The 112165-nt window shown below is 59.8% G+C and carries 109 protein-coding genes, 1 tRNA gene, 1 pseudogene and 2 riboswitches (2 of these 113 running past the window's edge); of the genes and pseudogenes, 40 read left to right on the plus strand and 71 right to left on the minus strand.

The annotated features are described in order from the left end of the window. The 7 genes in view from AC3IX4_RS18615 to AC3IX4_RS18645 are tightly spaced (at most 32 nt apart) and all read left to right on the plus strand, a layout consistent with a single transcriptional unit that may run on beyond the window. A protein-coding gene (locus AC3IX4_RS18615; protein WP_489256869.1) for an acetyl-CoA C-acyltransferase family protein crosses the window boundary here: on the plus strand, positions 1-267 show its end. 921 nt of this gene lie to the left of the window's left edge; 267 of the gene's 1188 nt are visible here — the last part of the coding sequence; its start codon lies off the left edge, out of view; it ends in the stop codon at positions 265-267. 25 nt (positions 268-292) lie between these two features. Continuing rightward, positions 293-1144, plus strand: a complete 852-nt coding sequence (locus tag AC3IX4_RS18620; protein WP_489256870.1) for a 3-hydroxybutyryl-CoA dehydrogenase — start codon at positions 293-295, stop codon at positions 1142-1144. 32 nt (positions 1145-1176) lie between these two features. Beyond that, positions 1177-2343 carry an acyl-CoA dehydrogenase family protein gene (locus tag AC3IX4_RS18625; RefSeq protein ID WP_489256871.1) on the plus strand — a complete coding sequence of 389 codons (1167 nt, stop codon included), beginning with the start codon at positions 1177-1179 and terminating at the stop codon, positions 2341-2343. Further along, a complete protein-coding gene (locus AC3IX4_RS18630; protein ID WP_489256872.1) occupies positions 2340-3353 on the plus strand; it encodes a phosphotransferase family protein in 1014 nt (337 codons plus the stop codon). Before AC3IX4_RS18625 ends, AC3IX4_RS18630 begins: the two co-directional genes overlap by 4 nt. Beyond that, positions 3353-3745, plus strand: a complete 393-nt coding sequence (locus AC3IX4_RS18635; protein ID WP_489256873.1) for a DUF6285 domain-containing protein — start codon at positions 3353-3355, stop codon at positions 3743-3745. The genes AC3IX4_RS18630 and AC3IX4_RS18635 overlap by 1 nt, the downstream gene beginning before the upstream one ends. Beyond that, positions 3742-4467 carry a histidine phosphatase family protein gene (locus tag AC3IX4_RS18640; protein ID WP_489256874.1) on the plus strand — a complete coding sequence of 242 codons (726 nt, stop codon included), beginning with the start codon at positions 3742-3744 and terminating at the stop codon, positions 4465-4467. The genes AC3IX4_RS18635 and AC3IX4_RS18640 overlap by 4 nt, the downstream gene beginning before the upstream one ends. A gap of 4 nt (positions 4468-4471) precedes the next feature. Beyond that, positions 4472-5251, plus strand: a complete 780-nt coding sequence (locus tag AC3IX4_RS18645) for an enoyl-CoA hydratase/isomerase family protein (RefSeq protein ID WP_489256875.1) — start codon at positions 4472-4474, stop codon at positions 5249-5251. A 45-nt stretch (positions 5252-5296) separates the two neighbouring features. On the opposite strand, the gene AC3IX4_RS18650 is transcribed toward AC3IX4_RS18645, so the two are convergent. From AC3IX4_RS18650 to AC3IX4_RS18835, 38 genes are all read right to left on the minus strand, one after another. Further along, positions 5297-6256: a PDR/VanB family oxidoreductase gene (locus AC3IX4_RS18650; RefSeq protein WP_489256876.1), complete on the minus strand. Its 960-nt coding sequence runs from the start codon at positions 6254-6256 to the stop codon at positions 5297-5299. A 32-nt stretch (positions 6257-6288) separates the two neighbouring features. Next, positions 6289-7923 carry an AMP-binding protein gene (locus AC3IX4_RS18655; RefSeq protein ID WP_489256877.1) on the minus strand — a complete coding sequence of 545 codons (1635 nt, stop codon included), beginning with the start codon at positions 7921-7923 and terminating at the stop codon, positions 6289-6291. Continuing rightward, entirely contained in the window at positions 7916-9034 is a 1119-nt protein-coding gene (locus AC3IX4_RS18660; protein WP_489256878.1) for an acyl-CoA dehydrogenase family protein, read from the minus strand. Before AC3IX4_RS18660 ends, AC3IX4_RS18655 begins: the two co-directional genes overlap by 8 nt. Then, positions 9031-10224, minus strand: coding sequence for an acyl-CoA dehydrogenase family protein (locus AC3IX4_RS18665; RefSeq protein ID WP_489256879.1), 1194 nt, complete (start codon positions 10222-10224; stop codon positions 9031-9033). Before AC3IX4_RS18665 ends, AC3IX4_RS18660 begins: the two co-directional genes overlap by 4 nt. Positions 10225-10282: 58 nt before the next feature. Next, positions 10283-11677: an aromatic ring-hydroxylating oxygenase subunit alpha gene (locus AC3IX4_RS18670; protein ID WP_489256880.1), complete on the minus strand. Its 1395-nt coding sequence runs from the start codon at positions 11675-11677 to the stop codon at positions 10283-10285. A gap of 51 nt (positions 11678-11728) precedes the next feature. Next, positions 11729-12883 carry a thiolase family protein gene (locus AC3IX4_RS18675; RefSeq protein WP_489256881.1) on the minus strand — a complete coding sequence of 385 codons (1155 nt, stop codon included), beginning with the start codon at positions 12881-12883 and terminating at the stop codon, positions 11729-11731. Further along, positions 12883-13332 carry a Zn-ribbon domain-containing OB-fold protein gene (locus tag AC3IX4_RS18680; RefSeq protein WP_489256882.1) on the minus strand — a complete coding sequence of 150 codons (450 nt, stop codon included), beginning with the start codon at positions 13330-13332 and terminating at the stop codon, positions 12883-12885. The genes AC3IX4_RS18675 and AC3IX4_RS18680 overlap by 1 nt, the downstream gene beginning before the upstream one ends. A 76-nt stretch (positions 13333-13408) precedes the next feature. After that, positions 13409-14113 (minus strand): TetR/AcrR family transcriptional regulator, encoded by a 705-nt coding sequence (locus AC3IX4_RS18685; RefSeq protein WP_489256883.1) that lies wholly within the window; start codon positions 14111-14113, stop codon positions 13409-13411. Positions 14114-14248: 135 nt separating this feature from the next. Then, entirely contained in the window at positions 14249-15046 is a 798-nt protein-coding gene (locus AC3IX4_RS18690; protein ID WP_489256884.1) for an SDR family NAD(P)-dependent oxidoreductase, read from the minus strand. A 17-nt stretch (positions 15047-15063) separates the two neighbouring features. Continuing rightward, a complete protein-coding gene (locus AC3IX4_RS18695) occupies positions 15064-15828 on the minus strand; it encodes a 2-oxo acid dehydrogenase subunit E2 (RefSeq protein ID WP_489256885.1) in 765 nt (254 codons plus the stop codon). Next, on the minus strand, positions 15828-16058 hold the full coding sequence (locus AC3IX4_RS18700; protein WP_489256886.1) for a biotin/lipoyl-containing protein: 231 nt from the start codon (positions 16056-16058) through the stop codon (positions 15828-15830). Before AC3IX4_RS18700 ends, AC3IX4_RS18695 begins: the two co-directional genes overlap by 1 nt. 17 nt (positions 16059-16075) lie before the next feature. Beyond that, positions 16076-17071, minus strand: coding sequence for an alpha-ketoacid dehydrogenase subunit beta (locus tag AC3IX4_RS18705; RefSeq protein ID WP_489256887.1), 996 nt, complete (start codon positions 17069-17071; stop codon positions 16076-16078). Next, positions 17068-18054, minus strand: coding sequence for a thiamine pyrophosphate-dependent dehydrogenase E1 component subunit alpha (locus AC3IX4_RS18710; protein ID WP_489256888.1), 987 nt, complete (start codon positions 18052-18054; stop codon positions 17068-17070). The genes AC3IX4_RS18705 and AC3IX4_RS18710 overlap by 4 nt, the downstream gene beginning before the upstream one ends. A gap of 172 nt (positions 18055-18226) precedes the next feature. Continuing rightward, positions 18227-18937 (minus strand): SDR family oxidoreductase, encoded by a 711-nt coding sequence (locus AC3IX4_RS18715; protein ID WP_489256889.1) that lies wholly within the window; start codon positions 18935-18937, stop codon positions 18227-18229. A gap of 56 nt (positions 18938-18993) precedes the next feature. Beyond that, positions 18994-19506 (minus strand): nuclear transport factor 2 family protein, encoded by a 513-nt coding sequence (locus AC3IX4_RS18720; protein WP_489256890.1) that lies wholly within the window; start codon positions 19504-19506, stop codon positions 18994-18996. Between the two features lie 31 nt (positions 19507-19537). Continuing rightward, positions 19538-20854 carry an aromatic ring-hydroxylating oxygenase subunit alpha gene (locus AC3IX4_RS18725; protein ID WP_489256891.1) on the minus strand — a complete coding sequence of 439 codons (1317 nt, stop codon included), beginning with the start codon at positions 20852-20854 and terminating at the stop codon, positions 19538-19540. 59 nt (positions 20855-20913) lie between these two features. Then, a complete protein-coding gene (locus AC3IX4_RS18730) occupies positions 20914-21438 on the minus strand; it encodes a nuclear transport factor 2 family protein (protein ID WP_489256892.1) in 525 nt (174 codons plus the stop codon). Between the two features lie 2 nt (positions 21439-21440). Further along, positions 21441-21977: a nuclear transport factor 2 family protein gene (locus AC3IX4_RS18735; RefSeq protein ID WP_489256893.1), complete on the minus strand. Its 537-nt coding sequence runs from the start codon at positions 21975-21977 to the stop codon at positions 21441-21443. Positions 21978-22031: 54 nt separating this feature from the next. After that, positions 22032-22799: an SDR family NAD(P)-dependent oxidoreductase gene (locus AC3IX4_RS18740; protein ID WP_489256894.1), complete on the minus strand. Its 768-nt coding sequence runs from the start codon at positions 22797-22799 to the stop codon at positions 22032-22034. Next, positions 22792-23874: an NADP-dependent oxidoreductase gene (locus AC3IX4_RS18745; protein ID WP_489256895.1), complete on the minus strand. Its 1083-nt coding sequence runs from the start codon at positions 23872-23874 to the stop codon at positions 22792-22794. The genes AC3IX4_RS18740 and AC3IX4_RS18745 overlap by 8 nt, the downstream gene beginning before the upstream one ends. A gap of 34 nt (positions 23875-23908) precedes the next feature. After that, positions 23909-24667, minus strand: coding sequence for a glucose 1-dehydrogenase (locus AC3IX4_RS18750; protein WP_489256896.1), 759 nt, complete (start codon positions 24665-24667; stop codon positions 23909-23911). 48 nt (positions 24668-24715) lie between these two features. Then, on the minus strand, positions 24716-25198 hold the full coding sequence (locus AC3IX4_RS18755; RefSeq protein ID WP_489256897.1) for a nuclear transport factor 2 family protein: 483 nt from the start codon (positions 25196-25198) through the stop codon (positions 24716-24718). Then, positions 25195-25764, minus strand: coding sequence for a nuclear transport factor 2 family protein (locus AC3IX4_RS18760; protein WP_489256898.1), 570 nt, complete (start codon positions 25762-25764; stop codon positions 25195-25197). The genes AC3IX4_RS18755 and AC3IX4_RS18760 overlap by 4 nt, the downstream gene beginning before the upstream one ends. Before the next feature lie 45 nt (positions 25765-25809). Further along, complete coding sequence (locus AC3IX4_RS18765; protein ID WP_489256899.1) at positions 25810-26958, minus strand: alkene reductase; 1149 nt, start codon at positions 26956-26958, stop codon at positions 25810-25812. A 34-nt stretch (positions 26959-26992) separates the two neighbouring features. Then, complete coding sequence (locus AC3IX4_RS18770) at positions 26993-28612, minus strand: GMC family oxidoreductase (protein ID WP_489256900.1); 1620 nt, start codon at positions 28610-28612, stop codon at positions 26993-26995. Then, positions 28612-29082, minus strand: coding sequence for an SRPBCC family protein (locus tag AC3IX4_RS18775; RefSeq protein WP_489256901.1), 471 nt, complete (start codon positions 29080-29082; stop codon positions 28612-28614). Before AC3IX4_RS18775 ends, AC3IX4_RS18770 begins: the two co-directional genes overlap by 1 nt. A gap of 31 nt (positions 29083-29113) precedes the next feature. Next, positions 29114-29644 (minus strand): VOC family protein, encoded by a 531-nt coding sequence (locus AC3IX4_RS18780; protein ID WP_489256902.1) that lies wholly within the window; start codon positions 29642-29644, stop codon positions 29114-29116. Positions 29645-29648: 4 nt separating this feature from the next. Beyond that, positions 29649-30440: an SDR family oxidoreductase gene (locus tag AC3IX4_RS18785; RefSeq protein WP_489256903.1), complete on the minus strand. Its 792-nt coding sequence runs from the start codon at positions 30438-30440 to the stop codon at positions 29649-29651. Positions 30441-30500: 60 nt separating this feature from the next. After that, on the minus strand, positions 30501-31874 hold the full coding sequence (locus AC3IX4_RS18790) for a DUF1329 domain-containing protein (protein WP_489256904.1): 1374 nt from the start codon (positions 31872-31874) through the stop codon (positions 30501-30503). A 240-nt stretch (positions 31875-32114) separates the two neighbouring features. Next, positions 32115-32897: an SDR family NAD(P)-dependent oxidoreductase gene (locus tag AC3IX4_RS18795; protein WP_489256905.1), complete on the minus strand. Its 783-nt coding sequence runs from the start codon at positions 32895-32897 to the stop codon at positions 32115-32117. Between the two features lie 35 nt (positions 32898-32932). Continuing rightward, entirely contained in the window at positions 32933-33940 is a 1008-nt protein-coding gene (locus tag AC3IX4_RS18800) for an NADP-dependent oxidoreductase (RefSeq protein WP_489256906.1), read from the minus strand. Between the two features lie 58 nt (positions 33941-33998). Next, on the minus strand, positions 33999-35180 hold the full coding sequence (locus AC3IX4_RS18805) for an aromatic ring-hydroxylating oxygenase subunit alpha (RefSeq protein WP_489256907.1): 1182 nt from the start codon (positions 35178-35180) through the stop codon (positions 33999-34001). 22 nt (positions 35181-35202) lie between these two features. After that, positions 35203-35823, minus strand: a complete 621-nt coding sequence (locus tag AC3IX4_RS18810) for a glutathione S-transferase family protein (RefSeq protein ID WP_489256908.1) — start codon at positions 35821-35823, stop codon at positions 35203-35205. 13 nt (positions 35824-35836) lie between these two features. Continuing rightward, entirely contained in the window at positions 35837-36595 is a 759-nt protein-coding gene (locus AC3IX4_RS18815) for an SDR family NAD(P)-dependent oxidoreductase (RefSeq protein WP_489256909.1), read from the minus strand. 15 nt (positions 36596-36610) lie between these two features. Then, positions 36611-37411: a ThuA domain-containing protein gene (locus AC3IX4_RS18820; RefSeq protein ID WP_489256910.1), complete on the minus strand. Its 801-nt coding sequence runs from the start codon at positions 37409-37411 to the stop codon at positions 36611-36613. Further along, the gene (locus AC3IX4_RS18825; protein WP_489256911.1) at positions 37408-39858 is read right to left on the minus strand and encodes an efflux RND transporter permease subunit; all 2451 of its coding nucleotides are present in this window, start codon (positions 39856-39858) and stop codon (positions 37408-37410) included. Before AC3IX4_RS18825 ends, AC3IX4_RS18820 begins: the two co-directional genes overlap by 4 nt. Continuing rightward, entirely contained in the window at positions 39842-41005 is a 1164-nt protein-coding gene (locus tag AC3IX4_RS18830) for a WD40/YVTN/BNR-like repeat-containing protein (protein ID WP_489256912.1), read from the minus strand. Before AC3IX4_RS18830 ends, AC3IX4_RS18825 begins: the two co-directional genes overlap by 17 nt. A 53-nt stretch (positions 41006-41058) precedes the next feature. Beyond that, the gene (locus AC3IX4_RS18835) at positions 41059-42687 is read right to left on the minus strand and encodes a DUF1302 domain-containing protein (protein ID WP_489256913.1); all 1629 of its coding nucleotides are present in this window, start codon (positions 42685-42687) and stop codon (positions 41059-41061) included. A gap of 399 nt (positions 42688-43086) precedes the next feature. On the opposite strand from AC3IX4_RS18835, the gene AC3IX4_RS18840 reads away from it, so the two are divergent. The 5 genes from AC3IX4_RS18840 (at position 43087) to AC3IX4_RS18860 (ending at position 48601) form a co-directional block, all read left to right on the plus strand. Further along, complete coding sequence (locus AC3IX4_RS18840; protein ID WP_489256914.1) at positions 43087-43860, plus strand: enoyl-CoA hydratase; 774 nt, start codon at positions 43087-43089, stop codon at positions 43858-43860. Positions 43861-43915: 55 nt separating this feature from the next. Next, entirely contained in the window at positions 43916-45037 is a 1122-nt protein-coding gene (locus AC3IX4_RS18845; RefSeq protein WP_489256915.1) for a Re/Si-specific NAD(P)(+) transhydrogenase subunit alpha, read from the plus strand. A gap of 11 nt (positions 45038-45048) precedes the next feature. Continuing rightward, positions 45049-45399 carry an NAD(P) transhydrogenase subunit alpha part 2 gene (locus AC3IX4_RS18850; RefSeq protein ID WP_489256916.1) on the plus strand — a complete coding sequence of 117 codons (351 nt, stop codon included), beginning with the start codon at positions 45049-45051 and terminating at the stop codon, positions 45397-45399. After that, the gene (locus tag AC3IX4_RS18855; RefSeq protein WP_489256917.1) at positions 45396-46832 is read left to right on the plus strand and encodes an NAD(P)(+) transhydrogenase (Re/Si-specific) subunit beta; all 1437 of its coding nucleotides are present in this window, start codon (positions 45396-45398) and stop codon (positions 46830-46832) included. The genes AC3IX4_RS18850 and AC3IX4_RS18855 overlap by 4 nt, the downstream gene beginning before the upstream one ends. A gap of 125 nt (positions 46833-46957) precedes the next feature. Continuing rightward, positions 46958-48601, plus strand: a complete 1644-nt coding sequence (locus tag AC3IX4_RS18860; protein WP_489256918.1) for an FAD-dependent oxidoreductase — start codon at positions 46958-46960, stop codon at positions 48599-48601. 135 nt (positions 48602-48736) lie between these two features. Here the strand turns inward: AC3IX4_RS18860 and AC3IX4_RS18865 are convergent. From AC3IX4_RS18865 to AC3IX4_RS18895, 7 genes are all read right to left on the minus strand, one after another. Then, positions 48737-49488 (minus strand): IS5 family transposase gene (locus AC3IX4_RS18865; RefSeq protein ID WP_489256919.1). Its coding sequence is split into 2 segments (ribosomal slippage): positions 48737-49158 and positions 49158-49488, totalling 753 coding nucleotides; the frame shifts between segments, so codons are not numbered across the junction. Between the two features lie 39 nt (positions 49489-49527). Then, positions 49528-51357: a tyrosine-type recombinase/integrase gene (locus AC3IX4_RS18870; RefSeq protein ID WP_489256920.1), complete on the minus strand. Its 1830-nt coding sequence runs from the start codon at positions 51355-51357 to the stop codon at positions 49528-49530. A 226-nt stretch (positions 51358-51583) separates the two neighbouring features. Then, positions 51584-51659: transfer RNA gene (locus AC3IX4_RS18875), tRNA-Gly, on the minus strand. A 69-nt stretch (positions 51660-51728) separates the two neighbouring features. Then, positions 51729-52289, minus strand: coding sequence for a CDP-diacylglycerol--glycerol-3-phosphate 3-phosphatidyltransferase (gene pgsA, locus AC3IX4_RS18880; RefSeq protein ID WP_489256921.1), 561 nt, complete (start codon positions 52287-52289; stop codon positions 51729-51731). Positions 52290-52320: 31 nt separating this feature from the next. After that, entirely contained in the window at positions 52321-54144 is a 1824-nt protein-coding gene (gene uvrC, locus AC3IX4_RS18885; RefSeq protein WP_489256922.1) for an excinuclease ABC subunit UvrC, read from the minus strand. A 2-nt stretch (positions 54145-54146) separates the two neighbouring features. Continuing rightward, positions 54147-54794 carry a response regulator transcription factor GacA gene (gacA, locus tag AC3IX4_RS18890; RefSeq protein ID WP_489256923.1) on the minus strand — a complete coding sequence of 216 codons (648 nt, stop codon included), beginning with the start codon at positions 54792-54794 and terminating at the stop codon, positions 54147-54149. A 115-nt stretch (positions 54795-54909) separates the two neighbouring features. Next, positions 54910-55275, minus strand: coding sequence for a helix-turn-helix domain-containing protein (locus AC3IX4_RS18895; RefSeq protein ID WP_489256924.1), 366 nt, complete (start codon positions 55273-55275; stop codon positions 54910-54912). A 72-nt stretch (positions 55276-55347) separates the two neighbouring features. Between AC3IX4_RS18895 and AC3IX4_RS18900 the strand changes: the two genes are divergently transcribed. Then, positions 55348-55569 (plus strand): DNA-binding protein, encoded by a 222-nt coding sequence (locus AC3IX4_RS18900; protein WP_489256925.1) that lies wholly within the window; start codon positions 55348-55350, stop codon positions 55567-55569. Here AC3IX4_RS18900 and AC3IX4_RS18905 read toward each other — a convergent pair. Together AC3IX4_RS18905 and AC3IX4_RS18910 are read right to left on the minus strand one after the other, a co-directional pair. Continuing rightward, a complete protein-coding gene (locus AC3IX4_RS18905) occupies positions 55566-56186 on the minus strand; it encodes a TetR/AcrR family transcriptional regulator (protein ID WP_489256926.1) in 621 nt (206 codons plus the stop codon). The two genes, AC3IX4_RS18900 and AC3IX4_RS18905, sit on opposite strands and share 4 nt — an antisense overlap. A gap of 194 nt (positions 56187-56380) precedes the next feature. Then, positions 56381-56635 (minus strand): DUF2790 domain-containing protein, encoded by a 255-nt coding sequence (locus tag AC3IX4_RS18910; RefSeq protein WP_489256927.1) that lies wholly within the window; start codon positions 56633-56635, stop codon positions 56381-56383. 252 nt (positions 56636-56887) lie between these two features. On the opposite strand from AC3IX4_RS18910, the pseudogene AC3IX4_RS18915 reads away from it, so the two are divergent. Next, positions 56888-56968, plus strand: a pseudogene (locus AC3IX4_RS18915) (carboxymuconolactone decarboxylase family protein); the annotation flags it as partial. Between the two features lie 15 nt (positions 56969-56983). Here the strand turns inward: AC3IX4_RS18915 and AC3IX4_RS18920 are convergent. Continuing rightward, positions 56984-57994 (minus strand): AraC family transcriptional regulator, encoded by a 1011-nt coding sequence (locus AC3IX4_RS18920; RefSeq protein ID WP_489256928.1) that lies wholly within the window; start codon positions 57992-57994, stop codon positions 56984-56986. A 218-nt stretch (positions 57995-58212) separates the two neighbouring features. Here AC3IX4_RS18920 and AC3IX4_RS18925 point away from each other — a divergent pair, with 218 nt between their 5' ends. The 4 genes from AC3IX4_RS18925 (at position 58213) to AC3IX4_RS18940 (ending at position 62194) form a co-directional block, all read left to right on the plus strand. Then, positions 58213-59397 (plus strand): acetyl-CoA C-acyltransferase family protein, encoded by a 1185-nt coding sequence (locus AC3IX4_RS18925; protein WP_489256929.1) that lies wholly within the window; start codon positions 58213-58215, stop codon positions 59395-59397. 19 nt (positions 59398-59416) lie between these two features. Beyond that, a complete protein-coding gene (locus tag AC3IX4_RS18930) occupies positions 59417-60265 on the plus strand; it encodes a 3-hydroxybutyryl-CoA dehydrogenase (RefSeq protein WP_489256930.1) in 849 nt (282 codons plus the stop codon). Between the two features lie 20 nt (positions 60266-60285). Next, positions 60286-60897, plus strand: a complete 612-nt coding sequence (locus AC3IX4_RS18935) for a TetR/AcrR family transcriptional regulator (RefSeq protein WP_489256931.1) — start codon at positions 60286-60288, stop codon at positions 60895-60897. Positions 60898-60985: 88 nt separating this feature from the next. Then, positions 60986-62194, plus strand: coding sequence for an MFS transporter (locus AC3IX4_RS18940; RefSeq protein WP_489256932.1), 1209 nt, complete (start codon positions 60986-60988; stop codon positions 62192-62194). A 111-nt stretch (positions 62195-62305) separates the two neighbouring features. Here AC3IX4_RS18940 and AC3IX4_RS18945 read toward each other — a convergent pair whose 3' ends face one another. Further along, positions 62306-62914, minus strand: a complete 609-nt coding sequence (locus tag AC3IX4_RS18945; protein WP_489256933.1) for an FMN-dependent NADH-azoreductase — start codon at positions 62912-62914, stop codon at positions 62306-62308. A gap of 132 nt (positions 62915-63046) precedes the next feature. Here AC3IX4_RS18945 and AC3IX4_RS18950 point away from each other — a divergent pair, with 132 nt between their 5' ends. Continuing rightward, the gene (locus AC3IX4_RS18950) at positions 63047-63955 is read left to right on the plus strand and encodes a LysR substrate-binding domain-containing protein (RefSeq protein WP_489256934.1); all 909 of its coding nucleotides are present in this window, start codon (positions 63047-63049) and stop codon (positions 63953-63955) included. A 31-nt stretch (positions 63956-63986) separates the two neighbouring features. Here the strand turns inward: AC3IX4_RS18950 and AC3IX4_RS18955 are convergent, their stop codons facing one another. Continuing rightward, positions 63987-64817 (minus strand): undecaprenyl-diphosphate phosphatase, encoded by an 831-nt coding sequence (locus tag AC3IX4_RS18955; RefSeq protein ID WP_489256935.1) that lies wholly within the window; start codon positions 64815-64817, stop codon positions 63987-63989. A gap of 657 nt (positions 64818-65474) precedes the next feature. On the opposite strand from AC3IX4_RS18955, the gene fapA reads away from it, so the two are divergent. From fapA to fapF, 6 genes are all read left to right on the plus strand, one after another. Beyond that, on the plus strand, positions 65475-65912 hold the full coding sequence (gene fapA / locus AC3IX4_RS18960) for a fibril amyloid chaperone protein FapA (RefSeq protein WP_489256936.1): 438 nt from the start codon (positions 65475-65477) through the stop codon (positions 65910-65912). Between the two features lies 1 nt (position 65913). Beyond that, a complete protein-coding gene (gene fapB, locus AC3IX4_RS18965; protein WP_489256937.1) occupies positions 65914-66504 on the plus strand; it encodes a fibril amyloid subunit FapB in 591 nt (196 codons plus the stop codon). A gap of 56 nt (positions 66505-66560) precedes the next feature. After that, the gene (locus AC3IX4_RS18970) at positions 66561-67826 is read left to right on the plus strand and encodes a heme utilization protein (protein ID WP_489256938.1); all 1266 of its coding nucleotides are present in this window, start codon (positions 66561-66563) and stop codon (positions 67824-67826) included. A gap of 65 nt (positions 67827-67891) precedes the next feature. Next, complete coding sequence (locus AC3IX4_RS18975) at positions 67892-68572, plus strand: C39 family peptidase (RefSeq protein ID WP_489256939.1); 681 nt, start codon at positions 67892-67894, stop codon at positions 68570-68572. Between the two features lie 33 nt (positions 68573-68605). Continuing rightward, entirely contained in the window at positions 68606-69352 is a 747-nt protein-coding gene (fapE, locus tag AC3IX4_RS18980; RefSeq protein WP_489256940.1) for a fibril amyloid subunit FapE, read from the plus strand. Positions 69353-69398: 46 nt separating this feature from the next. Next, a complete protein-coding gene (gene fapF, locus AC3IX4_RS18985) occupies positions 69399-70667 on the plus strand; it encodes a fibril amyloid transporter FapF (protein WP_489256941.1) in 1269 nt (422 codons plus the stop codon). 618 nt (positions 70668-71285) lie between these two features. Here the strand turns inward: fapF and AC3IX4_RS18990 are convergent. After that, positions 71286-72611 (minus strand): sigma-54 dependent transcriptional regulator, encoded by a 1326-nt coding sequence (locus tag AC3IX4_RS18990; protein ID WP_489256942.1) that lies wholly within the window; start codon positions 72609-72611, stop codon positions 71286-71288. Positions 72612-72925: 314 nt separating this feature from the next. On the opposite strand from AC3IX4_RS18990, the gene AC3IX4_RS18995 reads away from it, so the two are divergent. Beyond that, complete coding sequence (locus AC3IX4_RS18995; RefSeq protein ID WP_489256943.1) at positions 72926-73186, plus strand: DUF1652 domain-containing protein; 261 nt, start codon at positions 72926-72928, stop codon at positions 73184-73186. A 94-nt stretch (positions 73187-73280) separates the two neighbouring features. Here the strand turns inward: AC3IX4_RS18995 and AC3IX4_RS19000 are convergent, their stop codons facing one another. From AC3IX4_RS19000 to tssI, 11 genes are all read right to left on the minus strand, one after another. Further along, the gene (locus tag AC3IX4_RS19000; RefSeq protein WP_489256944.1) at positions 73281-73910 is read right to left on the minus strand and encodes a vWA domain-containing protein; all 630 of its coding nucleotides are present in this window, start codon (positions 73908-73910) and stop codon (positions 73281-73283) included. Between the two features lie 26 nt (positions 73911-73936). Next, entirely contained in the window at positions 73937-74941 is a 1005-nt protein-coding gene (locus tag AC3IX4_RS19005) for a magnesium chelatase ATPase subunit I (RefSeq protein WP_489256945.1), read from the minus strand. A gap of 13 nt (positions 74942-74954) precedes the next feature. After that, positions 74955-78725, minus strand: coding sequence for a cobaltochelatase subunit CobN (gene cobN / locus AC3IX4_RS19010; RefSeq protein ID WP_489256946.1), 3771 nt, complete (start codon positions 78723-78725; stop codon positions 74955-74957). A 3-nt stretch (positions 78726-78728) separates the two neighbouring features. After that, entirely contained in the window at positions 78729-79787 is a 1059-nt protein-coding gene (gene cobW, locus AC3IX4_RS19015) for a cobalamin biosynthesis protein CobW (protein WP_489256947.1), read from the minus strand. Between the two features lie 97 nt (positions 79788-79884). Then, a riboswitch (cobalamin riboswitch) is annotated at positions 79885-80079 on the minus strand. 99 nt (positions 80080-80178) lie between these two features. Further along, complete coding sequence (locus AC3IX4_RS19020; protein WP_489256948.1) at positions 80179-81363, minus strand: MFS transporter; 1185 nt, start codon at positions 81361-81363, stop codon at positions 80179-80181. A 211-nt stretch (positions 81364-81574) separates the two neighbouring features. Then, positions 81575-82762 carry a hypothetical protein gene (locus AC3IX4_RS19025; protein ID WP_489256949.1) on the minus strand — a complete coding sequence of 396 codons (1188 nt, stop codon included), beginning with the start codon at positions 82760-82762 and terminating at the stop codon, positions 81575-81577. Then, positions 82755-83135, minus strand: a complete 381-nt coding sequence (locus AC3IX4_RS19030; RefSeq protein WP_489256950.1) for a hypothetical protein — start codon at positions 83133-83135, stop codon at positions 82755-82757. Before AC3IX4_RS19030 ends, AC3IX4_RS19025 begins: the two co-directional genes overlap by 8 nt. Then, a complete protein-coding gene (locus tag AC3IX4_RS19035; RefSeq protein ID WP_489256951.1) occupies positions 83132-84319 on the minus strand; it encodes a hypothetical protein in 1188 nt (395 codons plus the stop codon). The genes AC3IX4_RS19030 and AC3IX4_RS19035 overlap by 4 nt, the downstream gene beginning before the upstream one ends. Continuing rightward, positions 84312-87731, minus strand: coding sequence for a toxin VasX (locus tag AC3IX4_RS19040; protein ID WP_489256952.1), 3420 nt, complete (start codon positions 87729-87731; stop codon positions 84312-84314). Before AC3IX4_RS19040 ends, AC3IX4_RS19035 begins: the two co-directional genes overlap by 8 nt. Next, complete coding sequence (locus tag AC3IX4_RS19045) at positions 87728-88600, minus strand: DUF4123 domain-containing protein (RefSeq protein WP_489256953.1); 873 nt, start codon at positions 88598-88600, stop codon at positions 87728-87730. Before AC3IX4_RS19045 ends, AC3IX4_RS19040 begins: the two co-directional genes overlap by 4 nt. Continuing rightward, a complete protein-coding gene (gene tssI / locus AC3IX4_RS19050) occupies positions 88593-90665 on the minus strand; it encodes a type VI secretion system tip protein TssI/VgrG (protein ID WP_489256954.1) in 2073 nt (690 codons plus the stop codon). Before tssI ends, AC3IX4_RS19045 begins: the two co-directional genes overlap by 8 nt. 308 nt (positions 90666-90973) lie before the next feature. On the opposite strand from tssI, the gene AC3IX4_RS19055 reads away from it, so the two are divergent. From AC3IX4_RS19055 to AC3IX4_RS19080, 6 genes are all read left to right on the plus strand, one after another. Further along, positions 90974-91171 (plus strand): hypothetical protein, encoded by a 198-nt coding sequence (locus AC3IX4_RS19055; protein ID WP_489256955.1) that lies wholly within the window; start codon positions 90974-90976, stop codon positions 91169-91171. 75 nt (positions 91172-91246) lie between these two features. Next, positions 91247-91924 (plus strand): SOS response-associated peptidase family protein, encoded by a 678-nt coding sequence (locus tag AC3IX4_RS19060; protein ID WP_489256956.1) that lies wholly within the window; start codon positions 91247-91249, stop codon positions 91922-91924. 209 nt (positions 91925-92133) lie between these two features. After that, positions 92134-93183, plus strand: coding sequence for a bifunctional DNA-binding transcriptional regulator/O6-methylguanine-DNA methyltransferase Ada (ada, locus tag AC3IX4_RS19065; RefSeq protein WP_489256957.1), 1050 nt, complete (start codon positions 92134-92136; stop codon positions 93181-93183). Positions 93184-93253: 70 nt separating this feature from the next. Then, positions 93254-94315, plus strand: a complete 1062-nt coding sequence (locus tag AC3IX4_RS19070) for a GlxA family transcriptional regulator (RefSeq protein ID WP_489256958.1) — start codon at positions 93254-93256, stop codon at positions 94313-94315. Between the two features lie 111 nt (positions 94316-94426). Then, positions 94427-95353, plus strand: a complete 927-nt coding sequence (locus tag AC3IX4_RS19075) for an ABC transporter ATP-binding protein (RefSeq protein WP_489256959.1) — start codon at positions 94427-94429, stop codon at positions 95351-95353. Further along, entirely contained in the window at positions 95350-96111 is a 762-nt protein-coding gene (locus tag AC3IX4_RS19080) for an ABC transporter permease (RefSeq protein WP_489256960.1), read from the plus strand. Before AC3IX4_RS19075 ends, AC3IX4_RS19080 begins: the two co-directional genes overlap by 4 nt. Positions 96112-96276: 165 nt before the next feature. Here AC3IX4_RS19080 and tenA read toward each other — a convergent pair whose 3' ends face one another. From tenA to AC3IX4_RS19100, 4 genes are all read right to left on the minus strand, one after another. Further along, positions 96277-96936: a thiaminase II gene (gene tenA, locus AC3IX4_RS19085; protein WP_489256961.1), complete on the minus strand. Its 660-nt coding sequence runs from the start codon at positions 96934-96936 to the stop codon at positions 96277-96279. A gap of 3 nt (positions 96937-96939) precedes the next feature. After that, positions 96940-97587 carry a TenA family protein gene (locus AC3IX4_RS19090; RefSeq protein ID WP_489256962.1) on the minus strand — a complete coding sequence of 216 codons (648 nt, stop codon included), beginning with the start codon at positions 97585-97587 and terminating at the stop codon, positions 96940-96942. Between the two features lie 79 nt (positions 97588-97666). Next, positions 97667-97777: riboswitch (TPP riboswitch) on the minus strand. Between the two features lie 45 nt (positions 97778-97822). After that, complete coding sequence (locus tag AC3IX4_RS19095) at positions 97823-99145, minus strand: dicarboxylate/amino acid:cation symporter (protein ID WP_489256963.1); 1323 nt, start codon at positions 99143-99145, stop codon at positions 97823-97825. Between the two features lie 92 nt (positions 99146-99237). After that, positions 99238-100293, minus strand: coding sequence for a tartrate dehydrogenase (locus tag AC3IX4_RS19100; protein ID WP_489256964.1), 1056 nt, complete (start codon positions 100291-100293; stop codon positions 99238-99240). Positions 100294-100420: 127 nt separating this feature from the next. On the opposite strand from AC3IX4_RS19100, the gene AC3IX4_RS19105 reads away from it, so the two are divergent. Further along, positions 100421-101344: a LysR family transcriptional regulator gene (locus AC3IX4_RS19105; protein ID WP_489256965.1), complete on the plus strand. Its 924-nt coding sequence runs from the start codon at positions 100421-100423 to the stop codon at positions 101342-101344. 6 nt (positions 101345-101350) lie between these two features. Here AC3IX4_RS19105 and AC3IX4_RS19110 read toward each other — a convergent pair whose 3' ends face one another. The 3 genes from AC3IX4_RS19110 to pyk form a co-directional block, all read right to left on the minus strand. After that, a complete protein-coding gene (locus tag AC3IX4_RS19110) occupies positions 101351-101533 on the minus strand; it encodes a hypothetical protein (protein ID WP_489256966.1) in 183 nt (60 codons plus the stop codon). Between the two features lie 414 nt (positions 101534-101947). Continuing rightward, positions 101948-102505 (minus strand): RBBP9/YdeN family alpha/beta hydrolase, encoded by a 558-nt coding sequence (locus tag AC3IX4_RS19115; protein ID WP_489256967.1) that lies wholly within the window; start codon positions 102503-102505, stop codon positions 101948-101950. A gap of 444 nt (positions 102506-102949) precedes the next feature. Beyond that, positions 102950-104401 carry a pyruvate kinase gene (gene pyk, locus AC3IX4_RS19120; RefSeq protein ID WP_489256968.1) on the minus strand — a complete coding sequence of 484 codons (1452 nt, stop codon included), beginning with the start codon at positions 104399-104401 and terminating at the stop codon, positions 102950-102952. A 475-nt stretch (positions 104402-104876) separates the two neighbouring features. On the opposite strand from pyk, the gene AC3IX4_RS19125 reads away from it, so the two are divergent. The 3 genes from AC3IX4_RS19125 to AC3IX4_RS19135 are packed head-to-tail and all read left to right on the plus strand — an operon-like array spanning position 104877 to position 107399. Further along, positions 104877-105848 carry a carbamoyltransferase N-terminal domain-containing protein gene (locus AC3IX4_RS19125; protein WP_489256969.1) on the plus strand — a complete coding sequence of 324 codons (972 nt, stop codon included), beginning with the start codon at positions 104877-104879 and terminating at the stop codon, positions 105846-105848. After that, on the plus strand, positions 105784-106596 hold the full coding sequence (locus AC3IX4_RS19130; protein WP_489256970.1) for a carbamoyltransferase C-terminal domain-containing protein: 813 nt from the start codon (positions 105784-105786) through the stop codon (positions 106594-106596). Before AC3IX4_RS19125 ends, AC3IX4_RS19130 begins: the two co-directional genes overlap by 65 nt. Then, positions 106593-107399: a class I SAM-dependent methyltransferase gene (locus tag AC3IX4_RS19135; RefSeq protein WP_489256971.1), complete on the plus strand. Its 807-nt coding sequence runs from the start codon at positions 106593-106595 to the stop codon at positions 107397-107399. Before AC3IX4_RS19130 ends, AC3IX4_RS19135 begins: the two co-directional genes overlap by 4 nt. Positions 107400-107463: 64 nt before the next feature. On the opposite strand, the gene AC3IX4_RS19140 is transcribed toward AC3IX4_RS19135, so the two are convergent. Then, on the minus strand, positions 107464-108537 hold the full coding sequence (locus tag AC3IX4_RS19140; RefSeq protein WP_489256972.1) for an IS630 family transposase: 1074 nt from the start codon (positions 108535-108537) through the stop codon (positions 107464-107466). 148 nt (positions 108538-108685) lie between these two features. Here AC3IX4_RS19140 and AC3IX4_RS19145 point away from each other — a divergent pair, with 148 nt between their 5' ends. Further along, positions 108686-109558 (plus strand): pyridoxal-phosphate dependent enzyme, encoded by an 873-nt coding sequence (locus AC3IX4_RS19145; protein ID WP_489256973.1) that lies wholly within the window; start codon positions 108686-108688, stop codon positions 109556-109558. Positions 109559-109585: 27 nt separating this feature from the next. On the opposite strand, the gene AC3IX4_RS19150 is transcribed toward AC3IX4_RS19145, so the two are convergent. Further along, on the minus strand, positions 109586-110563 hold the full coding sequence (locus AC3IX4_RS19150) for an IS5 family transposase (RefSeq protein ID WP_489256974.1): 978 nt from the start codon (positions 110561-110563) through the stop codon (positions 109586-109588). On the opposite strand from AC3IX4_RS19150, the gene AC3IX4_RS19155 reads away from it, so the two are divergent. The 3 genes in view from AC3IX4_RS19155 to AC3IX4_RS19165 are tightly spaced (at most 23 nt apart) and all read left to right on the plus strand, a layout consistent with a single transcriptional unit that may run on beyond the window. Further along, the gene (locus tag AC3IX4_RS19155; protein ID WP_489256975.1) at positions 110562-110816 is read left to right on the plus strand and encodes a hypothetical protein; all 255 of its coding nucleotides are present in this window, start codon (positions 110562-110564) and stop codon (positions 110814-110816) included. The genes AC3IX4_RS19150 and AC3IX4_RS19155 overlap by 2 nt on opposite strands. 2 nt (positions 110817-110818) lie before the next feature. Then, entirely contained in the window at positions 110819-111556 is a 738-nt protein-coding gene (locus tag AC3IX4_RS19160) for a hypothetical protein (RefSeq protein WP_489256976.1), read from the plus strand. 23 nt (positions 111557-111579) lie between these two features. Beyond that, a protein-coding gene (locus AC3IX4_RS19165; protein WP_489256977.1) for a PLP-dependent aminotransferase family protein crosses the window boundary here: on the plus strand, positions 111580-112165 show its 5' portion. The gene runs 251 nt beyond the window's last position; 586 of the gene's 837 nt are visible here — the first part of the coding sequence; the start codon lies at positions 111580-111582; its stop codon lies off the right edge, out of view.

A 112165-nucleotide genomic window follows, 5' to 3' on the forward strand; every position in this document is an offset into this window, starting at 1 on the left:
CTAAGCCTTGCACAGATCGATGTGATCGAGGCCAACGAGGCCTTCGCGGCCCAGGCCTGCGCGGTGATGCAGGAACTCGACCTCGATCCGCAAAAGGTCAATCCCAATGGCTCGGGCATTTCGCTCGGCCATCCGATCGGCGCCACCGGCGCGATCATCACGACCAAAGCGATTCACGAATTGCACCGCAGTCGCGGTCGCTATGCCCTGGTCACCCTCTGCATCGGCGGCGGTCAAGGTATTGCTGCCATCTTCGAACGACTCTGACGGCAATAACAACAGGAGCAAGCAGATGCATATCAGAACGGTAGGTGTGATTGGCGCTGGCACCATGGGTAACGGCATCGCGCAGGTCTGCGCTATGGCTGGGCTCAGGGTGATCATGCAAGACGTTTCCGGGGCAGCGCTGGCCCGAGGCCTCGCCTGCATCGGTAAAAGCCTGGACAAGCTAGTGCAGAAGGAAATTCTTGACGAGGAGGCACGGCAGGCGGTCCTGCACCGCATTCACAGCAGCACCGACAAACAGGCGCTTGCTGACAGCGATCTGGTGATCGAGGCCGCGACCGAAGCTCAGGAGCTGAAGCTGAAGATCCTCGCGGAGATTGGCCAAATCCTGCCTGAACACGCGTTGATCGCCAGCAACACCTCTTCGCTGTCGATCACCACACTGGCTGCTGCCAGTGGTCGACCGGATCGTTTTATTGGCATGCACTTCTTCAACCCGGTCCCGGTCATGGCACTGGTAGAGTTGATTCGCGGCCTGCAGACCAGTGATGAAACCCAGGCCACGGCAGCAGCATTCGTCGCGCAGATCCACAAGACCGCCCTCTGCGCTAAAAACAGTCCGGGCTTTGCGGTCAACCGCATTCTGGTGCCAATGATCAATGAGGCGGTATTCGTACTACAGGAAGGCCTGGCCAGCGCTCAGGACATTGACGACGGCATGCGCCTGGGCTGCGGCCACCCGATCGGCCCTTTGGCGCTGGCCGATCTGATCGGTCTGGATACGCTGCTGGCGGTCATGCAAATGCTTCATGAAGGCTTCAATGACTCCAAATATCGCCCTGCTCCGCTGCTACGGGAAATGGTCGCTGCCGGTTACCTTGGTCGCAAAAGCGGTCGTGGTTTCTTCCGTTACGCCTAATCGCCAAACGCTCACTGCCAGCGAGAACTTTCATGGACTTCACCCTGACTCAAGAACAGCGCGAACTGCAGCAAAAAGTGCGCGATTTCATCGCCACTCAAGTCATCCCTCGCGAAAAAGACTCTCGTTGCGGCCCGCACGGTCCTGACGAATCGCTGCGCCGAGAGCTGATAGAACTGGCCAGCGCTGTCGGCCTACTGTCCGCTCACGTCTCCCCCCATTATGGCGGCCTAGGCCTGGATCACCGCGCCAAGGCGATATTCTTCGAGGAAGCCGGCTATTCCACGCTTGGCCCGGTGGCGCTGAACATCGCCGCTCCCGACGAAGGCAATATGCACCTGCTTGAAGCCGTCGCCACCGACGATCAGAAAGAACGCTGGCTGCGCCCGCTGGCTGCCGGGCAGATACGCTCCTGCTTCTGCATGACCGAGCCGGACCCCGGCGCAGGTTCTGACCCCTCGATGCTGCAAACCACGGCGGTGCGTGACGGCGACGATTTCATCATCAACGGCCGCAAGTGGTTTATCACCGGTGCCGAAGGCGCCAGCCTGGCAATCATCATGGCCAAGCTTGAGGACGGCCGCGCCACCATGTTTCTGGCCGATATGAACAGTGCCGGGCTCCATATCGAACGTAGCATGGATTCGCTCGACACGTGCTTCCCGGGGGGCCATTGCGTAGTGGCCTTTGACAATCTGCGGGTACCGGCCAGCGCAGTGCTCGGCGCCCTCGGCGAGGGGTTCAAATATGCTCAGGTGCGTCTCTCCCCGGCCCGCCTGACCCACTGCATGCGCTGGCTCGGCCAGGCCCGTCGCTGCCACGACATTGCCGCCCGCTACGCCACCCGGCGCGTGGCCTTCGGCAAGGAGCTGGGCCGCCACGAAGGGGTCGGTTTCATGCTCGCCGACAATGAAATGGACCTGCACAGCGCCCGCCTGGCGATCTGGCACACCGCCTGGGTACTGGATCAGGGCGACTTGGGGTTGACCGAATCGAGCATGGCCAAGGTGCTGGCTTCCGAAGCCACCTGGCGCATCGCTGACCGCAGCGTGCAAGTACTGGGTGGCCAGGGCGTGACCGGCGAAACCATTGTCGCGCGGATCTTCGCCGACATGCGGGCGTTCCGTATTTACGATGGCCCGTCGGAAGTGCATCGCTGGAGCCTGGCCAAACGCATTTTCAAGAAATACAGCCAATGAGCGCCGCCATCCAAGCGCCCTTGCAGGCGTATATAGCCGCCCAGACCGGTGCCCGTGCCGTGGAGTTCAGCGAGTTCAGACTGCTGTCGGGCGGCGCCATTCAGGAAAACTGGCTGGCGATCGCGCAGATCGCCGGTGGGCCACTGGCGGGTGAGTTGCAACTGGTGATCCGCTTGGACGCCGCCAGTGGCGTAACAGTTAGCCATGGCCGCGCTCAGGAATTTGCCCTGCTCAGCACCGCGTTCGACGCTGGTGTCACAGTGCCCGAACCATTGTGGCTGTGCAGCGACCCAGCGGTGATCGGCCGGCCGTTCTTTGTTATGCGCCGGGTCGGCGGGCAGGCAGCCGGGCATGTGCTGGTCAAGGATCTGAAATTAGCAGCGGACCGCCCTGCCCTCACCCGCAAATTGGGTGAAGAGCTGGCTCGCATCCACTCCATCCGCCCGCCTCACCCCGAACTGAGCTTTCTGCCGTTGAGCGATGAAGTGCCGGCGCTGCATTCGGTGCAGCGCTACCGAGCGTTTCTTGATAGCCATCGCGGCGCCTACCCGGCACTTGAGTGGAGCCTGCGCTGGCTGGAACTGCATGCCCCACCGCGCGATGAGTTGGTGCTCTGCCACCGGGATTTTCGTACCGGTAACTACATGGTCAACGAACAAGGCCTGACGGCGATTCTGGACTGGGAGTTCGCCGGCTGGAGCGACCCACTGGAAGATATCGGCTGGTTCTGTGCCCGCTGCTGGCGATTTGGCCGCGTTGAACTGGAGGCCGGCGGCGTAGGCTCGCGCGAGGATTTCTACCGTGGCTATGAGCGTGTCAGCGGGCGTTCCCTGCCACGCGAACAGATCCATTACTGGGAAGTCATGGCCCACATGAACTGGGCCATCATCGCGCTGCAACAGGCCGAGCGCCACTTGTCCGGTGAAGAGGATTCCTTGCTGTTAGCCCTGACTGGGCAACTGGTACCCGAGCTTGAATACACCCTCTTGCAGATGACGGAGATGCCTTGATGCGCGACGAACCCACGGGCGAACAACTGCTGGACAGCGCCGAGCGACTGCTGCGCGAGCAGCTGTTGGCATTACTCCCGACCAACCAGCGCCAGGCCGGGCTGATGATTGCCAAGGCCATGGGCATCGCTGCGCGCCAACTGCGCAACGGCGAGGAGGCGCTACGCATTGAACGGACTGCGTTGTCTGCGCTATTGGGGCAAGATGGGCCAGCGGAACAGACCGAACTGACAGCGCAGTTGCTGGATGGCAATCGCAAGCTCTGCCGCTTGATCCGCGCAGGCGATGCCGACGCTGGCGAACGACGACAACAGGTCTATACCCACCTGATCCAGGGCACGCGGCAAAAGCTTGCTGAAAGCAACCCGCGCGCCCTGGCAAGCCAGACATGAGCGGCCCCGAACGGCGGCGCATCTACCTGATGCGCCACGGCGCCGTGAGCTATTTCGACGCCCAAGGGCAACCCCTCGACCCGCGCAACGTGCCGCTCAATGCCAGCGGCTGCGAGCAAGCGGAGGCAGCGGCACAAATGCTAGCCGGGGTGCCCTTCGATCGGGCGATATGCTCCGGCATGCCCCGCGCCGAAGAAACCGCACGCCGGGTGCTAGGCGAGCGCTCGCTGCTGTTGCAACACGACGAGCGCTTCAAGGAGATTCGCGCCGGACGACTGCGCGAGATTGCCCCTGAGCAACGCGAGCAAGCCATCGCCTTCGCCTATGATACGGCTGACGAAGCGCACAGCCGCTTTATCGGTGGCGAGCAATGGCAAGCTTTCGCCCAACGGGTACTGGAGGGTTGGGTGCAGTTGCTGCGCAGCAGCGACTGGTCGAACCTACTGCTGGTCGCCCACGATGCCGTGAACCGGGTCATCCTCAGTCATATCGCCGGTAGCGGCCTCACCGGGCTCAAAGCCTTCGAACAAGATCCTGCCGCCATCAATATCCTCGAGGCCGATCCTTGCCTTGAAAGCGGCTCTGACGGCAGCCCGCGCTGCCTGATTCGCTGTATCAACCTTGCTGCCTATGATCCGATTCGTCAGCACCAACGCCTGACAGTCATGGAACAAGTCTGGCGCAGCTACCGACCGCGTTCAGCGGCCGCCGACCAGGAGTGACCCGATGTCCACCCACCCGCTTGTACTGGAACACAACGGCGCCATCAGCCGCCTGCGTTTCACCCAGGCAGACAGACTGAACGCAATCGACACAGCGATGGCCAGCGCTTTTCTGGAGGCTTGTCGGGCGGTTGCCGATCGCCCGCAAACCCGTGTGCTGGTGATCAGCGGCGAAGGCCGCGCGTTTATGGCGGGCGGCAATGTCACCCAGTTTCAGAGCGCACCGCAGCAGGTCTGTGAGCAACTGATTGAACCCATGCATGAGGCCCTGTTGTTGCTGGCCGAGTTACCGGTACCGGTGCTCGCCAGCCTGCACGGTGCTGTCGCCGGTGCCGGCATGAGCCTGGCCATGGCCTGCGATCTGGCCATCGCCGCCGACAACAGCCGCTTCACCTTTGCCTACCCAAAGCTGGGCGCCAGTTGCGATCTGGGGATATCCTGGCATTTGCCGCGGCTGGTGGGCTTGCGCAAAGCCCTGGAGATTGCCTTGATCAGCGACCCGCTAGACGCCGCTCAGGCGCTGAACCTGGGATTGGTCAATCGGGTTGTGCCTCTGGCGGAACTGGAGCAGCAGACCCAAGCGTTTGCCGAGCGCTTGGCTGTCGCCTCACCGATTGCCTTGGGCCAACTCAAACAACTCTTGCGCCACTCAGGCGAGCGGGATTTCGCCGCGCAACTACAGGCCGAACAGCAGGCGTTTGGCCGCTGCATTGCCAGTGCTGATTTTCATGAAGGGGTCGATGCGTTTTTAAACAAGCGCCCGGCGAGCTTCAGCGGCCACTGAGTGCTGCACCTCGCGGGCCGTATCGTACGGCCCGCGAGAGTTTGATTACAGATCGATCACCAGCCGCGCGCTGAGCGACCGCGAGCAGCAAGGTGTGAACCAGTTCTCGTCGTTACGTTCCTTGTCCGAAAGTACCTGGTCACGGTGATCCGGCCGGCCCTCCAGCACACGGGTGATGCAAGCCCCGCAAATGCCTTGTTGGCAGGACGTGGAGATCTCCACACCATCGGCCTCCAGCACCGAAACGATGCTGTCGTCCTCACCGATCACGTAGACCTTGCCCGTGCTCGCCACCTGCACTTCGAAGGACTGGTCGGCCGAGGTGTCCACCGCCTTGGCCGCAAAGTACTCGAAATGCACCCGTTCATCCCGCCAGCCCGCCGCCCTGGCGCTGCTGGTGACGAAGTCGATAAAGCCACCAGGCCCACACACATACAGATGCGTGTCGGCCGGCTGCGCCGCCAGCACGGCGGGCAAGTTCAACGCCTGCCCGGCATCGCCATCGTCGTAATGCAGGTGCACGCGTTCGGCAAACGGGGCGTCGGCGATGCGCTGACGAAAAGCCATGCGCTCGGGCGAGCGCGCGCAATAGTGCATCTCGAACTCGCCGCCGCTGTGGGCCAGGCGTTCGGCCATGCACAGGATCGGCGTCACACCGATGCCACCGGCCAGCAGCAATGCGCGCTTGCCCGCCACCAGCGGGAAGTGATTGCGCGGCGGGCTGATCCGAATCGTCTGACCTTCCTGCAACTGCGCGTGCACGGCCGCCGAGCCGCCACGCGATTGCGGGTCGAGCAGCACGCCGATGATGTAGCGATGCTGTTCGCTGGGGTCGTTGCACAGCGAATACTGGCGCACCATCCCAGGGCTGATTTCCACGTCGATATGGGAACCTGCGCTGAACCCCGGCAAGTGACCATTGAAGGGTTCCAGTTCCAGCGTGACGATATCCAGCGCCTCTGCACCTTTGCGGGCCAGGCGTACATCGAGATAAGTAGAGTCCATCACTGGATGCTCCTGTTTCTGGTTCTTGGAATTCAGTTGGCAGTGGCCAGCCGGGTACGGATGTCAGCGCGCAAGCGGTCCTTGCGGATCTTGCCCGAGGCGGTGCGCGGGAAGTCCTCGACGATGATCAGGCGCTCGGGATACTTCTGGCGCGCCACACCAACGACGCTGACCTGCTCGATCAGGTCGTCCAGGCTCAACTCCTGGCCCGGATGCAGGATTACATAGGCACACAGAGTTTCGCCCAGACGCTCATGGGGCATGGACACCACCGCCGCCTCATCGATGGCCGGGTGCTGATGAAGGATGTCTTCGACTTCCTTGGCACTGATTTTTTCGCCGCCGCGATTGATCAGATCCTTTTTCCGGCCGGTGATAATGATGCTGTTGTCTGCAGTGACGTGGCCCAGGTCACCGGTGGCGAAAAAGCCTTCGGCATCGAAGCATTCAGCGGTCTGCTCGGCATCGGCATAGCCCAGAAACATAGCGGCGCCGCGCACGCAGATTTCACCCTCCGACCCCTTCGCCACTTCATGGCCATCGTCATCGAGCAGGCGGACCTGGTAATCGATGATCTCGCCATCGCTGCTAGCAGCCTGCTCAAGCTGCTCCGCACCGACAAAGCCCAGTGTCACCAAGGGGGCTTCGCTGGAGCCGAATACCCGAAAGGCGCGACAGTTCTCCAGCACTTCGCTGGCCTTGTGGATCAGCGCGGGCGGGACTTCCGCGCCGCCACAGGCAAAGCGCTGCAGGCTGGGCAGGCGCCGCCCCTGACGTAGCGCCTGAGCCAGCAGTTCATGCAGGAACGGGGTGGCGCCCAGGCCGATGGTGACCTGCTCACGCTCGATGATGTCGAGCGCTTCGAGAGCGTCCCAACGGTCCATGAACACCGTGCGCGCATTCAGGTAGAACGGCAGCTCGAGGGCGCTCAAGCCGGTCACGTGGGTGACCGGTGACGCCATCAGCAGCACTTGCGGCGAGCCATCGGTCCAGTGCTCGAAGGCCCGCTTGATCCGGGTCGGCCCGGTGTTGTGCGAATGCAGCACGGCCTTGGGACGGCCAGTGGTGCCGGAGGTGTAGAGAATCAGTTTGACGGCATTGGCGTCCACCGACTCCGGCACCTGAATCGGCTGGTTTTCAGCGAGCATGGCCTCATAGCTGTCTGGCCCTGCATCGCCCCCCCGAACCTCGGCCAGCACCTGCAGTGCTGGCAACTGCTCTGCCAGGCGCCGGTACATGGCGGCAAAATCAAAGCCACGGTAGTCACCAGCGAAGAACACGGCCTTGGCCCCGCAATCGGCCAGCATATAGCTCACCTCGGCATCACGGTAAATCGGCACGATGGGCACGATTACCAGCCCCAGCGCGCTGGCGGCCAGATCGATCACCGCCGCCTCGCGCCAGTTGGGCAGTTGGAATGCCAACACATCACCGGCGAGCAGCCCGCGTCGTTGCAGGGCACCTGCCAACAGCCAGGCGTCTTGCAACAGGGCATCGACCCGGCATGGCTGGCCGTCGAAAACGTGGGTGATGCGCGAAGGCTCCTGCGCTGCAATCGCCACTGCGGATTCAGCGACAGTACGGCCCATCCATTCGCTGCAACCGCTGTAACGCTGCTGGATATCGTCGTCCAGGCGCACGCGCCAGCCACTAATGTCCTTACGCATGGGCAGGCTCCTCCACACAGTCCAGAGACAGTTCGATAAAGCGCGCCAGGTGCTCGTCATGGCGGCCAAACAACGCGGCGTTGACCATCAACCGGCGGAAGTAATGACTGACCTCCAGCTCTTCGGTGATGCCGACACCGCCGTGCAATTGCACCGCTTCGTTGCCGATCCTGCGCCCGGCGTCGCTGATGTAGCTGCGCACGCCGTGCAGCAGCCGCGCTCGCTGACCGGCGGGTTCGGTCATGGCGCGCTGGGCGGCGCGGGTCAGCGCACGGATCTCCTCGGTCAGCAGGTAGAGGTCGGCCATGCGATGTTGTAGGGCCTGATTGGCCGCCAGCGGTTTGCCGAACTGTTGGCGCACCTTCAGATAATCGGTGGTGATGCGCAGCAGGCTGCTTGCGATCCCCAAGACTTCGGCACACAGCGCCACACTGGCCTCATCGCGCACCTCGGCCAGGGCCGTCTCCGCCGACGGCGCGCCCGCCTGCGGATGCAGCAGCGTCACCGTGGCATTGTTGAAACGCAGGTTGGCCGCGCCGCGACCGTCCACCAGGGCAAAAGCGCTGCGCTCGACGCCGGTTGCGCTGGCCTCGACCAGGCAAATATGCAGCTGACCCTGGGTATCGCGAGCAGGGACCAGAAACTGGTGGGCAATGTCGCCATGCAAAACCGCAGGTTGCTCGCCCGTGAGCTGGCCATCTTCCAGCCGGCAGAGCTGCTCGGTGGCGCTGTTGGCACCAAAGCCCGGCACGATGATCAGCCGCCCTTCGGCGATGGCCGGCAGCAACTCGGCTTGTTGCTGGGCCGAGCCTTGCTTGCGCAGCAACGAGACGGCCAGTACCCCACTGGCTAGAACCGGTTCGAGCAGCAGGCGACTGCCTACTACTTCCAGCACGGCGCCCACGGCCACGGCATCGCCGTCCAGGCCGTCCTGCTCTTGCGGCAGGCAAAGGCTCAGCCAACCGAACTGGGCGTATTGCTGCCAGGTGTCGGCGCAAAAGCCGCCCGGCAGGGCCAGGCGCGGCGCTCGCTTGAGCATGGCGTACTGGTCTGCGCCGTAGCGCTCCAGGCTGTCACGCAGCATGCCGATGGTTTCGATGTCTGTACTCATAAGCCCAATACCACCTTGGCCAGAATATTGCGCTGGATTTCCGAAGATCCACCGAAAATTGTCGCAGCGCGGTTGTAGAAGTGTTCCTTGAGGATACCGCCGGCGTCGGCCGGCCCCAGTGGCGGTGCACCAGCGCTGTGCAACGCCTGCACGTCGAAGGCGATGCCGGCCGGCCCCAGCAGGTCGACCAGCACCTCGGCGACCTCCTGGTACAGCTCGGTGCCACGGATTTTGATCAACGAGGCTTCACCGCCGTTGTCGCTGCCTGCGACCATGGCCTCCACAGCCTGGTAAGCGACTTCCTGCAAAGCCATAAAACGCAATTCGAAGCGGCCGATGCGCTGGCGCAGCAATGCCTGATCGATGGGCCTGTGACCTTGGGCATCCGCTTCGCGCGCCAGCTTTTTCAGGCGATCGAGCACATGCCAGGCCTGACCGACGATGGCACCGGCGGTGCGCTCATTCTTTAGTAAAAACTTGGCGTAATGCCAACCGGCGCCTTCCTGGCCGACCAGGTTCTCGGCCGGCACACGCACGTTGTCGAGCCAGACCTCGTTGACATGGGCGTAACCGTCCATGGTGTGGATCGGCTTGACGGTAATGCCGGGGGTTTTCATATCGATCAATAGAAACGAGATGCCGCTCTGGGGCTTGCCCTCGTTGCTGGTGCGCACCAGGCAGAACAGCCAGTCGGCCCATTGCGCGTAGGTGGTCCAGACTTTCTGGCCGGTCACCACATAGTAATCGCCGTCGCGAACCGCCTGGGTGCGCAGCCCTGCCAGGTCGGAACCGGCGTTGGGCTCCGAGTACCCCTGGGCCCAGAAATCCTCCGTGCTGAGGATGCCGGGCAAAAAGCGCTGTTTTTGCTCCTCGTTGCCAAAGGCGTAGATCACCGGACCCACATACTTGACCCCGAACGGGATGATCCAGGGGCAACCCTGGCGCGCCAGTTCATCTTCGAACACGAAGCGCTGCAACAGTGTCCACTCCTGGCCGCCGTGGGCCTTGGGCCAATGCCCCGCTACCCAGCCCTTGCTTTGCAGCAAGCGCATCCACTGAACGTAGTCGTCCTTGTCCAGCACCTGATGGCGATGGGCCTTGTCTCGCAAGGCGGCGGGCATTTCATGTTTACAGAAATACCGCACCTCTTCGCGCAGGCCCTCGGCCTGCTCGCGTACTTGATTGTTCATGACAGGTCTCTTCACGTGAGAGGTAAGCACGGCCGAGGCGCTGCCCCGGCCGGCAAAATTACGTGTTCAGCCCCAGGTACTTATCCAGGGTCAGATGGTGATGACGAATGCGGCTTTCCTGATAGGTGGCCAGGCTCACGGTCCCCTTGCGAGAGGTTTTAAGCCCCTTGGTCATGGCATCCAGGTTATTCATGTCCTGATCGAACACCGGCCCCAGCGCGCCCAGCTCAGGGGCATCGGCGAACGCGCATTCGTCCGGCAGACGCACAAGCTTGGCGCCGGCCGGGCGAGGCGAACCTTCTGGGTAACGGCCAAGCAACCAGACGTCGAACAGGCAGGCCTCGTGGTTATCGCCATCGGGAATGGCGCGGTAAACGATGTTGGCGTAATAGCCGGCCCAAACCTGCGTGGTCGGGAAGATCGAATAAAGGATGGCGTCCTGCAGCTCCGCCAACGTGGCATGAGACAGGTCGACCCCGGAGGCTTCAGAGAAGATCTTGCGGTTCAGCTCGCCGATGTACTCGCGGGTGCTCATGCCTTCGGGCAGCACGTGCTTGCTGCTGTCGGAGTCGGCCATGCGCCCGGATTCTTCAAGGATATCGTGCAGGATCAGCGCTTCATCCACGTCCTTGAGGTTGGAACTGGTTACGGCCATGGGCGTGACGCTGCGGCTGATGTTGTCGCCGTACATGTCGTACTGGCTGTCCACGCAACCGGTGAAGGTCATGATCTGCGGGTGCGTGGCGCGCGTGTGCATGGATTCCATGAACGCCTCCTGGGCCACCTTCCAGTTGCAGGCCATGCGCCGTTGCACGTGGGCGATGGACACCGAGCGATCGAGACTGTAATCGCGAAAGTGCTCGGGCAGAACGTCCAGGTGTTCGAGCAGCGGCTTGGCCTCCAGATCCGGGTTGATAAACACGAAACCGGCCCAGCTCTGCACCTGCACCTGCGGCAGTTGCAGCTCGCAGGGTTTGAGGTGCTTGAAATCCCAAGTGGTGGGCATGCTCTTGAACTCGCCCTGCAGGTCCCAGGTGAAGCCGTGGTACGGGCATTTCAACTGGTTGACCGCCCCCCCGCTCATGCGCAGGGCGCGACCACGGTGCAGGCAGGAGTTGTAAAAGCCACGAATGACGTCGTCCTGGCCCCGCATGACAATGATCGAGGTGTTGACGATGTCATACACAACATGGTCACCGGGCTTGTTCAGGTCCTCTTCGCGGCAGACCATCTGCCAGGCCTTGGTCCACAGCTTTTCGGTTTCCAGCTGGTGAAACCAGCGACTGTTGTAGCGTTCCACCGACAGGTCTTCGTCACCGAAACCGGGGAAATTAGGTTTCAGATATTCCGGTACAGGTACCTTCTCCTCGGTCAGCAACTGCTGGAAGAGGTTGGGGTCGCCCGCCAGTTCCGGTGGAAGGACGGTGAATTTCGCATGTTTGGGATTGTTCATCTCGCTGCCCTCTTGTTTTTATGGTGGCGGTTTGCGGTATAGGTTCGGTGTTTAGCTGGGCGGCCCTTCCAGAATGCTGACGGCGCTGACACCCGGCGCGCCATAGACATGGGTGTACCCCAGCCGTGGTTGCCCCGGAACTTGCCTGGCACCGGCCTGCTGGCGCAGTTGCAGGCACACTTCGATGACCTGGCGCAGGCCCGAGGCGCCGACCGGCTCACCGTTGGCCAGGCAGCCGCCATCGGTGTTCACCGGAAGGCGCCCGCCGATGTCGGTGTCGCCGTTGCGCAGTAGGGAAGCCTGCTCGCCGTGCTCGCAGAAGCCGTTTTCGGCCAGGTGAATGATTTCCGAGCCGCTGTCGGTGTCTTGCAGTTGAATCACATCGATGTCGCCCGGGCTGACGCCAGCAGCCTCAAAGGCAGCTTGCGAAGCGGTCACCGTCGGTGCCGGGGACTGGCGCGCCGCAAGCCCGGGGCTGAACACTTCAAAAGAGCCGTGGCTGCGGGTACGCATTACAGCAGCACGGACGATGATCGGGTGCTGGGTGTATTTGTGCGCCTCGCTTGCGCGACACAGCACCAACGCCGCACCACCTTCGGCGGGGTTGCAGAACATGTACTTGCGCAGCGGAAGGTTGACCGGGGTCGAGGCGGCGATCTCCTCGAACGACAGTTCACGCCGACGCCAGGCATGGGGTGTCAGCGCGCCATTGCGAAAGGCACGCTGGGCGACATGCACCAGTGCTTCCTCGGCAATCGCGTGTTCGTGCAGATAGCGCTGGGTCTTCAAGGCGAAGAATTGGGTGGTCAGCATCAAGCCAGTTTCGCCATACCAATCCTCTATGCCCCAATCCGCCGGGCGCGGGTTGAAGGCGCCGCGCGGGTGTTTGTCGAAACCTACGGCCACGCCGATCTCGGCCATCCCTGAGCGAATCGCCGAGACCACGCTGGCCAACGCGCTGCCGCCGGTGGCGCAGCCATTGGCGACGTTGACGAAGGGGATGCCAGTCAGCCCCAGGTGGTTGGCCAGGGCATCGGCATTGCCGGCATCCTGGCTGCCGCCATAGGCGACGCCTACTTGATCCCAGCTCACCCCGGCGTCGCGTAACGCTTCACGCACGGCATAAGCGCCCTGGGCCTGCCCGGACAAGCCATCGGTGCGGCCAAACGGGTGCAAGCCGACGCCAATGATCGCGATATCGTCCATCAGCAGTCTCCAGAGTCGGCTGGCGTAAAGGCAAAGGTCTGCAGCGCAGTGCCATCTGCACGCTGGCCATAGCGCACCACACACAGGCGCATCGGCATGCCGATGCGCAATTGAGTCGCGTCGGCGCAGGTCAGGCGGCTCTCGACCTTGACCCCGTTGGGCATCTCGACATAGCCAACGCCATAGGGTTGGAATTCGCCGTCGGCTTCATGGGCGTTGTACGGCGCCTTGGGCTGGAAGGCCTGCACGGTCCAGGACCAGAGGTGGCCGTATTTGCCCATATCACAGCCGTGCATGTCGCTGCCGCAGCAGGCTGTGCAACTGCTACTGGCCGGGAAGTACAACTCGTTGCAGTCGCCGCAGCGGCTGCCCAGCAGGCTCAGGCCGCCGTTGTCCTGACGCAGCAGATGCGCGGTGGCTAGATGGGGTAAGGGAGAAGAAGTATTCATCGATCAACCCTGCTTGAAACAATCATGATTGTTTTTATAGCTCTAAAAAAGACGGACAACAAGTGTCCGTCTCTCTTTACGTCTCGACTCTGCTGCTCATCCGGTTGTAGGAGCTGCGAAACTCCGCCATCGCGGTATTGGCCAACAGCACATGCAAGCGGTCGAGGCGATCGCCAGTAAGGTAAGGCGTCGGGTTCAGCGCCACCCCTTGCAGGGTGTGCATGATCAAGTCGCGCAGCACTTGGCCTGTTTCCCGCAGCTCGACTTCAGCCCAGATCGGGAAGCGCGTGACCATACTGGTGTTGATCTGCTCGTCCAGCGACTGCTCCAGCGGCGTCATGACCTGCTGCAGCTCGACATCGGTACGGGCACCGCGCATCAATTCGTGAAACGCAATAAACGACGGCTGCATGAAGTACTCCTGCAGCACCCGAAGGGTTTGCAGCATGTTCGCATCGGTCGGGAAACTGCCCGATGACAGGCTCACACCCTGGATCGCCGTATCGTACTCCACCACACGTATGTCGGTGATGTGCGCGGCGGCCGCGGCGAACACTTCGGCCCGCGACTTGAAATGATGGCTCATAGCCCCACGGGAAACGCCCGCCTGTTTGGCGATTTTTTCCGTGGTGGTCTGCGTGTAGCCGATATTGATGAGACACAGCATGGTGGCATCGAGAATGTGCATCCGCATCAGATGACTTTTCTCGGCCTGCCAGCCTCCGTTTTCCGGCTTGGAGCGACGCGTTGGGCGGCGCGATTTGGCTGAGGGTGTTACCACGTTAAGGTATCCGTCCATATTTTCTGAACCAGTTTCCGCTTGACTGTGCTGTAAAGCACGCGAGTTAGTTTAACGCAATACGGCTTGCCAACCCCCGCCATCCCGACTTTCGCGCCAAAAACGCTCAAACAGGACTCACGAAAGCCGTATTGAGTGCCCTGAATCGACTGTAATAACGCTTCCGGTCATGTAAGAAGAGGCGTCACTGGCCAACAACAGCAATGGCCCGTCCAGCTCCTCGTGGCGCCCCAGGCGCTTGGCCGGCAAATTGGCGATTTCCGCAAGGCCGACCTCGGACTCATAGAACGGATCGGTCATCTCACTGGGGAAATACCCCGGCGCAATGGCGTTGACTCGAATGCCATGCTCGATCAAGTCCAGTGCCATGTACTGAGTCATGTGGATCAGGCCACCCTTGGTGGTGCCGTAGTTGAGGAACTTGTCCTTGGCCAGGTGCCCAAGGATTGACGCGATATTGATGATACTGCCCGGCTGCTGCCGGCCAATCAGTCGCGTGGCCATGCTTTGCGCCACGAAAAAAGGCCCTGACAGGTTGGCGTCCAGCAGCGACGTCCACTGCTCCTCGCTCATGCTCTCGAACGGCGCAGGGCTGGAAAGACCGGCATTGTTGACCAGTACATCCACCGCACCAAACTCGGCCTCGACCAGGTCGAAGGCCAGTTTGATCGAGGTTCTGTCGGTCACGTCCATGCACGACGCCAGCGCCTGCCCTCCCCTTGCACGGATTTTCGTGGCGATGCTTTCAACCCGCTCAGTGCGGCGCGCAACACACGCAACCCGCGCCCCGGCAGCCGCCAGCACCTGGGCGAAATGCGCGCCCAGGCCTGACCCCGCCCCTGTGACCAGCGCCACTTTTCCATGCAGAGAGAAACGGTCTGGCACGCTGTTATTGTTTATTTGATGTGTGCTCATATTGACCTCCCAGTCGCTTACTTCAATTGGCCAGGGCTGGCCAGTTGTTCGGCCAGAAAACGGCAGAATCGCGCGGCCTCGGCACCGTTGATCACGCGATGGTCATAGCTCAGCGAGAGCGGCAAGAGCCGCCGGCTGCGGACTTCACCAGCGTCCAGGTAAAGCCGCTCAACTTCGCTGGTGATACCAAGAATGGCCACCTCCGGCGCATTGATGATGGGCGTAAAGGCCGTGCCACCAATCGACCCCAATGAGCTGATGGTCATGCAACCGCCCGACATCTCGCTGATCGGCAAGCCTTTGTCACGGGCGCGACGGGCCTTCTCGCCTAGCTCGTCGGCCAGCTCGGCGATGGACTTGCCGTCGGCGTCACGAATTACCGGCACCAGCAAGCCGCCTGGCGTTTCCACCGCCACCCCAACGTTGAAGTAGCGCTTGAGCACCAGCTGCTTGCCGTTAGGCGCCAACGACGCATTGAACTGCGGGAAGGCCTTGAGCGCATTAACCAGTGCCTTGATCAGAAACGGCAGCAGGGTGAGCTTGCGCCCCAGCTCATCGGCCAGGCGCTGGCGCTCTTGGTGCAGGGCATCGATGGGGGCCTCGTCATGGTGAGTCACATGCGGAATCTGCGCCCAGTTGCGCCCCAGAAAAGCCCCGGCATACACCTGGTTGCGCGACAGGTCGACGGTTTCAGTCGCCCCGAACTGGCTGAAATCTACCTGCGGCATGGGCGGCAGGTTGGCTGGCCAGACAGGCGCCTGAGCAGGGTTCTGCGCGTTCATCAGAGCAACTCCCCGATCACGGTGCCGACGTCGTAGGTGGCGTCGGCCACCTTCAGGATGCGCAGCACGCCGTCGGCGGGCGCCTCGATTTCCTCCTGGGATTTCTCGCTTTCAAGGCTGTAGAGCGGGTCGCCCTTCTTGACCTCGCCACCGTCCTCGACCAGCCATTCGAGCAAGGTCGCCTCGTTCACGGAAAAACCAAGCTTGGGAAGAATGATTGCAGTCGTCATTGATGATCTCCTTATTGTTATTGGAGGGCAGCCATGATGGCCGCCGTGATGCGGGCCTTGGTGGGGATGAACTGGTCTTCCAGGGCCTTGGAGAACGGTACTGGCGAACGGGCAGCGCCTACCCGCCCGACCGGCGCCTTGAGTACACCGAACAGTTCGTTGTGCAGCCGGGTGGCGATTTCAGCACCAACACCGAAATCGACCTGGGCTTCGTGGGCAATCACGGCACGGCCGGTCTTGCGCACCGATGCCAGCACGGTGTCCATGTCCAGCGGCACGATGGAACGCAAGTCGACCACCTCCACCGAGATACCCTGCTGCTCAAGCTCCTTGGCCACCGCCTGCACTTCGAGCATGGTTCGGCTGTAGCTGATCACGGTGATGTCGCTGCCTTCACGCGTCACCTTGGCCTTGCCCAGCGGAATGCGTTCACCGGCGATCGGTGCCTCGCCCATGGTGAAGTACAGCGGCAGGCTTTCGACAAAAATGCACGGGTCATCATCAAAGATGCACGACAGCAGCAAGCCATAGGCATCGGCCGGCGTCGACGGCGCCACGACCTTGATCCCGGCGGTGTGGGCAAACCACGCTTCCAGGTAATCGGCGTGCTGGCCGCCGGTGCCGAAACCGGCACCCGTGGCGGTGCGAATGGTCAGTGGCACGTGGGTTTGGCCGCCTGTCATGAAGCGCAGCTTGGCCGCATGGTTGACCACCTGGTCCATGGCCACGGCGATAAAGTTCATCAGCATGATCTCGGCAACCGGGCGCAAGCCGGCCAGCGCGCCGCCCACGGCAGCGCCGATGATCGCCTGCTCGGAAATCGGCGTAGAGCGTACGCGCTCGGTGCCAAAGGCGTTGGACAGGCCGGCTGTACACTTGAACACACCGCCGCCTTGCGGGTCGGCGATGTCTTCGCCCAGGGCCACGACCGATTGATCCATTTCCATGGCATGGTGCATGGCCATGGCAATGGCCTGGGACATGTTCATGCGTTTGGCTTTGACTTCACTCATGCGTGCGCCTCCTCTGCGTAGACGTCCTTGCTCAGTTCAGACACGTCCGGCCAGGGGCTGGAAAGCCCGAATTGCACGGCGTCTTCGAATGCTTCGGTATTGCTTTGTTCCAGGTTAAGCAGCGCGGTCTCGTCGGCATGCCCCTGTTCAATCAACCAGGCGCGCAGGGCCGGCATCGGGTCGGCCGCCACGGCCGCCGCCATTTCTTCCTTGCCGATGTAGTGGGAGTCGTCGCCCAGCAGGTGGCCACGAAAGCGGAACGTCTTGGCTTCAAGCAACGTCGGCCCTTTGCCTGAGCGTGCGCGCTCGATGGCTTCATTGGCCGCGTCATACATCTGCACCGCGTCGTTGCCATCGCATTGAATGCCGTGCATGCCGTAGGCGATGGCACGGTCGACGATGGCGCGGGCACCGGTGCCGAACTCGTACTTGGTGTGCTCGGCATAGCCGTTGTTCTGGCACACAAACACCACCGGCAAGTTCCAGACCGACGCCAGGTTGAGCGCTTCATGGAAAGCGCCGATGTTGGTGGCACCATCACCAAAGTTGCACACCGTGACTTGCCCGGTCTTGTTCAGTTGCGCAGCCCAGGCCAGACCGTTGGCAATTGGCAGGCCCGACCCCACGACCCCGGTCGTGACCGGCAAACCAGACGCCAGGTGAGTAATGTGCATCGGCCCGCCCTTGCCTTTGCAGGTGCCGGTCGCACGACCCATGAACTCGGCCACAAAGGGGCGCAGCGGAATGCCCTTGGCCAGTTGGTCGTGAATGCCACGGTAGGTGGTGATCACGTAGTCGTCGGCGTTCAGGTTCACCGAAATGGCCGACGGAATGATTTCCTGCCCACGCGTGGAGTAATACGGCGAAGCGATCTGGCCGGCCTTGATCAGCGCGATAAAGCGGTCATCGGCGGTCTTGATCAGATGCGCCCTGCGGTAGATATCCAGCAGCACGTCAGTGCCCGGGGTTGAGGCGTTTTTCATGGTTGCCCTCGCATGCTCTTGTTTTTTCTTGTTGCCATTCGAGGTCGGCTTCTATGCAACACAAAACCGACAAGATTGTTTTTTTACAATATAGTGATAAGGACAAGACAGCAAGCCAGTGCGCCGCTTTTTCCTGAAAACTCCTGAGTTTTTAAGGCATCGCCCCGATCGATCAGGCGGGAGAAACCATGCACGACGCGTTATCCACCACCAGCTGAGCCCCCGAGACATACTTCGATTCGTCTGAGCCCAAAAACAGGACGAGCTGCGCCACATCCTCGGGCTGGCCCATCCCTTCTGCTGACTCGACCACCGACAGGGCCAAGGGCGTTGCGATGATGCCCGGCAACACGGCGTTGCAGCGGATGCGATAGCCCTTCTCACGGCAGTGCACGGCCACGGTGTGCGTCAGCGCCAGGACCGCCCCTTTCGCCGCGGCATAGGACGGCACCAGCGGAAAGCCGCGAATGGCTGTCAGCGAGGACATATTGATGATCGAGCCACCATGCTCGCGCATCGCCTCAATGGCGTACTTGCAGCCCAGAAAGGTGCCTTCCGAATGCACGGCCTGGGTCAGGCGGTAGTACTCGAGTGACGTGGATTCGATATCCATGGGCGCCACGATGCCGGCGTTGTTGACCAGAATATCGAGCCGGCCAAAGCGCTCGACGATAGTGCCCATCACGGCCTGCCAATCTTCTTCGCGCGACACATCCTGGCGGATGAACAGGCAACCGAGTTCTTCGGCCGTCGCGTGCCCGCTGCGCTCGTCAACATCAGTGATGATGACGTGAGCGCCTTCGCGCACCAGCAATTGGGCATCGGCCTTGCCCAACCCCGATGCGCCACCAGTAATCAATGCAACCTTGTCTTTTACACGCATGTTCAACGCCTCCATAAATCCCCCAGGACGACAGGCCCGTGGTGGTTACTGTTGTGTCAGTGCTGCTGGCCCCAGGCCGGATCGTCCGGCCCGGCCCAGCCGCGACGGGCCATGGCGCCGATGCCGGCGTCCCAGACCGCAGCGCTGGGTTGGTTGATGTTCCAGTCGAGCACGAACAGGCGCTCGCTGAACTTCCAGACGCCGTCGCGGCGCTGGTATTGATCCAGATAACGCCCGCCGAGCAGTTGCTGGGTGGCGACGCCGTCAACGTTCAGGGCGCTGACGGTGATCACATAGCTGCTGCCGCTGGCCTGTTCGCCGTCGACCTGAAACAACGCATTGGCGGTGAAGTGAAAACTGACCTCCACGGCCGGGTCGCCACTGGCGATCAGCTCGCAGAACTTTCGCGCGGGGCCGGCGAACACGCCGAAATCCAGGTGTGCCTCAGGCCACCAAAGGGACTGGAGCAGTGCCAGATCACGACGATCGACACCATTGCAGTAGCGCGCACTGAGCACCTGCAGGTCGTGCTGGGCCTGCAGGTGCAGGAGGAACTGTTCAGTGTTCATGATCGCCTCGCTGGGCAGGTGTCAGCGCGGCTCATATGCGGCCGGCAATGTAATCGTTGATCACTTCGTGGTAGCGACGCACACGCGACTCCTGGTCGGCCAGGTAGGCATCGCTGTAACCGCACGAGCGCAAGCCTTTTTGCTGCGCCACGGCGACGCTCAAGTCCTGGTCGGCCACGAAGCCCAGCGATTTCTCGCCGTGGACGAATACATCATGCGGGCCGGGCGCCATCGGCATCATGCCCAGCGGCGTGGCCGCCTCGGTCTCACCATGGGCCGGGCGTACGAAATACCAATGATCGAACAGGCACTTTTGCGGATCGGTGGGGTGCGGCATCGGCCGCAGGATCTGATAGGCCTCAGCGGCCATGGTCAGCGACAGGTTGGGGAACAGCGTGTAGTGGTGATAATCAGACAGCTGGTCATCGCTCAACCGGCCGTACTGGCTGTAACCACGCCCCTCCCCAAACGCGCGCTTTTGCGCCTGCATGGCCAGGCGCACGTCGCCGGCACGTCCGGCGAACTCGTCGGGGTTCAGCCCCCAGCCACGCATGATGTCGTCCAGCGGCGCCTGGACCTTCTTCGACTTGCCGTTGCCTGCCGGCAACGCCCCTTTCATCTTCATGCGGCTGTGGCCGTTGCGGTAGATCTCGAACTCGGTGTTCTGGTAGGCGTCGTCGATGTGGGTCGACAACTCGCGGTGCAGGCTTTGCACATGGTAGGACTCGTTGAAGTTGTCCTGAATGACCTTCCAGTTGCAATTGACTTCGCCGGTCAAGTGCATCACCCGCACCATCCGCTCCATTTCGTAGGCCTCCAGTTGCTCGGCCACCACCCCCAGCGATTCGCGCAAGCTGTGTGCCTGTTCATCCATGTTGAACCAGACCAGCCCGCCGAAGGTTTCGCAGCGCAGCGGCTTCAAGCCTAGCTTGCCGACCGGGTTGCCCCGGGAGAAGTCCTCGCTGTCCTTGGCAATCAGCAGGCTGCCATTGAGGCCATAGGCCCAGCTGTGATAGTTGCAGACCAGCCGTTTGACCTTGGCGTGTTCGCACTGAACCATGCGATTGCCCCGGTGCTGGCAGACGTTGTAGAAGGCCCTTACCTGCTGTTCTTCGTCGCGCAGCAGAATGATCGATTCGTGGCCGATCTGGGTGGTGACCACACAGCCGGGCTCCGGCAGTTCGGCCAGCGTGCAACCGATCTGCCAGGTGCGGGTCCACATGTGGTCCCACTCCTGCTGCATGAAGTCGGGCGAGTAATAGCGGTCGCCGGTGATCGGGTCACCCCGCAGGAAATCCTGATCAACCATGGCTTCGCGGGTGCGTTCGACGAGCGATAGATGGCTCATGATGGTTTCTCCTCTTCGCTACGCGACAAGAACATAGCGGGTGTGATTGGCAGCTGCCCTCAGGACAGCAGCTGGAAATGGTAGGCTAGGTCGGCACGGTCGCGGCGGCCCTGAGGGCATTGGGCAAATACACCATCGTCGCGGCCTGTGTAGCGGCAGCTGGCGTTCCAATCCAGCACCAGGTCACGCGAAGCCATGCGCCAGGTGCCGTCGCGTTTGTCCCAGATATCCAGGTAGCGCATGTTGTCCGGGCAATTGATCAGCGCACCGTCCGGCAACCGGGCGGCGGCATTGCCGAGCATGTAGGACTCGGCCACGGCGCGCGTGTCGCTTTGGAAATCGATGCTGGCGTTGGTGAAACGGTGCCAGCCCATCACCAGGTGCTCCTGGATGAAGGGAATGTCGAAGTCGCAGAAGGCGTGGGCATTACCGTTGAAGATGCCGAAGCGCACCTCGCCATCGCTGTGAAACGTGGATTTGAGCAGGGCCAGGTCGCAGCGATCGACCGCCTGGATATAGCGCGCCATCTGCTCGAGGATGGCCTGGTGATCCAGGGCCTGGCGTATCCGTTCACTGAGTCCCATGCTCACGCCCCCAGCAGTTCGTAGACCGGGTCACGGGTGTCGCGTGTACCGCGCAGCTTGAACTGCCCGAACAGGCCTTCGTCCCAGACGGCGGTGCTGGGACGGGTCATGTTCCAGTCATGCACGAAAACCCGCTGGGTCACCTGCCACTGACCATGGGTACGCTGGTAACGGTCCAGGTAGCGCCCACCGATCAAACGGTCGAGCTTCTGCCCGGCCTCGACGATGGTGCTGATGTTGATCACATACACCTCGCCCACCGCCTGGTCTCCATCGACCTGAAAATACTCATTGGAGATGGAGTGAAAACTGCGCTCCAGGGCCGGGTCGGCAGAGGTCACGGCAGTCACGAAGGCGGCCGCCGGGCCTTTGTGCGCGCCACAGTCGATCTGCGCATCGTCGCTGAGCAACGAGACCAGCAGGGCACGGTCCATGCGGTCCAGGGCGCGGGAGAATTTGGCGTTCAATTGGTGCAAGGCCTGCTGGGCTTCCACCTGTTCGAGCAAGGCCATGTCGGTCGCTTCGACGTTAGCGTTCATCGTGTCTGTCACCCTATTGTTTGATTTATCAGGTCCAACGAGACGGGCGCTGCCCTAGACCGGGCTCATGCCGCCATCGACGGTATACAGTGAACTGGTCACGAACGACGCTGCGTCGGACAGCAGGAAGGCAACGACCACCGCCACCTCGTCCGGCTCGCCGTAGCGCCCCATCGGGGTCGCAGCCTGGTTGCCGGCCAGGGTCGCCGCGGCGTCGCCGGAGTCCTGCTCGATACGCCGCATCATCTGAGTATTGATCGTGCCGGGCAGCACCGCATTGACCCGCACCCCGGCCGCCGCGCTTTCAGCTGCCGCCACTCGCGTCAGGCCGAGCACGGCGTGCTTGGACATGACATAGGCACCATGGGTCGGCGCGCCGAGAATGCCCGCCAGCGACGACAGGTTGACGATCGCACCGCTGCCCTGGCGCTTCATCACCGGCAACACGTACTTCAGGCCCAGAAATACACCGCGCACATTGACCGCATAGACCCGATCCAGGGCTTCCACCGAGAGGTCTTCGAGTAACCCCTGGCGGCCTTCGATGGCAGCGTTGTTGACGAAGGCGTCAATGCGCCCGAAATGCGCCAGGCTGCGCTCGACGCAGCGGCGCACGTCCTCTTCAATGGAGACATCGGCACCCAGCGTCAGCACCCTTGAGGGATCGAAGTCGCTGTCTTCGACGATCCGCGCCAGCGCGGGCTGATCGAGATCGACTAAAACCACCCGCTGGCCATCGGCAAGCAGGCGCCGAACCAGCGCCAGGCCGATACCGCCGGCAGCGCCAGTGACAATGGCGACCTTGTGGGTTGACTCAGGCATGAGCGGGCTCCTTGTAGGCGTTGCGCAGCTGTTCAAGTGTGGGTGCCGGCTCGGCAAGGTCGCGGACCTTGACCAGCAATTTGCCCTTGTTGCTGCCGTCGAACAGTCGGGCGAAGGTCGCCACGGTGTGTTCCAGACCCTCGACAATGTCTTCGGCAAAGGTCATGCGGCCCTCGCGCAGCCAGCGCGCCATGACCTCACGCGCCTCAGGGAAGCGGTCTTGCATTTCCGGAGTGATATAGCCGCGCACGGTCAGGCTGCGCGCCAGAATCTGCCAGTAGTTGTATGGCCCGGGCACTGGCTGGTCGGTGTTGTATTGAGCAATGGCGCCGCAGAACACCACGCGCCCGAAGCGGTTCATGTTGAGCAAGGCGGCGTCCAGTATTTCGCCGCCGACGTTGTCGAAATAGATGTCGACGCCATCCGGGCAGGCCTTGGAGATGGCCTCTTTCAGATCGCCACAGGTCTTGTAGTTGATGGCGGCGTCATAGCCGAGCTCATCGACGATCCAGCGGCATTTCTCATCCGTGCCGGCCAGGCCCACGGCCCGCGCGCCCTTGATCTGGCCGATTTGCCCGGCCAGCGAGCCGACCGCACCGGCGGCGGCGCTGACCAGCAGGGTTTCACCCGGCTGTGGCTTGCCGAAATCGAGCACGCCGAAATACGGCGTCAGGCCCACGGCACTGAAAATGCTCAGGTGGTAGTTCAGTGGGTAACCCTGGTCGCCGCGTACGACATGAATCTGCTCGCCGTCGGCGTAGGTGTAATCCGCCCAGGTGTTGCACGCGATCCCCACGGCGAAATCGCCCACCTTGAAACCCGGGTGCCGGCTGTCCACCACCCTTCCCAAGGTCGAGCCGCGCATCGCCTCGCCCAGCGCCAGCGGGGCCGCATAACTGGCTTTGCCGCTCATCCAGCCGCGGGCACCGGGGTCCATCGACAGGTAGAGATTTTGCAGCAGCACTTGACCGGGAGCCGGCGGGTGCAGCGGTACGCTGCGCAGGCGGATGTCGTCGTCGGTCGGCACCCCCTGGGGGCGACTGTGCAGGTAAAACTCACGATTGAGCAGAGTCATCTGGTTTTCCTTGTCAGGGCGCTGTGCTGCGCAGTTATTGAGCGGTCCATCCGCCGTCCACGGTCATCAGGCTGCCGTGGACAAACGACGCGGCGTCCGAAGCCAGCCACAGCACGGCGTTAGCCACTTCATGCACCTCGCCCAATCGCCCGACCGGGTGAACAGCAACCAGCTTGGGTTCAAGTTCAGCCAGGTTCGGGTTGGCATTGAGCATCGCGGTGCGGATCACCCCGGGGCACACGGCGTTAATGCGAATGTTGCGGCTGGCGTATTCCACCGCAGCGCTCTTGGTCAGGCCGGCGACCGCATGCTTGGTCGCGTTGTAGTCGCTGGAGCCGGGCAACACAGTCAGCGACAGGGCCGAAGCAGTATTGACGATGACCCCGCCGCCCTGGTGCTCCATCTGCTGGATCGCGTACTTCATCCCCAGCCAGACCGACTTGAAATTGACCGCCACAATGCGGTCGAAATCGGCTTCTTCGATGTCTGCCAACAGCTTGCCCGTGCTGCTGATACCGGCGTTGTTGTGGAGGATATCCAGCCGCCCGAAACGCTCCACCGTTTGCGCCACCAGCGCCTGCATCTGCTCGGCCTGCGTGACGTTGGTGCGCAGAAAGGCCGCCGTGCCGCCAGCCGCTTCGATAACCGCCTGACAGGCCTGGCCCTGGTCGGCATTGATGTCGGCCAGCATCACCCTGGCTCCGGCCCGTGCAAACGCCTGCGCCGTGGCCGCGCCGATCCCTGACCCCGCACCAGTGACCAGTACCACTTTGTTGTCAAATTGCCCGCTCATGTTCACACCCTTGTCTGTCGTTGTTGTTGTACGTGCCCTGCCCGGCTGTCAGCCGGCCTTGCGCACGGATTCAAAGGCCCAGTCGAACACCCGCTGATCGCCGTGGCGCGCCGTGATCGTCAAGGTGACCTTGACGATCTTCCAGCCCTCGGCGGTGCGCAGCAGATCCGTGATGTAATGGCCGTAAAGGAAACAGTGGTAGTCGCCGTCCGGTCGGGTCAGGAAATGCCCGGCCTGCATGTAGGAGGTGCAGCTGGCCTGATGGCCGTTGATGCGGTGCAAATGGTTGCTGCTGATGTGCTGGGTGGCATCGAAGCCTTCCAGCCCGCGCACCCGCTCAGCCCAGTCGGCAGCGGACATTTCCAGGTTCAACTGCGGGTCGAAGCTGCGGTAGTCGATCCATACCCGCTCCAGCATCAGCGAGCGCAGCAGGCGCCAATCCCGTTGGTCGAGGGCGGCGGCGTACTGGATGATTACATCGCTGATGGCCAGACGATCCGCAACCTCGCCGCTGTTGGGAATATTGATCATCGTGCCTGCGCTCCCGGTGTGCCGAGCAACCGATAGGAGTAATCTTCACGGTCGCGGCGCCCCAGGGTGGCGGCGACTTCGGGGTTGTTGGGGTTAATCAGCGGGCGCTCGACAAAGTCGGCCATGCTCAAGCCGACTCGATCGACCCGGTGCCAGTCCAGAACCGACTGGCGATGACGAATCGCCCACGTGCCGTCGATGCACTCGAAGCGGTCCAGGTAACGACCGCCGCCAACGATGTCGTACAGCTCATTGCCATCGGGTGCCTGCAACACCACAGTCCAGTAGGTTTCGGCCCCGGCGACGTTACCGTCGAGGCTGATCATCGTGTTGCTGACCACATGGCGGGTCACCGTCATGCGCTGGTGCTCAGGCCACAGCCAGTCGACAAAGCCTTCGGCGCTGCCTGAATACAGCGGTGCGTGATCGTCCGTGCCGTCGGGGTGCCAGCAGGACAGCGTGAGGGCACGGTCCATGCGGTCGATGCCGCGGCAGTAGCGATGGATCACCTCGGTGATCGCCATCTTGGCGGCCACCGAGGCGAAATCGGGGGCTTTCTGGGTCATGCTATTCACCTGTGGTTTTTATTGTTGTGAACGGGTTCTGTGCCGTTAACCGGTAACGTCGGCGGAAACTGCGATCAGCGCGGCATCGACCTCCAGCAGGTCATCGCGCCGGCTTTCGCCATGGCGTGGGTAGTCGGTGTAGCCAGCTGTGCCCTGGGTGTAGTAGGTCGCGATGTCTGGCCGGTTGATCGGCCAGCCATGGCGAAAGCGCTCGGCCAGGTCAGGGTTGGCGATATAGGCCTGGCCAAACCCGACCAGATCGCACTGACCGCTGAAGATCATCTGCGCGGCGCGCGAGCGAGTGAAGCTGGCGACCGTCATCAAGGGACCGTCGAACAGCGGCCGCAAGGTGGCGTAGACGTCCCAGTCCATGCCGTAGTCGCCCACCTGCAGGTAGGCGATGGCGCGCTTGGACAGCTGCTGCGTCAGGTAGCTGTAGGTCGCCACCGGGTCGTCATCGAAGACGTTGTGAAAGGTCCAGCCGGGCGAGACTTTGACAGCGACGAAATCACTGCCCAGCGAGGCTGCGATGGCATCGACGCAGGCGAGCAAAAAATGCGTGCGATTCTCCAGGCTGCCGCCGAATTCGTCGTCACGCAGGTTGGTGTTGCTGGAGAGAAACTGCATGGGCAGGTAACCGCTGCCGGCGTGAATTTCCACCCCGTCAAAACCCGCTTCGCGGGCCAGCTCCGCGCACTGGCGGTAGCTGTCGATGACCTGATAAACCTCTGCGCTACTCAAGGCTCGTGGTTGCGGGTAGGCGCGCTTTGGCCGCGGGCACTTAACCGTGTAGTGGCGCGCCAGCGGGTCCGGTTGTATCGCCGACGGCGCCACCGGCTGTGCGCCGGCAAGCATCAAGGGGTCGGTCAGCCGTCCGACGTGCATGATCTGGCAAAAAATCGCACCTCCCTCGGCATGCACCGCATCGGTGACCTGCCGCCAGCCATCGACCTGTGCCGGGTTACACAGCCCCGGCGCGAACAGGTAACCGTTGCCCATCGGTTCGGGGTACACCCCTTCGGTCACGATCAGCCCGGCGCTGGCGCGCTGGCGGTAATGCTCCACGTTCAGTGCCGTGGGTACGCCGTCAAGGCTTGAACGGTTGCGTGTCATGGGCGCCATCACCAAGCGATTTTTCAGGTGCAGCTTGCCGATCTGCAAGGGTTGGAACAGTGCGTCGATCAACTCACTCATAGCAGGTACTGCCTCGTCAGGTGATTCGGGAGTATCAGGCGCTGGCACCCAGGATGAGGTCTGCCGCGCGCCAGCCGAGAGCCATGGCCGGCCCGTTGGTGTTGGCTGACACCAGTGCCGGCATCACCGAACAGTCGGCCACCCGCAGCCCCTGCACACCGCGCACGCGCAAGTGCTCATCGACCACCGAATCCTCCGTCAGGCCCATGCGGCAGGTGCCGATGGCATGGGTGCCACACAAGGAAGTGCGGCGGAAGAAATCGAAAATCTGCTCATCGCTCTGGCATTGAGCGCCCGGCATCAGTTCTTCGCCCGCGTACTCGGCCAAGGCCGGCTGCGCCATGTACTGACGCATGTAACGCACCATCGCCACCGCCGCCCGACGGTCCTCCTCAGTGCTCAACCAATTGGGGGTGATTGCCAGCGGAACATCCGGGTCGGCGGACTGCACCATGATCGAGCCTTCGCTGGTCAGGTGCAGTAACTGGCCGTAGACGGTCATGCCCGGTTTGTCCTCGACGCCGTCGGGCACCGGGAAATTGTCGTCACTGCGCGGGTAGGTGAAGGCACTGAGGTACAGCTGTGCATCCGGCCGTTCGACCTCGGGCTGCGTGCGAAAGAACGCACCGACCTCGAAGGGGCCAGTGGCCATCGGACCGCTGCGCAGGGTGTAGTACTGCAGCAGGCTTTTGGCCAGGCCCAGGCCCTGGAAGCGCGCATTCAAGCCCTTGTCGCCCTTGAGCCGATACGGCAGCAAGAAGCCCAGGTGGTCGCGCAAGCGTTGGCCAACGCCGGGGTTTTCCACCACCAGGTCGATACCCAATGGTTGCAGGTGCTCGCTAGCGCCGATACCGGACAGCTGAAGAATTTTGGGCGACAGCAAGGCTCCGGCACTCAACACTATCTCGTCCTTGCAGGCAAACTGCGTTGCCCGGCCTTCCACCCGGCAAGCAACGCCCACGGCACGATTGCCATCGAACAGAACACGGTCGACAAAAGCACCGGTCACCACCTCGAGGTTGGACCGCGTCAGCACCGGATGCAGGAACGCTGCCGCGGAACTCACCCGTCGACCGTTCTTGATGGTGTGCGAGTAGTAGCCCACGCCTTGTTGGTGTTCGGTATTGAAGTCCTCTACACGTGGCAAGCCCATCTGCTCGCCAGCACGCACCATCGCCTCGCTGACCGGGTAGCGAAACTTGCCGGTGCTGATGTGCAGCGGGCCACCGGCACCGCGCATTTCATCAGCGCCCAGCTCGTGGTCTTCGATGGCACGGAAGGCCGCTTTCATCGCCTTCCAGCCCCATTCGGCACCGGCTTCCTGCTCCCAGACGTGATAGTCCTCAGGCTGTCCGCACACATAGATCATACCGTTGATCGAACTTGAGCCGCCGACCACTTTGCCGCGCACCCACATCTCGGCCGACTCGGTGCCTGGCAAACGTGGCTGCTGCACCGGAAAGTGCCAAGCATGACGCGGGTCGCTGACCAGCTTGGCGATGCCTTTGGGCATACTCACGAGCGGGCTCTTGTCCCAGCCGCCGGCCTCCAGCAACAACACACGCTTGCTCGGGTCGGCTGACAGTCGGTTGGCCAACACACAGCCGGCCGATCCCGCACCGACGATGATGTAGTCAAATGCATCGACCGCCATCAGTGCTCCTCCTTCATGATCAGTTGTTCCCGCTGCACGGCCTGAGCCAGTCCCTTGAACATCAGTGCGTAGGCCATCCGTAAAAACTCCTCGGCCTCCTCCGGCCGACCCGATGCAGTGGTGAACACGCTGCTGTAGTTGAGTCGGCAACGCGTCGGCGCCAGCGCTTCGATCTGCCCGGTCGCCTGATATTCGGTCAACCCCGCGGGGCGCTCACCGATGTTGGAGAGCTTGTACAACAGCGTCTGTGGGTCCTGGAAATCCAGACGCTCACTAACCGGGGCGGCAAAGCCACGGTTGTATATATGCCGGGTCAGGCCAAGGCCCTGGCCTTCAAGTTCGACGCGCTCGATCTGCACGTTGGGTTCGTCCTGCGGCCACCAGCGTTCGATGTTGCCGAAGTCCGCCAGAATTTCCCAAAGCATCGCGGCCGGTGCGGCGAAATCGTGATAAACCTGAATGTGATGCATGCCTTTCTCCTTGTTGTTATGGACTACGCACTCAGCCGAGCGTACGTATCGGGTCGCGGCCGTCCCATTCGCGGGCCTGGGTTTTCATCAGGGCGAAGAAGTCCCGGTTGGCCTGGGGCAGCTCGATCAGCTCGATCAAGCCTTCGCCTGCGTCCACATAGATGGCTTCGCCACCGCCCACCAACCAGGCTTCCTGCATCACCACCGCACCGGCTTCGGCACACTGGCGACGGGCCTCGGCCATGCTGTCGACCACCACACAGACGTGGTGCAGGCCGTCGCGCCCCTGGTCGAGCCAGCTGCGGTAAATGGACGGGGCATCGTTGTGCTGCTGGATCAGCTCGATCTGAATGTCGCCCCAATAGGCGATCCATACCGAGAAATCGATGCTGGTAGGCTCGCCACGGTACTGAGCCTTTTCCAGCACCAGATGATCGAAGTGAAAGAACGGACCCACGCCCATGGTCTGGGTCCAGTAACGCAGCGCCGCGTCGATGTCCTGGGGCACAAAGGCCAGTTGCATGACATCGCCCAGGCGAGAGAGCGAAGACGATTGCTTCATCGGGTCAAGCCTCCTGAGTTGCATTGGCGACGGCGGCGGCGATGGCCGTCTTGCTCGGGTTGCCGCGCAGGGTCAGCCCACCGTTGATTTGCAGGTTCTGACCAGTCATGAAGCACTCGTCGCTGGCCAGCCAGACCACGGCGGCGGCGATGTCGGCACTGGTGCCGATGCGCCCCAAGGGGTAACCGGCGACAAAGCTCTCGAATACCCCTGGCACCTGACCTGCTTCGGCGGTCATCGGGGTTTCGGTGAGGCCTGGGGAAATCGAATTAGCCCGAATGCCGCGCTCACCAAATTCGTTGGCCACACAGCGAATCACGTGATCGGTCCCGGCCTTGGTGCCCATATAGGCGGCATGGTCGTGGAACATCACGGTGGCCGTCGCCGAACTGATCTGAATGATCGAGCCGCCATCGGTCATGGTGTTTACCGCGGCCTGGCAGAACAGAAACGGACCGATGTACTGCAACGCCGTCATGCGCTGCAGCTCATCGAGCGTGGTCTCCAGAAACGGTTTGAGCAGCCCCCAGCCGGTGGCATTGAGGGCGATGTCGACCTTGCCGCCCCAGGACGCTGCGAAGTCGAACAGCGCGTCTACCTGATCCTTCTGGGTGATGTCGCAGGTCTTGGCCACACCGCCGATCTGCGCGGCGAAGTGCTCCAGCTCCTGGGCCTGACGCCCGGCCACAACGACCCGTGCCCCTTCGGCGCTGAGGCGTCTGGCGATGACCTGCCCCATGTTGTCGCGCCCCGCCGCTCCCAGCACCACCGCGACCTTGCCTTGCAATTTGCCCATGGTCCAACTCTCCTGAAGTAGAGGGGCGCAGCTCGCTGCGCCCCGAGTGCTGGCTCAGCGTCAGCGAATGCCGCCGCCGGACAAGGCTCCCTGGGTGAAGAACCCGCTGGCCGGCGGTTTGATGACTTCCCAGCCGCCGTACATGGCCGCGTTTTGTTGACGGGTGTAGGCACCGGTCGCCAGGTCGTAGGTCACCCACTCATCGGTCATGTGGCCAGTGGTCTCGTAGAAACTCAGCGGGATGTTGTGAGTGACCCGGTAGATCTTGCCAGTGCTGTCATAGGCATCACCGACGCCCACACTCCACAAGTCTTCATCCCAGTACAGGACCCGACGCGGATAGACGTGGCGCTTGCCAGGCTTGACCGTGGCTTCCACGACCCAGACGCGGTGCAGCTCCCAGCGCATGCAGTCCGGGTTGAGATGGCTCTTGGTTTCGGATTTAGCGTCTGGGCAGACAGACGAATCGCGCATCTTGTAGGCGTTGTACGGAATGTACATTTCACGCTTGCCCAACAGCTTGAAGTTGTAGCGATCCAGTGCGCCGTAGAAGACCGCCGATTCGTCGACCACGCTCGCGCCACCGCCGGTCGGGCTAGGCGTATCGTAGGAAATATCTGGCGCCAGTTTCACCCGACGTTGCCCAGGCAGGTACTGCCAAGCGCGTCGGCCAGTGTCGACCATGTCGATGGAGTCATGGACCAGTAGTTTCTCGCCGTTCTTGCGCGCCGGCTCATTGAAGTCGATGCGGATCATCTCGTAGATGTCATCGGTCTTGATCGGCTCGGTGCGCTGCGGATCGAAGATCGGGTAGATCACCGACATGGCGCCCACACCGGTGACCGTGCGGGTGCCACGGGTATCGATGACGCTGCCGCTCATGCCGGCGGTCTTGAACGCGTACTGGTCGAATTTCAGCAAGCGGTTCCACATCACTTCGTTGCCGGTGTTCGGGAATGGGAACGGCGTGCCGCCGAAGCAGCCATCCAGGCCCAACTCATCATTCTTGGTTTTGCAGGTACTGGCGTTTTTCAGCGCGTTGTCCTGGAAGTACTGTGGATAATTGGCGGTGCGGTGAGTCGGGTAGATGTCCAGGCGATAGCTGGGGTACTTCTGCAGCATCGCCTTGATACCGTCGGTGAGCTTGTCGCTGTACTGAGCCATGTTCTTGGCGTCGATGGAGAACAATGGCTTCTCATCGGCAAACGGGTCGGGACGAATGCCGGGCTTGCTCGGGTCGTAGCTTTTCGGCGGTTTGATCGGACCGGTGTAGGCCGGGATGCTGCCATCGGCATTGCCGGCTTTCTCGGCGCCCCAGGGCAGGTACTTACTGCCGATCTGGTTGACTTCATCAGGTGTGGCAGCGGCAAACGCCGAGGCACAAAATGCCCCTGCGATCGCCACCGTCAGGATCTGTGCGAAGTGACGTCTCATATGCATCTCCTGTTGTTCTTATTTGAGTAATGCTGGAGCGTGAAACCCCAGAGGAACGAGGTTTTCGGGACACCTTCAAAACAAAACAGATCTGTTCGTTTTTTAATAATTTATACCGAAACCGCCGTTGTGCCAATGGTTAAATCACGTCATTTTTTTGCTTTTTGGAAAAGGGCCTCGGCGATGCGTCAAGCGCCGCCAAAGGCCCTGTGAGGGGCCAGCGCCGTGCGGCGCCGGTTCTTACTCAGGCATGGCCGGCCCGGCTCGCAGACTCAGGCCGCCGTCCACCACCAGGCCATGCCCGGTGATGAAATCAGCCTCATCGCTGGCCAGCAGCAAGGCCGCCCTGGCAATGTCCAACGGGGTGCCAAGGCGCTTGGCCGGTGCAGCGTTTTCCCAGGCATGGCGTATCTGCGGTTGGTCGAACAACCAACCGGTCATGCCGGTGGTGATCGCCCCCGGCATGATGTAGTTGGCCGTGACCCCATGCCGGCTCAGCTCATGTGCCAGAGTCTTGGTCAGCCCGGCCAGTGCATGCTTGGAGGCCGCATAGGCGGCAATGTTGCTGTCGCTGAATTGCGCGGTGATCGAGGCAGTGTTGATGATCCGCGCGCGCCCGTTGCGCCTGGCGCGCTCGATCAGGTGCGGAATTGCCGCCCGGCACAGACGGAAGACCGCGTTCACATTCACCTCGAAGGTGTCGTGCCACATTGCATCAGGCATCGTCACCACCGGTGAAACAGGGGCGACGCCGGCATTGTTGAACAGAATGTCCAGCCCGCCGAATTGCTCCAGTGCCATTTCCACCGCCAATGCCGGGGTATGGGCATCGGTCACGCTCCTGGCCAGGACGACCACTTTCGACGTTTCGGCAAACAGCGCCTCGATCCCCGACTCGGGCCGGTCCACCGCCACCACGCGCGCCCCTTCGGCCACAAACAACTCGCAGGCGGCGCGACCGATACCCGAAGCCGCCCCGGTGATGATCGCAACCCGGTCCTGCATTCTGGAAAACACAGCCATTGACGCATTCCTCCGGATGATTGCTTGTCAGGCGCCTACAGGCGCACCACCACTTTGCCCGTGTTGCTGCCATCGAACAGGCTGGCAAAGGCTGGAAGGCAATTGTCCAGGCCATCGACCAACTGTTCGCGAAACTGGATCTGCCCTTCGAGCAGCCACTCGCGCATTTGCGCCGCACCTTCACCGAAGCGCGGAAAATAGTCGCGGATCAAGAAGCCTTCCAGGCGTGCACTGTGGGCCAGGATCTGCCACATGTTGTACGGCCCGGGCACAGGCACCGTGCTGTTGTAACCGGAGATTGCCCCGCAAAAGACGATGCGCGCCCGGTCATTGATGTGCAACAGCGCTGCATCGAGGATGGCGCCGCCGACATTGTCGAAGTAGATGTCCACACCGTCGCGGCAAGTGCTGGCAATCGCCGCCGACACGTCGCCCACCTCTCGGTAATTGATCGCCGCATCGAAGCCCAGTTCGTCGCACAACCAGCGGCACTTCTGTTCGCTGCCTGCAAGGCCCACGACCCGACAGCCCTTGATCTTGCCGATCTGCCCGACCAGCGACCCCACGGCCCCGGCCGCAGCGCTGACCAACAGAGTCTCCCCGGCCTTGGGCAGCCCCACTTCGAGCAAGGCAAAATACGCGGTCAGGCCCACCGGCCCGAAGATGCTCAGGTAGTACTGCTCCGGGTCATCGAAGGCGTTGTCGATTTTCGCCAGTGCGGCGCCTTCGGCGATGGAGTAGGTTTCCCAGCCGTTGAGCCCCATCACCAGGTCGCCTTCGACAAAGCCCGGATGCCGACTGTCGATCACCCGGCCCAGGCTGGTGCTGCGCACCACTGCCCCCAGTTCGATGGGTGGCAAGTAACTGGGGCCTTCGGCCATCCAGTCGCGGATCGCCGGGTCGATGGAGAGGAACTGGTTGTGCACCAGCACCTGGTTTTCCTGCAGCGTGGGCACGACGTCCTCGCGCGGCACCACGTCACGTTCGGTGGGCAAGCCCTGGGGGCGTTGTTGCAAAATCATCCGGCGGTTGACAAGCGACATGGGGGATTCCTTGGCGAATGAGTGCCGGCATCGAGTACTACGACACCGGCCCAGAGGTTCAGAGTGTCGGTTCGACGCGCTGCGGATCGTCACTCAGGTAGTAGTCGATCCAGCGATGGAAATACTGGTTGCCACGCTCGTTACGCCCGAATATCACATGCTTGTGCGCGCCACTGGCAAGGCCTTCCTGGACCTTGAGGCCCAGTTTGTAGTCCTCCTCGTCGACCACGTCCTTGAGCCAGTCCATCATGGTTTCCAGCGCCTGACGCTCCTCGTCGGTGGTCGGCGCCGTGTGGTGGATATAGTGCAGGATGGTGGTGTTCACGCCAGGTGTCGGCCCCGGAATCAGCTGCGCGACCTGGGTGATTTCCGGCGCCACGAATATCGAGCTATTGGGAAAGAAGGTGCGCACGAAGTCATAGCCATCGTTTTCGTGCCGGTACCACTGCTCCGCGGGTACGTCCTTGAGCTTGCCCATGCTGCGCTGCGGAAAGCCAATCATCAGGTGCGGTCCATGAGCCTCGAACTGCATGATGTTAGAGTAGGTGCGCTGGTTGATCGTCTGGGGATGTGCGGCAGCAAAGTGATAGCCTTCCAGATAGCCGTCGTACGTGATTTTCCAGTTCGCCCCGTGGATGACCCGGCTGCCGCAGTAGTGCCAATCCTTGAAGCCGAGCGACGCGACGTCATCCATCATGCCACCCAGAAAGCCCTCGAAATCGGTTTCCTGGCCCGGCGTCAGTACCGCGAAAATCATCCCGCCGCGCTCGAACACCGGCAGCTGGGTCAAGGGCATCGCCGCCTTGTCGACATCGCCGTAGGTGTCCTCGGCATAGATGCGCAACAGGCTGCCGTCATTGCCGTACAGCCAGGCGTGGTATGGGCAGGAAAACTTCTCGCATTTCCCCTTGCCGTCCGCCACTTGCATGCCACGGTGGGCACAGACGTTGAGCATGGCCCGCACGCTGCCATCCTTGAGCCGGGTCAGCAGCAACGGCACGCCCAGCAGATTGCGGGTCATGTAGGTGCCTGGCCCGGGCAACTCTCCGGACATTGCCGCTAGGATCGGCAGGCGCTTGTAGAGCTTCTCGACTTCCTCGTCCCAGCGCGCCCTGTCAACATAACTGCTGCTGTCGACGCGCATGATGTCATCGGCCTGGTCGGTGGAGCGATGGTCGATGTAATCCAATAGCTTTGCGGCAATCCGGTTGTACTGCTGGTGTTTGACGTCTGCGTTCATGATGGACACCTGTTTTCTCTTGTTATCGGGTGCTGATTGCACTGTGGCGTGTGCTCATCGTATCCAGCCAGCGCGCCAGGTTCGGGCAGCGTGCAGCGTCGAACGGCTGGCCGACCAACATACCGAACTCGATGAACACGAACAGCTGCAGGTCGGCCACGCTCAGGCGCTCGCCGCACATAAATGGCTGACTGCCCAGCTGCCTGTCAAGCCACGTCAGGCCTTCCTGGGCAGCGCATTTCAATTCATCGGCGACGCTGGGGTAGCAGCGCACCCGGTCCTTGAACAAACCCAGCCCCTCGGCCCCGCGAAAGCCACTGGTGAGCGGCTGGACCACCGCCAGGTCAACACGCCGCCACCACATGCGAGTGACGGCGCGTTCCCGGGCGCTACGGCCAATCAGTGACACGTCGGGATGCAGCTCCTCGAGGTACTCGCAAATGGCCCAGGTTTCGGCCAGACCGGTGCCGTCGTCGAGCATCAGCACCGGCGTGGTGCCCGTTGGGTTGAGGGTCAGAAAGTCGGGCTGGCGATTGACACCCGCAACGATATCCACCTGCTCGCAGGGCAACGTCAGCGCCTTCTCGGCCAGCAGCATGTTGACCAGCCTGGGGTTGGGCCCAATGGAGCTGTAGAGCTTCATGTTCACCCCCGGCTCAGAACTGCACGCGCTTGGTAAAGCCACCGTCGATGATGACGTTGGTGCCGGTGATATAGGCGGCCATGGGGCTGGACAGGAAGACCATCGCACGCGCGACGTCTTCAACCTTGCCAAAGCGGCCCATGGGAATTTCCCCCAGGGTTTTGCTGTACAGCTCGGGCATCGCGTCCTTGATCGCCGCCCAGTTGCCGCCCGGATACTCGGTCGGCCCGGGGGACAGCATGTTCACGCGGATATTCTTTGGCGCCCACAGCTCGGACAGTTGTTTGCCGTAAGTGATGATCGCTGCCTTGATGGCGTTGAACGCCTGCGGGTAAATGAAGGTTTCCACCGCCGCAGTGCTGGACATCAGGATCACCGCCCCACCATCGCCACCGCTCAAGGCCTCCTCCAGCACCTGACAACCGGTGACGGCGCCCATCATGTCCAGGCGAAAGCTCATCTCCCAGTCCATGGTGCCCTGTGCCCCCGACGAGCTGGCGTTGTGAATGAACACGTCGCAGCCGCCCAGACGTTCGGCGGCGCTGCGCAGCCAGGCCTCGTAAGCGGCGCTGTCATTCATGTCAAAAGCATCGCCATAGGCTTTCACGCCTTTGTCTTGCAAGACCTTGATGGTCTCCCCCACGCGCTTGGCGTCACGGGAGAAGAAGGCAATGTCGCAGCCTTCGTCGGCATACAGCTCCAGCGCCGCCCGGCCAATGCCACGGCTGCCACCGTTGATGATGACCTTCTTGCCACGTAGTCCGAGTTCCATAGTCGCTTCCTTTGGTTAGATTTCGCTCGGCGCGCAACCCGCCGACGCGTGCGTTTGATCGGTACCTGCCGCCCAGCCAAGGCCACGGCGCAGCAGTTCGTAGAAAATCGGGCTGTCCCAGGCGCAGCGGTCCACCTGTGGCCAAAACTCCATCAGCGGCCTGAGGTCATAGTGGCCACGGCAGTGGCCGAGGGTCAGGTACAGCACCCCGCCCTGCCCCAGCGCTCGCAGGTACAGCACCGGGTGGCGCTGGTATGCCCAGTGTTCGCGGACAAAGCCTGGGGTCTGGCCTTCGAAGCCGGTGTCGAGCAACACCTGGACCTCGGCCTTCATGTCCATCAGGTAGCGTTCGTCGGTCACCTCGAAGGAGTCTATGCCTGCCACCAGCGGGTGTTGCGGCTGCACCACATCGACACGAAATGGCTCGATGGGCGGGTGCGCGGCAAACTGCGAGCCGAGCATCTGCATCAGTTGCGGTTCGCTGTCCGGGGTGTCGACCCGCCCGTCCTCGAGAAAACGCAGGATCGAGTTGGTGCCGTGTAGCGCGTACCAGCGCCCACCGTCTTCAAGCCATTGGCGCAACACCGCCTGTTCGCTGTCGCTGGGCAGCACTTCACAGGTGTAGGTGACCAAAAAGCTGGCCGCCCGAATGGCCTCAAGGTTGGCGTAGTCCTCGAACACCCGCACGCGGATACGCGGGTTTTCCCCCAACAGCTTGAGCAGCTCCAGGCGCGCGAAATCGATGTCGTGGTATTTGCCAGCGGCGATCAAGACGCAATCGATACGCCCCGGTTGTGAGGTGTGCGCTGTGCTCATCGGGTGGCTCCGGCAACGGTGTTATCGAGGGCGTCGGTCGCTGCGGCCTGCGGGCTGTGGCGGGTCTCGCCACGCAGCAGGAAGTGAGACAGTGCCGGCACCAGGATGAGTGCGCCGAGCATGTTCCAGAGGAACATGAAGGTCAGCAGGATGCCCATATCAGCCTGGAATTTGATCGGCGACCAGGCCCATGTAACCACCCCGGCACCCAGGGTCACACCGACCAGCGCCACCACTTTGCCGGTGCTTGCCAGCGCCTTGCGATAGGCCTCGCTTACCGACAGCCCGCTGCGCTGAAAGGCCAGTTGCGTGCTGAGCAGGTAAATCGCGTAATCCACGCCGATCCCGACCCCCAGCGCGACCACCGGCAAGGTCGCGACCTTCATGCCGATGCCCAGGTGCACCATCAGCGCTTCGGCCAACACCGACGTCAGCACCAGCGGTACCAGCGCGACGATGACCGCGCGCCAGCTGCGGAAGGTGATCAGACACAGCAAGGCCACGGCGGCATAGACATACAGCAGCATCTTGCGATTGGCTTCCTTGACCACGATGTTGGTCGCCGCATCGACGCCAGCATTGCCGGCGGCAAGGAGGAACTCGCGGTCCTGGGTGGTGTGCTCGGCCGCGAAGGCCTGGGCGACGTTGAGCACGCGTTCCAGCGTGTCGGCCTTGTGGTCGGCGAGATAGGCCAGCACCGGCGTCATGGTGCAACTGGTGTTGAGAAACTCGGAGTTCCATGACACCGCATTGCCGATCTGGGCATCGATGATGCTTTGGTTGTCACTGATGGTCGCCCACTTCGGGTTGCCCTCGAACATGCCGGCGGTATAGGTGCGGATCGTGTCAGCCAGCGATACCGTGCGCTGCACGCCGGGCACTTGTGCCAGCTGCCAGCCCAGGCGATCGACTTCGGTCAGGGTTTCGTAGCTGCGGCACCCATCGGGCGGGGTTTTCACCATCACCGCGAACACATCGCTCGATATCGCGTAGTGCGAGGTAATAAAGGCGTTATCCAGGTTGAAGCGCGAATCCGCCCGCAGCTCCGGAGCCCCCGCATCCAGGTCGCCCACCTGTAGCTGCAACGAGGTGACAAACCCCCAAACCCCTAGCACCAATGACACCACGATCACCAGCAGTGCTGGGCGCCGCTCGGTGAAGCGCGACAGCCAGCGCCACAGGCCTCTGGCCTGATTTTCTTCGGCCTCGGCCGCCAGGCTGCGGCGCGCCGCACGAGGCGAGACACCGACAAAGGACAACATCACCGGAATCAGGATCAGGTTGGTAAAGATCAACACGCCAACACCGATACTGGCCGTCAGCGCCAGCTCGCGAATCACCGGAATATCGATGATCATCAACACGGCAAAACCCACCACGTCAGCCAGCAGCGCGGTGACACCGGCCAGGAACAGGCGCCGGAAGGTGAAGCGCGCCGCGACCAGGCGATGGGTACCGCGACCGATGTCCTGCATGATGCCGTTCATTTTTTGCGCGCCGTGGCTCACGCCGATTGCGAACACCAGGAACGGCACCAGCATGGAGAACGGGTCGAGGTTGTAACCCAGCGACACCACCAGCCCGAGCTGCCAGATCACCGCGACAATCGAGCAACTGAGCACCAGCAAGGTACTGCGGATGCAGTGGGTATAGAGGTAGATAATGGCGACCGCGACCACCACCGCGACGAGGAAGAACACCATGACCTTTTCCAGGCCCGCGATCAGGTCGCCAATCAGCTTGGCAAAGCCGATCACGTAGATATTGACCTTGGCGTCCGGGCCCTGGGCATGCTGCTGGCGGATCGTTTCTATGGCATCGGACAGTTTCTGGTAGTTGATGGGGTTGCCGTCGGCATCGGTGGGCAGCAGAGGCACCACGATCATGCTCGATCGATAGTCACGCGAAACCAGGCTACCGACCACACCGGCGCGGCCAATGTTGATGCGCAGGTCGCGAATCGATTTGGCCGAGCCGTCGTAATCGTTCGGCAACACCGGGCCACCGGTGAAGCCCTCCTCCGTCACCTCGGTCCAGCGCACCACCGGGGTGAAGATCGACTTCATCCATGGCCGGTCGACACCAGGCAGAATGAACACTTCATCGTTGATCGCAGCCAACTCGGCCAGGTACTCGGCATTGAAGATGTCCCCATCCCGAGCCTCCACCACGATACGCACCGAGTCGCCCATCCCGCGTAACTCATCGCGGTTGGCGAGGAAATTCTTAATGTATTCGTGGCCGTGCGGCAGCATCTTGTCGTAGCTGGCAGCGATGCGCAGGTCGCGGGTCTGGTAGCCCAAAAACAGGGTGACCAGCACACACACCAGCACGATCAACAAGCGGTTATTGAAGATCAGCCGTTCCAGCAGGCTGCCCGAGCGCCCGTCAAAATCCTTGAGCTCGCGCACCACGTCCATCTTCGGCTGGTTAATTGAAGTAGCCATACTTGCCCTCCCCTTGCTGAGCGCTGGTCGCGCTGGCGTTCTTCACCACCACGTTGGGATTGGCGACCTTGGGTTTTTCCAGCGCCACCGCTTCGTGTTGCACGCCCGCGGCGCCGACCAGGGTCAACTGACCGTCTTCACGGGCGGCAAGCCCGAAGAACGGCATGCTGTGCGCAAGCTTCATGGCCTTGAATGTTTTGCCACCGTCGTGGCTGCGGGCGATGTCGCCGGAGAGCGTGCCGAGCAGAAGGCTGCCATCGGGTAAAAAGGCACCGGAGGTAATCCCCGCCTGGGTCTGCGCCTCGACACGGGCCCAGCTGTCGCCGCCATTGATCGAACGCAACACACTGCCGCGCATGCCGAACGCCACCAGATGCCGGCCGTCACTGACCACTCCAAACAGGGTGCCGTCATAGCCGGTGGGCTTGGCCACGAACGCCGCGTCGCCCTTGCCCATGCGCCAGACCATGCCTTGCTCGCCGGCGATATAAAGCGCGTGCCGGTCGGCGCTCATGGCATAGAAATGCAGCTCGCCCGGGTTATCGATACGGTGCTGCCAGGGCTCCCAAGTCTTGCCACCGTCGTCGGTGCGCAGCAGCCGGTTGAACAAGCCGGCAACATAGCCGGTGTTTGCGTCGATAAAATGCACCGCCATCAATGCCTGGGTACCGCCATAACTGCTGAGTACGGCTTCGCGATCCAGGTAGGTCTGGGCGTCGGCCAGAGAACTGCCGCCGCCACCGGACCCGTAATAGGTGTTGATCAGGCGAGTTGCGTCATGCCCGTCCAGCTGCTTGGTCCAGGTTTCACCACCGTCGGCGCTACGCAGCACCACCCCGCCCTGACCAACCGCCCAACCGTTGCGTTCATCGCCGAAGGACACCGCAACCAGGTCGCTGCTGACCGGCACCTGCGCCTGGCGCCAGGTCTTGCCGCCATCATCGGACAAGGCCACATGCCCCCGCTGGCCCACTGCGACGGTGCGCGCGCCCACACTCGCCACCGCAATCAGCGGGCTCATCAGCAAGCGTTCGCTGGTGATCGCCGACACGTCGCTGGGGTCTTCAAACGCCAGCGCCGGAACACCCACCGACAGTGCAACGGCCAACAGCACGCCCCGAAAGCCATGGGGATCAAAGATACGCATAGACACTCTCCTCATGACGCCTACCGTAAACACGGCAGGCGCGCGATTGCTCATCAGAACGTGGATTTCAGCGTCAAAGAGACCCAGCCACGGTCGTTGAGCAGTGCATTGCCATTGGCTCCGGCAATCTGCCCGGTGGCATTCTTGGTGTACTCGCCGAAGTAGTCGTTGTAGGCCAGGCCGACCTTGTAGCGGGAGTAGACGTCAGCCTCCACGCCCACGCTCCACGAACCGGAGTTTTCAGCAGCCCCCAGCGCTGCGGGCGAATTGCCTTTAAGGCCGATACCGAAGTTCATTGGCATGGTCATGTCGACCCCAGGGAACACTTGGTACCAGGTCGGGGTAAACGCGACGTTCATGCCCCAGGCGTCGTCGGTGGCGCACCCAGCGTCGACGCCTTGCGTGCAGGCGTAGTCTTCGTGGTTGAAAAAGGCCTTGGTGGAGCTTTTCACCGAATCAAGGCGCGAGTAGGTCAGTTCTGCTATCAGCGGCGCAGAGTCGAACAACGGCGTCTTGCCTATATAAGCAACCATGTTGACCAGGGCGTGCCAGGTATCACCGCGGGCGAGTTCGGGCGAGAAGCCAACGGTGCTCAATAGCGTGTTTTCCCGCCGGGACAGCTCGGCGCTAACCGAGACAGCCCCGATCAAGCGGCTGTAGCTGATACCGTAAAGCCGTACATCTTCGGCGTAGGCGTTGAAGGCGAAGCCCTCATTGGACAACAGAATGGTTGGCAGGCGGTCGTCGAAGTTGCGCACGTACAGGCCAATGTTGCCGCCCAGCAGATCAGACTGGATCAGCGTGTTCAGCCCCCAGCTGCCCGTGTTTTTCGGTGTGCGATTAGGTCCGTTGTGGAGATCGCCGACATAGGAGAGCCCGCCGACGTTCTGGTCGCCCAGCAAACTGACGTTGCTGGAGCCCAGGTAGGTGCCACCATCGGGCAGGCGGTGCGGATCCCACTCCAGGTAATAGTTGCCGGCGACGCTGATCTTGTCGGTTACCTGCAGGCTGGCGGACAGCTGGCTCTGTGGCAGGAACAGCTCCTTGGCCTCGATCCCCGGTGTCGAGGTGGCCTTGCGCAGGTCCAGAGGGCCCTGGCCGTAGGCAATACTGTCGCCGAAGGAGAACAGCGACTCCCCCCAATACACGTTATGACGACCGGCGCGAAGGTTCAGTGGCATGTCGCCAATGTCCACCTTGGTGAACGCGAATGCATCAAGCAGCTCGCCAGAACGATCGTAATAACGCTCTACATTGCTGGTGAACTTGCGATCCGGGTAGGTCGGCGCAACGCCCAGAGAATCGTTGTACTTGACGTCATCATCGTATGCAAAGTCGTTCCAGCCAGCGGCCGACACGCGAAAGCCATGGGCTTCTTTGAAGACGAAATCGAGTTCGGTCAGGATGTCGACCCGGTTGGTGACCACATCGCCCTTGTCACGGTAGAGCGTTGAGCTGTCAAAGCCCGGCGAATTGACCAGGTTGCTGTCACGCCCTTCGGCCCGCCAGCCGAGGTTGTATTTGAGGGTGTTGTCCCAACGCAAGGCGAGGTCGGGGTTACCTGTATCGATATTGAATGCATAAGCAGGCAACGCTGCAAGGACCACCGCCGCGCTTCCCGCCCGACGCAGCAAGCCTGCGGTGTGGTTGAACTTGGTTTTCTTGTTGTTGTTCTTGTTCATGAATGCTCCGAACGTGAGGTCTGCGCCTCGGCCGTGAGTTTATCTTAAAAAACCAACATGATCGTTTTGTTTGTATTTATTTTTCAGCCCAATCATTTCCTCCTGCTGGAAGCTGTTCAGACGGCTCTAAAGTCGGCTCGTGGAGAGCTAAAAATAAAAACCGACATGTACGTTTTTTATTACCCTACACCCGACTTTCCGCTTGAGCAACCCACCTCCACGCAAATTTCACGGCCGTCGGGTGCCGGGATGCCAACCACGTGGCTTTGCGCCGGGTATGCATTTTTGCAAAGTGGAGGTGCGATTTATGCCGTTAACAAATGCGTTTTTGCACTGTTAGGCTTTACGACGGCAGTACAAAAACAACATCAAGCGCCGCATGGTGCGGGAGACAACTGCATGGAACTTGAAACCCTGATAGTGGAAACCCAAGGACGCGTCGGACTGATCACCCTCAACCGACCCAAATCCCTCAATGCCCTCAACAGCCAGGTCATCGCCGAACTGAACCTAGCCCTGGACCATTTCGAAAATGACTCTCGGATTGGTTGCATGGTCATCACAGGCTCCCCCAAAGTGTTCGCAGCCGGTGCAGACATCAAGGAAATGGTCGACTTCAACTTTCCGCAGGTCTACCTGGACGACTTCTTCACGGCTGCCGACCGTATCGCCAGCCGACGCAAGCCGCTGATTGCCGCTGTAGCCGGCTACGCCTTGGGCGGCGGTTGTGAACTGGCGCTGCTCTGCGACTTCATCTACGCCGCGGATAACGCCCGTTTCGGCCTGCCGGAAATCACCCTCGGCGTACTTCCTGGCATTGGTGGCACGCAGCGCATCACCCACGCATTGGGCAAGGCCAAGGCCATGGAAATGTGCCTGACCGGGCGCCAGATGGACGCACAGGAAGCCGAGCGTGCAGGCCTGGTCGCGCGCATCGTGCCTCTCGACAACCTGCTGGAAGAAACCCTGAAAACCGCGCGGATCATCGCCGAAAAATCGCTGCCGGCGAGCATGATGGTCAAGGAGTGCGTCAATCGCGTGTTCGAAACCGGCCTCAGCGAAGGCATCCGTTTCGAGCGCCGGGTGTTCCACTCGATCTTCGCCACCGCCGACCAGAAGGAAGGCATGGCAGCCTTCGTCGAGAAGCGTGCAGCGCAGTTCAAGCATCGTTGACATCCCAGGCAGGCCATAAGCCTTTCTACTCAGAACAAAGGTGGAGAACCATCACGTGCACATTGGTGTTCCTCTCGAAACGCAGACGGGCGAGACAAGGGTTGCAGCCACCCCGGAAACCATCAAGAAATTGGTTGGCCAGGGTCATAAAGTCACTGTACAGAGCAGTGCCGGCATCAGTGCCAGCGTCACCGACAGTGCTTATGAAGCAGCCGGTGCCACTATTGGAAGCGCTGCCGATGCCTTCGGCGCGCAGCTGATTCTCAAGGTCGTGGCTCCCAGCGACAGCGAACTCATCCAGATCAAGAGCGGCACCGTTCTGGTGGGCATGCTCAATCCGTTCAACAACGAGACCATCGCCAAAATGGCCGAGTGCGGCATTACCGCCTTTGCCCTCGAAGCCGCGCCTCGTACTTCCCGTGCCCAGAGCCTGGACGTGCTGTCTTCGCAGGCCAACATCGCCGGCTACAAAGCCGTGCTGCTGGCCGCTCATCACTATCCGCGCTTCATGCCGATGCTGATGACCGCAGCCGGTACCGTCAAAGCCGCTCGCGTGCTGATCCTCGGTGCCGGTGTGGCCGGTTTGCAGGCCATTGCCACGGCCAAGCGCCTGGGCGCGGTGATCGAAGCCTCGGACGTGCGTCCTGCGGTGAAGGAACAGATCGAATCGCTGGGCGCCAAGTTTGTCGATGTGCCCTACGAGACCGATGAAGAGCGTGACTGCGCAGTGGGTGTCGGCGGCTATGCGCGACCTATGCCGGCCAGCTGGATGCAGCGTCAGGCCGTGGCCGTGCACGAGCGCGCCAAGCAGGCCGACATCGTCATTACCACTGCACTGATCCCGGGCCGCAAGGCGCCGGTACTGCTCAGCGCCGAAACCGTCGCCCAGATGAAACCGGGCTCGGTGGTGATCGACCTGGCAGCGGCCCAAGGCGGCAACTGCCCGCTGACCGAGGCCGATCAGGTCGTGGTCAAGCACGGCGTGACCATCGTCGGCCCGACCAATCTGGCAGCCGCGGTCGCAGCCGATGCCTCAGCACTCTATGCACGCAACCTGCTGGACTTCATGAAGCTGCTGTTCGACACAGACGGGCAGCTGCTGATCAACCTCGAAGACGACATCGTCGCCGCGTGCCTGATGTGCCGCGACGGCCAGATCGTGCGCAAAAACGGCTGAGGATAAAAACAATGGAAGACATGCTGATTTCCCACGGTATCTACAACCTGATCATCTTTGTGCTGGCGATCTATGTCGGCTATCACGTGGTCTGGAACGTGACACCCGCGCTGCACACCCCGCTGATGGCCGTGACCAACGCCATCTCGGCCATTGTCATCGTCGGCGCCATGCTCGCCGCCGCCCTGACCGTGACCCCGCTGGGCAAGATCATGGGCACCCTGGCTGTGGCCCTGGCCGCGGTGAATGTGTTCGGTGGCTTCCTGGTCACCCGGCGCATGCTGGAAATGTTCAAGAAGAAAGCGGCGAAAGCTCCGGCCGCCAAGGCCCCAGCAGTCAAGGCTGAGGTGCAGCAAGCATGAGCATGAACCTGGTTACATCCCTGTATTTGATCGCCTCTGTCTGCTTCATCCAGGCGCTCAAGGGTTTGTCGCACCCGACCACGTCCCGTCGCGGCAACTTTTTCGGCATGCTCGGCATGGGCCTGGCGATCCTGACCACCGTCGGCTTGATCTACAAGCTGGGCTCCGAGCTGGCCCAAGATGGCATCGTCTACGTGATCGTCGGCCTGTTGATTGGCGGTACCGCCGGTTCGATCATGGCCAAGCGCGTAGAAATGACCAAGATGCCTGAGCTGGTTGCTTTCATGCACAGCATGATCGGCCTGGCTGCGGTGTTCATCGCCGTTGCTGCTGTGGTCGAGCCGCAATCGCTGGGCATCGTGCAGAACCTCGGCGATGCGATCCCGGCGGGTAACCGCCTGGAACTGTTCCTGGGTGCGGCCATCGGTGCGATCACCTTCTCGGGTTCGGTCATTGCCTTCGGCAAGCTGGCAGGCAAGTACAAGTTCCGCCTGTTCCAGGGCGCACCGGTACAGTTCTCCGGCCAGCACAAACTGAACCTGATTATCGGCCTGGCCACGCTCGGCCTGGGCATTACCTTCATGCTCACCGGCGGCTACACCGCCTTCGCGTTGATGCTGGCCCTGGCCTTCGTGCTGGGTGTGCTGATCATCATCCCGATCGGCGGTGCCGACATGCCGGTCGTGGTGTCGATGCTCAACAGCTACTCGGGCTGGGCGGCGGCCGGTATCGGCTTCTCGCTGAACAACTCGATGCTGATCATCGCCGGCTCCCTGGTGGGCTCGTCCGGTGCCATCCTCTCGTACATCATGTGCAAGGCGATGAACCGTTCGTTCTTCAACGTACTGCTCGGCGGTTTCGGTGGCGCTACCGATGCTGGCGGCCCGGCTGGCTCGCAAGAGGCTCGTCCGGTGAAATCCGGTTCGGCTGACGACGCAACCTTCCTGCTGACCAACGCCGACACCGTGATCATCGTTCCGGGCTACGGCCTGGCGGTAGCCCGGGCACAGCACGCACTCAAAGAACTGACCGAGAAGCTGACCCATCGCGGCGTGACCGTGAAGTATGCGATCCACCCGGTGGCCGGTCGGATGCCTGGCCACATGAACGTACTGCTGGCCGAGGCCGAAGTGCCGTACGACCAGGTGTTCGAGATGGAAGACATCAACTCCGAATTCGGTCAGGCCGATGTGGTGCTGGTGTTGGGCGCCAACGACGTGGTCAACCCGGCCGCGAAGAACGATCCGAAATCGCCGATTGCCGGCATGCCGATTCTCGAGGCGTTCAAGGCCAAGACCATCATCGTCAACAAGCGCTCGATGGCCAGCGGCTACGCCGGCCTGGACAACGAACTGTTCTACCTGGACAAGACCATGATGGTGTTTGGCGATGCCAAGAAAACCATCGAAGACATGGTCAAGGCGGTGGCCTGACAGGACAACGTGCGAGGACAGTGGGGCTTGCCCTGACAACCGAAATTGCCTACTGTCTTCGAACAATTAAAAACGTTTTTGTTTGTTTTTGTCTATTCCGAAAAATAACAAGAAGGAGTGAGCAGATGAGCGACTACGACGTGATAGTGCTGGGCACCGGCGCTGCTGGCTTGGCCTCCGCAATTGCCGCCAGTGAAGGCGGTGCGAGGGTGGGAGTCTTCGAAAAGGCCGACCTGGTGGGGGGTACCAGCGCCTGGTCGGGCGGGCAGATCTGGATTCCGAACAACCCTCATCAGTTGGCGCTCGGCAAGGCAGACAGCCGCGAGGAGGCGATCACTTACCTGATGTCGCTCTCACACGGGATGATCCAGGAGGAAATGGCAACGAAGTATGTGGATACCGGCCCGGAAATGATCGAGTTTTTCGAAGCCTGTACACCGGTAAAATTCTGCTCGATCCCGGACTTTCCCGATTACCACCCCGAGCATCCCGGTGGCAAACCCGAAGGCGGCAGGACACTGGAATGCCCCCCCTACCCGTTCGGTGAGCTCGGCCATTGGGCGACGCGGGTACAAACCTCCCCCTATTGGCCAGACCACAACATTACCGTTGGCGAAACCACCCTGGGGCAGCCGGTGCCGACCGAAGTCCCCCATGAGGTTAAAGAACGGCGCAAAGCCAACGATGAGCGCGGCTTGGGGCTTTCGTTGATTGCTCGCTTGCTGCGTGGCTGCCTGGACCGCGACATTGAGCCGTACACCGGACATCGAGCAGTTGAGCTGCTGATGGACGATGACAAACGCGTCTGCGGCGTGCGATTCGAGACTGCTCAGGGTATTCGTGAAGTGCGTGCAGGCAACGTGATCCTCGCCACTGGCGGGTTCGAATGGAACCGCGATCTGGTTCGCGCCTTTGTGCGCGGGCCACTGACTCACCCGGTTTCAGTGCAGAGCAATACGGGTGATGGGCTCAAGATGGCCATGCGGGTCGGCGCCATGCTGGGCAACATGCGCGAAGCCTGGTGGATGCCGGTGATCGAGGTTCCGACCACCGTCAACAGCGCCGGTCAGCAGCTACTGACCTATGAACGCACCATGCCCGGCTCGATCATGGTCAACCGCGCCGGCAAGCGCTTTACCAATGAAGCGGCAAATTACAATGCCTTCGGTGCTGCCTTTCACGAGCAAAACGTCAGCCGCTTCGACTATGCCAACCTGCCCTGCTGGTTGATCTTCACTCAGGCGTTCTACTCCAAGTACCCTTTTATTGGTGGCTTGGCCGACTCCTTCAGCGGCGGCATCTCGGTGCCGCAGTGGGTCACCCGAAGCGACACCCTGGCCCAGTTGGCCGAGCAACTGGGCATTGATGCCACAGGGCTTGCTGACACCGTCCAGCGCTTCAACGGCTTTGCCGCCCAAGGCAACGACCCGGATTTCCAGCGTGGTGACAGCGCAAACGACCTGTGGTGGGGTGAGCCCAGCTTGCGCGGGAAGAAGAGCGCCACCCTGGCACCACTCGAAGAAGGCCCTTACTACGCCATTGAGGTCAAGAGCGGTTGCCTGGGCACCAAAGGCGGGCCACAGACTGACACTGATGCACGCGTATTAGATGTTGACGGCAAAATCATCCCAAGCTTGTATGCCGCCGGCAACGTGATGGCCTCACCAATGGGCATGACCTATGGCGGAGCCGGCGGAACGTTGGGGCCGGGAATGGTGTTTGGCTATCTGGCGGGTAAAGCTGCAGCGCAGGCACTGAAACCGGTGTAGGTGTAATTGTAATTGTTGGCTCGGACAATCCCCCGCTTCCACAGGGTCACAAGATCCATTGTGGGGCGGGCTCGCCCTCAAAGAGGCCACGGGATCAACGCTGTTTACACTCAGCCGTCTAGGGGCTGTTGAGATTCAGCGCGAGTTGATAATGGCTGAGACGAGATTGACCATGGCACAAAAGCTCGTATCGGTCTTATCACTACGCATTGCGATACGCTTAAACTCCTTGAGTTTGCAGAAAAAATTCTCGATCAAGTGCCGCCATTTATAAACGTGCAGGTCAATGCCCAAAAGGGCCCTGCGTTGAGGCATTTGTGAGATGACGATCTTGGCTCCCCGCTGGTTCAAGTCCGCTATCAACCAGTTCGCATCGAACGCCTTGTCGGCGATCAAACCGTCGAACTCCACGTCTTTGAGCAATGGAGCAACACCCACCATATCGTGACGCTGACCGGGCAGCAGGACAAAACGCACCAGATTGCCCAAGGCATCCGTCAATGCCAGGATTTTGGTCGTCATACCGCCTCTGGATTTGCCTATGGCCTGATTTTGAGTCCCCCTTTTGCGCCCTGGCCATGACGATGAACCTTGATAATCGTAGCGTCGACCATTGCATACTCCATGTCGGGCTCATCGCTTACGGCATCGAACAGACGCTTGAAGACGTCAGCCTTTACCCAGTCACAAAAGCGCTTGAAGACCGTATTCCATTTTCCGAAATCAGACGGCAGATCGCGCCATGGACTACCTGTGCGGGCAATCCACAGAACCGCCTCGATAAAACGCCGATTGTCCGTCCCACTGCGGCCGGGATCGCTTGGCTTGCCTAAGCAGTGTGGTTCCATCTTTGCCCACTGGGCATCTGTGAGTACAAATCTGATCATCCTGAAATTTCAACACAGACCGAACCTATGGGAAAGTGTTCATGCCCTTTGAAGGTGCCAGACTCCACGGCTATTCAGCGTAAAGCACACAGCCATAACAGCCTCATGGAAATTCGCTGACGTAATGGCCTCGATCGGCGCGCTGCCGTCCAGCATTCGGTGAGGATTCAGTAATGCTCGGTAGATCTCCCAGGAATCAGCGTCCGGCGAATGCTTCAGCACAGCCTGCACCAGCTTATGTTTCAGGGGATCTAGGTGCCAATCTGGAACGCGCTGCCCCTGGTTACCCAGGCTCAACGCTAGCACTTTTTTGGCTTGAATCTCGTAGCTGATCCACCTGCGTGATTTGCCGGCCATCTCAGCGAACACCGTAGCCGGCAGGTTATGCGGGGCATTGAACATCTCCAGCATCTCCATCCGCTCACGCTGAATATCCGAAAACTCAGGCGTTGGCCCCGAAACAGCCGATATGCGTTGAGCGGCTACAGGCAGCGTGGGCATTGTGCTTCCTGCGCTTGTCACCCCCAGGATGGGAGCGCGCGTCGCGGTAGGGACCACTTCGTCAAAACCTCCCGCCAACTGCGGAACACCTTCTAGGTGAATGGTGATCGGCATGCTAGCCGCTTCAACCTGGCACTGCTCGAAGAGATCCAGTCTATCGGCCCAATCCTGCATCATCCTGCGGCGCTGCTCGACATACTCGGCATGGTTGTACGCTGCGCTCACCTTATCAGGATCGGCGTGCGAGAGTTGCGCATCTATCCAGATCTTCGGATAGCCAATTTCGTTAAGTGCGGTGGACATGGTCCCTCTGATCCCATGGCCTGTCAGCTGGTCTTTATATCCGATCCTTTTCAGCGCAGCATTGAGCGTGTTTTCGCTGATGCGCTTGCTGAGGTCACTGTAGTGGGCAAATAGATAGCTCTGGGCCGGCTTCACTTGATCCAGCAGGTGACGAACGACCTCTATAGCCTGCACCGACAGCGGCACGATGTAGGGCGGGATATCGCCGGGACGCTTACCCTCCTTGCGCAGTTCGAGCTGTAACTGTTTCACCACTTCAGGGGGGATGATCCAAAGACCCTTATCGAGATGGAACTGATCCGGCGTAGCCAGCCGCAGCTCCCCTGTACGCACTCCCGTCAAAAGCAGCAACCGAAGGCCAAGCTGGGTCTGCAGCTTACCGGGATACTTGCGTAGTATCTGGAGCATGGCCGGAAGCTCGAGCATGCGCAGGAATGGATTGTGGCGCACAGCCGGCTGGGGCAGCGCGACGACGTCCAGATCGAACGCCGGATTCAGCGGTAACCCGGGGACGATGATCAGTGCGTAACGGAACATCTGCCGGAACCAGGTACGGACCTTTTCGGCGGTAGTGAGCGCCTTTCTACGCTCGATCCTTGCAACGACTTCCAACAGGTCGGGGCGCTGGATCTCATAGATTGACTGCTTCCCAAGAGTAGGAAGAACGTCTTTGCCAAAGATGCGCTGGATCTGTGAAAGCGTGCTCTGCCGTCCTTCCTTGAGAACGAGCCTACGATGCTCGACCCACTTGTCAAACACGGCCTTGAATGTGTTCTCGTCCGCGAGACGGACGGACTGCCGCTTCTGCTTACGGTGTGCTCGGGGGTTGATGCCCTTGGCCAAAAGAGCTCGGGCTTCGTCGCGTAGGGCACGCGCTTCCCGGAGACTGACCTCGGGGTAAGTGCCCAGCGACATGCGTTTCTGCTTACCGGCCCAGTAGTAGCGGTAGTGCCACGACTTTCCGCCTTCAGGTGCCACCGCCAGGGACAGCCCATCAAGGTCGCCGATGGTGTAGGGCTTTCCGGTTGTTTTTGCTTGCCGGACAGCCAGATCTGAGAGTGCCATGCTCTAGCTCCTGAACTCTTGGTCAGGACTAGATACTGGTCGCGCAGGCCTCGCTCCTCCAGCAACAATCCGGAAACCGTGACACCCGTATTGATGGACTTAAAAATGGACTTAAAAGTCGTGGCTGTCGGTGGTTTCCAGTGGAACTCGCTGGAACGAAAAAAGGACCCGAAGGTCCTGATTTCAAAGACTTACAGAATTCCGTGGAACTCTGCAGATCATAATTTGGAGCGGGAAACGAGACTCGAACTCGCGACCCCGACCTTGGCAAGGTCGTGCTCTACCAACTGAGCTATTCCCGCATTGTCGTGTTGACGGGCGACATTCTATCGCATCAATAATTGCCGTCAACCCTTTGATTCAAAAAACTTTTATTTATTCTCGACGTCCGCGTTCAAATGCGGCCACGCAGCGCGCAGATAGTGCAGCATCGACCACAGCGTCAGCCCCGCCGCGATCATCAGCAATGAGTAACCCACGATCACCCAGAAGCTCAGCGATGCCGGGTTGGCCAGCAGGATCACCAGCGCCAGCATCTGTGCGGCGGTTTTCCATTTGCCCAGGTTGGAGACGGCAACATGAGCGCGGGCGCCGATTTCTGCCATCCATTCGCGCAGGGCCGAGACGACGATCTCGCGGCCGATAATCACCGCAGCCGGCAAGGTCAGCCAGAAGTTGGCGTGTTCTTGCACCAGCAGCACCAGGGCCACGGCCACCATCAGCTTGTCGGCCACTGGGTCCAGGAAGGCACCGAAACGGGTGCTTTGCTGCAGCCGGCGTGCCAGGTAGCCGTCCAGCCAATCAGTGGCGGCCGCGATGGCGAACACAGTACTGGCCGCCATATAGCTCCAGTGGTACGGCAAATAGAACAGCAAAATGAAGAACGGGATAAGCAGAACGCGAAGTACGGTTAAAAGATTCGGAATATTCATGGCACAACTGGCTGCAAGGTGAGCGGGCATTCTACTCGCTATGCAGGTTGGCATAAATCGACTCAGCGAGCTTTTTACTGATTCCTGGCGCCTTGGCGATTTCATCGACGCTGGCGCGGCCCAGCTCCTGCAATCCACCGAAGTGCTTGAGCAGTTCGCGCCGACGTTTCGGGCCAACGCCCGGCACATCTTCCAGGCTCGATGTAGTGCGCGCCTTGCCGCGTCGAGCGCGGTGGCCCGTGATGGCGAAGCGGTGGGCTTCGTCGCGAATCTGCTGGATCAGGTGCAGCGCGGGCGAATCACCCTTGAGGGTGAATTCATGGGCTGCATCATTGAGGTACAGGGTTTCGAAACCGGCCTTGCGCGTGGTGCCCTTGGCGACGCCCAGCAGGATCAGGTCCGGCACGGCCAGCTCCTGCAGTACATCACGCGCCATGTTCAACTGGCCCTTGCCACCGTCAACCAGCAAAACGTCAGGCAACTTGCCCTCGCCTTCCTTGAGCCGGCTGAAGCGACGCGTCAGTGCCTGGTGCATGGCAGCGTAATCATCGCCCGGCGTGACGCCTTCAATGTTGTAGCGCCGGTAATCTGACTTCAGGGGCCCTTCGGGGCCGAACACCACGCAGGAAGCCACGGTGGCTTCGCCGCTGGAATGGCTGATGTCGTAGCACTCAAGCCGCTGCGGTGGCTCATCGAGGTTGAGCACTTCAGCCAAGGCCTCGAAACGGGCGGCGGTATGTTGACGGTTTGCAAGCCGTGCCCCCAGCGCCTGTTCGGCGTTGGTAACCGCCAATTGCTGCCAGCGCGCCCGCGTGCCACGCACCCGGTGGCTGATGGTCAGCTCCCGGCCACGCAGGCTTTCAAGTGCCTGGCTCAGCACCTCGAAGTCCTCATGCACAACGTTGACGATGATTTCATTGGGCAGTTCACGCTCTGGGCTGGCGAGAAAATACTGCGACAGGAACGCGAGCATGACCTCGGATACGTCTTCCTCGATGCCTACCTGCGGAAAGAAGTTCTTGCTGCCCAGCACACGGCCGCCGCGCACGCTGATCAAATGCACGCAGGCACCGCCCGGGTTGACGAAAGCGGCCACCACATCGACGTCGCCTGTACCGCCCTCCATGCTCTGCTGATCCTGCACCCGGCGCAGCAAGGCGATCTGGTCTCGCAACTCGGCCGCTTTCTCGAACTCCAGCGCCATGGCGGCCTCTTCCATGGCGGCGTTCAATTCGTCGGTCAGTTGGTTGCTGCGCCCTTCCAGGAACATGGCCGAATGGCGGACGTCCTGGGCGTATTCCTCAGGTTCGACCAAACCGACGCAAGGCGCCTTGCAGCGTTTGATCTGGTATTGCAGGCACGGCCGGGTACGGTTCTTGTAGAAACTGTCTTCGCACTGGCGCACATGAAAGGTTTTCTGCAAAAGACTCAGGCTTTCGCGAATCGCCCCTGCGCTGGGGTACGGGCCAAAGTACTTGCCCTTCTGTTTCTTCGCCCCGCGATGGATGGTGAAACGCGGAAACTGCCCGTCGGACAAAAACACATAGGGGTAGGACTTATCGTCGCGCAGCAGGATGTTATAGGGCGGCCGCCATTCCTTGATGAGGGTCTGTTCCAGCAACAAGGCTTCGGTTTCGTTGGCGGTGATGGTGGTCTCGACCTGGGCGATACGCCCCACCAGGGCTGCCGTCTTGGGCGCAAGGCCGGTCTTGCGAAAGTAACTGGCCAGGCGTTTCTTCAGGTTTTTCGCCTTGCCAACATACAACAGCCGCGCCGCGTCATCGAACATGCGATAGACACCGGGCCTGCCGCTGCACGTTTCAAGAAAGGCACTGGAATCGAATGGAGCCGTCATGATCAGAAGAGGTTGGCGTCGACCATACCGTGACGCACGGCGAGCAAAGTCAACTCTACGTCGCTTGTGACCGAAAGCTTCTCGAAGATCCGGTAGCGGTAGGTATTGACGGTCTTGGGTGACAGGCAAAGCTTGTCGGAAATGATCTGGACTTTCTGGCAGCCGACGATCATCAGGGCAATCTGGATTTCTCGCTCCGAGAGTAAATCAAAAGGTGATTGGCTAGTCTGGGGCTGAAATGACTTGAGCGCCAATTGCTGAGCGATTTGCGGCGAGATGTAGCGCTGCCCGGCAAACACCAAACGAATGGCCTGGACCATTTCATCCAGGCCCGCGCCCTTGGTCAGGTAGCCCGAAGCCCCGGCTTGCATCAGCCGGGTGGGAAATGGGTCGTCTTCACAGACGGTGACCGCCACGACCTTGATGTCAGGCTGGCTGCGCAACAGCTTGCGAGTGGCCTCCAGGCCGCCGATGCCAGGCATCTTGACGTCCATCAGGACCACGTCCGGCTTGAGTTCGCGAGCGATTTTCAGGGACTCTTCACCTGACTCGGCCTGCCCGATGACTTGCAGCCCGTCGATATCGGCCAACATCCGGGTAATGCCCGTTCGCACCAGGTCATGATCATCGACTACCAGCACCCTGATCAAGCAGATACCTCGCCTTTAGCTCTTTTAAATTGCCGCCACCTTAGCAAAAAAAACCGTGGCGAACCTAGCTCAAAGCGTCAGGTGTCCATCGCAACTGGGCGAAAAGACGACAATTTCAGGAGCGGACCATCATCGGCCTTGATCTTGCGCCCGGGTGAACTGTCGCTTCGGCCAGGCTCAAAACCAGTCGACTGAGGGCCTCCTGATCATGGCCACCCAGGACACGATAGCCGTGTAACAGCTGCTCTTCAGCCCCACTCAGGTACGCCAGCGGCTGCGGAGTGCGCACGCCGGTGAGCACATAAAGTACATCCACGCCCCGTGCGGCCACCGCGGCCAGATAGTCAGCCTTGGGCGTGCGTTCGCCGCTTTCATATTTACCCTGGGCATTGGGCTCCACACCACCGATGTCGCCAAACAACCGCTGAGTCAAGCCGAGCCGCTCTCGTTCTTCCCTGATACGCGATCCGATTCCATTCATTTGAATGTACAATCCTTCTATAAATAACCCTAACGGGTGATTTCATTCCACAAACTCATACGGATTTGAACTATGCACGGGATACGGACTGCCGCACAAGCCAAGGCTTGGCTCGACTATCAAGGCAAATCGGTCAAGGCGTTCGCGCGCGAACACGGCGTTGACCCCACCACGACCTATCACGTGCTGGCGGGTCGCAAAAAAGGACTGCGAGGCGAGTCCCACAAGGTCGCTGTGCTGTTGGGCATGAAACAGGGAGAGGCACCGGACCCGCTCCCGGAACATCACCGCTAGGGCGCCAGGCCAATACCCCGCAGGATGACCGAAGTGACGGTCTGCACGGCACGCTCGAACTGCAGGTCTGACAAGGGCTGATGCTCATTGAGCAGTGTCACCTGATGGTTGAAATCGGCGTAGTGCTGGGTCGAGGCCCAAATCATGTAGAGCAAGGCAGAAGGCTCCACCGGGAGAATCCGCTCTTGCTCGACCCAGCCACGGATCTTCGCTTCCTTCATCTTGGCCCAATCATAAAGGCTGGCGTCCAGAGACCGCCCCAGGTTGGGCGCGCCGTGGATAATTTCGCTCGCCCACACCCGCGAGCCATGCGGCCGGGTCCGTGAGTGTTCCATCTTGGCGCGAATGTAACTGCTGAGCACGACGCGTGGATCGTCGTACATCTCAAAGCTCAGCGCGTCCTGCTTCCACAAATCCAGCAGGCCCAGCAATACGGCTTCGTACAGTTCGGTCTTGGTAGAGAAGTAATAATGCAGGTTGGTGCGAGGCAAACCGACTTCCTGGGCGATATCCGCCATCGCCGCGCCGCCGAATCCTTTCTCGGCAAAGACCTTTTCAGCCGCCAACAGTATTTTTTCCACATTGCGGCGGCGAATTTCGATCTTGTGGTTAGCCATTGGTACGTCCATTTTCCCAAAACGTCGCCTAGGCTATCAGACGCCCGTGTCAGTCGCAGCTTCCTTGATGCGTGGGGAATAGTGCTGACAAACACCAGACAACACCCATCCCAGTCACATTGGCCTGGGCCATGCAACTGGGTTATGCGGTGCTCCCTCCTCAACCCAACGCGCGAGCTGATAGCAGACTGGGACTAACCTTCCTGACTGCAATAATCGGCCAATTTCAGATAATTCAGGGTCCGAAGCTGGCCGCTCGAATCCAGGTACATCATCTTGGCGTGCACCACTTCGCAGACCATAGGGTCGGGCGCTTCCATCCTCACCACTTTGGCAATGTCCAGCTTCATGCCGTACTGATAGGTGGTTTCCTGGCTTTGGGCCTGAACGCCCGTAACAACACTACTGAGTACCAATACTCCACTACCCAGCCAAAAACGCATATTCATGACGGTTCTCCAGGGTATGCGGCGGATCGGGCCTGCAGGTGTGCTGGCTACCGCCGTCATCCATTCAGTGTGGAACCTGGATCCACACCGTGACGCTCGAGGAGATAAACGGCCACGATGGCCGTCAGCCGGCAAGCCGTGCTGCTACCGGCGCGAACTCCATCGGCCGGAGTAGGAGCTGGGCTTGCCCGCGAAGCGTCATGCCTGACACACCGTGGTGGCTCCATCGCCGGCAAGCCGTGCTCCTACCGGCCGGAGGTGGCCAACCTGACTCTCGCCATCGCCACCATCAACGCCTGGAACCGCTTTGGCGTCGGCTTTGCCATGGTTCCGCCTAAAGGCGCACGGTTAGGTGCCTGTGACCCGGGCCCGGTAGCTGCCCGGGCTTTCGCCGGTCCATTTCTTGAACGCCCGGTGAAATGCGCTGGGCTCCTGGAAGCCCGTCTGTTCGGCGATTTCGGCAATGCTCAGGCGGCTGTCGTGTAAACGCTCGAACGCCATCGCGCGACGCACTTCGTCCTTGATCGCCTGATACGAACGCCCTTCACGCTCCAATTGACGGCGAAAAGTGGTCGGGGTCAACGTCATCTGTGCAGCCATCTCCAGCAAGGTCGGCCAATGCCCGTACTGACTGGCTCGCAACCGTCGATAGACCTGGTTGGCAACCCCGCCCTGATTTCGAAAGCGGATCACCAGCCACTGCGGGGCACTGCGCAAAAAGGTCTTTAGCGCCGCCAGGTCCTGGACCACCGGTAACTGCAGATATTCAGCGGCAAATTCGATTTCGGTGCGCCCGGCACCCAACACCCGGTTAGGCCCCCACAGGAACGGATCATCATCCAGCGCAGGCCTTGCATCGCGCAGCTCGGTGCGATCAATGGGAATACGTCGCCCACCCAGCCAGCACAACAGGCTGATTATCAACACCAGAAAGGTTTCTTCGGCATACACGCGTGCCTGTTTATCGCTTTGCTGGCTGTGCACGCTGATCACCGCACGTTGGCCGCGTATGCTCAAAGTACCGCGCATATCCCGTAAAAACAGCGCAAAATTACTCAGGCATTGGCGTAGCGCCTTGCCCAGGGTTGGCTCCTGGATCAGAGCGCGGCAGATCAAAGCAAAACTGCCCAGCGGCATGCCATGGGAATCGAGCCTGAAAAATTCATCTTCCAGCTCGTGGATCAAAATCAACCATAGGCGCGCAAAGGCGGGGGCCGACACCCGAGCTGTGTGATCAACCAAGGCGTCTGCGGCGATCCCGGCCTGAGCCAACATGCGCGCCACTTCGGTGGGCCGATCCTGTAATCGATAAAGCATGGTCTGGACGAAATAGGCCGCGACCGAATCATTATCCCGCATTGCATTCCCAGTGATGGCAACGGCCGTTTATGGCAAAAAATGCCAGGCCAAGTGGACAGTTTCGGCATAGTGTCAAAGGATCGACACCCCTAGACTCAATGTATCTGAAGGGTGGCGCCTGTCCCTGCGCACAATCGACCGGCACAAATAGCATGCCGCTGTCCGACTGCCAATGCCCTTTTCCCAGTAGCCCCTGACAAAGATCAGCGGAGTCGACCATGAACAATAATGACATCTATGTAGTAAGCGCCGTGCGCTCGGCCATCGGTACCTTCGGCGGCTCGCTCAAGGACCTGCCGCTGGCAGACCTGGCCAGCGCCCTCACCCGCGCCGCGCTGGAGCGCTCCAACCTCGCCCCTGAGCAGATCGGCCATGTGGTCATGGGTAACGTGATGCCCACCGAAGCTCGCGATGCCTACCTGGCTCGTGTCGCGGCCATGAACGCCGGCATCCCCAAGGAAACCCCGGCCTTCAACGTCAACCGCCTGTGCGGCTCGGGCCTGCAGTCCATCGTTTCGGCGGCGCAGAGCCTGATGCTCGGCGACGCTGGCGCTGTGATCGCTGCCGGTGCCGAATCCATGAGCCGCGGTCCTTACCTGCTGCAACAAGCCCGTTGGGGCGCACGCATGGGTGACTTCAAGGCTATCGACTACACCACTGGCATCCTGCACGACCCCTTCGAAAACTTCCACATGGGCATCACCGCCGAAAACGTCGCCGCTCGCAATGGCATCACCCGCCAAATGCAGGACGACCTGGCGCTGGTCAGCCAGCAGCGCGCCGCCCGCGCCATCGCCGAAGGCCGCTTCGACTCGCAGATCGTGCCGATCGAGCTGGTTACCCGCAAGGGCACCCAACTGTTCCAGGTCGACGAGCATGTACGCGGTGATGTGACCGCCGAGCAGCTGGCAAAAATGAAACCGGCGTTCAAGAAAGACGGCACCGTCACCGCGGGCAATGCCTCGGGCATCAACGACGGCGCCGCGGCGCTGGTGATGGCCACGGGTGCCACCGTTCAACGTGAAAACCTCAAGCCGCTGGCCCGCCTGGTCGCCTACGCCCACGCAGGCGTCGAGCCAGAACTGATGGGCCTGGGCCCGATCCCGGCCACGCGCCTGGCGCTGAAAAAGGCTGGCCTGTCCATCAGCGACCTGGATGTGATCGAGTCCAACGAAGCGTTCGCGGCGCAAGCCTGTGCCGTCAGCCAGGAGCTCGACTTCGACCCAGCCAAGGTCAACCCTAACGGTTCGGGCATCTCCCTCGGCCACCCGGTCGGCGCCACCGGCACCATCATTGCGACCAAGGCTATCCACGAATTGCACCGGGTGCAGGGCCGCTACGCTCTGGCAACCATGTGCATCGGTGGCGGCCAAGGCATTGCCATTATCTTCGAACGCGTTTGACCCCTTGGGGAGCAAGAACATGACTGTGCAAAATATTGCGGTGATCGGTGCCGGCACCATGGGCAACGGCATTGCCCAGGTCTGCGCCCTCGCGGGCTACTCCGTGACGCTGATCGACCTGTCGGCCGCTGCCCTGGAGCGCGGCTTGGCGACCTTGAGCAAAAACCTTGAGCGCCAGGTCAGCAAGCAGACGCTGACCGCCGAGCAGGCGGAGGCTGCGCGTCAGCGTATCCAGACCAGCACTGACTATGCCCAATTGGGCGCTGCCCAGGTAGTGATCGAAGCGGCCACCGAAAACCTCGATCTGAAGCTGCGCATCCTCAAGCAGATCGCTGAACAGGTCAGCACCGAGTGCGTGATCGCCTCCAACACCTCGTCGCTGTCGATCACTCAATTGGCGGCCAGTGTCAACGCGCCTGAGCGCTTTATCGGCCTGCACTTCTTCAACCCGGTGCCAATGATGGCACTGGTCGAAGTGATCCGTGGCTTGCAGACCAGCGATGCCACCCACCAGTTGGCCCTCGACCTGGCGACCCAAGTCGGCAAGACCCCGATCACCGCCGGCAACCGCCCAGGTTTCGTGGTCAACCGGATTCTGGTGCCGATGATCAACGAAGCGATCATGGTGCTGCAGGAAGGCTTGGCCAGCGCCGAAGACATCGACACCGGCATGCGCCTGGGTTGCAACCAGCCGATCGGCCCATTGGCACTGGCCGACCTGATCGGCCTGGACACACTGCTGGCAATCCTGGAAGCCTTCTACGACGGCTTCAACGACAGCAAATACCGTCCCGCCCCGCTGCTCAAGGAGATGGTTGCCGCCGGTTACCTGGGCCGCAAGAGCGGTCGCGGTTTCCACACCTACTGATAACCTCTGGAGCCTGCGCCATGTCCCGTCCCGACGACTACTGTTCACGTTATCAAGAAAGCCGGGACAAGGCGCTGGAGCTGTTCGCCTTGAAGGGCTTTGGCCAAGTCAGCATGCGCGAGTTGGCCACTCATCTGGGCATGACCGCAGGCTCGCTGTATCACCATTTCCCCAGCAAACAGCACCTGCTGTTTGAATTGATCGAAGAGCTGTTCGAGGAACTGCAGGCCGCATTGGTGGTGAGTAAGCGCCGCCTGTCGGCCAGCCATGACCTGCGCCGCGAGCTGATCCTGGCGCACTGGACGCTGCACCGCGAGCGCCCACTGCAATTTCGCCTGGCCGAGCGCGACCTGTGCTGCCTGAGCGAAACCCAGCAAGCCCACGTCAGCCGCTTGCGCGACCAATACGAGCAGCGCCTGCTGGAGCTGATAGCGCCTGATGCTGCATTGGGTACGCCCACCTCGAAGGCCGCTGGCCATGCCATCGCCACGCTGCTCAACAGCCTGCCCGATTGGCTGGGCAGCAGCCCCTTGGCCGAGTCGCAACGCCTTGCGCTGATGGAAGACATGGTATTGGGCGCTGTCGAGCGGACCATGGCCAGCGGCCTGTATCGCCAGCCTGCCCAGGCATGAATGGCAGAGAAAATCGTTAGCTACCTTTCTTTTATGCCCATCCCCAGCCATGATGAAACTCTTCTACCGCCTGCCCGCGAATGAGCCCATGTCTGTGCACGAACCTGCCCCACCTTCGTCGCTGTCGATAACCTGGCAGATCACTGCCATCGTTTTTCACACCTTTATTGCCTTCCTGTGCATCGGTTTGCCGATTGCCGTGCTGCCCAGCTATGTGCACGATCACCTGGGCTTCAGTGCGGTCATCGCGGGCCTGACCATTGGCCTGCAATACCTGGCCACCCTGCTCAGCCGGCCATTGGCCGGGCGCACGGCCGACACCCTGGGGACGCGGCGGGCAGTCACACTGGGCTTGATTGGGATTGTCTTGAGTGGTGGCCTGACTTGGCTGTCGGCCTGGGCTGATAGCCAGCCGCTGCTCAGCCTGAGCCTACTGTTGGGCGGACGCGTGCTGTTGGGCGTGGCTCAAGGCCTGATCGGTGTCGGCTCGCTCAGTTGGGGTATTGGCCAGGTGGGTGCCGACCATATCGCACGGGTGATTTCGCTGAACGGCATTGCGTCCTATGGCGCCATCGCCCTCGGCGCCCCGTTGGGGGTGCTGCTGGTTCAGCATTTTGGCTTCGCCTGGTTGGGCGTGGCCTTGATGATACTGGCGCTGGCGGCACTGGTGGTGATCAGCCGACAGTCAGCCCCGGCCATAGTGCGTGGGGAGCGCCTGCCCTTTTGGTCGGCGTTTGCACGCGTCTCGCCCTTCGGGCTGAGCCTGACCCTGGCGTCGATCGGCTATGGCACCCTGACCACGTTCATAACGCTGTACTACCTGGAAAAAGGCTGGGACGGCGCGGCCTGGTGCCTGACGGTGTTCGGCATCTGTTTCATCCTCTCACGGCTATTGTTCGTCAATGCGGTCAAGCAATGGGGCGGCTTTCGAGTGGCGGTCGCCTGCATGAGCATCGAAGCCGTGGGCCTGGCGTCTCTGTGGTTGGCACCTTCGACGGTGTTTGCCTTGATCGGTGCCGGCTTGGCTGGGCTGGGCCTGTCGCTGGTGTATCCGGCGCTGGGCGTGGAAGCGATCAACCGCGTGCCACCCTCAAGCCGAGGGGCTGGCCTGGGTGCCTATGCGGTGTTCTTTGACTTGGCGTTGGCAATGGCCGGGCCGTTGATGGGGGCCATTGCCCTCCACCAGGGATATTCGTCCATTTTCTTTTACGCCGCCTTGTTGTCAGTGGCGGGCGTGCTGTTGACCTTGGTACTGGCACGCAATACCTCACTGACTGATCGTCGGTCTGCATTGTAGCCGCTGCCGAAGGCTGCGATGCGGCCCGTCAGGGGCGCCAATGCGGTATTCAATATACCGCGCCCGCTGTGCGGTCGATCGCAGCCTCGCGGCAGCGGCTACGACAGGTTATCAAGCGGCAGCAAACTGCTCGCTGATTTGCGCCTGCGCATCACTCATGGCCTTGTTGCGCATATCGTCGCCATACGCCAAGCCGTGGGCACGGACAATTTCGACGTCGGTGATGCCGATAAAGCCCAGGAACACCTTGAGGAATTCCTCATGGCCAACACCGGTCGGTTGACCCACGTGCAGGCCACCGGAGGTGGATACGATCACGACTTTCTTGCCACCACACAGGCCTTCAGGGCCGGCTTCAGTGTAGCGGAACGTCTTGCCAGCGATGGCAATCCGGTCGATCCAGGCCTTGAGCTGGGTAGGAATGCTGAAGTTGTACATCGGTGCTGCGATCACCACCGCGTCAGCGTCCAGAAACTCCTGCAACGTGTCGGCGCTCAGCTTGGCTTCGTGCTGCTGGGCAGCGTCGCGCAGCTCGTCCGGGGTGCCGGCGGCCACCAGCGTGGCGGCGGAAAAGTGGCTTAGAGCGTCGGCTGCCAGGTCACGGTAGGTCACTTGCACGGCGGGTTCAGCCACTTGCCAGGCGTCTACCAGGCTGCGGCTCAGTTGGCGCGAAGCCGAGTTGTCGCCAAGGATGCTGGAATCGATATGCAACAGTTTCATGAGTAGTCTCCTGAGAGTGGGATCGCGCCAAGGGCGATCAAGCTGGAGACAATCCTACACAAGCAAGCAATGGATGATTAGTCGGTATAAATGCGCTAGTTTGTCCCACACACAGGACAATCGAGCCTCGCCATGCAAGACCTCAACGACCTCTATTACTTTGCCAAAGTTGTGGAAGCCGGCGGTTTTGCCGCTGCCGGCCGGCTGCTGGGCATTCCCAAGTCGCGCCTGTCACGACGTATCGCTGAGCTGGAAGAGCGCCTGGACGCGCGATTGCTGCAACGCACCACCCGGCAACTCAAGCTCACTGCCGTGGGTGAACGCTACCTGCGCCATTGCCAGGCCATGTTGCTGGAGGCGGAAATGGCCGATGAAGCGGTCGCCAGCATGGCCAGTGAGCCACGCGGCCGTTTGCGCGTCTCCTGCCCGGTGGGCCTGGCCCATGAGCTATTGCCTGCGGCGATTACCAGCTTTCTGGCCCGCTACCCTCACGTGCAACTGGAAATGGTATTGCTCAATCGCCGGGTCGATCTGATCACCGAAGGCATCGATGTGGCCTTGCGGGTGCGCGAATTGGGGGATGAAGACCCGATGCTGGTCACCAAACGCCTGCGCCAGGCCAGGACCATTCTGGTCACCTCCCCTGCCTTGCTTGCTCAACACAGCATCCGCAGCCCCGAAGATCTGGCGTCAATGCCCGTGCTGGGGGCCCTGGAGGCTGATCGCATGGTGCATTTGAGCATGCTCGATGAACAGGGCAACAAGCACGATTTGGTACTGGAAGCGCGGCTGGGCATTGATGACTTCGTGGTACGCAAGGCCGCCACCGTGGCGGGCCTGGGCTTTACTCAACTGCCGATCATGTATTGCGAGGACGCCCTGGCCAGCGGCGAGCTGGTCCATGTACTGCCGGACTGGTCGATGCCGGGGGGCTGGCTGCAGGCGGTTTATCCGCATCGGCGCGGCGTATCGCCTGCGGTGAGAGCCTGGATCGACCATCTGGAGGAAATATTCAAAGGCTGCGGGGAGCGATTTGTGTGAAAAAGGCACGCCCGCAGATCGGCCTGAAGCTTTAGCCCTGGGCAGTCGCCCAGTTGACCCAGCCAAAGTACCAGGTCGCCAGAATCAGCAAGCCGAAGGCAATTCGGTACCAGGCGAACAGCGCATAGCTGTGATTGGCGATGAATTTCAGCAGGCCTCGCACGGCGATCATGGCGAAGATGAACGACACCACGAAACCGAGGGCGAACACTGGGAAGTCGGCCGGCTGGAACAGGTCACGGTACTTATAGCCCGAGTACACGGCCGCACCAACCATGGTCGGCATCGCCAGGAAGAACGAAAACTCGGTTGCCGCCTTGCGTGACAAGCCGAACAGCAAGCCGCCGATAATGGTCGAGCCGGAGCGCGAGGTGCCTGGAATCATGGCCAGGCACTGGACCAGGCCGATTTTCAGGGCGTCTGTCCAGCGCATGTCGTCGACGTGGTCAACGCGGATCTGGTGTTTGCGCCGCTCGGCCCAGAGCATGATCACACCGCCCACCACCAATGCCACGGCCACGGTGATCGGGTTGAACAAGTAGTGGTGGATCAGGTCTGCGAACAACACCCCGAGCACCACCGCTGGCATGAACGCCACCAGTAGATTGACGGTAAAGCGTTGCGCCGTGCGCTGGGTCGGCAAGCCGACGACAACGTCTAGAATCTTACGCCGAAACTCCCAGACGACCGCCAGAATCGCACCCAACTGGATAATGATGTTGAAGGCCATGGCCCGTTCGCCACCAAAGCCGATCATGTCGGCGACGATGATCTGGTGACCGGTACTGGAAATCGGAAGAAATTCCGTCAAGCCTTCGACAATACCAAGAATCAATGCCTGTATGGCGGTCCAAAAATCCATCATTCCCCCATGAGGCCATGCTCCGAGCAGGACCCATTTCTATATGTATTGATGCGCCCTTGTAGGAGCAGAGCTTGCTCGCGATGAAATCGCTGCGGTTTTCAGGTAGACCGCAGCGATGCCATCGCGAGCAAGCTCTGCTCCTACGGGGTTAGGTTGTAAGCAACCGTTTCGCGGCCGGAATGCTAACAGACCTTCCTGGCAAACGTTGCGGTCTGATCCGCGCTTTGCGCAGATTTCACGTTGGTTCGCGCCAGACAACCGTCACTGGTGATTCTCGATACGCACCTGCAGAACGAGCCAGACCCTGTTTGGTCATTACCCGACCTGGCTCGCCTGAAACGGGGCAAATGCTCATTTTTGAAACACTCTCCTCCCCGCAAACCCGCCAAATAAAGCTCCTCAGGCTGCCGGGCAGCAATGTGTTAAGCCATTGATACAGTCATCAAGCAGCGCCAATAACGAGCAATGCCGGACAGATGAACGGGGCAATCACGGGATATCTGTATCAGGGGCGTTACATCTATTTATTGACTCATCCGATTAAAAATCACAACCGACTGTTTTAAAACAAAAAATAAAAAACGGCACACCTTCTGCTCTCTCCCTCATAACGCTGAAAGGGCCAGCGATCTATTTACAGAAGGAATTGCCGTCGTGGGGAAATTTGATAAAGGCATTTATCGCCTCCTGCTGATCGGATGTGCATTGGGATCGACCGTCAGTCTGCCTGTCCAAGCCGACAATGGGCTCATCACCATTACCCGTGATGTCCAAACCCGCAATGCAACGCGTGCCCCCCTGATTCCAGACCCGAACCCCACCACCGTCAATGCCAACCCGTCCGCGCAGATCCTCAGGCAGACGAACGAGTTGAGCGATGATGACTTTGCCAGCGTCGCCAGCGGTGCCGGCATCTCCTCGATGATCACTCAACAAACCAACAACCTGGGCAGCAATATCAACAACCAGACGCAACTGCCCAATATGGCCGGTGGGCGTTCTGGAAACTCCGGTAGCGGCATCGCCGACATGGTCAATTCAAACGTCCAGCAAGGCCTGGGCGCTCTGAAAATCATAACCGGAGGCCGGTGAAATGAGTCGCACTCTACTGATCCTGGCCATGTTCTGCAGTGCGCAGGCTTATGCCCAGTCCCCTGTGATCTATCAAGTCCCTGTGATCGATAACGCCAACATCGACAACTCTGGCAAGCAGTACCGGGGCAACCTCAGCGTCAACCAGGCTGCAGGCGATCTACAGCAACAGGCCAATGCCCGGGCAATCGCCATTGGTCGTGATGCCAGCGCAACCACCCAGATTCGCCAACGGTTGCGCACCCCTGCCGACCCTAGGGTCGGCGCCCGATCCGGTATTGAAGGCGACTCTTTTAGTCACGGCAATGGCGTACTGGGTGTCAACCAGAGCGCGGGTGCCAACACACAGCAAGCCAATGCCCTGCGGATCAGCGTCAGTGCTCAGCCGCAAAGTATCGATGACAGCGTCCTCAAGCAACAGAACGTGGCGCTGCGCAACAACTCCGATTCAACTGATTCCGCACCCGGCTATCGCCAGGTCGCTACTAGCGACCAGGCCTTCACCGGTAGTCGTGGGGTGGTTCAGTTGAATCAGAGCGCCGGGGTGGGAAACCGAATGGCCAACACCCTAAGCGTACGGGTCGTTGATTGACCCAAGCAGGAAAGAACAACACTTAACCTAAAAAAAATCAAGTACGGAGAATCACCATGAAACCTTCAATGGCACTAAAGCCTCTGGTTTTCGCAATTGCTGCGGTCATGGCTGTTGCTGTACAAGCGGAAGAAGGTGGTAACGGCGGCTATTACGGAGGTGGCTATCACGGCGGCGGCCATCACTACAAAAAACCTGCCAAAAAAGTATACGTCGATGCCACGGCGAAGGCGTACGACAAGCAATCCAGTACGTACAATTTCATCAAAAACGAGGGGACGCAAAACAAAGCCAAGATCACCGACTCGATTTCGGGCAGCAGCGGCAACGTTGGCGTCAACGTGGCTGCAGGCGACGGCAACCAACAAGACAACGCGGCAGCCATCGCCAACGCCCAATCCTCAAATTATGACCTGGATAACTCCTTCGTGTTTGGCAATGCCGACGCCACCGCCAAAGTGAGGCAATACAGCAATGACAACAAAGTCATCAACTACAACAGCACCGCGTCTGCTGTGATGAGCGGCTCGGCCAATGGCGGCAGCGGCAACCTTGGTGTCAACCTTGCTGCCGGCGACCTGAACCAGCAGAAAAACACCATGGCGATTGCCAACTCCAACGCTCCGCTGGGTAACGCCACCGCCTCCGCCTCCGCCCACCAAAGCGGCCCTGGCCTGGTAGTGATTAACAACGGCGATCGGACCTACACCGTGGATACGCTGTCGCTGACCACAACGTACAGCGGTTCGCAGTCTTCCGATTGGGAATCCGATTTCAGCTTTGATAAAAGTTCCAAGCATAGCTTTGATGTGAGCGGCTACAAAAAATACAGTTCGAGCGGTTCTCATGAATCGGATTATAAAAACACAAAAAAAGTCAGTTTGAGTGCTGACCTGGACGTTGAACTTGACGCTTCCAAAACCAAGACTTGGACCAATGGCTACCACCAGCACAGCAAGAGCGTGGCTGTAGAAGCAGACCTCGATGTATCGCTCGACGCATCGATCAAAAAAACTTACGAAAATTCACACGAGTCCTCGTTTGATAACAAGTACAAATCGTCGTTCGCCAAATCGTTCGACAAATCGTCTAAACACTCGTTGGACGTAGAAAAGAGCTACAGTCAGTCTAGTGAGTGGGAGTTGAGCAACACCGTGACCTGGCAAGTGCTGACCCCTACTGGCTGGGCAAACCCTGTCACCAACACCGCCACCTTGAGCGGCTCGGTAACGGGCTCCAGCGGCAACGTGGGCGTCAACGTGGCAGCAGGTGTAGGCAACCAACAAAGCAACTCGTTGGCCATCGCCAACACCTCCATGTAATTGCAACACACTCGAGGCCCCCGTTTTGGGGGCCTTTTTTCAACCCAACCAGAAGGCGGCCCACCATGCGCATTATCGCCTTGGCGTTTTTACTTTGTGTAGCCAGTCTGAGTGAAGCCGCACCCATGCCACTCTCTGTCTTGCCAGGCGGGGCGGTGGTATACAAGCCGATCCAAAGCATTCGCGAGCGCAAGTTTGCCGACCTGGTTCAACAGAAAACCGACTTCAGTTGCGGCGCGGCTGCCCTGGCGAGCATATTGCGCCAGGCCTATTGGCTGGACGTGACCGAAGATCAACTCATCGAAGGCATGCTGGCTCACGCCGACCAGAATCTGGTGCAGGTGCAGGGTTTTTCCATGCTTGACATGAAGAACTACGTAGAAAGCATCGGCATGCGGGCCCGGGGTTACCGGGTAGCGCCGGAAACGCTGCACAGTATCCGTATCCCTGTCGTGGTACTGATGGACGTTCGTGGCTATAAACACTTTGTGGTCATGCAAAAAGCCGACAAAGACTGGGTGTATATCGGTGACCCGGTCCTGGGTCACAAACGCTACACCTTCGACGACTTTCTTAAAGGCTGGAACGGTATCGTCTTCGCCGTCATAGGCCAGGGTTACGACAAGGCCAATGCCTTGCTCGACCCACCGCTGCCACTGACCGCCAAGAACCGCATCAACACCTTCAGCCCGGTGCAAGACGCAGAGTTGATGGATTTCGGATTCATCCAAAGCGACTTCTTCTAATGACAAGGGAGCATGAAGCTCCGGGAGTATCCAATGAAGACTCCATACTGGCTGGCTGTCCTTTGCATTGCCGCCAGCCTGCCGACCCAGGCACAAACGTTCAAACCCATTGAACTGAAGGATTCGGAATTGGCCACCCTGCGGGGTCGCTATGTCATGCCAGGAAGGATCATCAGTTTCGGGATTGTCATGACCAGCACCTGGCAAAATGCCAACGGTGACATGATCGGGGCAACCTCTTCGATGCAGATTCAACAATCTACCATCAAGCCACAGTTCTATGTCGCGATGATCGACAAAAAAGGCGGCAATGGTTCGATGCAATCACAGGGCACCGGTACCGTCACAGGCGGTGGTGGCCTCAACAGCACCGAAGGCGTGACTCAGGTCGTGCGTGCTGCCGGCGACAATAACACTGCCTACAACAACGTGGACATCAACGTCCAAGAGGCCAGCCAGGCAACCGCCATGCAACAACCCATAGGCCAGGCATTGGCCGCGGGCGCGACCCTGGTCAGCTCCAACGAGGCAGGTACCCTGAGCGTCTCCTCCACCGGTACCGGCGTGCAACTGAACATCGTGGCCAACAACAATCAGGGCGCCACCACGCAACGCTTGGCCCAGGGTGGACTGATGCAGAACACGACCTTGCTGGGAGGGGGCAATAAGGTCAACAACTTCACTTCGTTGAACGTGGTGCTGCGCGACAACCTGCCGACAGCCAGCACGCTCAACGGAAATCTCGATCAACTCAAAGGCCTACGCACTTTCGGATACTGATCTACGCTCTGTCTCATCACCTGTAGTCAGAAGGGACGGCTAACCCATGCACCGAACGTTAAAAGCAGTCGTTTGTTTGAGTACCCTGTTCCCGGCCACATTGCTGCAAGCAGCACCGGACGCACAGGTAGAAGCCCTAAAACAAGAACTCATGGAGCTGAAACAGCGTTACGAAGCACAACAGAACGCGCTGATGGTGCTCGAACAGCGCGTTCGCCAAGTCGAAGAAACACCTGCGACACCCGCCCCCAAACGCCTCACCAAATCCCCGGCCGAACAGACCCAGGGCGGGCAATCCTTGGCCGCAGGGGCACCGGGGACCAGCTCCTACGGGCAATCGCTCAAAGAAGACTCGGAACCTGCACAAAGCGTTTCCAACCTGTATGACGAGGCCAGCGGTTTCTTTGGCAGGGGCAAGTTCAGCGTCGAAACCGGCTTGAGCTACACCCACTACGACACCCGTGCCCTGACGCTCAATGGCTTCCTGGCACTGGACTCGATTTTTCTCGGCAACATCAACCTCGACCGTATCAAGGCCGATAACTGGACCCTGGACCTGACCGCTCGCTACAACCTGGATCAGCGTTGGCAATTCGATGTGAACCTCCCAGTGGTCTACCGCGAGTCGACCTATTCGTCTGGCGGCGCAGGTGGCGCCGGCCCAGTGACATCCGATGCGACCGTCACCCGCGACCCCAACATCGGCGATGTCAACTTTGGTGTTGCGTACAAGTTCCTGGATGAATCGCCCTACCTTCCCGACGCGGTCTTCACGCTGCGTCTCAAGGCGCCGACCGGTGAGGAGCCGTACGGCATCAAGTTGGTCAACGACCCCGACAACGACAACTTGTCGGTGCCCCAGGACCTCCCTACCGGCAACGGCGTCTGGTCGATCACTCCGGGTATCTCGCTGGTCAAGACCTACGACCCTGCCGTGCTCTTCGGCAGCCTGGCCTACACCTACAACATGCAGGACTCTTTCGACGACATCAGCTCGCAGATCGACACCAAAGTCCCGGGTGACGTGAAACTTGGCAACTCCTGGCAGATCGGTGCCGGTATTGCGTTTGCCTTGAACGAGAAGATGAGTATGTCGTTTTCGTTCTCCGACCAATTCTCCGACAAGAGCAAGATCAAGCCCGACGGTGGCGACTGGCAGTCGGTGCCCAGCAGCGACTTCAACGCGGCCAACTTCAACATCGGCATGACCCTTGCCGCTATGGACAACCTGACGATCGTCCCCAACCTGTCCATTGGACTGACCGACGACTCGCCAGACTTCTCCTTCAGCCTGAAATTCCCGTACTACTTCTAAGCACCCCCACATGAAAAAGCCCGCTTCGGCGGGCTTTTTGGTTGCTGACAAACCGCGGTGTTTTCATCGCGGGTAAACCCGGCTCCTACAGGTCCGTGTAGGAGCCAGCCTTGGCTGCGATGGCCATAGGTATCTACACAATTCTGGGGCAGCGCGGCTCTTGTAGCCGCTGCCGAGGTACGAGGCTGCGATCGGCGGCGAAGCCGTCGTAAATTCAGGCCCTTCGGTGTGCCTGATGGATTACGGTCTCAGGTTTTACGGCCGCTTCGCTGCCGATCGCAGCCTCGTACCTCGTCAGCGGCTACATTCGTAGCAGTAGACGAGTTCAGCGAGGCCAGGTCCGGGGACGTAGTCCTCGCAAAGCCTGTACTCGCGGTGTATCTGAATACTGAAGTGCCAGGTTTTACGACTGCTGCGCAGCCGGACGTGGCCTCGTTCTACTCGTCCACTGCTACGAAATGCAGTACACCAAAAGATGTGTAGATACCTATGCGGCGATGGCCACACCGCGATGCATCAGGCAAACCGTGGCGCATTCATCGCGGGCAAGCCCCAGCTCCTACAGATTTGGGTAGGAGCCAGGGCTGCGATGGGCACACAACGGCATTTATCGTTCAGTCAGCGGATCTGATGCTTGTGCAACAGCCGATAAAAAGTGGGCCGCGAGATACCCAGTACTTTGGCCGCGATACTCAGGTTGTCACCGTGACGATTGAGCACATCGCACAATGCCTGGCGCTCGGCCCGGTGCTTGTAATCTTCGAGTGTGCCCATCGACGGTGCCACCGGGTGGTGGCTGAGCAGGCCCAGGTCCTGGGCCTCGATTTGCCGACCCTCGGCCAGGACCAGGCCACGCCTTACCCGGTTGGCCAGTTCGCGAACGTTACCCGGCCAGTCATGCTTGCCCATGGCAACCAGGGCATCTTCACTGAAACTGCGCGGACGCCGGCCGGTTTCCAGGCTATAGAAATGGGAAAAGTGGTTGGCCAGCATCGATAGGTCACCATGCCGCTCGCGCAAGGGAGCGGTCACCACCTGCAGTACGTTGAGCCGGTAGTACAAGTCTTCGCGAAATCGCCCCTTGGCGATGGCATTTTCCAGATCCACGTGCGTCGCCGCCAGGACGCGAACATCCACCGGAATCGGCTGGCTGCCACCGACACGCTCGATATGTTTTTCCTGCAGAAAGCGCAGCAGGTTGGCTTGCAACTCCAGCGGCAGATCGCCGATCTCGTCAAGAAACAGAGTACCGCCATGGGCCGCCTCGATCCGACCGACCTTGCGTTGGTGAGCGCCGGTAAAAGCGCCCTTCTCATGCCCGAACAGCTCGGACTGGATCAAGTGTTCTGGAATAGCCCCGCAGTTGATGGCCACAAAAGGCTTGGCATGGCGGTGCGACTGACGATGCAGTGTGCGGGCAACCAACTCCTTGCCGGTACCGCTTTCACCGCGGATCAACACCGGCGATTCGGTGGGTGCCAGTTTGCTCAACAGTTTGCGCAGATCACGAATCGGTCGGCTGTCGCCTAACAGCTCATGGGACTCTTCATCCACATAAATCGAGCCTTTGCCGCGCAGACGTGCCATGCCAAAGGCTCGCCCCAGAGTCACTTGGACGCGGGAGACATCGAAGGGCAAGGTATGGAAGTCAAAAAACCATTCGCAGACAAAATCGCCCACGTTCTGTACCCGCAGCACTTCCTGATTCAGCACGGCAATCCACTCAGTGCCGCTTCGACTGATCAGGTCTTTGACCGCTTCTGGGCGTTTAAGGTGTTCGGGTTGCAAACGTAACAGGCCGACATCACAACGGCGCTCTGCAGCACCTTCGAGCGTGCAACTGTCGACATCCCAACCCACGGTACGCAAACCCGGCAATAACTGATGACAGTCATCGCATGGATCAACAATCAACAGGCGACGGGTGGTTGCTGTTTCAAGCATGACCGTTCCTTGGCGCCAATTATTGGAAATATGAGTAGAAACAGTAGTTTGGCTGGCCCGTGTGTAACAGTAGCAATGAACTTGACGCGGCCCACTACCGTTGGTCTGCCGGCGTGACACTTTGTCATCGTACCGTTGAATTTTCCTGTTAATTCAACGTCTGAGGCTGCGAGCACTACTGTAAAAAAAACTGACACTGAAAAAATCTTTCGACGTTATGTGACTCCCTCCCCCTCACCGGGCATCAACCAATAACTCACCGCAACGACGCGGTGGACAAAACACATGTTTGGGCACACAGAGAGACTGACCCCATGAACGCTCCGCTGCGTATCAACGAAGCACTTCTGATTGCCGGCCACGCCTTCGAACCCTTCCAGTGCGTTGTATGGGGTGATGGCAGTGGCGAACTGAGCTTGCGGGTCATCGACAAGACCAGCAATCCCTTGGGCTCCAAACAGATGTCCAGCAGCACTTATTCCGATCCTGTGCAACTGGCCAGTTTGATCGAGGAAGTTCGCGCCGAACTTAGCGGCCAAGGGTATAACCTGAAAAGTTGGTCGATGCCTTCGTAAGCTCGAAGTAGGAGCCGGCTTTAGCCGCGATGAAAGCACCGCGGTACATTAGGCAAACCGCGGTGTTTTCATTGCGGCTAAAGCCGGCTCCTACTTACAAACTTTCGATATGCCGGTACTCGGCCTGCAATTGATTGGCCAACTGGCGCGCTCGACCTAATCGGATCGGGCCACTTTCAATGTCGATGACCATACTTGGGCAACCCATGACTTGAGGGTCTTGCCATTGTTTAATGCGTCCATCGGTCACGACGATACAGCGACGCTCTTCAGTCCCATGGCTTTTCTGCCGAACACTCAACCACGCTCTTGCCTGCTCCAGTGCCTCGGTCAGCGGTGTGCCGCCCCCAGCCCCCAGGTTATCGAGCCAGGGCCGCAGCGCCCTAGACGCTTTCAAGCCATGGCGCTGCCATTGGGGCTGGCTGCCACTGGCGGTCAATAGCGCCAGGCGTGCGCGGCTGCGATAGGCGTGATCGAACAGTTGCACGAGCATTCCCTTGGCCTGGCTCAATGCCTGGTGCCGACGCGTAGACGCCGAGGCATCGACAATCACCAGCCACAATTGGGCTGGGGCTGCCTTGCGGGTACGCCAACGCAAATCGACCGCTCGTTTCGGACGACCAGCCAGTAAAGTGGCCAGCCAATCTACTGAGCCTTGTTTAGCCGCGCGCGAGCGCCCTTGATTGCCTTGGTCGACTCGGCCTGCACGAGGTCTGGCATCCATCCCGCGAGCGGGTCGCGGGTGGATGCTCAGGGCTTTTTTGGCCAGCTCGGCACTTCGCGGCGCGCGCCGATGGCCACCGGCTGGGGCGGTAACTCACCCCACTGGCCCGGCGCACGCTCAGCGGCGTCCGGCTGCTGGGGGCTGGGCGCCTGCCCTGTGGCATTAGAGGGGGGATTGGCGTGTTCGCGGCGACGGTGACGCAAGGCAAAATCGGCCACTGCATCAATATCGCAGGCTTCAATGGCCAATGCTGCACGCCAAGCGGCATGCGCTCGTGCGGCGCGCAGCCAGACCAGATCGGCTCGCAAGCCATCAACCCCCGCAGCAAAACAGCGAGCGGTGATTTGCTCCAGCGCCCAATCGTCCAGGGCGATCTCTTGCAGTGTTTCGCGAGCCTGTTGGCAACGCTCGCGCAAGGCCTGCTGGGGCGCAGCCCATTGCGCACAAAAGCCTTCGGGGTCAGTGTCGAAAGCCAGTCTTCGTCGAATGATCTGCCCGCGCGCCTCAGGCTGCGGCTGGCTATCTAGCGCCACGTTCAAGCCGAATCGATCGAGCAGTTGCGGGCGCAGCTCGCCCTCCTCCGGGTTCATGGTGCCAATCAGCACAAAGCGCGCGTTATGCCGGTGCGAGATGCCGTCGCGTTCGATGCGGTTGACGCCGCTGGCGGCCACATCCAGCAGCAGGTCCACCAAGTGATCAGGCAGCAGATTGACCTCATCCACATACAACACACCGCCGTCAGCCTTGGCCAGCACACCCGGGGAAAATTGCGCGCGGCCCTCGCCCAACGCCGCGTCAAGATCCAGTGTGCCGACCAAGCGCTCTTCGGTTGCGCCCAAAGGCAAGGTCACAAACTGCCCACTCGCCAGCAAGTCGGCCAGCCCGCGCGCCAAGGTGCTCTTGGCCATGCCACGCGGGCCTTCGATCAGCACTCCGCCGATCTTCGGGTCGATGGCGGTCAGGCACAGTGCCAGCTTCAAGTCGTCGGCCCCCACTACGGCGGCCAGGGGGAAATGCGGCAGTTCGTTCATTGCAGAGTCTCGTTCAGGCATCTTCTTCACTGTCCAGCAGCACCTCTTCCAGTGCCTGTCGGTAGTCGCCAGGCGCCTCCCATAGCCCACGCTGCTGGGCTTCAAGCAGGCGTTCGGTGATATCGCGCAGCGCGTGCGGGTTGTGCTGCTGGATAAAGGCCCGGGTATCGCTGTCCAGCACATAGGCGTCGGCCAGCAGTGCGTAATGGTGATCGTCGATCAGATGCGTGGTGGCATCGAAGGCGAACAGGTTATCGACGGTAGCGGCCAGTTCAAAGGCACCTTTGTAGCCGTGACGCTTGATGCCTTCGATCCATTTCGGGTTGACCGCCCGGGCGCGCACCACCCGATTGAGCTCTTCTTTCAGGGTGCGCACTCGCGGCACATCCGGCTGGCTGTGGTCACCGTGATAACTGGCCGCCACGCCGCCGCCCAAAGTTTCGGCGGCGGCCAACATGCCACCCTGGAACTGATAGTAGTCGTTGGAATCGAGCAGGTCGTGTTCACGGTTGTCCTGGTTCTGCACCACCGCCTGCACCTGGCTAAGGCGTCGCGCAAAGTGCTCGCGTGCCGGTGTGCCTTCATCAGTACCGCCATAGGCAAAGCCACCCCAGTTGAGGTAGACCTCGGCCAAGTCTTCACGACTGTGCCACAACCGGCCATCAATCGCGTTCTGCACGCCGGCGCCATAGGCCCCAGGCTTGGCGCCAAAGATACGCCAACCGGCCTGGCGTGCGGCCTGGTCGGCGCTCAAGCCCTCGGCCACTAACTGCTCGCGTTCTTGCCGGACCCTGGCGGCCAGCGGGTTCATGTCGTCCGGCTCATCCAGCGCAGCCACCGCCTGTACCGCCGCATCGAACAGCCGGATCAGGTTGGCGAATGCGTCGCGAAAGAACCCGGAGACCCTGAGCGTGACGTCCACGCGCGGGCGGTCGAGCAGGCTCAGGGGCAGGATTTCAAAGTCATCGACGCGCTGACTGCCAGTCGCCCATACCGGGCGTACACCCATCAGCGCCATGGCCTGGGCAATGTCATCGCCACCGGTACGCATGGTGGCGGTGCCCCAGACTGATAGCCCAAGCTGGCGCAGATAGTCGCCATGGTCTTGCAGATGGCGCTCAAGAATCAGGTTGGCGGAGGCAAAGCCAATCCGCCATGCCGTGGCGGTGGGCAGGTTGCGGACATCGACGGTGAAGAAATTGCGCCCGGTGGGCAGCACGTCCATTCGGCCGCGGCTGGGCGCGCCACTGGGCCCGGCCGGGACAAAGCGCCCTTCCAGGGCGGCCAGCAAGCCAGCGATCTCGGCCGGGCCACAGGCGTCCAAGCGCGGCGCGACGGTGTCTTTCAGGCCCTGAATGATGTCAGCCACTGGCAACCAGGCATCGCTTTGCGGCAACTGCTCGGTGCCGGCCATGGCCTGTTCGATCAGTAGCGCCGCGAAAGTTTCCAGGCGCTCGCGGGTATCGCCGGCGGTGCGCCAGAGCGCGCTGTCCAATGCCTGCAAAGCGTCTGGTCGCGGCCCGTTCCAGGGCTCGCCCAGATCACAGTCCAGCGGGTCGACAGCCAGTCCGAACGCCGTGGCCAATGCGCGCAACAGGCTGGCGTGAGGGCCTCGACCGTCTCCCCGGGGAATGCGCAGCAGCGCCAGCAAGGTGTCGATGCGCAGGCGCCCCACCGGTGACTCGCCAAACACATGCAGGCCATCACGAATCTGCGACTCCTTGAGGTCGCACAAATACGTGTCCAACCGTGGCAGCCAGACTGACGCATCGGCATCACCGTCCAGCTCACCTTCCAACGCCAGTTCGCGGTCGATATGGGTCTCGCGCACCAAGGCCAGAATGTCACGCTGCAGGGCCTGGGCGCGGCGCGGGTCAAGCAACTGCGCCTCGTAGTACTCATCGGCCAAGAGCTCAAGGTGGCGCAATGGCCCGTAGGTTTCAGCACGGGTCAGCGGCGGCATCAAGTGGTCGATAATGACCGCCTGAGTCCGCCGCTTGGCTTGGGCGCCCTCGCCTGGGTCGTTGACGATAAAGGGATAGATATTCGGCATCGGCCCCAGCAGCGCGTCGGGCCAGCACTGTTGCGACAGGCCCACGCCCTTGCCCGGCAGCCACTCCAGGTTGCCGTGCTTGCCCACATGAATCAGCGCGTCGGCACCGAAGCTGTATCGCAGCCAGAAATAGAACGCCAGATAGCCATGGGGCGGGACCAGCTCAGGGTCGTGGTACACCGCACTGGGATCAACCTGATAACCACGGGCGGGCTGGATGCCGACGAACGTCAGGCCAAAGCGCAGGCCTGCGACCATCAGTCGGCCGCTACGAAACATCGGGTCTTGCTGCGGCTCGCCCCAACGTTCACGCACCGCCTGTTGGTTAGCCTCGGGCAATCGGGCGAACGCTGCCAGGTAATCCTCCAGCGCCACGCTCTGGGCACAGGGGCGTTGGTCGAGGCTGTCCAGATCGTTGGTGACGCCGCCGAGCAACGCCTGGATCAGCGCGGTGCCGCTGTCGGGCAAACTGTGGAGCGGATAACCCTCGGCTTGCAGCGCACGCAGAATATTCAGCGCCGCGGCCGGCGTGTCCAGGCCGACGCCATTGCCAATGCGACCGTCCCGGGTCGGGTAGTTGGCCAGCACCAGCGCCACGCGCTTCTGTGGATTGGGTAAGCGCGCCAGCTCCGCCCAGCGCCGCGCCAGCTCAGCGACGAAGTCCATACGTTCGGGGTGGGCGCGGTAGCAGACCACATCCGACTGGCTGCGCTCACTGCGCCAGGCCAGGTCCTTGAAACTGATCGGCCGGCTAATGATGCGCCCGTCCAGCTCCGGCAAAGCAATATGCATGGCCAGGTCCCGCGGGCCCAGCCCCTGTTCGCTGGACTCCCAGCCGGGCTGGTTGTCTTGCGCGCAGATGGCCTGGATCACTGGAATGTCGCGGCGAAACGGCCGCAGGTGCGGGGCTTCAGGGCTCGACTGGGCAAACCCTGTGGTGTTGAGAATCACCGAGGCGTTAACCTCATCCAGCCAGTCCTCGACCTGAGCCAGGCAAGCAGGCTCCTTCAAGCTGGCGACGGCAATGGGCAGCGGGTTGAGCCCAGCCAACTGCATACGCTGGCAAAACACATCGACAAATGCGGTATTGGCGGCCTGCAGGTGCGAGCGATAGAACAACAGCGGCACCACCGGCTGATCGACGCGCCAGTCACGGCGCCAGTCATCCAGGTCCGCCCGGGCATGGGCCGGGTGATACAGCGCCGTGCGCGGCAGCACCTCGGGTTCGTCCCAGGCATAGTCGCGACCCAGCCATTGATTGGCCAGGCAACGATAAAGATTCAGCGCATTGGCCTTGCCGCCCTGGCGCAGGAAATGCCAGAGCCGCTCAGCCGCTGGGCCCGTGACGGTGCCCAGGTCTGTCAGCTCAGGGTCGGGCCGGTCGTCGCCCGGCACCATGATCAATTGCACACCGCGCTCGGCAAGCGCCACCAATTGCTCGACACCATAGCGCCAGTAACCGACGCCACCGTGCAGCGACACCAGGATGACCTTGGCGTGGCGCAATACCTGGTCGATATAAAGATCGACCGAGGCGTGATTCTGCACCTGCATGGGATTGGCCAGGCGCAGGCTGGGAAAATCTTGGGGCAACTGCTGGGCGGTTTCGGCCAGCAGTGCCAGGTGTGAATCGCCGCTGCAGAGAATCACCAGCTCAGCCGGTGTCTGGCCGAGATCGGCAATGCTGTCGTCCGGCACAAAGCCGCCGGGCTGGGTCCGCAGCAGGTGCACGGGTCAGACCAGCGCGGCGCGCAGTTGCTGCTCGATCAGCGCAGCATCGAGCTGCTGACCGATCAGCACCAAGCGGCTGCTGCGAGGTTCATCGGCGCGCCAGGCGCGGTCGAAATGCTTGTCAAAACGCGTGCCCACGCCCTGGATCAGGAGGCGCATTGGCTTGCCATTGATGGCAGCAAACCCTTTGACGCGCAGGATGCTGTGTTCAACCACCAGCGAGGTCAGGGCATCGAGCAATTGGCTTTCATCGGAAGCCGGCACTTCGATGGAGATCGAGTCGAAGGCATCGTGATCGTGGTCGTCTTCTTCATGATCATGATGATCGTGGTGAGTGCGCCGGCCATCGATGTGGGCTTCCGACTCCGCGCCCAGGCCCAGCAGCACGTCCAGTGGCAGGCGGCCGCTGCTGGCTTCGATCACCTTGACCGCGGGTGGCAATTCTTCGGCGACTTCGGCACGCACTGCGGCCAAGGCAGCGGGCTCGATCAGATCAGCCTTGTTGAGAATCACCAGATCGGCGCTGGCCAGCTGGTCGGCGAACAGTTCATGCAGAGGTGATTCGTGGTCCAGGTTCGGGTCCAGTTTACGCTGGGCGTCGACCTGGTCGGGGAAGGCAGCGAAGGTGCCCGCGGCCACGGCCGGGCTGTCGACCACGGTAATCACCGCATCCACCGTGCAGGCATTGCGGATTTCCGGCCATTGGAAGGCCTGCACCAGCGGTTTTGGCAGCGCCAGGCCCGAGGTTTCGATCAAGATATGGTCCAGGTCGCCGCGGCGTTCCACCAGTTCACGCATCACCGGGAAAAACTCTTCCTGAACGGTACAGCACAGGCAGCCGTTAGCCAGTTCATAGACGCGACCGCTGGCTTCCTCTTCGGTGCAGCCAATGTTGCACTGCTTAAGGATCTCGCCGTCGATGCCCAGCTCGCCAAATTCGTTGACGATCACGGCAATGCGCCGGCCCTGGGCGTTGTCGAGCATATGCCGCAGCAAGGTGGTCTTGCCCGAGCCGAGGAAGCCGGTAACGATGGTGACGGGGAGTTTAGCCAGTGTTTTCATGTCGATGCCCTTGGCAAAATGGCGGGCATGCAGGACGAGAACCGCGCGTGTTGGGCACGCGGGCGCGTTCGCCACCGGATCACCCCGCCCGGTTGAAAGTGAGAAGCTGTCCGAGGCAGGTCTCCTGGCTTGCGGCATGCCGTTGGTCGGCGGCCCGGGCACCTTCCCGCGCCGTGCGCAGTGGCTTTGCCCTGACTCTTGTCGCTTACAGTTGCGGGGGCAGCCGCGGCATTGACCGCGTTCCCGTCTTAGCTGCGACCTGGGCCGCAGAACCTCGAGGGTGCAAGGCTACGCAGTGCGTGGGGGGAGGTCAATGTTCGCGGGGGCTGTCTGCCCGCCGATTCGGTAAATCCTCAAAAGAGGCGGTTCGGTATTCCAAATCAACCACAGGTCACAGAAGCCTACGCCCAGTGACAAAGAAATCAACGACGGACAATACAAGCCCCGTCATCAAACCGATAAAAATAACAACCATTGCCAAGCGAGCACCGCCGACCACGAGCAATGACGTGGCAACTGGCAGGATACTTAATATCCCCACATTATTAAAAGTTTCCGCACACGCCAAGACCATCCCTTTGTCAGACGTGGACCGCGAGGCCAAGATGACCGTACTTAAAGGCGCGCCGACCCCCAATGCAGCTCCCCAAACAAACAAGCAACTCACTGCCGCCCACACACTGAGCTCGCACATCATAAAAACGGTAATACTTGCGAGTAGTAATACGACAGCCCATATAAGCACTGCCTCCTCATGCTTACACCATTGCCGTACCAGGCCAGCGGACAAATTCCCAAGACCCAACCCAGCCCCAAACGCAATCACCGTGAAGCCAACCTCCGAGGTTCCAAATTCGTAGCGCTCACGAAGTACTTCCCCTGAAAGAAGGAATGCTGAAACGCCTGTACCATTCCAAGCCCCCTTTGCAATCAGGGGTCTCAGCACCTCCCAATTTCGATACCAATGAGCAACCATTTTTCTAGAACTCAGAGGCTTGGGTTGTTCGGGAAGACAAAAGAACCCTGCAGTAAAAATAATCAAGCAACCTATTGAGCTAAACAAAAAAGGTGCCTGCCAGCCTAAGTAATCTGTAAGAACACCGGCCAGGACAGGTCCCAACGTAATGCCTGACGTCATCCCTAACATCACTACTCCCATCGCACCCGCCTGCCGAGAAGCAGGGATGACATCCGACAGCAGAGAAAAAACCATGGGTATCAAAACCGCAGAAGCGATGCCGCCAAAAACCCGAAGCGCAATCGCCATCTCCAGCGTCGAGGAATAAATAATTGCAATGCCATCCAGTACAGAAAAAAGCATTGCACCCAACAAAAGCTTTCGTTTATTCGCACGATCCGAAAAATAACCAAACAGTGGAGCCGCCAATGCGTAAGAAAAAGCGTAGCTCGAGACCAGCCATGACGCCCCCACTGGTGTAGTCCCAAACGCCTCCGCAAGAGGTGAAAGCATTGACGAGAGCATAAACTCAGTAAACCCAACAAAAAATACTGTTGCTGACAACACCAAAAGAAGCGCCGGAATTTTATCTCCGGCCGAAAAATCAACTTTAATCATCCATGCTCCATAACAACATCAGCGCCTCTTCTTCCTGGCTGACGACCACGGTAACAGCGGCCCATGCCGCGCTGTTTGCCTGCCAGCGGGCAGGCGGTGCATGCCAACTGTAGGGCTGACATCGTGTGTTTGGCGCCCCAGGTGTTGGTGCCCACGCGAATGGCTTCGCCAGCGATCAGTCGGCCGCCGGGCCAGGTGTGCAGCGGTGAGTTCAATGCAGCCCCGCCGCCTTGCAGGCGTCGACGAAGTTGGCGCCTTTTTTGTCCATGGCGGTCTTGACCAAGGCGTTGGCTTTTTGCAGGGCTGGGCTGGGCTGGGCCCATTGTTCGGGGGGTAGCGGTTGCGACCAGGCTTGCACGCTTTCTGGCAGGGTCGGGCGGCCCTTGCGGTGGGCCCACTCGGCGATCAGGTAGGGCATTTTCCAGAACACGACCACCCGTCTGACGTACCACCAGCGCAGAGGCCAAGGGGAACGCTTAGAGTATCCCCAACGCTTGCGCTCTTCGGCAGTCAGATGGCCTCCTCCGTCGTCCAGCCTACCCAATGCCCTGGCGTCGAGCCGTTCGATTTCAAAGGTGTGCAGCCCTTCATAAGGTTTGAGTTCATCCTCGGTCAGGGTGATGCCCAGCGCGGCCAGCATGGGGTTGGGCGTATCCACCTGCTCCCCTTCTTCCATGTAGTTGCGAATGGACGTCCACATGCCCAGCGCATGCGCATCGCTGGGTTGCGCCGACAATAGAAACTGCACGGTGTCGCGCTCTTCATCCTCCAGCCCCATGCCGAAGGTGTAATCGCGCATCGCGCCGTAGCTGGTCATCCCCTGGCTGCGGGCGACCCAGGCCACCACGCTCTCCCACGGCACGATCAGCACCCGATGGGTGGTGTCGTCGATGTAGCAGACTTCGCGGCGTTGGCGGTTGAAGCGGACTGGGTAGCTTTTGGCCAGGGTTCGGACGTTGGAGAGCATGCCGTAGACGTAGGCGCCAATGGGGATAATGGATAGCAGCGCATAACTGGAAAACACCCTGATAGCATCGATGAGATCCTTGAATGGGGTCGGAAAGTTTTCTGGATAGGAAAGCACCCCATAAAGGATTACAAAACTGGGAGCGATAAATGCTGTAAACAAAGCCATCCAGATTCCAGTTGCCAGGATCTTCCCCTGCTCGACCATCCCGTAGTTGCTCCCCCCCAACTCCAGATAGGTCTCGTTCATCGCCGAAAAGTTACGTCTCGACACCTGCATCTGCCCGGTGTACACCGGCAATGGCGCCAGGAACAGGGTTTCATTCAACTCCCTGACCCGCAGTTCACCGGCACGGGGCCGCTGGCTGCGAATGTCCGGTGTCGGCTCTGGGGTTTTCGGCGGCTTTCTGCGCTTGAACAGTGTGCTAATCATCGAGCGCCGCCATTTGTTCTCGCTTGAACCGCCAGAACGGAGCTTGGTCGATGCCGCTGGGCAAGGTTTCCACGGCGTCGAGGATAAACCGGCCCTGGGCCGGCAACTGTACGCCCCGCACCGTCGCGATGCGCAGGTCGCGCAGGACAAAACTGGTGCGGTGCAGCAAGTCGCGTTCGGCTTCCAGTTGGTAACCGATGGTGAAGGCCAGGGCGAAATCCGTCGTTTGCTGGGCTTCGCTGATCGGCAGGTGAAGGGTCAGCGCCTCGTCTTCCTGGCTGGCAACCACGGTAACAGCTGCCCATGCCGCGCTGTTTGCCTGCCTGCCAGCGGGCGGGCGGCGTTGCAGCAAGGCGTGCAGTGGTGGATTCAATGCAGCCCCGCCGCCTTGCAGGCGTCGACGAAGTTCACGCCTTTTTTGTCCATGGCGGTCTTGACCAGGGCGTTGGCTTTTTGCAGGGCGGGGCTGGGTTGGGCCCATTGTTCGGGGGGCAGCGGTTGCGACCAGGCTTGCACACGTTCAGGCAGGGTCGGGCGGCCCTTGCGGTGGGCCCACTCGGCGATCAGGTAGGGCATTTTCCAGAACACGATCACCCGTCTGACGTACCACCAGCGCAGAGGCCATGGGGTTCGCTTGCCGTATCCGTATTGGTGTCGCTGTTCGGCAGTCAGATCCGCGCCGTCATCGTCTAAAGATCCCATGAAACGTGCGCCCTTGCGTTCTATCTCAAAGGTGTGCAGGCCCTCGTAGGGCTTGAGTTCGTCTTCGGTGGGGGTAAGCCCCAGAATGGCAAGCATGGGGTTGGGCGTGTCCACCAGCTCCCCTTCTTCCATGTAGTTGCGTATGGACGTCCACATGCCCAGCGCATGCGCATCGCTGGGTTGCGCCGACAATATAAACTGCACGGTATCGTGCTCTTCGTCCTCCAGCCCCATGCCGAAGGTGTAATCGCGCATCGCGCCGTAGCTGGTCACCCCCTGGCTGCGGGCGACCCAGGCCACCACGCTCTCCCACGGCACGATCAGCACCCGATGGGTGGTGTCGTCGATGTAGCAGACTTCGCGGCGTTGGCGATTGAAGCGGACCGGGTAGCTTTTGGCCAGGGTTCGGACGTTGGAGAGCATGCCGTAGATGAAGGCGCCGATGGGAAGAATGAATAGCAGCGCGTAACTGGAAAATACCTTGATAGCATCGATGAGATCCTTGAATGGGGTAGGGAAATTTTCTGGATAGGAAAGCACTCCATAAAGAATTACAAAGCTGGGAGCCATAAATGCTGTAAACAAGGCCATCCATATCTGGATCGCCAGTCTCTTCCCCAGTTCAACCATCCCGTAGTTGCTCCCCCCCAACTCCAGATAGGTCTCGTTCATCGCCGAAAAATTACGCCGCGACACTTGCATCTGCCCGGTGTACACCGGCAACGGGGCCAGAAACAACGTTTCATTCAACCCCCTGACCCGCAGTTCACCGGCACGGGGCCGCTGGCTGCGAATGTCCGGTGTCGGCTCTGGGGTTTTCGGCGGCTTTCTGCGCTTGAACAGTGTGCTAATCATCGAGCGCCGCCATTTGTTCTCGCTTGAACCGCCAGAACGGAGCTTGGTCGATGCCGCTGGGCAAGGTTTCCACGGCGTCGAGGATAAACCGGCCCTGGGCCGGCAACCGTACGCCCCGCACCGTCGCGATGCGCAGGTCGCGCAGGACAAAACTGGTGCGGTGCAGCAAGTCGCGTTCGGCTTCCAGTTGGTAACCGAGGGTGAAGGCCAGGGCGAAATCCGTCGTTTGCTGGGCTTCGCTGATCGGCAGGTGAAGGGTCAGCGCCTCGTCTTCCTGGCTGGCAACCACGGTGACCGCGGCCCATGCCGCGCTGTGTGCCTGCCAGTGGAGGGGCGGTGCATGCCGACTGTAGGGCTGGGGTATGTGCCGAGCACGGGTTTGATGAAAGGCCTGCAGGTGCAGTTGACGGCTGTCCATTTCCCGGGTGCGGACACCGGGCAGTCGCAGTTGCAGGTACGTGCGCTTGCCTTTGCGAACCAACTCACAGGTCGGTTGTTGCACCACCCGGGCCAAGGCGCTCCAGTCCTCGGGCAGGCTGCGGTGCAGGTTGGCCGTGCCCCAGGCGCTGGCTTGCAGCCATTTTTGCAGGTCGCTCAGGTTGAAGTAGCGGTACAAGCCTTCGCCGAGCAGTTGCAGGGCCGTGCCGATCAGCCCCACCAGGTTGGCTCTGACGGCGATGCTCAGCAGCCGCGGGCTGGCTTCGGCCCAGGCCAGCGCCCGCAGTTCGGCGGGCTTCTTGAGGATTTGACTGATGATCGACGTCGTGTGTTTGGCGCCCCAGGTATTGGTGCCCACGAGAATAGCGTCGCCAGCAATTTGCAGGGTCGTGGCCGCCAAGGCTTGGTGATTGCCTTTGACCAGCGCTTTGCCCCATTGCTGGGAATGCCTGCCTAAGTCGATGGCGGCGGCCAGCGCGCCAAACCCAAACGCAGCATCCCCGGCAATTCCGGCCCAGCGCCCCAGGCGGCTCATGGTATTGAGCTTGCCAGCGGCACTGTCCATTTGTGCGATATGCGCCTGCAAGATCGTTATTGACAAGCCCTGTACCACGGCAAAACCCGCAGCGGACATAAAAATGAATGATTCAGCGACGGCACCCAGGTCTGACAAGGTGCGATCCTTTTTTTTACTAAACGCACTCAACGCCTCAACAAACTTGTGCCCTTGATAAACAAACAACAACAATCCAATTCCATCCCCCCAGGATCTCAGGGCGCTACTCAGTGGCTTGCCAAACGTCCCCGTCGCGCGGAAATCTCGCACCGTGCGCTGCATTTCACTACGCAGTTCCGGAGGCATACCATCGATTACCGTACCGATCTGCCGCCGCCCGTCGCTGCCGACTGTCAACGCCCGGCTGATGCGGTCCTCCAACGGCAGCAGCGTGGCCTTGAGCTCTTGGATCCGCTGGTTATGCACCTGCTCGCTGCCCGGCGTGGCCAAGCCGTGGGTTTGCCGCGACAACTCCTGGCGGCGCAGCGTGTAGGTGCGCTTGAGCTGGCGGCGCAGATCGAAGGCGGCATCGCGGGTCTTATTGAAGGCCTGGATTTCGGCAGCCGACGCTGCCCGCAGGGTCAAGCCGCTGCGGGAAAACTCGCGCAACAGTTGCAGGCGTGCCGGCTGGCCGAGGCCACGGAGGAAGCTATTGGGGTCGATGGGTTGTCGTTGTTTAAAATCATGGTGCGCTCGATCTAACTGATCGGCAGCAAAAAGCTGATGCGCTGGGTTATACGCCCCATCCAACAAGCTCTGCAGCCCCTTGAACCGCGTATTCAGATCCGCATAGTTGGGCAGCCGTTCGCTCATCAGGCTGTTGAATTGATTGGCCAGTTCATTGACGCCGGCCAAGTTGTCCGGGGCCGTGACGACCTTGATCCAAAAGCTGCTCAGGTCCAGGAGCTTCTTGCTCACATCCAACTGATCGGCGAGGGGCAGGGTTTCCAGCCCCGGTACGACGGTGAGCGGGTTTTGCTCGAGGAAGGCGGCGAGTTTTTCAATCGCGGCGCGATCGCCGCACAGGGCCGCCACGCAGACGAATTCGGTTTCCAGGCGATGCTGGATCTGCGCGTCGTACCGGAAGTCGTAATACCAGGCGGCACGGTGAAAGTGGCCGCCGGTAATCATGTTCAGGCGGTCTTCGCGAATGGCTTGAAGGCGCCTTTGCCAATGGCTGAGCAGCGTTTGCTGCTGGTGGACGAACGCTTGCATCTCCGCCCGGTTGACCAACTGATCAATGCCACGCTCCCCGATGGCCTTGCCGTTTAACGCCTCCCAGGTGCGCAGGTGGAGGCCGGCGATGGCGTCTCGATGTTTTTGCCAAAGCCCTTCGCCCAGGCCATCGAGCAGACTGACGAAGGCGCGTGCGTAAGGATTGCTTTTCGCCGCTTCGCGCCAAGACTGCTCGTCGCCATAGATGGACTGTCCGTCATGGTCACGCTTGGCCCGCAGATAATCATGAACCGCCGTCTGCTGCTCCGGGTTGAGGTCCGCCTTCAGGGCATTGACAGCAGAATCCGTGCTGGCCAAGGTCTCCATACCCGCCGGACTCATCTCGTACAAAGACTGGATGTAGGCGCCGGTGAGGTATTTGCGCTGGGCAGTCTCGTCGGCGCTCCACTGCTTGAGCCAGTCCGCCACTTGCAGTTGGGCGCTGGCCAGGTCGCGCATTACGCCAAAATCGTCGCGCAAGACCAAAAACAGAAAATCGTTCTGGTAGGCGCCCAGCACCCGACTGGTGAGCGCTTCGATCGGCGTGTCCTGGAACAGGGGCGTGGCTTCCCAGCTATAGGGTTGGCGCTCTTGCGGGTGGGCGCCCTCGGGTAATGCAGCCGGTGGCGGGTTGTGTTGCGCGACCTCCGCCAGCCAGTCCTGGGCCTGGCGTTGGGTCAACAAGTGGGTTCCCCCATTGGTCGGGCAAGCACTCGCCAGATCGATGCGTTGCATCAAGCGTTCACGCTCGGCGGTGTCCTTGAGCACTTGCGCGCATTTGTAGGCCGTCCACTGGAGTTCCGAATAGCTGGCGTACAACCGGTGTTGCCGGGTGAAGATCAAATGAGGCTCGCCCACCGACGCGGTGCGCGTGTCGCCCGCCACTTCCCGGCCCTGCCACAGCAGTTTGCTGATTTGTCCTTGCTCGACGTGGTATTCGTGCAGGTAGCCGGTGCCGTGATCGATGATGTACAGGTAGCCGTCACGCAGCAGCCGGAAGCCCAAGGGCTGGCTGGTCAGGGTGAGCGGCATGCTCAGTTCGGCCGAGGGGTCGAGGTGTTCGACCAGGCCGTAGCGCACCGGCAGCAACTGCACTTTTGAGCTCATCAAAGGGCACAGCCCCAGGGGTGAACGGATGTCTTGGGCGCTCTTGGCCATGGCGGCGATGTTGGCAGGGCCTTTGAGCGGTGGTTCGGCGGTCATGGCAAGTCTCCTGCTGGCGTGGCCGTGCGGGCATACGCCAGCTCGGCAGCGCGTTGGACACGGATCAACGGGGAGGGTGACGACGCCGTCAGGGTCTCGACGATGTCCGGGTGGCTGGCCAACGGCTGCCCGGCCAAATAGCCGAGTACGTTGGCATAGAGCGTGATTTCCTGTTCCGAGGTAAAGCCTTGCCGGATAGCCTGCTGGGCGACTTGTTCGGCAAACCGCAGGCGCTCCTGGGCTGAGCAGGACGCCATCAAGCTGGGAAAGTACCGCTGCAGGTGATCGTTGAGGCTGATGACCGCATGATGAAACTGCACCTCGCCCAAGGCGGTTAGCTCCTGCTCCGTCAACAGATAGGCTTCGGTAGGCGCTAATGCAGGCTGTTCGGGGCGTGTGTGCTGTAACCAGGCCGCCTGCAACCCATCAGGCAGGCACAGGTGCTGAACAGGGCCAAACCAGCGTGCACTGTTGGCTTGCCGCGCCAGGTCGAACAGGTGATGCATGACCGCTGGATCGGCGATGCGCGGCATGACCTCGCCCGCACTCGGGTGTTTAACGCTCAGCAGGTGACGCCAGTGCTTGCAGAGCGTTAGCGCGTCGGCCTCGCTGAACAGCAGATAGCCCCATTCCAGCGCGGCATTTTCCAGGAAGTACGCCAGCAGTGAATCACCGGCACCCTTGAGGGTGATCAAGCAGGGCGAGATGTCCGCCAGCTCATGCCAGCGTGTGCCTTGGTACAGGCAATAAACCGGGTTATCCCAGCGGTGCAGGCGCTGCGCCAGATTCGAGGCGCTGACCCCGTCCAACAGCAGATAGGCCGGCAACGACCAGGGCAGATCATCGGGTAATGGCGGTAACTCAAGCATGGGCTGCCTCACTCTGCGGTTTGACGACTTCGCATACCGCGCAAATAGGCTTTTTGGCCATCAGGGCCGATCGCTGCGTGGAGGCCAATAAGGGCGCCTGAAGGGCTGCTGATGTCGCCCCTTCAGCAGACGACGCCAGGATCGGCGGCACCCCCACCAACGGAGCGCCGCCCTCGACGATGGGCACACTGCTGAAAATCCCCCCAGGGCTGATCACGAGGTGGTGGCCACCAGCTTTGAGCGTCAGGCTCATGCCAGCATCGATCACCACATGGGCGGCCGTGACATGGACCTGGGGGCCGGCTTGAATCACCAACGTGCCACTGACCGTCGTGCTGCTGTTGCCGGTAATGCTGATCTGCTCGCTACCCCCGATCAGCGTGTGACGCAGACCTTGGGTGGTGTGCAGTTCGTCGCCCTTGATCAGGCTGGCACTGTTGTTCTCGACCTGTTCAAAACGGTCGTTGCCAATCAAGCTGTGGCTGTTTTGAGCAATCTGCTCACGGCGGTCGTTACCGATCAGGGTGGCGCTGTCGTTGAGAATCAGCTGCTCGAGGTCGCGCTGGGCGCGCAGGTAGATCAGCTCCCGTCCGGCGCGATCTTCAATCGACAGCTCGTTGTATCCGTCATTGGCGGGGGAGCTGCGGCTGCGCAGCACGGTTTTGGTCTTGTGCTCCGGCAAGGGGTACGGCACGGAGGTGATCTCGTTGGGCACGCAACCGGTAATCAACGGATTATCCGGATTGCCCTCCAGGAAGGTCACCACCACTTCCATGCCGATGCGCGGGATGGTCACCGAGCCGAAACGGTCGCCTGCCCAGTTGGATGAAACCCGTAGCCAGCAACTGCTCTTGTCGCTGCCCAACTTGGCGCGGTCCCAATGGAACTCGACCTTGACCCGCCCGTATTCATCGCAAAAGATCTCTTCGTCCGCAGGCCCGGTGACACGGGCGGTCTGGCTGACCAGTGTTTGGCGGGTGACCAGCGGCGGACGATAGAACACGTCCCAGGGAATCGCGCTGAAGCTGTTGCGGTAACCCTGGGTGAAGCCGTCTTCTGACTTAACGTCGCTGATGAGTGCTTCTTCAAGCACCTGGGGTTGTTTGCCAACGTGATGGACACTGAGCAACAACCACAAATCGTTGTACGGTTGACGCGGGTGCTCGGTCAGTTCAAACAAGTGGCCACTGCGTAAGTTCGCTTGATCGCTGCTGCCCTCGGCCAGTTGGTAATCACTGCGACGCCGTTCCAGCGCTTGCCGGGCAAGCTGTTTACCGTGTTTTTCATTGTCGATGAAAACAGGGTAGCGATAGTCTTCGAGTTCAGGTCCATGCTCGGTCGTGACGCGGCTTTGGTGGGGCGGGATCGGGTGGGTGAAGTCGTAGTCGCGGCGCGTGGCCGTGCGGGTTCGGGTGCTGAAGCGCATGGAAAAACGATCGATCACCGAGCACTCCGCGACCATGCCGCAGGCGGGGTGATAAGGGGTGGCACCATCCAGCCTGGGGAAAAAGCTCTGATGGTCGGTAAACACCAGTCTATGGTCGTCGGGTGAATGCTGGTGGTGCCAGGCAATGCCCTCCTCGGCGCATAACCTTTGGACGAACTCGTAGTCGCTTTCCGCATATTGAGTGCAGTAGATGCGCGCGGGTCCGGGGGTGACGTGGAAGGTAAACACGTCGGCCAGAATGCCATGGCCTTTGAGGACTTGGGCGATGATTTGCGGAACGGTCAGGCTCTGGAAAATCCGTTGCTGGTGGCTGAACTGCAAATAGTGCAGCACCGGCACCAAGGTCAGGTGATAGCGGGTCAGGCGCTTACCCACCGCCCCCATGGAAACCTCTTCGATACGACCATGAATGCCTTCGCCATGGAGGCCGAACTGGAGGAACGCCGGCTGGCAGAGCAGGCTTTCCAGATCAACGTCGGGACGCTCGCTGACCAACTCGACGTGGATCGCGTACAAGGTGCTGATGGCTTCCGTACCGTCAAAGGCCAGTACCTTGAAATCGTTGCGAACCGTGGGGATTTTCAGTTCGAAATGAGCAACATTGGCCGGCGCGAACATAGCTTGATCCTTGAGCTGAGAACGACAACCGCGCGAACTTCATTCCATGAAGGCATGAGCAAGCGGTTTGGCCGAGCAAGCTAGCAAGAGGGGCGCAAGAGTGAATGCCGGGAAAATCGACTAATTAGGTAGGAAATTTCCATATTCTGTCTATGCGACACATAAGTCTTCATTCGACCCTTTTAAGTTCGAGACACTCTTGCCCGCTCCTCAGACGTGAAATATTTTCCACCCACCATCAAACACAGCCACAAAAACAAGGTCTTAGCCTCAACCACGGACACCCACCGTGTTGCAAGGAGACGACATTGCTGACCCATTTGCCCAAGTTCACCCTGGTGGCCCTGTTGCTCAGCCTGACCGGCTGTTATCACCATCACCGCGATCACGACGATGGCTGGCGCGATCGGGATCACCGGCATTCACGCGGTTACGATCGGTATGACCGCGATGACCGCGACGATCGCCGCGACCGCTACCGTGACGATCGTCGCTATTACCGCTGAGGGCATTGCCTTCGCACAGGTCCCGGTCTTGACTGTGTAGACCGGCGACCGGCCCGGTACATCAGGGTGGCAACCATGTGCGGCAGGCTGTCCCAATACCGCGGCATTCACGACTTCGTCGATGCCCTGAGCATGCCCAACGCGCTGGTCAACACCGTCGGCGATCAGCCACTGCAGCGTTACAATTTGCCCCCGACCGGGATGACCGCTGTGTTGCGCTGTGAAGGCGAGCACCTGCTGGCCGCGGATGTGCGCTGGGGATGGAAGCCGCAGTGGGACCAAAGCAAGGTGCGGCGCATCAATGCCAGGGTCGAAAAAGTCGCCCACGGCCCCTACTTTCGACAAATCTGGCCACATCGCGCGCTGGCCGCCATCGACGGCTGGTTCGAATGGGTAGCCGACCCTGAAAACCCCAAACAGAAACAGCCGTATCTGATCCGCCTCAAAAGCGGCGAACCGATTTTCTGCGCCAGCATCGGCCAGTTCAGCCCGCCGAACGCAGAGCCTACCGATGAAGATGGCTTTGTCATACTCACGGCCGATGCCGAAGGTGGCATGGTCGATATCCATGATCGTCGGCCGGTGGTGCTGGCCCCGGAACTGGCGCAAGAATGGTTGAGCTGCGACACACCGCGTGAACGTGCTGAACAAATTGCCTTGTTACAGGGCAGCCCGGCCGATTGTTTTGAATGGTTCAAGGTCGACAAGGCCGTCGGGAATGTTCGCAACAGCGGCCCCTGGCACCTTCTTTAGGTAGGAGCCCAGCTTGTCGGGGCGCCGAACCGTGGCGATGGCATCACCGCTGTATGCCAGATACACCGCGGTGATGCCATCGCCAGCAAGCTGGGCTCCTACAGTGTGTGTGTGTTCACCCCCGCAGAATTCAACCGCAAGACTCGGAGTGTTCAGTACACTGGGCCGACGTAGGCTGATGTTCACTTCGTGCCTTAAGGTCTTTGACGATGAAACCACTCAACCCCAACGACCCGCGCTGGCAAGCCATCCTGGCCCGCGACCCGTCCTTTGATGGGCAGTTCGTCTATGCCGTGCGCACGACCGGTGTCTACTGCCAGCCCAGCAGCGCCTCTCGTTTGCCCAAGCTTGAAAATGTCGAGTTTTTCGACAGCGCAGACCAAGCCGAGGCCGCCGGGTACCGCCCCAGCAGGCGGGCTGGCGCCGACCAGAGCAGCATGGCCCGCCAACACGCTGCATTGGTGACAGCCGCGTGCCAAATCATCGAAGCCTCAGAGCCTGCCCCCGGCCTCAATGCCCTGGCCGAGCACCTGGGCATGAGCCCCTATCACTTTCACCGAGTGTTCAAGGCCTCCACCGGGCTTACGCCCAAGGCGTATGCCAGTGCCCATCGGGCGCGCAAGCTGCGCGAGCGGCTCAAGCGCGGCAACTCGGTCACCGAGGCGATGTACGACGCCGGCTTCAACTCCACCAGCCGCTTTTACGAGACGTCCGATAATGTGCTTGGGATGACGCCTTGCGAATATCGCGCGGGCGGGGCCAACACCGAGATCCGCTTTGCCGTGGGCCAGTGTTCGCTGGGGGCGATCCTGGTGGCGCAGAGTAATCGCGGTATTTGTGCGATTTTGCTGGGCGACGAACCCGACACCCTGGCCCGCCAGCTGCAAGACAAGTTCCCCAAGGCACACTTTATCGGTGGCGATCAGGCCTTCGAACAGTTGATTGCGCAAGTAGTCGGCTTTGTCGAAGCACCGGCCATCGGCCTGGACCTGCCGTTGGACTTGCGCGGCACCGCCTTTCAGGAGCGAGTTTGGCAAGCATTGCGGGAAATCCCGCCGGGCAAGACGGCCAGCTATGCTGAAATCGCCGCGATGATCGGTGCGCCCAAATCCTATCGGGCCGTGGCCCAGGCCTGTGGCGCCAACAGTTTGGCGGTAGCCATTCCCTGTCACCGCGTCGTGCGTAGTGACGGTGATCTGTCCGGCTATCGCTGGGGCGTGGAGCGCAAGCGCCAGTTGCTCGAGCGCGAGTCCAACTGACGCCTCGCTCGCCAGATCCACGCCAATCGGGCAGCATGGACACTTTGCTTTAGTCGCTTCAGGAATTCCCATGCGAACCTCGTTCGAGAGCCTGCTAAAAACCAAGAACATGGCTCATCTGGGTGCCCCCCAGCCCGATCAACCCGTCAGCACCCAACGGGTCGCGTTTGTGCTGCTTGATCACTTTTCCATGATGGCCTTCACCGGCGCGGTAGACGCGTTGGTCACCGCCAACCTGATGAGCCCCACGCCGCTGTACCAGGTGCAAGTGGTGAGCGTCAGTGGCCAGCGCGCCTTGAGCGACCTGGGCATCGAGGTGGCCACCGATTGCAACCTTGAACACTTCGATGATCGTGCCTTGGACATGCTGGTGGTCTGCGGTGGCTATCGGGTCAAGCTGCAGTCCACGGCGCTGATCCGCCATCGGCTGAAATCGGCCGCCACTCATGCCCGCATGCTCGGCGGGCTTTGGAACGGTGCCTATTTTCTCGCCGAGGCAGGCCTGATGGACGGCTATCAATGCGCCTTTCACCCCGACGGTCGGGCCGTGATGAGCGAAGACTTCCCGCGTACGCCATTGTCATCACGCTCCTTTGTGGTCGACCGTGACCGCATGAGCTGTGCCGGCGCCAACAGCTCGCTGGGCATGATGCTAGAAGTAGTGCGGCGCAGTTTTGGCGATGGTTTTGTCAGCGCCATCGATGAAGTGCTGGGCTGCGACAAGCTGCAGGAAGTCCTGGATGTGTCGGTGGTAGCCATCGACCGCAACCCGACCCTGCCACAAGCCCTGAAACTGACCCTGGAGCTGATGAGCAGCAATATCGACGAGCCCTTGAGCATGGACGAAATTGCCCGCTGCGCCGACATCTCCCGCCGCCACTTGGAGCGGTTATTCATGCGCCATATGAACGCCTCGCCGACCCGCTACTATCTGGAACTGCGCATGACCCGCGCCCGGCAGTTGCTGCTGCAGACCAACAAGAGCATGGCCGAGATCGCCGTGGCCACGGGCTTCGTCAGCATTGCCCATTTCCAGCGGTGTTTCCGCGAGTTTTTCCAAGTGGCGCCAGGTCGCCTGCGCAAGAGCGCTCAAGCCAGGTTGCAGACCTGGTCAAATACCCCTGTCTTGTAGGAGCAGACCTTGGTCGCGATAGCATCACCGCGGTCTACCTGAGAACCGCAGCGATTTCATCGCGAGTAAACTCTGCTCCTACAATGTTTCCCCGCCCGACAAGGAGCTCCTGTGCAGTCGGTGATCTCGGTTCAGAACCTGAACAAAACCTATGCGTCCGGCCACCCGGCGTTGAAAAACATCAACCTGCAAATCCAAAAAGGTGAGATCTTCGCCCTACTGGGCCCTAACGGCGCCGGCAAGACCACCCTGATCAGCATCATCTGCGGCATCGTCAATATCGGCGAAGGCCAGGTGCTGGTTGGCGGCAAGGACATTCGCACCGACTACCGCGCCGCTCGCTCGCAAATCGGCCTGGTGCCCCAGGAACTGGTCAATGATGTGTTTGAGACGGTCTGGGCAACCGTGTGCTTCAGCCGCGGGCTGTTTGGCAAGAAGCCCAATCCCGCCTATCTGGAACAACTGCTGCGCGACCTGTCGCTGTGGGACAAGCGCGACGCCAAGTTGTTCGAGTTGTCCGGCGGCATGAAGCGCCGGGTGATGATCGCCAAGGCGTTGTCCCATGAGCCGGACATTCTCTTTCTCGATGAGCCCACCGCTGGCGTCGATGTGGAGTTGCGCCGCGACATGTGGGACATGGTCCGGCGCCTGCGCGAGCGTGGGGTCACGATTATCCTCACCACCCACTACATCGAAGAAGCCGAGGAAATGGCCGACCGTATCGGCGTGATCCGCAAGGGCGAGATCATCCTGATCGAAGACAAGGCCACGCTGATGCACAAGCTGGGCAAGAAACAACTTACCGTGCAACTCAAGCAGCCCATGACCGCCCTGCCCGCCACCCTCGCCGGTTACCCGCTGGAGCTGGACGATGACGGCCATGCGCTGGTGTTCACCTTCGACGCTCAGCGCGAGCACACCGGCATCGCCGAGCTGCTCAAGGACCTGGACCGCCACGGCATCGACTTCAAGGACCTGCAGTCGAGCCAGAGCTCACTGGAAGATATTTTTGTCAGCCTGGTGAGGACTTCGGCATGAACTTCTACGCAATCCGCGCTATCTACCTGTTCGAACTGGCGCGCACCTGGCGCACGCTGCTGCAAAGTATCGCCACCCCAGTCATTTCCACGTCCCTGTACTTCGTGGTGTTTGGCTCGGCCATCGGCTCAAGCATGGCCCAGGTGCAGGGCATCAGTTACGGCGCCTTTATCGTGCCGGGCCTGATCATGCTGGCACTGCTGACCGAGAGCATTTCCAACGCCTCGTTTGGCATCTACATGCCCAAGTATTCAGGGACCATTTATGAGTTGTTATCGGCACCGATCTCGTTCCTGGAAATCCTGATCGGTTATGTCGGTGCAGCCGCCACCAAGTCGATCATCCTGGGCCTGGTGATCCTGGTCACGGCGCGGCTGTTCGTGGACTTCCAGATCGCCCACCCTTGGGTGATGGCGCTGTTCCTGGTGCTGACGGCCGTCACGTTCAGCCTGTTCGGCTTCATTATCGGCATCTGGGCCAATGGCTGGGAAAAACTGCAAGTGGTGCCCGCCTTGATCGTCACCCCGCTGACCTTCCTGGGCGGCAGTTTCTACTCCATCGGCATGCTGCCGCCACTGTGGCAGAAGATCACCCTGTTCAACCCGGTGGTGTACCTGATCAGTGGTTTTCGCTGGAGCTTTTATGGCGTGGCAGACGTCAACGTCTGGGTCAGCATCGGCATGACCCTGGGCTTTTTGCTGGCGTGCATCCTGGTGGTGAGCTGGATCTTCAAGACCGGGTATCGGTTGCGCCACTGAATCTGCACGGTGTGTCTGGGTTGGCCGCGCGGGTAGGAGCACGGCTTGCCGGCGATTGGGCCAACGCGGTGTGTCAGGTATGGCCCATCGCGAGCAAGCTCGGCTCCTACAGGCGATTGGGCCAACGCGGGGTGTCAGGTATGGCCCATCGTGGTGTGTCGGGGGTTATGCTTGATCCAGGCCCATTTGCCAGAAGTCGGCTTCCAGCCGTGAAGCTGTGGCGAATATGCCGGTCAGCTCGGTAAAGCGCTGTTCGGTCATGGTCCGGGCGGCCAGTTCGTCGAGGTGGCGGCGGGCATCGGCAGCCACTTTCTGGTAGCCCTCCCCGGCGTACTCACCGATCCATTCGCGGTACGGATGATCACCCAAGGCTTCGACGCCATCAGGCGCCAAGGCACGGCCAATCTCGGCGTACCCGATCACACAGGGTGCCAGCGCAGCATGCAGTTCCAGCAGGTCACCTGCCGCGCCGCAGTCGAGTACATAACGGGTGTAGGCCACCGTGGCCTGATGCTCCGGCGCCGACTCAATATCCTCACGCGACAGTCCCCAGTGTGCGCACAAGCGCACATGCAGTTCGGTCTCGTCGAGGATCGCGGCCAGGCCGGCCTGGGCGGCGCGGATGTCCGCCGGGGTGCGGCTCTTGTAGGCGGCCAGCGCCCAGGCCCGGGCAAACTGGATTAGAAACAGGTAGTCCTGCACCAGATACTGACGAAACGCTGCCTCAGGCAAGGTTCCCGCACCCATCTGGCGCACGAAGTCGTGATCGACGTAACTGGTCCACTCGCTAGCCGCTGCGTTTTTTAGCCGCAGGAAAATATCCATCGATCAATCCTCGATCACGTAGGCAGCATCAAAGAATTCGCGCTCAAGCTTCACCGCGCGCAGGAAAAAGTCGGTGCTCAAGGCTTCTTCCGAAGGCCCTACCCGATCCAGCTCCGAACGCAGGAATTCAATGAATTCGCAAAAGAACGGATTGTCATGCAGGGTCACCCATTCGGCATGCACGAAGTTGGGCGGCAGCACTTTCGGCGCTCGCGTGGCCCAGTCCAGGTACAGCCATTCCGCCACGTTGAGTACCGACAGTGCTGCAACGTAGGAACGGGTTTCGGCCGCCTCACGCATGATCGCCTTGAAGCCAGCAGTCGAGGGCGCATCGGGTGCATCACGGCGTTGTTGCTCAGTCACCCCCAGCGCCTCGAAGGAGCGCAAAAAGTAGGTGTTCTCTTCCCCCGAGACCATGCCGGCAAAACGGCCCAGGCGCAGACGTGCCTCGAAGGTGTCGGCACTGGCGATGGCCGCGCCGAGCAGCGTCAGGAAACTGTCGATGAAGCGGTGGTCCTGGATCAGGTAGTTGGCCATGACCCGGTTATCGACGGTGCCGGCAAACAGTTCGCTGACAAAGCGGTGCTCGACCGCCTCGGACCAGAAGGGCTCGCTCTTGCGGCGAAGGGTTTCGGTAAAGCGCTCGGTCATGGTGCTGTGCTCTCTTTGGCAACAGCGAGACCGCGGCTATCAAGCAGGGGCGGCCTCGCAGTGAGGCCGGCAAAAAGGCAGGATCGAAAAGCCCCATCCCTTCGCCGGCATGATCCGGATCAGGTTCGAAGGGTCACCGCGCTGCAGTAGCGGTTTCTCAGCCCGATACCGGGCTCCCCTTGGTGGCATGATTCTATACAGGATGCAGGCCCGATTGTCACGCGGGCCTAGCGCTTCAGGCCCGTTGTGGCTGGGCTGCCAGCGGCTTGGCAATGGCAGGCGTCAGCACGTCCGGTTTAGGCGGTTCTGCTTCACCGTTGAGCGCCCTGTTCATCTTCTCGGTGTCCAGCGCCCCCACCCACTTGGCAATGGCCATGGTGCCCACACCATTGCCGATGGTATTGGTAATCGCCCGCGCCTCGGACATAAATCGGTCAACCCCCAGCAGCAGCACCATGCCCGCCACCGGAATGGTCCCAAGCGACGCCAAGGTTGCGGCCAGAATGATAAAGCCCGAACCCGTGACCCCCGCCGAGCCCTTGGAGGTGAACATCAGCACGGCCAGCACAATCAACTGATCGGTCAGGGTCAGTGGTGTGTTGGTCGCCTGGGCGATAAAGATGGCCGCAATGGTGTAGTAGATCGCCTGCCCGTCCGGGTTGAAGGTCAGCCCTGATGGGATAATCATCCCGGCCACCGGCTTGGACACGCCCGCTTTCTCCATCTTCGAGATCATCTGTGGCAGCACCGACTCGGACGAGCTGGTGCCCAGCACCGTAAACAACTCCTCCTTTATAAAGCGCAGGAACTTCCACAGGCTGAAGCCGCTATAACGACAGATTGGCCCCAGCACGAAGATCACGAACAGCGCGCAGGTCAGGTACACACAGGCCATCAGCTTGCCCAGCGAGAACAGCGAACCAAAGCCGTATTTGCCGATGGTAAAGGCAATCGCCCCGAACGCCCCGATGGGTGCCAGGCGCATCACCATGTTGACGATGCGAAACATGCCCTGCATCAGGCTGTCGAGGGTATCGACAAACAGTTTCGCCCGAGGACCTGCATGCGCCAGGGCGACACCCAGCAAAATCGAGAACAGCAGTATCTGCAGCACATTGCCCTTGGCAAAGGCGTCGACGATGGTGTCGGGGATGATGTTCATCACAAAATCCATGAACGTCGTGTGCTTGGCCGCGGTGGTGTAAGTGGCAATGCTTGAGGTGTCCAGCGAGGCAGCGTCGATGTTCATGCCCGCACCCGGTTTGAACACATCGACCACGACCAGGCCGACCACCAGCGCCAGGGTCGAGACCACCTCGAAGTACAACAGCGCTCGAAAGCCGACACGCCCCAACTCCTTCATGTTTTCCATGCGTGCAATGCCAGTGACCACGGTGAGGAAGATCACCGGGGCCAGCAGCATTTTGATCAGTTTGATAAAGGCATCGCCCAGGGGCTTGAGCGCTGTGCCGGTGTCAGGCATCAACACACCGATAACGGCACCGAGGACAACGGCGATCAGTACCTGGACGTAGAGTTTTCCTAGAATGCGTTTCATGACGGGGCCCTGATTTTTTATTGTTGTCAGGAAATGCCAGGGAGCCTGCCCCCTGGCGCTGTGCCGCGATGCTGCTGTGACGCCGGGTCCGATCAGCGATTGATCAAGGCAATCACCGCATCGGTAATCTGCCGCGTGGTGGCGGTGCCGCCCAGGTCAGGGGTGTGCAGGCCGCTTTCAGTCACCGCTTCAATGGCCGACATCAATTGCTTGGCGGCGGCGGCTTCACCCAAGTGTTCCAGCATCATGGCCGCCGTCCAGAAGGTTGCGACAGGGTTGGCCACGCCTTTGCCGGTAATGTCGAACGCCGAGCCGTGGATCGGCTCGAACATCGACGGGAAGTTGCGCGACGGGTTGAGGTTGGCGGTCGGCGCGATGCCCAGGCTGCCGGACAGTGCCGCGGCAAGGTCAGAGAGAATGTCGGCATGCAGGTTGGTGGCAACGATCACGTCCAGGGTCGAGGGTTTGAGCACCATGCGCGTGGTGACCGCATCGACCAGTTCCTTGTCGATTTTTACATCCGGGAAGTCCTTGGCGACTTCGTAGAAGATCTCGTCCCACAGCACCATGCCATGACGCTGGGCATTGGACTTGGTGACCATGGTCAGGTGCTTGCGCGGGCGGCTGCGGGCCAGCTCGAAAGCAAAGCGATGGATACGCTCGACACCAGCACGGGTGAACACTGACACTTCGGTCGCCACCTCTTCGGGCAGGCCCCGATGGACGCGGCCGCCATTGCCGGAGTATTCACCTTCAGAGTTTTCGCGCACCACCACCCAGTCGATCTGATCACCGTTGTGCAGCGGGCTCTTGACCCCAGGCAATACACGCGCCGGGCGCACGTTGGCGTATTGGTCGAAACCCTGGCAGATCGGCAGGCGCAGGCCCCAGAGCGAAATGTGATCCGGCACGTTCAAGGCACCGACGGCGCCAAAGAAAATGGCATCGAAGGTTTTCAGTTCCTGCAGGCCGCCTTCGGGAATGTAGTAGCCATTTTTCAGGTAGTTGTCCGAGTTCCAGTCAAAGTGCTTGAACGACAGCTCAAAGCCAGACTTTTTCGACAGGGCCTGCAGCACTTCAACGCCGGCTGCAATCACTTCAACACCAATGCCGTCACCTGGAACCGCAGCAATTTTGTAGGCGCTCATCAATTCACTCCACTCTTGTTATTCCTGTAGAACCGGGCTGTTCAATCAGGGTGTGAGCGGAGTATATGTAGTGAACGCAAAGGCGTGAGTTACTCAAAATCACTACATAATTAACTTTGAGTTACCAATGGACAAGACCCTCGACCTGTCGTTTTTCTTCCTGCTGGCCAACCAGGGCAGCCTGGCCGCCACCGCCCGCGAACTGGGCGTAACGCCCCCTGCGATCAGCAAGCGGCTGAGTGCGCTGGAAGCCCGGCTGGGTATTCGACTGGTCAACCGAACCACCCGCTCGATGAGCCTCACCACCGAAGGGGAACTGTATTTCAGCCATGCTGCGCGCATCCTGACTCAAATCGACGAGGTCGAGCAGATGGTCAGTAGCAGCCGCGCCACGCCCAAGGGGCTGATTCGCGTCAATGCTTCGCTGGGCTTCGGCCGGCGCTATATCGGCCCGGCGCTGGCAGCGTTCTATGCACGCTACCCAGAAGTGGAAATCCAGCTGGAGATCACCGACCACCCGCTGGACCTGGCCACCCACGGCTTCGACCTGGGCATTCGTTTCGGCACCCTGCCGGACGCCGCTTTTCATGCCCGCAAGATCGCCTCCAACCGCCGGCTGCTATGTGCCTCGCCTTTGTACCTGGAACAACATGGTGCCCCTGAACGCCTGACCGACCTGCCCCGGCACAATTGCATCTTCCTGCGCCAGAACGACACGCCCTATGGCGTATGGAGTTTTACCAACGGCGGACGCACGCAAAACGTCAAGGTGCGTGGCGCGCTCGGTTGCAACGACGGCGAAGTGGCCCTGAACTGGGCACTGGAAGGCTACGGGATTCTGCTGCGGGCCGAATGGGACATCGCCCGCTACGTGCGCAGCGGGCGTTTGCGCCTGGTGCTGGAAGACCAGACACCGACTCGCGCCGACGTCTATGCGGTGTACCCACAACAGCTGCATCTATCGGCGCGAGTGCGCAGCCTGATCGACTTTCTGGTGGAGCGTTTCAAGCGCATCGACCACCTGGATGAACCGGCGTTGAGCGTGGAGTGAAAGACGCTACCTGAGATCGTCAGACAACGGCGATGGCTCGTCGGCCTCGGGCACTTGCTTGACGCGGGTGGGGTCTTCCTTGCCTGGTTCTGGCCTGTTGGGGTGATTGGGGTCTATCACTGGGTCGTGTGGGTTGACTGGCGATTGGGGTGAGAGTGGGTCGTCCACTGGCAGGGAATGATTGCTCATGGTGTACCTCGGCTCGTCAGGGCCTGTGCAGTGCAGGCGATAACGATTAGAGGCTTGGTTGGCGTGACTGTGCCCAGCAGTCGACAGGTGGTGGGGCGGCGCATTTAACGAGCCCGGCTCTTACCCCTGACGGTGCGCGTGCTTGGGTAGGAGCCGGGTTTACCCGCGATGCAGGCGACGCGGTCTACTGGGGAGATGGCGGCGTGGCCATCGCAGCCAAGCAGGCTGTGTGAAAACTCCGACAAAAGTCGACCCACTCAAAAAACGACCTCCTGTAATCGCGTACACGCGACGATCGACTAGTCGGGAGGGGGTCAAGTACCCCCTAAATCAACCAAATTTTGAGTTTTCACACAGCCTGCAAGGCTGGCTCCTACCTTGGATTGTGTCATTCAATGGCTTAACTGGCTGGCATTAAGGCAAGCGAAACTGCGGATCGCCCGTCAGTTTCAACATTAACGCAACCCCTTCCGGCCACGCCCCATACCCGGTTTGGCCATTGATATGTCCGGCACGTTCCACCCACACCAGGTCACTGCCCCACGCTTGTGCGAAGGCCTTGGCTCGTTCATGGGTAACGTACGGGTCGTCAGTACTTGCCACCATGATCGTTGGAAACGGCAGCCGCTCCGTCGACATCGGTGTAAAACCATGAGTGCCGGGAGGATAGCTTTGCGCTTCAGTGTCGCTCGGAGCTACCAACAACGCGCCGCGTACCTTACTCGCCGCGGGATAGCGCTGCGCCCAGCGGGTTACCAGGGTACAAGCCAAACTGTGGGCTACCAGGACCACTTCTCCGTCGGCTGCCGCTATTTCCTCATTCAGGCGCTCAACCCAATCCTCAGCGACGGGCGTCTCCCAGTCCTCCTGCTCAACCCTGCGCAGGCTTGGGAACTGTCGCTGCCATTGTGACTGCCAGTGAGTCTCACCCGAATTGAACAGGCCCGGCAATATTAATACTCTGACAGTCATCTTCTTATTCCCTTTGAAAGCATTCATATGCCCCTGAAGAGCCACTGAGCCGAGGCGTGTAGCCGTTCGCAGATGTGATCACGAGAGCGAGTGTCTTCAGTTACAAGCAAAGAACCAACCACCAGAAGAAAATCAAGAAGATTCCTACAAGAATCTAAAGCAGCGAAGTCTGTTTCACCGCCTGCCCGGAGCTGCTTTGCAGCCCACCGTAACCCAATACGCCCTACGTTCTCTTCAGCCTTCAGCGCGTCTTTGGCGTAGAAACGACTTGAGTCGCGATGGGCTGCAAAGCAGCCCCATGTCCCTGAGGTGGCATCGCGGTGTATCAGGAAAACCGCGGCGTGTTCATCGCGGCTAAAGCCGGCTCCTACCAGAGCGCCACCGTCCGGTAGGAGCCAAACTTGGCTGCGATGGTTCTCACCGCGGTGTATCAGATGACACGCGTCAGTAGATAACCTGCCCAACCTGCAACAACCGCATGCCATTGGTGCCGCCCATGGTGTTGTAGCTATCGCCCTTGGACAGGATCACCCAATCCCCGCTGCTGACTACACCCCGCTCGACCAACGCCGCCACCGCCGCCCGATCAACCTCTTCCGGCGCCAATGCAGCTGGATCGAACGGCACCGGATAAACCCCGCGCAGCAGGCACGCCCTGCCCTGTGTCCCGGTGTGCGGCGAGAGGGCAAAGATCGGCACGCTGGAGCGGATGCGCGACATCACCAGCGGCGTGTAACCGCTTTCGGTCAGGGCGATGATGGCCTTCACGGCTTTGAAGTGGTTGGCGGTGTACATGCACGCCAAGGCGATGCTTTCGTCACAGCGAACAAACTCGCCGCCCAGGCGATGGCCCGAGGTTTCGCTGCTGGGGTGCAGTTCTGCGCCGGTGCAGATCCGCGCCATGGCGGTCACCGCCTCGACCGGGTACTCCCCTGCGGCGCTTTCAGCCGAGAGCATGACCGCGTCGGTGCAGTCGAACACCGCATTGGCCACGTCCGAGACTTCGGCGCGGGTCGGCATGGGGCTGGCGATCATCGACTCCATCATCTGCGTGGCAACGATCACCGCCTTGTTGTGGCGGCGTGCGTGCAGAATGATTTTCTTCTGGATGCCGACCAGTTCGGCATCACCGATTTCCACGCCCAGATCACCTCGGGCGACCATGACCCCATCGCTGGCTTCAATCAGACCATCGAGGGTTTCGTCGCTGGCCACCGCCTCGGCGCGCTCGACCTTGGCCACCAGCCAAGCCTGGCAGCCGGCTTCGCGAGCCAGGCGACGGGCATAGTGCATGTCGTCGGCGTCACGGGGGAACGACACGGCCAGGTAGTCCAGGTCCATCTGCGCGGCGAGCAGAATGTCGGCCCTGTCCTTGTCGGTCAGCGCGGGTGCGGTCAGGCCTCCGCCACGACGGTTGATGCCCTTGTTGTCCGACAGCGGGCCGCCGATCAGCACCACGCAATGCAACGCTTCGCTGTTGGCCGTCTCGACCCGCATCACCACCCGGCCGTCGTCCAGCAGCAGTTCATCACCCGGTTGGCAATCCTTGACCAGGTCCGGGTAGTCGATACCGACGATTTGCGAGTTGCCTTCGGTCAACGGATGGCTGATCGACAACGTGAAGCTGTCACCCACCTTGAGCTCGATGCGCTTGCCGGCAAATTTGGCGATGCGGATCTTCGGCCCTTGCAGGTCGCCCAGTAGCGCCACATGGCGGCCATGGCGCGCGGCGATTTCCCGAATCAACCGGGCCCGGGCAATGTGCTCGGCCGACGTGCCGTGGGAGAAGTTCAGGCGAGCGACGTCCATCCCGGCAAGGATCATCTGCTCGATCACCTCAGGGCTGTTGCTGGCAGGTCCGAGTGTGGCAACGATTTTGGTTCGGCGTTTACGCATTGAAAGCATCCTGAGGTTGAGTGCCGGCCAAGTGTAGGGCGCAGCCCCCTCCGTTCATTTAGGCGAGATCACAACCAGGGCAGGCAGTTGTTGTATCTTTGAACAATTCGTTGATTGCCAGAGTCGCCAGGATGTTTGAGCTCACCCACCAACTTGCCCAGAACATCGTCGATCGCGCGATGGCGATCCTGCCCCAGGATGAGAATCGTCGAGAATGACGGCACGGCCGCGCAGAACCTCAAGGGCAATACGGTGCGAGGCGCACAGTGCTGTTTGCAGATGCGGCCAACTCTGTTGTTCGTTGAAAAGAGTTTTTAATAATAATCAACAATTCATAATAGCTTGATTTAACGATAAAAACCCTCAAGCAACGCCATCGTTCCCTCGGCGACACATAATTGTGTTTGACGCCCCCCAGAAGCACGTTCAAAAATGAGGAAATCGAATAGATATTAAAAACAAAGGTAAATGAACGATGATCATACTTGGAGTCAATAGCTTTTTTGAACACCCTGCCGTTGCCCTGATAAAAAACGGGGAATTAATATTCGCTGTAGAGGATGAACGCCTGACAAGAATCAAGCATGGTAAAAGCTACTCACCCTACAAAACATATATACCATTTGATTCTATTTACTGCGCACTGAAATATTGCGATATCCACGCAAGTGAAATAGACGAAATATCATATTCGTATTCAACGGTTCATCATCGAGCAGAATTGAAAAACTGTTTCAATGGCAAAAGAAGAAGCACGTTTGGTGAAGAATTAGCCGCCTACCATAGCGCCCAACATATCAAATACTTGCTCAGTGGAAAATATGAGCTTCCTTTGCGATATAGCGATTACCTGCCTGCAGGCAGCCTTTCCAATGCACAGTACACAGAGTGGGATCATCATTTAAGCCATGCCGCATCCGCATTCTTTTTTTCTGGAATGGACTCTGCGCTCATCGTGGTATCAGACGGCAGTGGAGAAAAAAGTGCGACCTCTATTTACGTAGGGACTAAAAATGAACTCATCCCCCTCGCCAGTATCGATCTGCCACATTCGTTAGGTCTTTTTTACGCTGACCTGACAAAACACTTAGGGTTCGAACCGTTCGCCGATGAATATAAAGTAATGGGCTTAGCCGCTTATGGTGAGGACAACTACAAGAGCGAAATGCGTGCCATCTTAAACATATCTTCAGAAGGCTATTTCCAATACCATCAAGCGCACCTTGATTCCCTAGGAAAAAAAATACCGAGTCGCACCCACGGTGCAGAACTCACTCAACAACACTTCGATTTGGCATGCAGTGTTCAACGCCGGTTAGAGGAGTGCTTGGTTTCGATAATCAGCTATTACCTAAAAAAAGACAGGGCAAAAAAATTTATGCGTGGCAGGCGGAACATTCCTGAATGTATTAGCCAACAGCAAACTTCACGACATTCCAGATACTGACAATGTGTTTATTCAACCCGCAGCGCATGATGCAGGCACCGCCCTCGGCGCTGCCGCATTATCATGGGTCGCCTCAGGCGGTTCCCCACAAATAAAATATTCATCTATGTTTCTCGGGCCTTCTTACGACGACGACGCTATAAAGAAAGCTATCCACCTAGCGGGTCTGGAAACAGTAAGAGTTTCACCGCACAAGCTCGCCGCTGAAGTGGCCCAACTGCTGGCTGATGAACACATCGTCGCAATGTTTAGGGGACGGATGGAGTTTGGCCCCAGGGCGCTCGGTAACCGTAGCTTACTAGCCTCACCAAAGTCGGCTAAAACTCGAGAAAAACTCAACATCTTAAAAGATCGAGAGATGTTTAGACCTCTGGCGCCGTTAATCACGAGCGAATATTTCCATGATTTTTTTGACGGACAGCCTAATCGATACATGATGACGACGGCAACAGCACGAAACAAAACAGCTCATTTGATTCCCGCCGTAGTCCATAATGATGGAACCTCAAGAGTGCAAACCGTTAGCCGAGAGGATGATGCGTTCTTGCATCAATTGTTGTGCGAATTCAAAGACCGTACCGATATTCCCGTACTCATCAATACGTCATTGAACGTACGTGGCAAGCCAATTGACTTAACCCCGCAAGACGCAATCAACTCATTCTTTTCGTCCGGCATAGACTATTTAGTCATGGAAAACTACATCATCAGAAATCCGAACACATCAACGCTCGGTAAAAACCAATGAACCGCGACGATGTAATGATAAATGCCAATGCGTGGAACAAGCGCACCGACGTCCACTTTAAATCCGAGTTTTATAACGTTGCACAATTTCTGAACGGTGCTCAAACATTACAAAAGCTTGACTTAGAGCTACTAGGGAATATAAAAAATAAAAATCTTTTACATCTGCAATGTCATTTCGGACTCGACACACTCAACCTATGCAGATTAGGCGCAAATTGCCTGGGCCTGGATATCTCAAGTGCCTCAATAAAAAAAGCCAATTTACTGTCCGAACAAACAAAATTGGAGGCAGCGTTTATTACTGCCGATGTACACGACCTAGAAAAAGTAGTGGCGCCCGGCCACTACGATATAATTTATACCTCTTACGGTGTGTTATGTTGGGTACAGGACTTGTCCAGATGGGCAAAAGGAATAGCCAACTCTCTAAAGCCGGGCGGAAAACTGGTCCTGATCGACTATCATCCGCTGTTGAATGTTTTATTTCCGGGCAGTTTATCAGGTGAAAAACGATATCTGCCGAACACGGAAGGCATTTACTCCAGTTCAACAGGGACCTATGCGGACAAAAGTAATTCATTGACGTATGAAGAAATCAGATGGACGTACTCCATTGCCATTATCATCAAATCACTTATCGCCTGCGAACTGAAAATCACCCACTTCGATGAGCATAGTTTCGCACCATACCCTATCGTTTCTTCACTAACAGAAGTTAACGACGGCGTATGGACCGAGCAGAACAACTCGCAGACGCTGCCTTACATTTTCTCTTTAATCGTTGAAAAACCCAATGCGTGAGCAGAATTTACTTCAGAAAACTCGAAAAATACTTAGCAGTCTAGTGTGCTGTTTTAGAAATAATTTACCTGCGAGCCTGTGAGGCCATCGCCTCACGGGCTCGCTGTATCTTGTTCAAGATATCTTCTCCCTTGGCATTCCAAACGTAGCGGGTGGGCTGCGCATTTCGCAGGGCCAGGAACGTGGTAATCGAGCTCTCCAATTCGCGAACCGAGCTGAAACTGCCCTCGCGCAAATACACCGTGATGTCGCGAAAGAAGCGCTCAACCATGTTCATCCACGAGCTGGAGGTCGGGGTGAAATGCATGTGGAAGCGTTTGTGCTTCTCAAGCCACGCCTTCACTTTCGGGTGTTTGTGCGTGGCGTAATTGTCCACGATCAGATGCAACTGAAGATGCTTGGGCGTTTCGCGATTGATCTTTTTGAGAAATTCCAGCCACTCCTGATGCCGGTGTTGGCGCTCGATGCAACTGATCAAACGCCCCTGAAGATAATCCAGCGCCGTGAACAAGGTGACGGTGCCATGGCGGATATAATCGTGCGACTGCGTACGGATATGACCGATCCCCAGAGGCAGACCAGGCTGCGTTCGCTCCAGGGCTTGAACTTGGCTTTTCTCATCGCAGCAGAGCACCAACGCCTTGTCTGGCGGGTCGAGATACAGCCCGATCACATCCCAAAACTTCTCTTCGAAATGCGGATCATTGGACAGTTTGAAGGTCCGGGTCAGGTGCGGTTTCAGGTCATTGGCGGCCCAAAGTCTGTGCACGCTGGTGGCCGAGATCCCAGCGACTCGCGCCATGCTCCGACAGCTCCATCGAGGCTCACCGATTCGCGGCTGAGTCACCTGTTCAAGGACACGACGCACGGCGTCAGCCGGCAAGGACATTTTGCGCCCACGCCCCGGCTTGTCGAGCAAACCGTCCAATCGAAGCGTTTGAAAACGCTGGCACCAACAGGTGATTGTGGGAAGTGAAAAACCAGTCAAGCGAGCGATCTCTATCCGCGAACAACCTTGGGCTGCCAGCAGGATTACTCGGGCGCGACGGCCGTCGCGCTGACTGATGGTGGCCGAGCGAACTCGGCGGCTCAGTTCGGCCTGTTCTTCTGGGCTGAGGATAATTTCTTGGGCGTTCACTTGCGTTCCCCCGAGCGCTGAATGACAGAGGAAGTGTAGCCAAGACTCAAGAAAAGTTATTTATAAAACAGCACACTAGTGGGCGACCTTGAACCCCCTTCAGGGAAGTTTGGGCAACGACCTACCCCCCTTCGGACGACATGAAAAAATGTCCACCACAACGGGTTATAATGTCTACCTGAAACGTGAGGATTTAATCGACTCCCTGGGGTGTGGTCATAAATTAAGAAGGCTAAGTTATCTAGAACATGAGGTTAAATCAGCTAAAATCTCTGACGTTGTGACCATCGGCAGCTTGCCGTCGAATCAGACGAAATCAGTAGCATTCTTCGCCAATATGTTAAATATTGATTCACACCTGATCTATGGCGGGGACAAGCCAACTAATCATTCTCTATTCAATGCCAATTACCATCTCGCCACGCGGCTAACCGACAACATCATTTGGCATGACAATGCTCCTTGGATTGATCTCGAAAATATTGCCCTCTCACATACCCAGTGGCTTTGCAATGAAGGTAGGAACGCAATATACATTCCCTCTGGGGTAACAAGTACCCATGCTTTATTGGGAAGCATAGAGTTGGGCATAGAGCTTTTTCTACAAATGCCAGAAATGAAAACGGATGTTGCAATATTTGTATGTGCTGGCTCAGGCGCAACAGCGGCAGGACTATCAATTGCATGGCAGCTATTAAATTTACCATGGCAAGTACACGGAATATGCATCGGTGAGGATGCCAGATCTGTCGATAGAAAAGCGCAATTCTTTATCGACGACTGGCACGATCACCACAGAATCAAACGGTCGTGCAGAAATCTGTTTTTTCATGATGATGGATTAGGTATAGCCTACGACATTCCTTCTCAAGAAGAACTAGATATGACAAACATAATACTTAAGGAGACGCTGAACAAATCACCGATTCATACCGAGCCCCATTTTCAAACCGGTTTTTTCGCCCTACCGGTCTTATTCCACGTTTCTGGGGCCGATTTCAGGCCCCATTTTGCTAATTAGCGGGCCAACCCCGCCTTTCAGACGGATTTATCCCGCCATGCGCTGGAAATACCGCTTGGCCAGCATCAGATTGGCCAACCCGAACAGACTAAACAACTGCGCGGTGTTCTTTTCCAGCCCGCGGTAACGCACCTTGCGATGATTGAAGCGCACTTTGATCACTTGGAACGGATGCTCTACCTTGGCACGCAGTTGCGCCTTGGCGTATTCGATCTTGCGCTTGGCCCTGTACAGCACGCTGTCTTTGCCGTGATGCTGGTAGCTGCTTGGCCGTGCTGCAATCGACCAGATAACGTCCCGTTCAGCATGCTCCGCTCGCTTGTCCGCACCGGTGTATCCAGCATCTCCCGAGACATAGGTTTCGGCACCGTGTAGCAGCTTGTCGACCTGGGTGACATCGGCCACGTTGGCCGCCGTCCCCACCAGGCTGTGCACCAGCCCCGACGTGGCGTCGACGCCAACGTGGGCCTTCATCCCAAAGTGCCACTGATTGCCTTTTTTGGCCTGATGCATCTCAGGGTCGCGCTTGCCTTCTCGGTTCTTGACCGAGGGCGGTGCGGCGATCAGGGTGGCATCGACAATGGTGCCTTCCTTGAGCAACAGACCACGATTGGCCAGATGCTGGTTGATCGTTTCAAACAGCACCCGTGTCAGCTGATGGGTTTCCAGCAAGCGGCGAAAACGCAGCAAGGTAGTGGCGTCCGGTGCCGACTCGCGGCCCAGGTCAATGCCCATAAATCCACGAATGGCCTGGCTGTCGTAAACAGCATCTTCGGTACCTTCATCGGAGAAACCGAAACACTGCTGCACGACATACATGCGCAGCATGCGCGACAACCCAATCGCGGGGCGCCCGCGCTTGCCTGTGGTGTCGCCGTAAAACGGCGCCACCTGCGCCTCCAACTGCGCCCAGGGCACCAACTGCTCGATATCAGTCAGGAAACGATCGCGGCGCGTTCGCTTTTTCTTGCCGGCGTATTCGAGTTCGGAGAAGGTCTTCTGCATGTCGGGTAACGAGGCTCACGAAGAGGATGGCTGGCTGAAGGTGTGTAGTGTGCCAAGGGTCGGGGGCGGTTGGCTATTTATGCAGCGTCTCCTTAAACACTATGGATTTATTGCCGATATTAATTACATGACTAAAACTATAATTGGAATGAAAAAAATACTTAAAAAAAATCTCATACAAAAATCCTGGTCGATCGTACTACTGCATTCCGGAGGACACATTGGTGCGCTTTGCCAACAAACAGGGGAATAAAAATGCATCCAGACGCTATAGAGCCTTGCAAATCAAAGCTGCCTGCTAGCACTGGTGTTTTCTATAAGTTAATTAAAGATCTGGAATTTGCTTTCAGCAACGCAGCAAGCAGTGATACGCTGATGCAGCAGGTGTCGTTAATTCTGAAGTCGTTTGGTAAGCATGGTTTAATTGCCAAACTAAAAACCTTGATCAACGACCCTATAGAATTAAAAAAAATAGCCAACAATAGCTATTTTCAGGGTAATGGGTTTTATAAAATCCCCCTCTATCAAGGAAAAAAGTTTAGCATTAGGTTCCATTTATACACTAAAGACCATAGCGCAGAGGAAAACCTGCACAGCCATCGTTGGTGGTTCGCTTCCTTAATCACGGACGGATATTTGTCGACAGAAATATGGGAAGACTCAGCACTCCCGGAAGCCACTCAATATCGTGAAATTTTCTATATGGGAAAAAATAGCGAGTTCATCGCGGCGGGAGAAACAAGCGTTGAACGGGTAAAACACATCATCTACAACAGCGGCGACACGTATATCTGCCCTACGGAGACTTTACATCGTGTGTTGGTAAACAATTGTACGTCTATGACCGCAACGCTCATTTGCAAAGCTAACAGTGGGAGATCTTGGTCACGAAATATTGTCGTCAATGACCACATTCCAACTATCACACCGACATATATCGAAGAAAGCAAACTGATCGAGATCATAAATAACTATATAGACCATTCTATTTGAAGGTATCTAAGGGGGAGGCTAGCATGAATCTTAAACAATTGGTCGACATGATGGGTACACTGTCTATATTCCCAAAAACCCATTTGAACCTCATACCCAGTGAAAACTGTCTTTCCCCATTGGCGAGAATCCCTTACTTACTAGACATCCAATCCCGATACTATTTAGATGACCTAAGGCAATTCGGCCAATTTGTTTTCCCTTCAGGCATGGAAATTGAAAAAATTATTGAGGGCATGCTGTATCCTTGCTTAAAAAAATTAACAGCTGCCGACTATATAGATGCCAGACCTTTATCAGGCTTGAGTGCAATGACCATCAGCATTGCTGCATTAACCGCCCCGAATGATGTTGTCTTCTCAATTTTTCCAGCCGATGGTGGTCATGCAAGCACAGAGCGTGTGGTGACATCAATGTCGAGAACAACTGTGTATATGCCATTTGCAGGTCTAGACATGTTGGATATCCCCGCGTTGGAGAAGCTCATTATTAATCACCGACCCGCATTGATTTACGTTGATCAATCTACATTTCTGACACCTATAGATCCCACTTCTATTATCAAGCTTATACAACATCATTCTCCCAAAACAAAAATTGCGTATGATA

This window comes from Pseudomonas sp. KH_021, assembly GCF_057838865.1.

Excerpts from the sequence above, each read along its gene's own strand:
- AC3IX4_RS18620 (WP_489256870.1), top strand. The coding sequence starts at position 293 with ATGCATATCAGAACGGTAGGTGTGATTGGCGCTGGCACCATGGGTAAC.
- AC3IX4_RS18625 (WP_489256871.1), top strand. The coding sequence starts at position 1,177 with ATGGACTTCACCCTGACTCAAGAACAGCGCGAACTGCAGCAAAAAGTG.
- AC3IX4_RS18630 (WP_489256872.1), top strand. The coding sequence starts at position 2,340 with ATGAGCGCCGCCATCCAAGCGCCCTTGCAGGCGTATATAGCCGCCCAG.
- AC3IX4_RS18635 (WP_489256873.1), top strand. The coding sequence starts at position 3,353 with ATGCGCGACGAACCCACGGGCGAACAACTGCTGGACAGCGCCGAGCGA.
- AC3IX4_RS18640 (WP_489256874.1), top strand. The coding sequence starts at position 3,742 with ATGAGCGGCCCCGAACGGCGGCGCATCTACCTGATGCGCCACGGCGCC.
- AC3IX4_RS18645 (WP_489256875.1), top strand. The coding sequence starts at position 4,472 with ATGTCCACCCACCCGCTTGTACTGGAACACAACGGCGCCATCAGCCGC.
- AC3IX4_RS18650 (WP_489256876.1), bottom strand. The coding sequence starts at position 6,256 with ATGGACTCTACTTATCTCGATGTACGCCTGGCCCGCAAAGGTGCAGAG.
- AC3IX4_RS18655 (WP_489256877.1), bottom strand. The coding sequence starts at position 7,923 with ATGCGTAAGGACATTAGTGGCTGGCGCGTGCGCCTGGACGACGATATC.
- AC3IX4_RS18660 (WP_489256878.1), bottom strand. The coding sequence starts at position 9,034 with ATGAGTACAGACATCGAAACCATCGGCATGCTGCGTGACAGCCTGGAG.
- AC3IX4_RS18665 (WP_489256879.1), bottom strand. The coding sequence starts at position 10,224 with ATGAACAATCAAGTACGCGAGCAGGCCGAGGGCCTGCGCGAAGAGGTG.
- AC3IX4_RS18670 (WP_489256880.1), bottom strand. The coding sequence starts at position 11,677 with ATGAACAATCCCAAACATGCGAAATTCACCGTCCTTCCACCGGAACTG.
- AC3IX4_RS18675 (WP_489256881.1), bottom strand. The coding sequence starts at position 12,883 with ATGGACGATATCGCGATCATTGGCGTCGGCTTGCACCCGTTTGGCCGC.
- AC3IX4_RS18680 (WP_489256882.1), bottom strand. The coding sequence starts at position 13,332 with ATGAATACTTCTTCTCCCTTACCCCATCTAGCCACCGCGCATCTGCTG.
- AC3IX4_RS18690 (WP_489256884.1), bottom strand. The coding sequence starts at position 15,046 with ATGAGCACACATCAAATAAACAATAACAGCGTGCCAGACCGTTTCTCT.
- AC3IX4_RS18695 (WP_489256885.1), bottom strand. The coding sequence starts at position 15,828 with ATGAACGCGCAGAACCCTGCTCAGGCGCCTGTCTGGCCAGCCAACCTG.
- AC3IX4_RS18700 (WP_489256886.1), bottom strand. The coding sequence starts at position 16,058 with ATGACGACTGCAATCATTCTTCCCAAGCTTGGTTTTTCCGTGAACGAG.
- AC3IX4_RS18705 (WP_489256887.1), bottom strand. The coding sequence starts at position 17,071 with ATGAGTGAAGTCAAAGCCAAACGCATGAACATGTCCCAGGCCATTGCC.
- AC3IX4_RS18710 (WP_489256888.1), bottom strand. The coding sequence starts at position 18,054 with ATGAAAAACGCCTCAACCCCGGGCACTGACGTGCTGCTGGATATCTAC.
- AC3IX4_RS18715 (WP_489256889.1), bottom strand. The coding sequence starts at position 18,937 with ATGCGTGTAAAAGACAAGGTTGCATTGATTACTGGTGGCGCATCGGGG.
- AC3IX4_RS18720 (WP_489256890.1), bottom strand. The coding sequence starts at position 19,506 with ATGAACACTGAACAGTTCCTCCTGCACCTGCAGGCCCAGCACGACCTG.
- AC3IX4_RS18725 (WP_489256891.1), bottom strand. The coding sequence starts at position 20,854 with ATGAGCCATCTATCGCTCGTCGAACGCACCCGCGAAGCCATGGTTGAT.
- AC3IX4_RS18730 (WP_489256892.1), bottom strand. The coding sequence starts at position 21,438 with ATGGGACTCAGTGAACGGATACGCCAGGCCCTGGATCACCAGGCCATC.
- AC3IX4_RS18735 (WP_489256893.1), bottom strand. The coding sequence starts at position 21,977 with ATGAACGCTAACGTCGAAGCGACCGACATGGCCTTGCTCGAACAGGTG.
- AC3IX4_RS18740 (WP_489256894.1), bottom strand. The coding sequence starts at position 22,799 with ATGCCTGAGTCAACCCACAAGGTCGCCATTGTCACTGGCGCTGCCGGC.
- AC3IX4_RS18745 (WP_489256895.1), bottom strand. The coding sequence starts at position 23,874 with ATGACTCTGCTCAATCGTGAGTTTTACCTGCACAGTCGCCCCCAGGGG.
- AC3IX4_RS18750 (WP_489256896.1), bottom strand. The coding sequence starts at position 24,667 with ATGAGCGGGCAATTTGACAACAAAGTGGTACTGGTCACTGGTGCGGGG.
- AC3IX4_RS18755 (WP_489256897.1), bottom strand. The coding sequence starts at position 25,198 with ATGATCAATATTCCCAACAGCGGCGAGGTTGCGGATCGTCTGGCCATC.
- AC3IX4_RS18760 (WP_489256898.1), bottom strand. The coding sequence starts at position 25,764 with ATGACCCAGAAAGCCCCCGATTTCGCCTCGGTGGCCGCCAAGATGGCG.
- AC3IX4_RS18765 (WP_489256899.1), bottom strand. The coding sequence starts at position 26,958 with ATGAGTGAGTTGATCGACGCACTGTTCCAACCCTTGCAGATCGGCAAG.
- AC3IX4_RS18770 (WP_489256900.1), bottom strand. The coding sequence starts at position 28,612 with ATGGCGGTCGATGCATTTGACTACATCATCGTCGGTGCGGGATCGGCC.
- AC3IX4_RS18775 (WP_489256901.1), bottom strand. The coding sequence starts at position 29,082 with ATGCATCACATTCAGGTTTATCACGATTTCGCCGCACCGGCCGCGATG.
- AC3IX4_RS18780 (WP_489256902.1), bottom strand. The coding sequence starts at position 29,644 with ATGAAGCAATCGTCTTCGCTCTCTCGCCTGGGCGATGTCATGCAACTG.
- AC3IX4_RS18785 (WP_489256903.1), bottom strand. The coding sequence starts at position 30,440 with ATGGGCAAATTGCAAGGCAAGGTCGCGGTGGTGCTGGGAGCGGCGGGG.
- AC3IX4_RS18790 (WP_489256904.1), bottom strand. The coding sequence starts at position 31,874 with ATGAGACGTCACTTCGCACAGATCCTGACGGTGGCGATCGCAGGGGCA.
- AC3IX4_RS18795 (WP_489256905.1), bottom strand. The coding sequence starts at position 32,897 with ATGGCTGTGTTTTCCAGAATGCAGGACCGGGTTGCGATCATCACCGGG.
- AC3IX4_RS18800 (WP_489256906.1), bottom strand. The coding sequence starts at position 33,940 with ATGTCGCTTGTCAACCGCCGGATGATTTTGCAACAACGCCCCCAGGGC.
- AC3IX4_RS18805 (WP_489256907.1), bottom strand. The coding sequence starts at position 35,180 with ATGAACGCAGACGTCAAACACCAGCAGTACAACCGGATTGCCGCAAAG.
- AC3IX4_RS18810 (WP_489256908.1), bottom strand. The coding sequence starts at position 35,823 with ATGAAGCTCTACAGCTCCATTGGGCCCAACCCCAGGCTGGTCAACATG.
- AC3IX4_RS18815 (WP_489256909.1), bottom strand. The coding sequence starts at position 36,595 with ATGGAACTCGGACTACGTGGCAAGAAGGTCATCATCAACGGTGGCAGC.
- AC3IX4_RS18820 (WP_489256910.1), bottom strand. The coding sequence starts at position 37,411 with ATGAGCACAGCGCACACCTCACAACCGGGGCGTATCGATTGCGTCTTG.
- AC3IX4_RS18825 (WP_489256911.1), bottom strand. The coding sequence starts at position 39,858 with ATGGCTACTTCAATTAACCAGCCGAAGATGGACGTGGTGCGCGAGCTC.
- AC3IX4_RS18830 (WP_489256912.1), bottom strand. The coding sequence starts at position 41,005 with ATGCGTATCTTTGATCCCCATGGCTTTCGGGGCGTGCTGTTGGCCGTT.
- AC3IX4_RS18835 (WP_489256913.1), bottom strand. The coding sequence starts at position 42,687 with ATGAACAAGAACAACAACAAGAAAACCAAGTTCAACCACACCGCAGGC.
- AC3IX4_RS18840 (WP_489256914.1), top strand. The coding sequence starts at position 43,087 with ATGGAACTTGAAACCCTGATAGTGGAAACCCAAGGACGCGTCGGACTG.
- AC3IX4_RS18850 (WP_489256916.1), top strand. The coding sequence starts at position 45,049 with ATGGAAGACATGCTGATTTCCCACGGTATCTACAACCTGATCATCTTT.
- AC3IX4_RS18855 (WP_489256917.1), top strand. The coding sequence starts at position 45,396 with ATGAGCATGAACCTGGTTACATCCCTGTATTTGATCGCCTCTGTCTGC.
- AC3IX4_RS18860 (WP_489256918.1), top strand. The coding sequence starts at position 46,958 with ATGAGCGACTACGACGTGATAGTGCTGGGCACCGGCGCTGCTGGCTTG.
- AC3IX4_RS18870 (WP_489256920.1), bottom strand. The coding sequence starts at position 51,357 with ATGGCACTCTCAGATCTGGCTGTCCGGCAAGCAAAAACAACCGGAAAG.
- pgsA (WP_489256921.1), bottom strand. The coding sequence starts at position 52,289 with ATGAATATTCCGAATCTTTTAACCGTACTTCGCGTTCTGCTTATCCCG.
- uvrC (WP_489256922.1), bottom strand. The coding sequence starts at position 54,144 with ATGACGGCTCCATTCGATTCCAGTGCCTTTCTTGAAACGTGCAGCGGC.
- AC3IX4_RS18895 (WP_489256924.1), bottom strand. The coding sequence starts at position 55,275 with ATGAATGGAATCGGATCGCGTATCAGGGAAGAACGAGAGCGGCTCGGC.
- AC3IX4_RS18900 (WP_489256925.1), top strand. The coding sequence starts at position 55,348 with ATGCACGGGATACGGACTGCCGCACAAGCCAAGGCTTGGCTCGACTAT.
- AC3IX4_RS18905 (WP_489256926.1), bottom strand. The coding sequence starts at position 56,186 with ATGGCTAACCACAAGATCGAAATTCGCCGCCGCAATGTGGAAAAAATA.
- AC3IX4_RS18910 (WP_489256927.1), bottom strand. The coding sequence starts at position 56,635 with ATGAATATGCGTTTTTGGCTGGGTAGTGGAGTATTGGTACTCAGTAGT.
- AC3IX4_RS18920 (WP_489256928.1), bottom strand. The coding sequence starts at position 57,994 with ATGCGGGATAATGATTCGGTCGCGGCCTATTTCGTCCAGACCATGCTT.
- AC3IX4_RS18925 (WP_489256929.1), top strand. The coding sequence starts at position 58,213 with ATGAACAATAATGACATCTATGTAGTAAGCGCCGTGCGCTCGGCCATC.
- AC3IX4_RS18930 (WP_489256930.1), top strand. The coding sequence starts at position 59,417 with ATGACTGTGCAAAATATTGCGGTGATCGGTGCCGGCACCATGGGCAAC.
- AC3IX4_RS18935 (WP_489256931.1), top strand. The coding sequence starts at position 60,286 with ATGTCCCGTCCCGACGACTACTGTTCACGTTATCAAGAAAGCCGGGAC.
- AC3IX4_RS18940 (WP_489256932.1), top strand. The coding sequence starts at position 60,986 with ATGTCTGTGCACGAACCTGCCCCACCTTCGTCGCTGTCGATAACCTGG.
- AC3IX4_RS18945 (WP_489256933.1), bottom strand. The coding sequence starts at position 62,914 with ATGAAACTGTTGCATATCGATTCCAGCATCCTTGGCGACAACTCGGCT.
- AC3IX4_RS18950 (WP_489256934.1), top strand. The coding sequence starts at position 63,047 with ATGCAAGACCTCAACGACCTCTATTACTTTGCCAAAGTTGTGGAAGCC.
- AC3IX4_RS18955 (WP_489256935.1), bottom strand. The coding sequence starts at position 64,817 with ATGGATTTTTGGACCGCCATACAGGCATTGATTCTTGGTATTGTCGAA.
- fapB (WP_489256937.1), top strand. The coding sequence starts at position 65,914 with ATGAGTCGCACTCTACTGATCCTGGCCATGTTCTGCAGTGCGCAGGCT.
- AC3IX4_RS18970 (WP_489256938.1), top strand. The coding sequence starts at position 66,561 with ATGAAACCTTCAATGGCACTAAAGCCTCTGGTTTTCGCAATTGCTGCG.
- AC3IX4_RS18975 (WP_489256939.1), top strand. The coding sequence starts at position 67,892 with ATGCGCATTATCGCCTTGGCGTTTTTACTTTGTGTAGCCAGTCTGAGT.
- fapE (WP_489256940.1), top strand. The coding sequence starts at position 68,606 with ATGAAGACTCCATACTGGCTGGCTGTCCTTTGCATTGCCGCCAGCCTG.
- fapF (WP_489256941.1), top strand. The coding sequence starts at position 69,399 with ATGCACCGAACGTTAAAAGCAGTCGTTTGTTTGAGTACCCTGTTCCCG.
- AC3IX4_RS18990 (WP_489256942.1), bottom strand. The coding sequence starts at position 72,611 with ATGCTTGAAACAGCAACCACCCGTCGCCTGTTGATTGTTGATCCATGC.
- AC3IX4_RS18995 (WP_489256943.1), top strand. The coding sequence starts at position 72,926 with ATGAACGCTCCGCTGCGTATCAACGAAGCACTTCTGATTGCCGGCCAC.
- AC3IX4_RS19000 (WP_489256944.1), bottom strand. The coding sequence starts at position 73,910 with ATGGATGCCAGACCTCGTGCAGGCCGAGTCGACCAAGGCAATCAAGGG.
- AC3IX4_RS19005 (WP_489256945.1), bottom strand. The coding sequence starts at position 74,941 with ATGAACGAACTGCCGCATTTCCCCCTGGCCGCCGTAGTGGGGGCCGAC.
- cobW (WP_489256947.1), bottom strand. The coding sequence starts at position 79,787 with ATGAAAACACTGGCTAAACTCCCCGTCACCATCGTTACCGGCTTCCTC.
- AC3IX4_RS19020 (WP_489256948.1), bottom strand. The coding sequence starts at position 81,363 with ATGATTAAAGTTGATTTTTCGGCCGGAGATAAAATTCCGGCGCTTCTT.
- AC3IX4_RS19025 (WP_489256949.1), bottom strand. The coding sequence starts at position 82,762 with ATGATTAGCACACTGTTCAAGCGCAGAAAGCCGCCGAAAACCCCAGAG.
- AC3IX4_RS19035 (WP_489256951.1), bottom strand. The coding sequence starts at position 84,319 with ATGATTAGCACACTGTTCAAGCGCAGAAAGCCGCCGAAAACCCCAGAG.
- AC3IX4_RS19040 (WP_489256952.1), bottom strand. The coding sequence starts at position 87,731 with ATGACCGCCGAACCACCGCTCAAAGGCCCTGCCAACATCGCCGCCATG.
- AC3IX4_RS19045 (WP_489256953.1), bottom strand. The coding sequence starts at position 88,600 with ATGCTTGAGTTACCGCCATTACCCGATGATCTGCCCTGGTCGTTGCCG.
- tssI (WP_489256954.1), bottom strand. The coding sequence starts at position 90,665 with ATGTTCGCGCCGGCCAATGTTGCTCATTTCGAACTGAAAATCCCCACG.
- AC3IX4_RS19060 (WP_489256956.1), top strand. The coding sequence starts at position 91,247 with ATGTGCGGCAGGCTGTCCCAATACCGCGGCATTCACGACTTCGTCGAT.
- ada (WP_489256957.1), top strand. The coding sequence starts at position 92,134 with ATGAAACCACTCAACCCCAACGACCCGCGCTGGCAAGCCATCCTGGCC.
- AC3IX4_RS19070 (WP_489256958.1), top strand. The coding sequence starts at position 93,254 with ATGCGAACCTCGTTCGAGAGCCTGCTAAAAACCAAGAACATGGCTCAT.
- AC3IX4_RS19080 (WP_489256960.1), top strand. The coding sequence starts at position 95,350 with ATGAACTTCTACGCAATCCGCGCTATCTACCTGTTCGAACTGGCGCGC.
- tenA (WP_489256961.1), bottom strand. The coding sequence starts at position 96,936 with ATGGATATTTTCCTGCGGCTAAAAAACGCAGCGGCTAGCGAGTGGACC.
- AC3IX4_RS19090 (WP_489256962.1), bottom strand. The coding sequence starts at position 97,587 with ATGACCGAGCGCTTTACCGAAACCCTTCGCCGCAAGAGCGAGCCCTTC.
- AC3IX4_RS19095 (WP_489256963.1), bottom strand. The coding sequence starts at position 99,145 with ATGAAACGCATTCTAGGAAAACTCTACGTCCAGGTACTGATCGCCGTT.
- AC3IX4_RS19100 (WP_489256964.1), bottom strand. The coding sequence starts at position 100,293 with ATGAGCGCCTACAAAATTGCTGCGGTTCCAGGTGACGGCATTGGTGTT.
- AC3IX4_RS19105 (WP_489256965.1), top strand. The coding sequence starts at position 100,421 with ATGGACAAGACCCTCGACCTGTCGTTTTTCTTCCTGCTGGCCAACCAG.
- AC3IX4_RS19110 (WP_489256966.1), bottom strand. The coding sequence starts at position 101,533 with ATGAGCAATCATTCCCTGCCAGTGGACGACCCACTCTCACCCCAATCG.
- AC3IX4_RS19115 (WP_489256967.1), bottom strand. The coding sequence starts at position 102,505 with ATGACTGTCAGAGTATTAATATTGCCGGGCCTGTTCAATTCGGGTGAG.
- pyk (WP_489256968.1), bottom strand. The coding sequence starts at position 104,401 with ATGCGTAAACGCCGAACCAAAATCGTTGCCACACTCGGACCTGCCAGC.
- AC3IX4_RS19125 (WP_489256969.1), top strand. The coding sequence starts at position 104,877 with ATGATCATACTTGGAGTCAATAGCTTTTTTGAACACCCTGCCGTTGCC.
- AC3IX4_RS19135 (WP_489256971.1), top strand. The coding sequence starts at position 106,593 with ATGAACCGCGACGATGTAATGATAAATGCCAATGCGTGGAACAAGCGC.
- AC3IX4_RS19145 (WP_489256973.1), top strand. The coding sequence starts at position 108,686 with ATGTCCACCACAACGGGTTATAATGTCTACCTGAAACGTGAGGATTTA.
- AC3IX4_RS19155 (WP_489256975.1), top strand. The coding sequence starts at position 110,562 with ATGTCGGGTAACGAGGCTCACGAAGAGGATGGCTGGCTGAAGGTGTGT.
- AC3IX4_RS19150 (WP_489256974.1), bottom strand. The coding sequence starts at position 110,563 with ATGCAGAAGACCTTCTCCGAACTCGAATACGCCGGCAAGAAAAAGCGA.
- AC3IX4_RS19160 (WP_489256976.1), top strand. The coding sequence starts at position 110,819 with ATGCATCCAGACGCTATAGAGCCTTGCAAATCAAAGCTGCCTGCTAGC.